Raw genomic sequence first — 115,343 nt, 5'->3', positions numbered from 1 at the left:
AGTCTCTTCGCTGCACCGAGTTGACGAGCATTTGCCCCATCCCGGGGATGTTGAAAATGGACTCGATGACGGCCGCGCCCGCGATCAGCGTCCCGAACGAGCCGCCGATGACGGTCAGGATCGGCAGCAGCGCATTGCGCAGGACGTGCTTGTAGACGATGCCCCGTTCGCTCACGCCCTTGGCCAGCGCCGTCTTGACGAAGCTCTCGTTCATTGCCTCGAGCATGGAAGCCCGGGTGACCCTGGCGAGCAAGGCGGCCTGGACGATGCCGAGCGAGACGGCGGGCAGGATCAAATATTTAAGATGCGTCCACAGCCCGTCGGTGAGCGGCTTGTAGCCCGATACGGGAAGCCACTTGAGCTGGACCGAGAACAGCAGCACCGTAAACATGCTGAGCACGAAGCCCGGCACCGTAATCCCGAACAGCGAAAATCCCGTGAGCGCCTTGTCCGACATCGATCCCTGGCGGGAAGCCGCGCGGATGCCGAGCGGCACCGCGACGGCGACGGCGACGATCTCGGCCAGCACGGCGAGCGAGAAGGTCGGACCGAGATGCTCGGCCAGCGCCTCGGAGACCGGCTGCCGCATGAAGAACGAATCGCCCAGGTTGCCCTGGAAAGCATGGCCGACCCACCGCGCGTATTGCGGAAGCAGCGGCAGATTAAGGCCCAGCTGCTCCCGCAGCGCCTCGATCGTCTCCGGACTCGCCCCGTCGCCGAGCATGACGGCGGCCGGATCGCCGGGGATCAGGTAGATGATCAGGAATACGATGACGGACAACACGAAGAGCACGGGGACCGTGGCCAGCAGCCGTTTTGCGATATAAAACGCCATCCTTCGCCCCTCCTTCGGGTTGCGCCGGCGAAGAACAAGGGCCGCATGAGCGCCTGTCGGCATCCATGCGGCGTGCTTGATTTACTTCGCCAGCTTCGTATTGGCCAGGTTCGGATAACCCGCCAGCGTCGTGAGTCCCGTCAGCTTATCCCGCGTCGCGCTCTGGGAGTAAGTGTCGCCGATCTTGACCGCCGCGAGATATTCCCATTCGTACTGCTGGAGCGCGTCGTTCGCCGTCTTGATCTCTTCGTCCGTGGAAGCCGCGGTGAGCTGCTTGGTGAGCTCGGCCAGCTTGGCGTCGTCGGCGAAGCCGTACGTCGGGTTCAGATAGAGCAGCTGCGAAGGCGTCGACGGCATCGTGAACAGGCCGACGTAGATGTCCCACGCGTTCGCGTCCGCCCGCTTTTTCAGCAGCGTCGCGAAGTCGTTGATGTCCAGCTTCGTCTTGACGCCGATGGACTCGAGCTCCTTTTGCACGACGATCGTCGCGTTGTAGAACGAGCCGCCGAGCTCCTTGGTCGTGAGCAGCGTCACTTCCTGCCCGTTGTAGCCGGCTTCCTGAAGCAGCTGCTTCGCCTTGTCCGCGTTTTTCTGATTGTAGTTTTCTTTGCCTGCTTCGCTGTACCAGGTCGTATTCTCCGGGTACATGTAGCTCGGGTTCAGACGGTACAGATCCGGCGAGTTCACCGTGCCGAGCAGAATCTCGTCGGCGTCCAGCACGGCCGCAACGGCCTCGCGGTACTTAACGTTCGAGAACAGCGGCGACTTCTTGTTGAATACGAGGTTGATATCGGAGCCGAGGTTCTTGTTCAGCTTCACGTCGGACAGGCCTTGCACCTGCGGCAGGTTGTCCAGCGTGACGTCGACGTAATCGTAAGTGCCGGCGAGGAACGAAGAGAAGCGCGTCGCGCTGTCCGTCACGATGTCGAAGTAGACGTCTTTCAGGAAGGCTTCCTTTTTGCCCGACAGGCCCGACGGCTCGGCGGATACCGGCTGGTAGTCGTCGAACTTGGCGACGTGCACGTATTGGTCCTGCTTCCACTCGACGAACTTGAACGGTCCAGTGCCGATATATTCCTTGACGCCGTCCGGTCCGGCCGCCTCGACGATCTCCTTCGGCATGATCGCGGCGTTGTTCAGCACGTGGCTCAGCTGGGCGAGAATGTCGTTGCGCGGTTCGCCGAGCGCAAGCTCGACCGTATAGTCGTCCTTGATCTTGAATTCGGAATCGCCCAGGGACGCTTGCGCACGTCCGGTGACCGACTTCCAGCGGTTCAGGGAGGCGACGACGTCCTCGGCCTTCATTTCCTTACCGTTGTGGAACTTGACGCCGTGGCGCAGGTGGAACGTGTAGGTCTTGCCGTCCTCGCTCAGATCGTAAGATTCGGCGAGCATCGGCACCGGCTTGAAGTTGGCGTCAAAGGCGAACAGGCCTTCGAAAATATTAAGCGTCACGTACACATTCGTATTGAGCGCCAGATGCGGGTCGAGCGTCGGCACCTGCTGCGCGAGCGGGAAGCGGAGCTCGGTCGCGAGATCGGCCGCGGCCGGCTCGGCCGAAGCCGCCGTGCCCGACGACGCGCCGGCGGAAGCGCCCGCCGATGCCGAGCCGGAAGAGCCGGCGTTGTTATTGTTCGAAGAGCAGCCGTAGACGGCGAATAACGCGATAACGAGCAGCGCCGTCAGGAGGTTGCGGTACTTTTTATTCATTCGAGTTCTCCCCTTGTCTGAATTTCTACAAATCCGATTTCTGTAAAACTTATAATTCCAACTTGTTTAATTGGTTTTATAAAAGCAATGATAGCGGATCTTGTCGAAGTTGTACATTAAAATCTATTAATCGCAGCCATTAATAAAAGTAAACTATCATTCGTCCCACGCGAGCAGCTTCTCCGCGGCACGCACGAACAGCCTTGTACCGGTCTCGAGCGCATCCTCGTCGAAATCGAATTTCGGGTGATGGTGCGGGTACTTGATCCCCTTGTCCACGTTGCCGGCTCCGATGTTGACGAACGTGCCGGGCGCCTTCTGCTGATACGCGGAAAAGTCTTCGCCGCTCATGCCCGGCGGCGTATGCACGACGGCATCTGCGCCGACCAGCCCGACGGCGGCTTCCTCCAGGATCCGGGTCAGCGCCTCGTCGTTCACCACCGGACGGTATCCGAGCACGTAGTCGAATTCGTATTCGGCGCCGTGCGCGGCCGCGATGCCCCGCACGATCCGCAGCAGCTGCTCCTTCGCGTCCTGCCGCACCTGCTCTCCGAAGCTGCGGACGGTCCCCTTCAGCACGGCCGAATCGGGAATGACATTGTGGGAAGCGCCTGCCGTGAACTGGGTGACGGATACGACGAGCCGGTCGAGAGGATTCGTATATCGCGACACGATATGCTGCAGGTTGGACACGATCTGCGCGCCGATCGCGATCGTATCGACCGCGCGGTGCGGGAAGCCGGCATGACCGCCGTAGCCCTTGATGACGATCGTGAAATTGTCGGGCGAAGCGGCCATGTCTCCGTAAGCGACCCCGATCTGGCCGACCGGCAGCTGCGACGCCAGATGCTCGCCGAACACCCAGTCGACGCCGTCCATGACGCCGGCTTCGACCAGCTCGATCGCGCCGCCCGGCGGCAGCTCCTCGGCATGCTGGAAGATCAGGCGGATCTCGCCGTGCAGCCGATCCCGCCTTGCCGCCAGCAGCTTGGCCGCGGCCAGCAGCATCGCCGTATGGCCGTCATGCCCGCAGGCATGCATGACGCCCGGATTGCCGGAGGCGTACGCGAGTCCCGTCTCCTCCGCGATCGGCAGCGCGTCCATGTCAGCGCGCAGGGCCAGCGTCCGGCCCGGCTTCGGGCCGATCAGGCGCGCCACGACGCTCGTCGGCGTCGGCCGGCTGAGCTGAAGACCCTCGATGCCGGACAGAACCTCTTCCACGTAACGAGCCGTATCGACTTCCTTGAAGGACAGCTCGGGGTTTGCGTGGAGATGCCTTCTCCAGGCCACCAGCTGCTCCTTAAGACCTTCCGGCCATTCCTCGAATCGCTGCGTCGTTTCACTCATCTCGCCGGCCCCCTTCCGTTATTCTCTCTCGAACGCCTGCAAGGCGTTCACGCGGTGAGCCATCGCGGATCCGGCCTTGAGCACGGTCGCGACGAGCGTCGTTTCCGCCAGCTCCTCGATCGTGATGCCGGCATCCTTGGCCTTGCGCGTGAAAATCTCGATCGAATAGGCGTTGCCCTCGGCGAGCGATGCGCCGACGGCAATCAGCAGCTTTTCCTTCTCGGCGATGCGCCCGCCCCGCAGCGAGATATGCACAAATTCATGGAAGCCGTTGTACAGCGCCTCATTCGCATCCGCGAGCTTTTCGGCCAGCTCGATGTTCGACAGCGGGTACAGATCTGCCTCCTGGCTGCCCGCATACGCCTTCAGCGCGTTCGCGCCGTTGAAAAACGCGGAATGCGCCTTGACCGCCGCAGCGACCGTGACCGATTCGAAGATCTCTTCGAACGACGTCTGCTCCGCCTTGGATTTGCCGACATGCGCCTCGATGCAGTACGGGCAGCCCGTGATGTGGGAGACGGCGACGGCGATCAGCTCCTTCGTCTTGACCGACAGCGCGCCGGCGGCGAGCGCCTGCTTGTTGAATTCGCCGAACGACTTGAAGCCTTCGGGCGCATAGCCGAAGATTTTGGCCGAGAAGCTCGGCGTGTGGCGCACGTACAGGCTTTCGCCGCCGGCTGCGGCGCCGTTGGCTTGGGATGTTGTGTTGGATGCGTTCGTCATGATGGATAACCTCGCTCTATGGAATTTTTAATTCATTGTAATCCGCTTGGATTATTCGAGAACATGTCTGTTATAATAGAGCAAAAGATTAGGCTTGTATAATTGATATGTATAAAGCGTTCGTTTAAAAATATTTAACTGTCAGAAAGAGGGCGGCGCCCGTGGAAATTCGGCTTATCAAAACGTTTCAGACGATCGTGAAGCTCGGCAACTTCCAGCGGGCGGCCGAAGCGCTGCAGTATTCGCAGCCGACGATCACGATTCAGATCAAAAAGCTGGAGGAAGAGCTCGGCGTCAAGCTGTTCGAGCGGGGCAAGACGATCACGCTGACGACGGCGGGCAGGCTGTTCCACGAACGGGCGGACTCCCTGCTGCGCGAATACGACGACCTGAACGTCGCGCTCGTCGACTATATCAAGGGCGAGGCGGGCCTTGTGCGCATCGGGGCTTCGGAGCCTTCGGCCAGCAACCGGGTGCCCGAGATTCTCGCCGCCTTCACCAAGCTTAAGTCGAAGGTGCAGGCCAAGGTGACGATCGGCACGACGAAGGAGCTCGCGGGCATGCTGCTCGAGGACCGGATCGATCTCGCTCTCTGCAACCAGCCGGAGCCTCATCTGGAGCTTGCATTTCACCCTTTAATGAACGAGACCTTCAAGCTGATCGTGCCGGACGACCATCCGCTGGCCGCGCGGGACGACATCCGCCTACAGGATCTGCAGGACGAGAAGTTCCTGTTCACGCCGGGCTCCTGCGCCTTCCGCATCCGGATCGAGGAGATGATCACCAAGCATATCGGCAAGCTGCGCCAGAGCAGCATCGAGGTTGCCGGCATCACCGCGATCAAGTACTTCGTGCAGTCCAGGCTCGGCATCGCCTTGGCGCCCGAGGTGGCCGTAACGCCGGCGATCCCCGGAACCGTCGTCAAGGACGTGGCGGATCTGTCCGACGGCCCCTCGCTCGGCATTCTGACCCGCCGCAGCGCGTCATCCACGAGCCGGATCAGCCTGGAGCTGGTCGAGGAGATCAAGCGGATCTATGCTCCGCGCGGACAGACGCAGATTGGCGAGCAGGCGCAGGCTGGCGGGCAGGCGCGAGCTGCGGGAATTTAACGTTGCTAAACTCCGCGTTTAGTTCTTTCTATTGTACTTTCGGCCCGCGGTCCTCTATCCTCTCTAGTTAATGACGTGAATTCCGAGTGAATCGGAAGGCATTCGGACGGGAAGGATCGGTGGACGAGGATGAAAAAAATCCATTTGGGCATTTTCGATATCAATACGCTGAATCAGATGACGCAGGGCTTGTGGGCGCATCCGGACAATCAGTCCTACCGTTACAAGGAGCTGTCCTTCTGGTTCGAGCTCGCGCAGATTTTGGAGCGCGGGCTTTTCGATTTTATGTTTTTCGCAGATTCCTACGGCTATCCGAATCACAAGACGGAGCTGACATACCGGGAGGCGGTCTATGCGCCTTCGAACGATCCGATGCTGCTCATCCCCGCGCTGGCTGCAGCGACCAAACACCTGGCGTTCGTCACGACGGCTTCCCCCGTCTACGAGCTGCCGTTCCCCAACGCGCGCCGGTTCTCGACGCTCGACCATCTGACGGGCGGCCGCATCGGCTGGAACGTCGTCGCCACCGGCGGCATCAGCGGGGCGGAGGCGTTCGGACGCAGCGGCATTCTCCCCCACGACGAGCGTTACGAGCAGGCCGAGGAGTTCATGGCGGCCAGCTACAAGCTGCTCGAGGGGAGCTGGGAGGACGACGCCGTCGAAGCGGACAAGGACAGACGGTTCTACGCGGACGCGTCCAAGGTGCATATCGTGCGGCATGAAGGCCCTTACTACAAGATGACCGCCGCTCATTCGAGCGAGCCGTCGGTCCAGCGGACGCCCGTGCTGTTCCAGGCCGGCAGCTCCGACAGAGGACGGGACTTTGCCGCCAAGCACGCCGAGGGCGTGTTTTTGAAGGCGCCGACGGCAGAGGCGCTGCGGGCGCAGGTGCAGGACATCCGCCGCAGGGCGGCGGGCTACGGCAGACGGCCCGAGCAGATCAAGATTTTCACCGGCCTGTCGGCCGTCGTCGGCAGGACGCGCGAGGAAGCCGAGCTGAAGCTGGCATCGTATCGACAATACGCGAGCCGCGAAGCGGCGCTGCTGACCTACGAAAACTCGACGGGCATCGATCTGTCGACGCTCGATCCGGACGCGCCGTTTACCAATGTGAAGACCGAGCAGGGCCGGACGCATACGGAGCGGTATACGAAGCACAGCGGCGGCGTGAAAACCGTGCGTGAGGTGGCGGACAACTTCGCGTCCAAGGAATTCCGGGGCATCACGGTGTCCGGCACGGCGGAGGATATCGTGGACGCGATGCAGTATTGGGTGGAGGAAACGGGCGTGGACGGCTTTAACCTGGAGCGCTACGTGCTGCCGGGCGGCCATCGGGACTTCGTGGATCTTGTCGTGCCGGAGCTGCAAAAACGCGGCATGTTCCGAGAGCGTTACGAGGAGTCGACCTTGCGCGAGCGGCTGTTCGGCAAAGGCGAAGCCCGCCTGCCGGACACGCATCCGGGTGCGGAATACCGGCGGCTTTGAGGAAAATGGTGGTCCAAAAGCGCGTCTAACGAGGAATTTCCTGGACAAAACATCGCCGCCGCAAGCAAAAAGGACGAAGCGGGCAAATCCCCGTTTCGTCCTTTTGCTTGTCTCAGAGACTCAATCCGTACCGGAAGCGCTCTGATTGTTTTCGATTCCCGTCAAGGTCTTGCCGTAAGTCGCCGTCGGGTACCAGCTGCTATTGTAATAGAGCAACAGCGAGGAAGCAGCGGACTTGCTTTTCGTGGCGAAGACGAAGCGACCGCCCGATTCCGACACATCGACCACTTCGGACAGCTTCCTGCCGCTGCCGTCGGTCGCGGTCGCATTGTTGAACAAATCGATCATTTGTCCGGAATTCCGATACGGGTCTACGCCGTTCCATACCTCGAGCACGACCACATACGTATGGCCGGCATCCGTGCCATCGACCCGGAAGTACAATGCCGTCGTAGAATCGTTGATGTTGTAATTCAGATAATAATTGGCTTTGCCGACCACGACGGCCGGCAGACCGACGCGCTTGACGGTGACGGTGAACGTCTTGGATTGCGAGGCCCCGTCCGCTCTTGTGATAGTAGCAGTCAGGCGGACCTCGATATCCGACGCGCTATTGGCCGGCTGCGTAACGCTGCCCGTCACCGAGTCGATCGCCGCTTCATCAGAGCTCCATGTGATCGTCGTTCCGTATTTTCCTGACGTGCTAAGGTCAAGATTCGTCCTAACGTCACCCAGTCCCGTATTGGCGAGACGGATCGAATCCGCAGTAAGCGCCGCGTATGCCGCAGCGATCGCTTCGTCGTCGGTCGGATCGACATGCAGCACCGTCACAGGAATCGTGACCGTCTGCGGCGTGCCCCCTTCCTTCGAGACGACTGCGGTCAAAGTCACGGCCGTGTCGTCGGCTGTAAAGGCCGCGCGCGTCACTTCTCCCGTAACTGCGTCAATCGCCGCGTTATCCGAACGCCAGGCGATCGTCGTCCCGTATGTGCCTTCGGCAGCCAGACGAAGCGCTGTCGTCACCGCACTCAAGGAAGGGTTATTTTGAACGATCGCGACTGCAAGCGAAGCTGCGTCGGCCGCGATCGCTTCCTGTACGGACGGATCGACGGCCTTTACGGTGATGTGGAACATCTTGGTCTGATCTGCCGCGCCCTCCAGCGAGATTGTAGCGGTCAAATTCACCACGGCATCTCCCGCCCCAAACGCCGGCCGGGTCACCATGCCCGTAGATGCATCGATTGCGGAGCTGTCCGAACTCCAGGAAATTGCCGTGCCGCCTGGACCGTTCGTTGCCAGATTCAGCGTCGTCTTGACGGACGACAGCGCAACGTTGTCTTCTCGAATCGTATCCGCCGTCAGCGCACTTGCAGCGGCCGTGACGATATCGTCAGCCGTCTCTTCCAACTTAAGCACCGTGACGGCGATCGTCTTGGAAGCATCCGCGCCTCCCGCCTTGGAGATTGTCGCTGTGAGATGCACGATCAGATCGCCCTTCAGATAGCCGGGACGCGTCACCGCGCCCGTCGCCGCATCGATCGCCGCATTGTCCGAATGCCAGACGATTGTCGTGTCCCTTGCACCGCTCGTCGGCAGCTCAAGATTCGTCGTTATTTCGTGCTGGCTTACGTTTTCGCCCAGAATAGAATCGGCTGTGAGTGACTCGAGCGCAGTCTCTATTGCGTCATCCGCCGTCTCGTCCTGCTTGACCACAATTACTGTGAACGTCTTCGTTAAACTTGTGCCACCGGTCTTGGATATCGTCGCCGTCAGGGTCGCAGTCGCATTGCCCTTGTTGTAGGACGGACGCGCGACCGCACCCGTGCTCGCATTGATTGCCGGACTGTCCGAGCTCCAGGTTATTGTCGTCCCCGCCACGCCGGATGCCGTCAGATCAAGGGCGGAAGTTACGGCGTTCAAATCCGGATTGGACCCTAGAACCGTATCTTCATCAAGCGCCGCGTGGGCGGCCGCAATGGCCTCGTCCGCCGTCTGATCGAGCTTGCGCACGCTCACTGTGAACGTTTTGGATTGCTCTGTTCCGCCTTCTTTGCGGAATGTTGCGGTCAGAATAACAGTCTTATCGCCCATACTGTAGGCGGGACGCACAACCGTCCCGTCCGTCGCGATCACGGTCGGCATGTTCGAGCTCCAGGAGATCGTCGTGCCCTGCTCGCCCGTCGTCGGCAGCGTCAACGCAGTCGTCACGTTGCCGATCGCCGCGTTGGCTCCGCGGATGACGCTGTCCGTCAAGGCGGAAGCGGCTGCCGCGATGGCGGAGTCTACCGTACTTTGATAATTCGTGAAGCCGGTTAACGTAGAACCATAAATGGCGGTCGGCCACCAGCTGCTATTGTAATAAACCCTGATCATCGAAGCCGGCGACTTGCTTTTCGTCGTGATCTGGAATCGGCCTCCGATGTCAGCGATCGTGGCCACGCTCGACAGTCGGCGCCCCGTGCCGTCCGTCGATTCCGCCGATTCCAGCAGCGCAATCATCTGGGCGGACGTCTTATACTCGGCCTTGTCTGCGTTCCAGACACTTATATCCTTCAAGTACGTGTGACTCGCATCGATGCCGTCCACCTGAATGTACAATGCCGTCGTCGTGTCGTTAATGTTATACCAAAGGTAATAGTCTTTTGATGCGCTCAGAATCGCCGGAAGCCCATCTTTCTTGATGATGACGATGAACGTTTTCGTAAGCGCAATGCCGCCTTTCTTGGAAATGACAGCCGTCAAAGTTACCTCGACATCGCCCGCTGCGTTGTTCGGTCGCATGACGATTCCCGTCTCCGGATCTACTGCGTCACTGTCGGAGCTCCAGACAATCGTCGTGCCATGCGCGCCGGACGACTCCAGCGTCAGGTCGGTCGTAATCGCGTCCAGTGCGTCATTGTCGCCCAGAATGGATTCCGCGGTCAGCGCCGCCTTGGCTGCCGCGATCGCTTCGTCCGCGGTCTCGTCGAGCTTGAGCACCGTGAGCGCGAATGTTTTTGTGGCCGCCGTGCCGCCGGACTTCGTAATGGTCGCGGTCAGCGTCGCCGTGACGTTGCCCGCCGTGAAGCTCGGGCGCTTTACTTCGCCGGTGGCCGCGTCGATCGCCGCACTGTCGGAGCTCCAGTCGATCGCCGTGCCTTGCGCGCCGGACGTTCCCAGCGTCAGGTCGGACGTGACGGCTGACAGCGTATCATTGTCGCCCAGGATGGTTGCCTCAATCAGCGCCGCCTTGGCTGCCGCGATCGCTTCGTCCGCGGTCTCGTCGAGCTTCAGCACCGTGAGCGCGAATGTTTTCGTGGCCGCCGTGCCGCCAGCCTTCGTAATGGTCGCGGTCAGCGTCGCCGTGACGTTGCCCGCCGTGAAGCTCGGGCGCTTTACTTCGCCGGTGGCCGCGTCGATCGCCGCACTGTCGGAGCTCCAGGCGATCGCCGTGCCTTGCGCGCCGGACGTTCCCAGCGTCAGGTCGGACGTGACGGCTGACAGCGTATCATTGGCACCCAGAATGGATGCCGCAGTCAGCGCCGCCTTGGCTGCCGCGATCGCTTCGTCCGCGGTCTCGTCGAGCTTGAGCACCGTGATCGCGAATGTTTTCGTGGCCGTCGTGCCGCCAGCCTTCGTAATGGTCGCGGTCAGCGTCGCCGTGACGTTGCCCGCCGTGAAGCTGGGACGCTTTACTTGGCCGGTGGAAGCGTCGATCGCCGCACTGTCGGAGCTCCAGGCGATCGCCGTGCCTTGCGCGCCGGATGTCTCCAGCGTCAGATCGGTCGTAATCGCATCCAGTGCGTCATTGTCGCCCAGAATGGATTCCGCGGTCAGCGCCGCCTTGGCTGACGCAATCGCTTCGTCCGCGGTCTCGTCGAGCTTGAGCACCATGAGCGCGAATGTTTTCGTCGCCGTCGTGCCGCCGGACTTCGTAATGGTCGCGGTCAGCGTCGCCGTGACGTCGCCTGCCGTGAAGCTGGGACGCTTTACTTGGCCGGTGGAAGCGTCGATCGCCGCACTGTCGGAGCTCCAGGCGATCGCCGTGCCTTGCGCGCCGGACGTTCCCAGCGTCAGGTCGGACGTGACGGCTGACAGCGTATCATTGTCACCGAGAATGGATGCCGCAGTGAGCGCCGCCTTGGCTGCCGCGATCGCTTCGTCCGCGGTCTCGTCGAGCTTGAGCACCATGAGCGCGAATGTTTTCGTGGCCGTCGTGCCGCCAGCCTTCGTAATGGTCGCGGTCAGCGTCGCCGTGACGTCGCCCGCCGTGAAGCTTGGGCGCTTTACTTTCCCGGTGACCGCGTCGATCGCCGCACTATCGGAGCTCCAGACGATCGCCGTGCCTTGCGCGCCGGACGTTCCCAGCGTCAGGTCGGTCGTAACGGCTGACAGCGTATCATTGTCACCGAGAATGGATGCCGCAGTGAGCGCCGCCTTGGCTGCCGCGATCGCTTCGTCCGCGGTCTCGTCGAGCTTGAGCACCGTGATCGCGAACGTTTTCGTCGCCGTCGTGCCGCCGGACTTCGTAATGGTCGCGGTCAGCGTCGCCGTGACGTCGCCCGCCGTGAAGCTCGGGCGCTTTACTTTGCCGGTGGCCGCGTCGATCGCCGCACTGTCCGAGCTCCAGGCGATAGTCGTGCCTTGCGCGCCGGACGTTCCCAGCGTCAGGTCGGACGTGACGGCTGACAGCGTATCATTGTCGCCCAGAATGGATTTCGCGGTCAGCGCCGCCTTGGCTGACGCAATGGCCTCGTCAGGAGACAGCGTCGGCGTTGCCGTTGGCGTTGCGCTCGGTGTTGCCGTTGGTGTCGCACTCGGCGTCGCACTCGGCGTCGCACTCGGTGTCGCACTCGGCGTTGCGCTCGGTGTCGGCGTCGCGCTCGGCGCAACTGTTGGCGTCACCGTCTCTCCTCCGCCTCCGCCTCCGCCAGTCGGTGCAAGCGTCGGTGTCGGTGTCGGTGTCGGTGTCGCTCCGGCAGATGTCTGTGTCTGCTCGGGCTGTTTTTCAAACGTCGTGCCCGCCGTGTTCGCGATCGCCAGCACAATCGTCCCTTGACCCAGCACTTTGACGATCGCGTTCAGAACGAGCGACTGAACCACCGTTCCCTCCGGCACGTCCACTTGAATCTGCTGCGAACTGACGTTGATCGTATTAAACGAGCCGATCAGCGTCACCTTTGAATTCGTAGGCAGACTCGCACTCATATCGATATCCCCGAAGCCAGTGCCTGTAGCGTTTACTTCTTGAAGCGTCGCAGGTGTATTCACCTTGACGAGCGCCACGGTCGTAGATCCCTCCGAGACAATCCGAACGATGCCCGTCCCGGATGTCTTGTCGATAATGATGTCGACAAGCGTCGAGTTGTTAAAGTGAATACTGTGCTCGCCGCCGCCCTGCACGGTGACATGCCCCTTCACCGTAACTTGGTTCAGGACGGCGTCGCCCTCGCCGATGCCCTCGCCGAGCAACAGGTCGCCATTGATGACCATATTCTGCAGCGAGACACCTGCCGTATTGACAACAACGTTCTTGTTGATTGTCTCAACGCCGGTCTCCGGGCCGTACGTACCGGGAACGTCATATGCGACTGTACGCGACTTGAGGGCGCGATCCAATAGGACGACCGCCTCCGCACGCGTCATGGCGGCCGCCGGCTTGAAGGTCGTATCGCCGTAGCCCTTCATCAGACCGCCTTCGACGACTTGCCCGACCGCCGCTTTGCTCCAACTGCCGATGCGGTCCGCATCCTTAAAGCGGGAGACCGTTGCGCTGTCCTTCGCTTGCAGGTTCAGCAGGCGGCTCAGCATGACAGCCGCTTCCTGACGCTGAACCGGCTTGTCCGGTCCGAAGGTTCCGTTCGCATAGCCCGTGATGTATCCGGCTTTGACCGCTGCGGCCGCTTCGGAATAAACCCAGCTTGTCGCGCTTACGTCGGCAAATTCCACATCCGACTTTCCCGCAAAACCGAACGCGCGATTCGCCAGAGCGATAAACTCGGCTCTGGAAATAGATTGATCCGGTTTGAACGCCCCATCTTGATAGCCCTGAACAAGCCCCCTGTTTATCCAATCCGTCAGCTCGTCCTCCGCCCAGTGGCCTCGGATGTCCGACACAGAAGCAGTCGCCTGCGCGCTGGCCGCGAAAGCGGAACCGAATGGTGCGATGAGCATACATATTAATAGCAATCCGACTAGTAATTTCGATGACCTGTTCGTAAGCATATAGTCCTCCTCGCATTCTATCCTCCAACTATAGAACGATTAATAGGATAAAAAAATCCCCCTTTCGGGGGTGAAGTCCCTGTGAAGAAAGGGGGAGTAGGAAGGGATGAAGGGGGGATGAGGGGAGGAGGATTTGGGCCTTCCAGACCAATTCGAGCTCTTTTTCTCCATTTTTCGATAAGCCAAGGCTCAGCAATCAGAGCACTTTTGCCTTCGAGCCGCAGGCAGGGTGCGCGCTACGCGTAGCCGGCATGCAGCCTTCGGTACGCCGCAGGAGACATCCCCGTGTCCTTGCGGAACAGACGGCCGAAATAATTCGGATCCGCAATCCCGACGGCCTCCGCGATCTGCTTCACGGACAGCTCGGGCGAACGCTCGAGCAGCCTGCGCGCCCGGTCCACCCTGACGTGGCGCACGTATTCGATCGAGCTCATGCCGGTGTGTCGTTTCATGCAGCGGGCGATATAGTCCGGGTGAAAATGAAATTCCCGCTCGATCGCTTCGATGTCGAAGGGCTCGAAAGCCGTACGCCGCAAATACGCGGATACTTCCTCTGCCAGCCGGCTCGAGCGGGTCTCGGTTGCCGAGCCCCGGACAAATTGCTGCATGACGGACAGCAGTTGAACGAACGCCGCGTGCAGACGCCATACCGCATCGACCGTCAGCCTGTCGTGCAGCTTGACCAGCCGGTCCAGCGCCGGCCATGCTTCGTCCATCCTGAACGCCCCGAACTTCGGAATATAAACGGGCTGCATGCCCGGCTGCAGATCTTTGTCCGTGCCTTTACGAAGCACCAGCGACCATGGGATCTCGTCGGATGCAACGGTCCGGTGTCCGGATTCGTGCTTGACATGAAACCAATACAGCTCCGTCGGCACCTCGCAGGGCCGAAATCCCTCGTGCACCTTCCCTGGCTCCAGCACCAGCAGACGGTTTGGCCCGATCGTGTATTCCAAGCCGTCCTCCGCCATGTACAAGCATCCCGACTTCACGAATATAATGTCGTAAAGATCAAAGGAACGCCGGAAATGCTGCATGCCCGGACGCCAGATCCCGTGCCCTGCCGTCACCAGCTGCGGCATCGGCGGCACTTGCCACTGTATGCAATCCATCTTATCCCTCCTCGCGTCTCGCGGCTTGTGCTAATCATAATCCAAAAAGTCGTTTTTGTGCTAGAGGTTGTCGTTCCTATAACTATCGGTCGGCATGCAAACGCTTTACACTGATAGGCAAACAGAACGTTTCGCGGGAGGTTATTTAATGAGATTTCGTCAGGTACACCTGGATTTCCACACGTCCGAGCTTATCGAAGGCATCGGGTCGTCGTTCTCGGCGCAGCAGTTCCAGGACATGCTTAAGCTTGGGCACGTCGATTCCATTACCGTATTTTCCAAATGCCATCACGGGTGGGCCTATCATCCGACGACGGCCAACGAAATGCATCCGCACCTCTCGTTCGATCTGCTCGGCGCACAGATCGAAGCCGCGCACGCGATCGGCGTCAAGACGCCGGTCTATCTGTCGGCAGGCCTCGACGAGAAGCTCGCCCGCATCCATCCGGAATGGCTGGTCCGCCGCGCAGACGAGTCGACGCAGTGGGCGCCCGACTTTCTCACGCCGGGTTACCACGAGTTTTGCATGAACACCCCCTATCTCGACACGCTTGTCGCCCAGATCGAAGAGGTCGTTCAAAAGTACGATGCGGACGGCATCTTCCTCGACATTGTCGGCATTCGCAAATGCTACTGTCAGTTCTGCATCCGATCAGCGCGCGCAGAAGGCATCGATCCCCGCGACGAGAGCGCGATGCGTCCGCTTTGGGAACGCACGTACCTTCGCTATGCGGAGCGGACCAACGAGGCCGTCCATAAGTATCGACCGGAACTCTCGGTATTCCACAACGGCGGTCATATTCCGCAGGGCAGGCGGGAACTGGCCTTCCTGAACACGCACCACCTGGAGCTGGAGTCCCTGCCGACCGGCGGCTGGGGTTACGACCATTTCCCGCTGTCCGCGCGGTACGTTCAACAGCTCGGCCGCCCGTTTCTCGGCATGACGGGCAAGTTCCATTTGTCCTGGGGCGAATTCGGCGGCTACAAACATCCGAACGCCCTTCGGCACGAGACTGCGCTGAGCTTGGCGAACGGCGCCGGCTGCTCCGTCGGGGACCAGCTGCATCCGGACGGCTTGATGGACGAGACAACGTACCGGCTGATCGGAGAGGCGTACAAGGAAGTGGAGGCCAAGGAAGCATGGTGTGCAGATACCGTCAATGTGGCGGACATCGCCGTCTTTGGCATTGAGGCTTCGGGCCGTTTCCGCGGCGCCGGCGGCAACGTTGCAGACGCGGACAAGGGCGCGGCGAGGATGCTACTGGAAACCAACCGGCTGTTCGACGTCGTGGACCTGAAGTCCGATTGGACGGCCTACGCCGTACTCATCCTGCCCGACCTGATTCCGGCCGACGCCGAGATCGAAGCGAAGCTGGCGGCCTATGTCGGCCAGGGCGGGCGGGTGCTCGCCACGGGAACCGCCGGCCTGCGCCCGGACGGCTCCGGCTTTGCCCTCGACTTCGGCGCGCGCTGGATCGGCGCCAATCCGTACCGGCCGGACTACTTCGTACCTGCCGGCCCGTTCGGGCCGGGCAAGGGTGCATCGGCCGTCATGTATGGGGAAGGCCAGCGCATCGAAGCCGCCGGCGGGCAGGTGCTCGGGTACCGCGAGAACCCGTACTTTAACCGGGACGCCTTCTCCTTCTCGTCCCACCTCCATACGCCGAACGACAAGAGCAGCCGCGAGCCCGGCATGATCGAGCACGACGCCGGCATCTACATCGCCTGGAACGTCTTCGGCGCCTATGCGGAGCATGGCAATCTCGTGCTGCGCCAGATGGTGGACTATGCGCTCGGACGATTGCTCGCCGCCCCGACGCTCGCGACCTCGCTGCCGGCGCAGGGCGTGACGACCCTGCAGGAACAACCGGCCCATCGCCGTCTCGTTCACCATCTGCTGTACGCCTCCCCCGTCCGGCGCGGGCGAAATGTCGAGATCATCGAAGACGTAATCCCCATCCGCGACATCGCTTGCACAGTGCGCACCGACCGTCCGGTGGGCAGCGTCTATCTGGCGCCGCAGATGACGGAGCTGCCGTTTACGGCACAGGATGGCGCGGTCAGCTATACGGTCCCGGTGGTCGAGTGCCACCAGATGGTCGTGCTGCAGTTCGAGTAATATTGGAGTTGCGGCTGCACAAAAGCAAAAAGCTCGCCCCCACTTGGCCAAGAGGCCTTGCGGAAGGCGAGCTTTTTCCTAATCTTTTGCCGATCAATGAATCGTCAGATTAAAGCCCGGCTGCAGGTAATACAGGCTCGGATAAGCGATATTGCTCGTCGTCAGGCCGTTGAACGTCGCCGAGCCGTTGCCGGTGTAGGTGTAGATCGCCGCGCCTTGGTGCGGTCCGGAGAATCGCGACGTCGTCACGCCGTCCAGCCCCGTGCCGTTGATGTTGATGTTGTTGAACACGATATTCTCGAAGCCGCCGCCGTAGCCGAACTGGATCCCATCGCGCTGCGTATTGAGGATGTCGATGTTCGTGAACGTCACGTTGCGGATGGCGTCGTTCGACGCTTCGAGGTCGATCGCGCCCCGTTCGCCGTTGTACAGGTCCTGGCTCGTGCCGCTGTTAATAATCGTCGTGTCCGAGAATACGATGCCCGTATTGTTCTGGAAGTGGTAGCCTGGGAACACGGTGTTCATGCGGATGCCGGAGCCGCCGACCGTATCTACGATTAGGTTGTGGTCGGCCTTGTGGCCGCTGCCGCCGAAGAAGGCGATGCCGCCCGCGCGCCAGTTGTTCTCAATCGTGTTGTACGAAAACGTGTTGTTCACGCCGGCCGGCGCGCCGTTCGTGTTGCTGGTCCAGACCGCCAGCGCGTCGTCCCCGTTGTTGCGCAGGTTGCTGTTGCGGACGATCGAGTTGCTCGTGCCCTGGGCGAAGTTGACGCCGTCGGCCAGGTTGTTGCGGATACGGCTGTTCTCGATTGTCAGCCCGTTCGCGTAGATCGCCGGGGTATGCGCATAATCGCCGACCCAGAAGCCGCACTCGAAGTGCTCGACCCAGACGTCGTGAATCGTGGAGTTCGAACCGAAGTTATCCATGAAGCCTTTGTAAATCGCATTTTGGCCGTAGCGCGACCGGAGCTTGGAGTTCATGTACACGTTGCTGAAATCAAGCTTGCCGGAAATGCGCAGCGAGATGCCGCCGCCTGCCGCGTTGGGATTCGTGAACTGGATGTTCGTATGCCAGATGCCCGCGCCCGTCACGGTTAGGTTGTTGATCATGCTGTTCGCCGAGCCGATCTCCCACATGCTGCTCAGGTTAAACGTGCCCTCCGGAATGTAGAGCGTCTTGCCTGCAGCGACGGCTGCCGTCACCGCGGATTTAAACGCCGCAAGATCGTCCTGTCCGTCGTTCGCCACCGCGCCGTAGTCGGTTACCGATACGGCATTGGACGGACGCGCGATCGCGGCAGGCACCGGCTCGATCTCCAGGAAGTCGACGCCGTATTCCAGGCTGTCCCCGTTGCCCTTCTGAATCCGGATCGTGTCGCCCGGCGCAAGCGGCGTATCCATCTTCCAATGCACTTCGTCGAAGCGGAAAAGCGGTCTTCCGCCGCCCGGCGCATCTGCCGGCATGTCGCCGGAGAAGTACTGCCAGTTGTAGTACGACGAGAGCGATACCGTCTTGACCTTCGTCCCGTTGACGTAGACGTCAAGTGCGCCGTTCAGGCCCATGCCGTCGCCGGAGTCGGGCATCGTGAACCGCATCGTGACGCCTGCGCCGCCCTGTCCCTGGCGCACGGTCCACTGCGCGTACGAGCCGTTAGACGGAAGCGCCACGTATTTCTGGCCGGACGCCTCCGAAGCGATCAGCGACTGATTAAAGTTAGGCGCGGCCTGCAGCGTCGCGCCGCCGCCTCTCGTCGCATCCTCCGTGTCGTAACGGTAGTACGGCATGCTGGCGCCGCGCGCTGCGTAGACGGTCAGGTTGGCCGTGCTCGCATTGTTGGCCTGCTTGGTCGGGACTTCGTTGCCGTCCGCGGCGACAGTCGTCGTCACCGTATAGCTGCCGTTAACTGCCGTCCACGTGCCCGAAATGGCGACGTTGACGGAAGCGCCCGCGGCAAGCGAGCCGCTATAGGAGCCGGTTAGCGTCTGGACGGTCGTGCCCGCTCCATTTTTAATGGCGACCGCGATCGCATGCGCGCCTCCAGCCGAAGCGATCGTGCCCTGGTTTTTCAGGCTGACCGTAAAGCTGACGGCGCTGTTCGCAGTCGGCGTGCCTGGCGACCAGGAGGTCGAGGCGACCAGATCCGAACTCGAAACCGGCGCTACCGTGAGCGCCGCGGCGTTTGTATAGCTGTTGTTCGCTTCATTTTGCTCGATGACGGCGTTGTTCTCGTCAACCTTGGCCGAGAGCGTGTAGGACGCGGCGGTCTTGGCGCCTGCGTTCACCGATACAGTCGCCGTAGCGCCTGCGGCCAATGCGCCTATCTGCGCGGTGCCGGCGGCATCGCCGTTCAGGTAGAAGTTGACCGTCGTGGCAGCCGATGCTGCGCTGCCGATGTTTTTAACGGTCGCGTTCAGCGTGATCGCGTCGGTCTCGATCGGCGAGGCCGGCGACCAGGACATGCCCGTAAGCGTCAGGTCTGGATTAGCGGCCGGCGTGCCGAACACCTGGAATTCGGCGATCTGTCCGGCAGGCGCGCCGGTATTCGCCGTGATGTTCAGCTGCAGACGCTTCACCGTTGCCGTCACGGGAATCGTCACCGTGTTGCCGGATGCCGGGTTAAACGTATAGGTCTGCGAGGAGACCAGGTTTGAGAAGGTTGTGGTCGACTGATTGTGGCCGAGCACCTGAATCGTCTGGGTCCTCGTGCCCCATTCCGTAGCGGGGTTCAGCTTGAGCACGATGGAAGTGATATCTTGGTTGGCGCCGAAATCGAGCGTCAGCGTGCTCGGATTGCCGCCGCCTTCCCAGTACGTGGCGGTGTTGTTGTCGTTTGCGTTGGCGGCCACGAAGGATTGCGTATTGGAGGACGCGACGATCGGTTTGCCGATCGCGATATTGCCGCCCGGCGGCGGCGTTGCGGTTGGCGTTGCCGTCGGCGTTGCGGTTGGCGTTGCCGTCGGCGTCGCGGTTGGCGTTGCCGTCGGCGTCGCGGTCGGCGTTGCCGTCGGCGTCGCGGTCGGGGTTGCGGTCGGCGTGGCCGTCGGGGTCGCCGTTGGCGACGTGCCGGCATCGACCGTGATCTGGTCCAGGTTCACGTTGGCGGAATCACCTGCGTCGAATTTGTAGGCGATCGTGTTGCTGCCGGCGTTCAAGGTCAGGGCTTCCGTTTGCGTGCCCCAGGTATCCCAGTTAGCCAGGCTCGCAAGCGTAGTCTGACGTATCTTCACGCCGTTCACATAGACGGACAGCGTTCTGGAAGCGCCGTTCGCGTTGGCATACTTGAGCGCAACGTTCCGGCTGCCCGCCGCTGCTGCGTTGACCGTGAACGTTGTCGCCGCTCCCTGCGTCCAGTAGCCGTCGACAAAGCCCGTTCCCGCGTAGCCCGCGTGATCGGTGTTCACCTTAGCTCCACCCGATAGCGCAGCGGACTCCGCTTGATACGTGCCCGGAGGTGGCGTAGGCGTCGGAGTGGGCGTCGCGCCGGCTGCGCCGTAGATCTCAAACTCAGACAGCTGTGCCGCCGGCCAGCCCGTGTTGGCGGTCACGTTCAGACGAACGTACCGGGTGGACGTCGCCGTGAAGCTGATCGTGACGGAGTTGCCGGCTACGGCCGGATTAAAAGTATAGTTCGCAGAACTGACGATGTTGGCAAACGTAGAACCGTTCGCGCTGCCCTGAACGGCCAGCGTCTGCGTACGCGTTTCCCAGTTGGACGGCAGCTTCAGCACGATCTGGTCGATGCTCACGCTCGCGCCCAGGTCGACCTGGATCCATTGCGGAAAGGCGTTGTTCGTGCTCTCCCAGTAGGTGCTTGCGTTGCCGTCCTTCACATTGTCAGGCGCATACGTCTGCGATTGGCCGCTCGCGGTAATCGTCTTGCCGATCGCCAGATTCGCTCCTCCGGCAGCAAACGCGGGAGAAAAGGAACCGGCGGCCGAGATCCATCCGGTGATCAGCAAAATAAGGGCGAGCGCCCATGCTGCGTGCTTGTGTCGCATTATAGTCCTCCTCGAAATGGGATTGGGGCAGATGTTCGAAGCCTCGTTCACAATGACAGCGGTTACAATTGGTTGCGAACCGATCCTCATGCCGACTGCTGCGGTTTACAATTGCGCGGTTAGCCTCCCTTCTCCCTTACTTAACTTCACGTACAGCTTTATTATAGTGAGGCATTCCGCTTCGCTATAAGGCGTGATCTTACGAAGATGGTAGCCGATTCCAAGCACATGGTTAAAAGAACGAAAAACAGGCCAACCAGAGCTTCCTGGCTGACCTGAATCGATAATCCTTATACGGCGAGTTACTTCAATCCCTGCGACTGATCGATCCAGCCAAGCAGCGTTTGCACGTATCGCTTCAAATATTTGAGCGTCGTCTCGTCCGTCAGGCAGCCGCGCTCGGCGTCCACTTTATCCATGACTTGAGAGATGTACATTTTCTGAAAAGGCAGCACCCACACTTGCGTCGCCTCCAGCGTCTGCCGAATTTGCTGCTGCGACAGGATCGTACCCTTGGGACCGGGCGTCGCGCCGACGATGCCGACGGGCTTGTGAATAAGCGCGGCCGTCCGCGCTGGCGTAGATGCCCAATCCAGCGCGTTTTTAAGCACGCCGGGGATGCCCGAATTGTACTCCGGGCTCACGATGAGCAGCCCGTCCGCGCCGCGGATCGCCTCGCGATACAGGCGTACGGCCTCGGGGCCGTCGCCCGTGTCGCGATCCGCATTGTATAATGGCAAGTCCGCGATCGATATGTATTCGTAAGCGGCTTCTTCCTCCAGGCCAAGCTCCGGCACGGTGGCCGCGATCATGCGATTGTACGACTGCTCCCTCAGACTCCCCACGATAATGCCGATTTTTTTCATCCCAATACGACTCCCCTTAGACTGAAGTTAAAAACTGCATATAAAGTCAATTTCATAAACATTTTTTACCAGAATAAATCCGAACTTTTAATACAAAATAGAACCTCTGAGATTCGGAAATAAGTCCAAAACCGAACGTTATTCGTCAAGTCTTATGATTAAGTTTGTTTAAACTAGCGACTTTTTGAATTATGAAATTGACTTTATATACATCTATTCTTGATGGTACGGACCATTTTAGAGAGCAAAGACGCAAGTATGCATCTTTTTCCTCCAGCCGCCCGGATAACGGCACAGCAACCGAACGATTCCGGCACTCCGTCCCCGTAAAAAGGGACGACCGCTTGACTGGACGGCCGTCCCTTCGTTGCATTAGCGATTGGCGAGGTAGGCCGCGACTTCGGCGAGTCTCGAAGCGTAGCCCCATTCATTGTCGTACCAGGCTGCGATCGATACGATGTCTCCCTGCACCTGCGTCAGCGGCAGATCGATGATCGACGAATGCGAGTCGCCGACGATGCGCGAGGACGCCCATTCGCCTTCGAGCACATCCAGCACGCCCTTGAGCTCGCCATCGGCCGCCGCTGCCCGGAACATATCGTTGATCTCCTGGGCGGTGCAAGGCTTGTCGGTAATCAGATTGAGCTCGGCGATGCTGCCGGTCCGCGTCGGAATCCGGTAGGCTTTGCCCGTGATCTGAAGATCGGGCCAGATGAACTTGAGCGCCTTGGCCGCGCCGGACGACGACGGAATGATGTTCTCCGCTGCCGCCCACGAGTCGCGGCGGTCCTTCATCGGCTGGTCCGTCAACGACTGGGTGTTCGTGTAGGAATGGACGGTCGAGAACAAGCCGTGCTTGATTCCGAAGTTCTCGCGAACCAGCTTGACGACCGGCGCCAGCGCGTTAGTCGTACAGCTCGCCATGCTGATGATCTTGTGCTTGTCCGGATCGAAGTGGTCGAGGTTAATCCCCTTCAGCAGCACCGCGTCGCAATCGTCCAGCGTCTTGCTCGGCCCGCTGACGAGCACGCGCTTGGCGCCGCGGTCCAGGTGAACCTGGGCGACCGAACGCGTCACGGCACGGCCGGTGCAGTCGATGACCAGATCCACGCCGAGCGCCCGCCAGTCCGGCACCTCGCTTGCAGAGTTGATGTACTGGATGTCCCGGCCGCCGATGACGATGCTGCCTTCGCCGCCGGATACCGTCTCGGGCCACCTTTTATAGTTAGTGTCGACCTCGAACAGCGCGGCCAACGTGGCCTCGTCCTTAATGTCCGAGATCGATACCGGTACGAACAAATTGTCTTGAAGGGCGACCCTGAGCAGTTGTCTGCCGATACGTCCAAATCCGAATACCGCTATTTTGCCCATGTTTACCCTCCGATATGAATGAAATGATTTTTCCTTGCCTCTTCAATTTACACCGAATTCCTGTCGGATTGAAGAGCCTCGGGAATTAATTCGCGCACCTCGATCGGCTGCAGGTTCGCTTCGATCTGCTCGCGGTGCGGCTCGAACCACGAAGGGAGCATCAGCTTGCCGCCCAATGTTTCCGCCGGCTCGTCGTTCGCGAATCCGGGCGGATCCGTGGCGATCTCGAACAGAATGCCGCCGCTCTCGCGGAAGTAGATGGCGTTGAAGTATTGGCGGTCGATGACCTCCGTCGGGTAGAAGCCGGCTTCGCTGACCTGCTGCTGCCATTGCACATGCTCTTCAAAGTCCTTGGCTCTCCAGGCGATGTGGTGAATGGTGCCGGCACCAGGCGTCCCCCACGGCACGTCGGCCGTCGGAACGTCGACGATGTTGCCGATATCTCCGAATGCCTGGAAGCGAGTATAGCCATCCTCTTCGCCGATGCGGGTCATGCCGAGCACATGCCCCAGGACCGCGCCGGTCTGCTTGACGTTTGCGCTGAACAGGATGGCGCCGCCGAAGCCCTTGATCGCCTTGTCAGCCGCAATGCCGCCGAACGACCATTCACTGTTGGCGCCCGCTTCCCGTTCGACGAGTTCCAGGCGCAGGCCTTCGTTGTCCTCGAACTGTACAAAGTTTTCCCCGAAGCGCGACGTCTTCTCGAACGAGATTCCAAAGCCGGCGAGACGTTCCTCCCAGAAGGCCAACGCGCCGGCCGGCACGACATAGGTCGTCACGCCGACTTGGCCTCCGCCAACCTTGCCCTTGCGGGAGCCGGGATGCGGGAAGAAGGTAATGATCGTGCCGGGGCTGCCGTCCTTATCGCCAAAGTAGAGGTGGTACACCTCGGGTGCATCAAAGTTAATCGTCTTCTTGACGAGCCGGAGGCCCAGGACGCCGGCATAGAAATCGACGTTTTCCTGCGGATTTCTGGCGAATGCGGTGATATGGTGGATACCTGCGGTTTGGATGGTAGTCATGATTGAATCGCTCCTCATTTATAATTAGAAATGGCCGTTTGGTTTAGTCGGTTAAAATAAGTTAAAAACGTTGTCGAGCGAGTATTCACCTGCGCCTGTCAGCGCGACGCCGATCGCGATGGCGAGCATGACGAGCGGATATTCGTAGCCATTGGCGGTCGACCATAGTCCGTTGGGTGCGTGTACTTTGATGGCGCCGATCATGGCGAGCGCGATCAGGACGGCGGCGACCGGCGTCAGCAGGCCGACCGTGAACAACGCGCCGCCGAGGAACTCCATGAGACCTGCGATGACGGCCATCGCGACGCCCGGCTTGATGCCGACCGATTCCATCCAGCCGCCCGTTCCCTTCGGGCCGTAGCCGCCGAACATGCCGAACAGCTTCTGCGCCCCATGCCCTACGAACAACAAACCTACAACGATTCGAATGATTAGCAATCCCGTATCCATCATGAAAATTCTCTCCCTTAAAGTATTTATTTTAATTTTCTTTAATTAAAGATATTAGACCGACGAAAGCTTGATATTCTAAATCGGTTCGCGCCATCCCTTTCCTTGCTGCTGCCGCATTAGCCTCGTCTTCATCGCCAGCGTCATCTTCGTCGTGCCAGCCATCGTCATACCTCATTTCGCCGTTTGTTCGGTTCGCTTTGCATTGTTTGTTTGCTTCGTTTATATCTTGAATTAAAGATAATTGATTTTGAGTAATTTGTCAACACCCTCTTTTGAAGGTTTTGGGAAGACTCTATTTCGCCAAAGGCTTGGTTTGTTTCTATTTAGGAGCTCTAGCAGCGTGACGGCGTCCTCGAGGGTTGGTCGAGGGTTGGTTTGTTTCTAGATGGGACTTCCTGCGATGCAGCGACGTCCTGCAGGATTGGTTTGCTCCCATATGAGACCAACTGCGCCGTCCGGACTCGATTCCCCGCGTTTCCGTTTCGCGCAAAAAAGCCGCCGTGTCCATCACTTCGGATGGGCGCCGGCGGAGGCCGATTGCTTCATCGATTGGTTCATCCGTGATGCTTGGGAACGAGCGTGCACAATCGGTTGGAAAACCGGCTGCCCCATACGGCGACCGCTAGCAGGACGATTACGGCGGAAGCCGACAGCGCCAGCGGGGTTAGAGAGTGCGAGAACAGCGAGAGTACGGCCAACGCGACGAGTCCCGTCGCATGCGGTACGGCGAACATGCGGGATACGATCCATATAAAGATCGCGTTGCTTAGCAGATAAAGGGCCGGCGAACCCAATATAACCAACGCCACGCCCGACTCCAGATGCCCTGTCGGGTGCCCAAGCAGGAACTCGTCCGCGACGGCCGACAGCACGATACCTCCGGCCAGCAGCAAGTGCGTATAGGTGTAGGCCGCTCTCGCCAGCTGCCCCGGGACGCTCGCGTTTACGATATAGTGATGGCCGATGCGCGACGTCGTCTCGAAGTAGATCCACCACATGGACACCGTGCCCAAGAACGAGACGAGGAACGCCAATACCGTCTCCATATTCCTCTCGAGTCCTGCAAAGGTAGCGCCCATGACGATAATGGACTCTCCAAGAGCGATAATAATGAACAGCCCTGCACGCTCCGCCATATGGGCCCCTTCGACCGCCCAGTCGGCGGCCGTTGAGCGGCCAATCCGCGGCACCCAGAAGCCAAGCGACGGCGCGACATAATCGATGAGCAGCGCGACGCCCCAGAGCACCAGTCGGATCTCGCCTTCCTGCGTCCCGCCCGCGACCCAAATGACGCCGGACAAAATGAGCCAGCACAGGATGCGCACCAAGTTGATCTGATTGACCGGCGCTCCATGCCCAAGCGCCCATACGGTGAAGGCGGTTCGCCCGATCTGAAATGCGGCGTACGAAATGCCGAAGTACAGTCCTGCATGCTCGAACGCTTCGGGTATCGAAGTGGACATGATCAAGCCAATCAGCATGAGCGCGAGCAGCATAATGCGCACCGGAAGCGCGTCGGGGCTCAGCCAGTTGATGACCCACGTCGTGTAGTTCCATGCCCACCAGACGGCCATCGTCAGCATAGCCGTATGCAGCGCGCCCATCCATGTGAAGTTCTCGAGCAGCGAATGGGACAACTGTGTAACGGCGAACACAAAGATCAAATCGAAAAACAGCTCAATAAATGAAACCTTCCCAGAATCGCTCAGGCCTCTGCTGCGGAAAAGCTCTGGTCTGTGATGTCTGCGATGCGCTTGCGCCATGCCGGCGATCCTCCTGTTCGCTCTCTAATCATTTAAAGCCTGAGTATAGCAGAGAACGCCGGCGTTTTGGCTAAAGTTTAGCATCCGAATTTTTAACTCTGGCGGGAAGCCTACTTGGAAACGTTATCGGATTTTGCAAGCTCTTTATCCCAAACGAATTGCAGATCGGCTTCCATTTTCTCAATCACTTCAGCTGTCGTCAGTTGGCTGCCAAGCAGTCGCGGCATGTACAGATTCGAGCTCTCATCCATTTTTTGAATGACGGAAGCCGGCAACGATCTTAAAGTCGCGATGAGCGATCGATTGTCCCGCTGCAGTTTGTAAAAAACAGCTCTGGAGGTTGCTTCGACGCCTTCAGCAGGACGCACTGGAAGGTCTGAAGGTTCAATGCGGGGGAGCACTTTCGCGTAGTCTTCCCCGCCGAGGTACTGAACCAGCCTCCAAGCCGCAGACGGCTGAGGCGCGCGCCTCGGAATGGCGAACACTTCATCCGGCTCCGACTCCGCTCCCGCGTCGCGTTCTAGGGCGCTCACGGGAACCGTCGCCATCCCCCACTCGATCGTAGCGAACGCCTTTGGATTCTGCGTCAGCGTCCGATATAATTCCGATCCTTCCACTGCCATCGCTACGTTTCCGGCCAGGAACGGCATGTCGGCAACCTGTCTTGCCTTCAAGCCCATGTCAGCCGGCTCGGTTAGTTGGGACCGGTCCAGGCAGGCGCCGGATGATAGACATGTCTTTACATTTTCGAAAACATGGATCCAACCGTCCGAGTTCAGCGTAAACTTGCGATTGCCCGCTACGGACAAGCCTTCTGCATCGCCGACATGGAGCGCCATCATAAACGGATTGTCGGAATAGCGGTAATCCAGCCCGAACTGAGCTGCCTCGCTTCCCGATGCCTCTTTGGAAAAACGTTTTGCAAGCGTGAACACTTCGTCCCACGTCATAAAATCCGACGGGTAAGCAATGCTATAACGGTCGAACGTCGCCTTGTTGTAATAAAGCGCGGAACCGGTAAACGTCGCAGCAAGACCATAAAGCCTTCCATCGGCGCGCAGCGAATCCAACACAGCAGGCGCCACGTCCGCTAGGTCGAACCGGTCCTTCTGGACATAATCGTCGAGGGGCAATAAGGTGTCCGAGTCTCTCAATCTGGCAAAAAAATCGGCCGGAAGCGCGATGACGTCCGGATTTTCCTTTTCGACAAGTTCATTTACAACCGCATCCAGATCCGTCCTTCCGTTCAACTGTTCGACGAGGGATATGACCTCCAGATCATCCTCCGGATGCGTCGCGATATAAAAGCTGCCGTACTTCTGTTCAAACAAGCTGGCGTTAAAGGCGAGAACCTTAAGCTTAGCCGGTTCCGGCGCCTTTTCTCCCTTGGCGCAGCCTGCCGCAACCAGAGCAACCGTAAGCATTGTACCAATCGAGCGTATAAGCAATCTGATCGTCCTCAATTCAAGTAAAATGAAAATAAATTTCCATTTATTACTTTAATTTAGGAAACCTCAAATTTCCACCTATTATTTCCGTTTCATCCTTAACTTTAAGCAACTATACCTGCCGGCCGTCGGGCCGGAAGCCGTCTACCGACACGTCGAGCAGGACCGCCGAATCGACGAAAACGAACACCGCGCTTAAAAAAACGGGCTAGACCGTATGCCGGAATACCTCGGATAAATTAACCGCCAGGCACGGCACGGCCGACGAGACGATCTCGTCCTCCGCCGTCCAGGTCTTGACGAGCCGGTACTCGCCCTCGGTCAATACGAATTGATCGACCAGCCGGTACTCGGGCTCGACCAGCCAATATTCGGCTACGCCGAACCGCTCGTAGGTTCCCTTTTTAATCGTCTTGTCGTTGTGCGCCGTGCTGTCGGACAATATCTCGACGACCAGGTCCGGCGCCCCATAGACGTAACCGTCCCGGATGATGTCGCTGCGCGTCCGGCTAATATAGAGCAAGTCCGGCTGCAAAATATTGTCCTTGTCGAAGTGGACGTCCAGCGGTGCGAGCAGAATCACCCCGTCTTGCGCGCAGGAGGCATGGAAGGCCAGGTGAAGCTGCCCCAGCACATCCTGATGCACGAACTTCGGCGAGGTGAGAAAGTCGTGCCGTACGCCGTCGATAATCTCGTAGCGTTCGTCGATGAATCGCGTGCCATGGGTCCTCTTAATCGCCGTCATTCCTCCGCCTTCTCTTTTATCCATAAGAAGTCTCCCCCTCACGCAAAACACCCCGCAAAGCGCCGCGATCCATCGCGTGCCCTGCGGGGTGCTTCCCCGGTCATTTCCCTCATTATGGTCGAAAAAGGACGGAACTGTCAATCCTCGCCGCGGGGTTCCGCGCCTTACTTCGCCAGCTCGCCGAACCGCGAGAACACCGCCAGCGCCGGATCGATCGGCACTTCCGCCCGCTGCAAGCCTTCGGGCGTCTCGATCGTCGGCGTCGGCCGCGGCAGGCGTCCTTCGAACTGCGGCAGCCATTGCCGCTGCGCGGTCAGCATCTCCGTCACCATGTCGCGGATCTCCTTCAGCGTCAGCACCGACGACGTGAGCGGATCGAGCGCGATCGCCTGCACGACCGTCTCCGGATCGCCGGACTTGGCCGCCAGCACGGCCAGCCGCTGCACGTTGATGTTGGTCATGTTGAGCGCCGCGCACTGCGGCGGGATCTCGCCGATGACGGTCCGGTGGATGCCCGTACGGTCCGCAAATACGGCGCCTTCGGCGCAGCAGTCCGCCGGCAGGTTGGCGATCATGCCGTTATTGCGCAGGTTGCCGCTGAACTTGAACGTCTTACCCGTCTCGAGTGCCTCGATAATGTAGGCGCAGTATTCCACGCTCCGCGGCGGCAGGTCGTAGGATTCGTCGGCCAGGATATCCTGGTCCTTGTACTTGTCGGCGACGTAGGCGCACCAAGTGTAGTACGCGCCGGATTCGCCGCCGAAGGAGGGCTCGTCGCAGTACAGGTCGCGCGCCTTTTGGTTTTTGCGGAACCACGGCACGTACTCGGACAAATGCCCCGTCGACTCGGTCATGAAGTAGCCGAAGTGGCGGAACACCTCGCCGCGTACCTTCTCGTTGACGTAAAATTCCGGCTGCTCGAACTTGTCGCGAAGCGCCGGGTACAGATCCTCGCCTTTGTGGGACAGCTTCGTGAACCAGCCCATGTGATTGATGCCGGCGGAGACGTAATCGATCTCTTCTTTCGGCACGCCGGTATAGCCCGCGATGAGATCGAGCGTCGTCTGCACGCCGTGACACAGGCCGACGTACTGGATGTTGGTCTCGCCCAGCGCCCAGCAGATCATGGCCATCGGGTTGACGTAGTTAAGGAGCGTCGCGTTCGGGCACAGCTCCTCCATATCCCGCGCCACGTCCAGGATGACCGGAATGCTGCGCAGCGCGCGGAATACGCCGCCCGGGCCGAGCGTATCGCCGATGCACTGGTCGACGCCGTACTTCATCGGAATCTTGTAATCCAGCTCGAACGCGGACACGCCGCCAACCTGGAACGACGTGATGACATAGCTCGCGCCGGCCAGCGCCTCCCTGCGGTCGGTCGTCACGAGCACGCGCGACTTGAGCCCATTTTTCTCGATGACCTTGTCGGCGAACGCCTTGACCTGCGACGTTTTGCCCGTGGAAGGGGCCATTAATACGAATTCGGTGTCTTCGAGCTCCGGCGTCGCCATGATGTCGAGCATCAGCGTCTTGCAAAAAACGATGCTGCCCGCTCCGATGATCGCGACTCTTCTCATGGTACGATCCCGTCCCTTCGCGCTTTATTGGTATTGCTGCATCAAGCGGATGTAATCCCTGGCGAGCTTCAGATCCTCCAGCGCTTCCTTCGACTCGCACGGCGCCGGCCGCTCGCCGCGCACCGCGGCGATGAAGTTCATCGCCTGCTTGCGCATGGCGTGCAGGTTGGGCATCACCGGAATCTCGTAGGAAGGCGCGCCGTTGCCGTCCTTCATGATCGTGACCTTGCCGGCTTGCTGGCGGGCGAGCGGCGGCGGCAGATCGACGCGGACGAAGCCGCGCTCGAAGCAGACGAGCAGGCTCTCGTGCCATTCGATCGACGTATTGTACGGGGCCATCTCCAGCGCGACCGTGACGCCGCCGTCGCTCTCGCCCGCCAGCAGCACGCCGCGACGGTCGGCGAACGTGATCTTATAGGGCTCCCGCAGCAGGAAGCGGATCGCGTTGACCTGATGAATGTAATAGTTGACGAAGGAATCCAGGTGACGGGTCTCTTCGTCCGTGAAGTAATCGGGTCCCGGCTCGACCGCGACGTTCGGATACGGTTCGTCCGAGTTCAGCGGCGCGTCCGCGCCTCCGATCCAGTCGCCCGGCGGCATCGTGACGCGGACGTACTGCATTTTGCCGTACTCGCCGCTTGCCTTCCACTGCTCGATGACGGCGCTCGCGTGCTCCATCGCGGGATCGGAGCGCTTGTGGTAGCCGACCATGTGCAGCGTCTTGTATTCGTCCGCGAGCCGGACCAGCTCCTCGCCGGCCTCGACGGTGAGCGAGATCGGCTTCTCGGTGAACACCGGGATGCCCGCCTTCAGAATGTCAGGGATGAGGCTGATATGCGTGCGGTACTGCTGCGGCGCGACGATCGCGTCCACCTTCGCGTCGTTCAACAGCTCCAGATGATTGGCGTACACGGCCGGTACGCCGTAGCGGTCCGCTACGGTACGCGCGAGTCCCGGGCGTACTTCGGCCAGCGCCACGACCTCGCATTGATCGCGCAATACCGCGTAGTTGGACAGATGCGCCATCTGCCCCATGCCGCCGACGCCGACGAATCCGATTTTCAGCTTGCTCATCTCGCTCACTCCCTGGGTCCCAAGTTTTCGAATAAATAGAGGCCTTCCGTGCCCGGCGCGACGATGTCGGGGTAGCCGTTGCCGGTGATATCCTGAATCCACATGTAAATGCCGTTGCCCGAGCCCTCGCCCGCGGGGCCGTAGTCGATGACATGCTTCTCGAAGGCGCCGCCGTTGATCTTGAAATAGTACAGGAACAGCGGATCGTCGAAGCCCGGATCGTTGTCGTGCGCCAGGTAGCGCTTGCCGGTGACGAGCTCCAGCTCGCCGTCGAGGTCGAGATCGACCAGCATCAGATCGTGGTACTGCGAGGCGGTCGTATCGATGTCGTGGCGGATCCAGCTGCGGGAGCCGTCCGCCTCCCGGCGCTGCTCGTACCAGTGAAGGCCGTAGTCATGCGCCTGGCCGACGATCAGGTCGCACAGGCCGTCGCCGTTCACGTCGTAACCGAGCACCGGCACGCTGGCGGAACCGAGCGAGAACTCGGGATGGAACGTCCACGGTCCCGCAAACGGGTCCTCCGGCTGTTCCAGCCAGCCGTTCGAAAGCACGATGTCCGTCCGCCCATTGCCGGTAATGTCCGCGAAGCCCATGCCATGACCGCTCGGACCTTCAGAGATGACGGTCTTGCTGAATCTCCCCGTCCCCTTGCCGTTCTCGTCGACGATCAGCTTATAGAAGGCTTGCGGCGATCCCGGCGTGTTGGGAAAAATCTCGGGCACGCCGCAGCCGTCGATATCGAAGTAGCGGATCGTCTCGATTGGGGTAGAGGGATCGATCTCGATCGTCTCCCATTCCGCGCCAGTTATGCCCGGGTTGCGTCGCCACTTGAGCGCGCCTCCCCACCAGGAGCCCGTCACGATATCGATCTTCCCGTCCCCGTCCACGTCCATCGGGAAGTCGGAAAAGTCGTCCCGGTAATGCGCGTAGGCCGCCAGCTCGCAAATCTTGTGTTTTTGGACGAAGTCGGGGCCCTCGTACCAGTAGCCGCCGCTCACGATATCGAGCGTGCCGTCGCCGTCGACGTCGAAGACGGAGCAGGCTTCGAACGTCTCGTCGCTCAGCTTCCGCTTGTTGAATTGAATGGGCATGCGCATGTCCCTCTCTCCGCAAATCTATGGATTCGTTGTGAAAGCGCTATTGAATCTCTTATCGCTTATAATCTACAATACAGACAGATCAAGGAACAATGCGGAGAGTTGCGGGATTTGGCTATTGAAAATTGATATTCGGAGGTGAACGACCCATGCGGCACTCGATCGTCGCGGGGAAGCCGGAGATCCTGAGCGGATCGCTCATTCACGGGAGCAAGGAGTCGCCCTTCTACTTCCCGCTTCACCAGCACGAGCTGAACGGCGAGATATTCCTGATCATGGAGGGAGAAGGGGAATTCCGCGTAGACGGCAGGCAATATCGCGCCAAAGCCGGCAGCCTGCTCCTGTATAATCGGGGCATCTGGCACGAGGAACGGTCGATCAGCGACAAGTTCGCCGCCGTGTACGTCGCGTACGCGGGGCTGCAGATGCAGGGCATGCCGGCCGACTGCCTGTCGAGCGCCGCCCAGCCGGCCATGCTGGAGCTCGGCGAGCACTTTTTGCCGGTGAAAAAGCTGTTCGTCGACATGATCGAGGAATGGAGCAGTCCGCTGCCCGAGTCCGCCGTCGTCGCGAACGGACTCCTCCACGCGCTTACGGGCCGGCTCGCGCGGCTGCTGCATTATTCGACGGCGGACCAGGTGAAAAAGCGCCCGCATAAGGAGACCGTGCATCTCGCGAGGCGCTATATGGAGGAGAATTATCCGTTCGACGTGACGCTAGAGACGCTCGCCAGCCTGACCTATACGAATCCGTATCATTTTATCCACGTATTCAAGGCGGAGACGGGCATGAGCCCGATCCAGTACTTGATCCGGTACCGCATCGAGGTGGCCAAGCAGTACCTGGCGTCGACGCGGCTGCCGATGGCGGAGATCGCCGAGAAGGTCGGGTACAAGAGCGATACGTACTTTCAAAATTTATTTAAAAAGACGACCGGGATGTCGCCGGGACAGTATCGGGCTGCGAGCCGCGCATGATGGAGCAGGGTTCTTTTGCCCGCCAAACGTCGCTCTTTTGACCGCTAACGTCGCTCTTTTGACCGCTAACGTCGCTCTTTCGCCCGCTAACGTCGCTCTTTCGCCCGCCAGCGTCGTTCTTTCGACCGGCAGCGTCGCTATTTCGCCGCAATGCCTGCAAATATACATCTTTTTTTGCCGATATCGCCCCCATTGGACAAAAAAGATGCGAAAACGCAGGTTTTTTCCGCCATCAGCTGGATTTTCGGCTTGTGCTACGAATTTACCTGCACATTTGCAGGTATTTCACCATGTGTTGCAAAGCGGTTGAAAATACATGTACAAATGCAGGCTTTTCCGCCCGCCAACCTCGAAAAAAGCTCCGGCACGCCGTTAAGACACTTACCTGTGCAGGTTTGCCTCCGCCCGAATTAGTACGGAGAGTACGCATAAAAAACACCTGGCGATGATTCATTCGTGAGCCGCTCCGACGGTCTGCTCCGACGGGCCGTTCCAATGGATTAGCCGATCGTCGCCCGCTTCGTTCTTTCGCCGCAAAGCCTGCAAATATACATCTTTTTTTGCCAATATCGCCTCCATCGGACAAAAAAGATGCGAAAACGCAGGTATTTTCCTCCGTCAGCCGGGTTTCCGGCTTGTGCTATAAATTTACCTGCACATTTGCAGGTATTTCATTCCATGCAGCCATTCGGCAGAAAATACAGGTATAAATGCAGGCTTTCGGGGTCCGCAAGCCGCCGAAAAGCTCCGGCATGCCTAATGCACGCTTACCTGCCTACGAGATGCCGCCAATGTTGGGGAGCTAGACACCCACGGCCCGCTTCTCGCCTCCAGCCGTCCGCATCTCGCGCAAGACCCGGCGTAGCGCCGACGCGCCGGCGGCCAGCGAGACCAGGAAGCAGAAGCCAGCCGCGACCGGCAGCGGCGACCATTCCAGCAGCGTGCGGCCCTCTATCGTCAGCCAGCCGATCGCGGCAAGGCCGAGCAGATACGAGATGCCGGCGATGTGTACGATGGCGCGCCGTGCCCGCGCGTTCGCACTGGTGCGTTCCGCGAGCCAGGCGACCAGCGGCACGGCCTGAAGCGCATGGAAGCCGAGTCCGTGCAGCCAGATGATATTGCCTTCCGCGCCGGTGAACCGGCTCTGGCCGACCGAGATCCAGATGCCCGCCGCGAACGAGACGGTGACGGCGATCATGGCGTAGCGGATGCCGATTGCCATTTCCGGACGCAGTCTGTAAGCTCTTGCACGGAAAAACTGAACGCCGACATACAGATAAAACACGATCAGCAGCATCGCGACGAACCCGAAAATATTGCCTACCGCTTGGTCAAACGCCGAGCCGTTCTCGACGAATCTCGGATTGACGCCGCGGAAGTTTTGAATCGTCTCCGCGCCGTAAGCGTACAGGGCGAGACCGATATACACCCTTCGGAACCAAAGCCGACTTCGTTCGCCCAGCGCCGACAAAGGCATGATCGCCGCGGTCGACAACAGAAAAATGCCCAGCGCCGCGTTGAACGAGAACGCCTTGGAGACGTCGCCGCCCGGCGAGATCTCCCCTCCGTTAACCAACGTCCAGATCCCGCACAACGCCGCCAGCATAAATCCGAGGAGGCCGGTCAGCACCAGCCCCTTTTCTCCTTCGAACAATCGTCTTCCTTGCTTCGCTCCATGACCGATGTCGCCCTGCGCCTGCATATCCGCCGCATCCCTTCCCCGTGAGTTGGTACCCTCACTGTACTGGAAAGGACTGGCATGCCGGAACGGCCTTAAGATGCGTTCACGGCCGGACCTGAAGAGGTTCTTCCGATCCGCCGGAGGTCCTGCACGCCCGCCGGTGCGCGTTTATTTCTGCTCAAGGAACGCCTGATCGTGCAGCTCTACGCCGTAAGACAAGTCCTCCATATATGCGAGCTGCGCGGTTTCATACGCCGCATCCCGGTTTACAATTCGGTTGTTGCGGATGGAGAGCGGGTGGAAGGATACGCTGACTTTCCCTTTATCCAATGTAAGATTAAGCAGGCCAGTGTCCGCCTTCTTTCCTTTTACATAGTCGGGGAAAAGGAAATTGCCGATGGAGTACGCGATCGGTTTGCCCTTATGGAACTCGAAGCCCTGCAGCACATGCGGATGGCTGCCGATAACCGCGCTGGCTCCCGCGTCCAGCATGTCCGCCCCCAGCTTGCGCTGCCAGGGCTGCGGCGAAGTCGTATTTTCCACGCCCCAATGGATAAAAACGAGGACATAATCCGCATCCTTGCTCGCGGCGCGGATGGCCGCCAGAATCTTGTCCGGCTCGTAGGCGCTCGCTACGCCCGGCTTCTTGTCGGTCGCCTTCCAGGCGGTCGTCGGCATGAAGCGCGTCACCGCGCCTATTTTAACCGTAGCGCCGTTCAACTGAACGGTCTCGAAGCGAAACGCCTCCTCCTCGTTCAGGCCCGCACCGACATGGCGCAAGCCGGCCTTCTCGACATTCTTGAGCGTGTCTCTTAAACCTTTCTCCTTATAATCGAGCACGTGGTTGTTACCTAGCGACACCATATCGAAGCCCGCATGCTTGATCCCGTCCAGCGAGCCCGCCTCCGATTTGAAATTAAAGCGCTGGTTCAGGTCTTTATCCGACGCCTCCGTCACCGACGTCTCCAGATTAAGCACGGCGTAATCCGCCCTGCCCACCTCGTCCTTAATCTGGGTGAACGGATAATCAGCGCCGTTCCGGCGGATCGCTTCTTTGACGCTGCCGTCCATCATCGTATCGCCCGCGAAAATCATGTTGATCGGCTTCTTCTGCTTGACGGAAATCGGGATCGGCGTCGCTCCGCTCGCCGGGTTGCCGATCTGGGAGACGGCTTGAGAAATGGGTGTACCGGCATGCGAAGCGGGCGGCTGTGTATGGGCAGCGCCGGCATGCTCGGCCGCGGAGCCGCCAAACGGTTGCGTGCCGCATCCGCTGAGCGCCGCAGCGACGGCCAACAGGACTAAGGGTCTGCGCCAACGATTCAAAGTCGATCACCTCGCAATCTTTTTCTATCAATGTATCAACCGAATATTTCAAAAATGCAGAAAGTTTGTATCCATTCGGTAACGAAGCGGTAAACAAAAAAGCATGCGCGAACGCTCAAAAGCGTTCGTGCATGCTTCATGTTTGGAAAAAAGAGGCTAATTAAACTTTAATATCAACTAAAGCTCCACCGTCATGCCGCCATCGGCGACCAGCGTGGCACCCGTCATGAACGAGTTGTCGGGACTGGCCGCGAACATGACGACGGACGCGATCTCCTCCGGCTGCCCGACGCGGCCGATCGGCTGCGACTGGTCCCACTGCTTCATGATCTCGTCCCGCGGCGTATCGAGATTTTTGACGCTGCTCTCGAGCATCGGCGTCCGCACCGCACCCGGCAGCACCGTATTGGCGCGGATGTTCTGCTTCGCGAAGTCGAGCGCGATCGCCCGCGTGAGCCCGGCGATGCCCGCCTTCGACGCCGCGTAGGCCGAATAGCCGTCCAGCGTCGCGAGCGCGTGCACCGAGCTGACGTTCACGATCACGCCGCCGCCCTGCTCCAGCATGACCGGAACGACGCCCCGGCAGAACAGGAAGACGGAGGTGAGATTGTTCGTAATGACGCCGTTCCACTGATCCAGGCTCATGTCGGTCAGCCGGACCTGCGGGCATACCGCCGCGTTGTTGACCATGACGTCGATCCGGCCGAACGCTTCTTGCGCATCCCGAATGACTCGCGTCACGTCCGCCTCGGACGAGACGTCGGCGGCCATCGCGACCGCGCGTCCGCCCGCCGCGGCAATCTCGTCTACGACGTCCTGCACCTTGGACAGCGTGCGGCCGACAGCGACCACCGATGCGCCGGCACCCGCGAACCGCATCGCGACCGCGCGTCCGATGCCGCCCCCGCCGCCCGTTACGATTACGACTTTATTTTCCCAGCTCATCGCCGCACCTGCCGTTCATCGGATTTGTTCGGACACGAACGTATTGCGCAGCGTGCCGATCCCTTCGACCGTCGCCTCGACGACGTCGCCGGGCTTCAGCCACACCTGCGGCTTCTTCCCCATGCCGACGCCCGGCGGCGTCCCCGTGCTGATGATGTCTCCCGGCCGGAGCGTCATCGTATTGGACAGAAACGAGACCAGGTACGGGACGTCGAAAATCAGTTCCTTCGTATTCGAATCCTGCATCGTCACGCTGTTCAGCTTGAGCGAGATACCGAGCTTGCCCGGATCCGCGATCTCGTCGGCCGTCACGATCCACGGCCCCGTCGGCGCGAAGCCGTCGATTGCTTTGCCGCGCGTCCATTGGGGCTCGTTCAGCTGAATGTCCCGCGCGCTCACGTCGTTCAACACGGTGTAGCCGAACACGTAATCCATGGCCGATTCAAGCGGCACGCGCTTGGCCGTCTTGCCGATGACGACAGCCAGCTCTACCTCATAGTCGCACTGCGTCACTTCGGCCGGGATGGCCACCTCGTCCTCGTGCCCGGTCAGGCAGTTGTTGTATTTGGGAAACAGGACCGGCACCTTGGGCACCTGCATGTTGGACTCGATCACGTGGTCGTGATAGTTCAGCCCGATGCAGACAATTTTCTCCGGATCGGTGAGCGGCGACAGCAGCTTCACGTCCGAAAGGCGGTAAACGGCTCCTTGCTCCAACTCTGCAACTTTTCCCAACTCGATGACGTTCCGCATCGTCCCCGCCGCGCTCAAGGCGACGATCTCGTCTTCTCCCTTGAGTACGCCTACCTGAAGCTTGCGCGCTTCATCCTGTCTATCGTAAAACTGCACGAGCTTCATTCAAGCTGCGCCTCCTGTTCTAACGTTAGAAAAATCTTCGCGATCTTGCCCGGTCCGCCGATCAGCTTCTCGAAGGCGGCGCCGCCCTCGCCAAGCGAAGTCGTCTCCGTCCAGGGGAGAAGGTTGATCCGCCCCTGCCCGATCCATCGCAGCGCCGTCTCGAAGTCGTCGCGCGAGTAAGCGAACGCGCCCTTCGTGCCGATCTCGGCACGAATCATGTCGTTGACGGGCAGCCGGCTGTCCGCCTCGTGCAGTCCGGTGAAGACGACCGTCCCTCCCGGCCGCGCGGCCGCCATGCTCCGCTGCCGCGTCGCCTCTGCGCCGACGGCGTCGATCACCGCGTCGAACCCTTCGCCGATGCCGCCCGGCAGTTCGTCCAGGCTCGACACCGCGATGCCGCCGAGCTCCCGCGCGATCTCGAGCCGCGACGCGTTCAGGTCGACGACGACCGCGTCGCGAATGCCGTAAGCTGCCGCCGCCTGCAGCGCGAACAGCCCGATCGGACCCGCGCCGTAGATGAGCAGCCGGTCCGTCGGTGCGAGCGCGAGTAGGCGGCAGACGTGAATCGCGCATGCGTACGGCTCGGCCAGCGCGCCCTCCGCGAACGAGACATGGTCGTCCAGCCGGTACACATTACGCGCAGGCACCGCTACGAATTCCGCGAACGCGCCCGGCCGGTGCGCGCCGAGCAGCTTGCGGGCGCCGCACAGCTGCGACGCCCCGTTCAGGCAATACCGGCATTCGCCGCAGGTGACCAGCGGATTCGCCGTCACCCGGTCCCCGACTTGGAAATGAGCCGCCTGCTCGCCGACCTGCTCGATCGTGCCCGAGAACTCGTGCCCCATGATCAGCGGCGGCTTGCGCAACGAATTGTGCCCGAGATAGCCGCCCAGCTCGGAGCCGCAGATGCCCGCATGCGACACGCGCACGAGCACCTCGTCCGGCTGCAGCGCCGGCAGCGGAACGTCCCTGACATTCATCGTGCGCGGTCCTTCATACACTAACGCTTTCATGCCCGTTTCCTCCTCACGATTCGACCGGCTCCCGCTTCTCCCAGCCCTGCTTGAACAGCGGCAGCCAGTGACCCGGAGCGTACGGATATTTGGCGGCTTCCTCCAGGTTGATCTCGACGCCGAGACCCGGCCGTTCCGGCGGCTGGAGATAGCCGTCCACGACCTTGAACGGCGGGGTGAAAATATCCTGCGCCCACGAGTGGTTGAAGTCGTCGAAAATCTCGTGAATGAAGAAATTCGGCGTCGCCATGTTCAGGTGGGAGCAGACGATCGAGCAGATCGGGCCTTGGGCGCTGTGCGGCGCGGTGACGCCGTTGTGCGCGTGGACCATGCCTGCAATCTGCTTCGAGGCGGTCAGGCCGAGGAATTGCGGCTCGAGCTGGATGATATGGACCGCATCGTGCTTCAGCAGCTCGGCGAATTGCTCGCGGTTGTAGTAGTCCTCGCCGCATGCGATCGGCACCGGACTGCGCTTGGCCACTTCGACGACCGACGAGACGCGGGACGGCGGCACCGGCGCTTCGAACCAGGTCGGGCTGTGGGGCGCCATGGCTTCCGCGAACTGCAGGGCGGTATGCACGCTGAACCGGTTATGACCCTCGATAAGGATGTCGACGTCCGGCCCGACCGCCTGGCGAACGGCGGCGATGTTGCGGACGGCGTTCGCAAAATCGGCCCGCTCGACGGTGCGCCAGGCCGCGCCGAACGGATCGAATTTAAGCGCCGTATAACCCTTTTCGACGACTTCCTTCGCTTGATTGTAAAAGCTCTCCTCGTCGTTGCCGCCGCGGTACCAGCCGTTCGCGTAGCAGCGCAGCTTGTCGTGGCATCTGCCGCCGAGCAGCTTGTAAATCGGCTGTCCGGTCGCCTTGCCCATAATGTCCCAGCACGCGGTCTCGATCGCTGCCAGCGCGGAGCCTTGTACCTGTCCGCCGTCCGAATAGACGTCGCGGATCAGCTTGAGCGAGATCGTCTCCACGTCGAAAGGATCCATGCCGAGCACCAGATGCTTCAGCTCATGAATCGCGGCTTCGACCGTTTTGGCCAGCCCGTTCAGCGTTCCTTCGCCCAAGCCCGTTAATCCCTCGTCCGTATCCAGCTGCACGAACAGCCAATTCTTCCACGGGTTCCCCACGATATAAGTGCGCACGTCCGTAATTTTCATGCCGCTTAACCTCCGTCTGAAAAGGATGGTTTAAACGTAGCACGACGGAATTAGACGCTCAAGATGTCACACTTGTATACATCAGCAATCCAGGGTATCGGCGCGTTAGAGCATGTTCCTATCAGAGCATAATCTGCTTCACGAATTCGATGTGATCGCGAATCAGCCGTTCGGTGAGCGACGGATCGTCGCCGGCCAGCGCGTCCCGGATTTTCCGGTGCTCCGCCAGACTGCCCCACAGCCGGCTTTTGTTTTTGTAAAACGTCGTGCGCACGGCCATCAGAAACTTGTCCTGAATACGCGACATCGCGTCCGCGTATTCTTCGTTGGCCAGCCCCGCGATGATCGCTTCGTGGAACTGCCGGTCCAGCTCGACGTAACCGACAATATCCTCGCGCTCCGCCGCCTCCGCCTGCTTGTCCAAGTTTTCGTCCAGCCTGCCGAAAAATGCCCTGTCCATGTTGCCAGTCAGCCTGCCGACCGCGAACGTCTCCAGCGACAGCCTCAGCTCGTAGATGTCCATAATCTTCCGCAGCGAGATCTCCTGCACGACGAAGCCCTGGTTCGGCATCAGCCTCACCAGTCCCATCATCTCCAGCCGGTCCAGGGCCGAACGAATCGGCGTCTTGCTCATCTGCAGCGTCTCGCTGAGCCGCCGCTCCGACAGAAACGTCCCTCCGCCCCATTCCCCCTGAACGATCCGCTCTTTGATTTGCCGAAAAGCCTCGTCTCTCAATGTCGTACCGGTCTCGGGCATCGTCTACGATCTTCCTTTCCGATGGCGCATGTTCTATGATTATCATACTCGATTCAACGAATCTCGCGAGAGAGAAGGACTTGAAAGAATGGGCCAACCGACCTTGCGCCAACAAGCTTACGCCCGCATTCTGGACATGATCGAAACCGGGGAATGTCCGAAGGGCTCAGTCACCTCGGAGGTTCAGCTCGGTCGACAGCTCGACATGAGCCGTACGCCGGTCCGCGCCGCGCTGCAGCAGCTTGAGCTCGAAGGCTACGTACGGATCGCCTCCAAGCACGGCGTGCTGATCCTCGATTCCTCGTCGCAGCGCGTGGGCGACCTGCTGGAGATGATCGCCGCCATGGCGTTATTCGCCGTCAGCGCCGTTTTCCCTGCCGGACAAGCGTCGCTGCAGGCTTGGTCTCGCGAAAGATCGGAAGCTTACCGCGCCTTGATCGGCGGCGATTTAGAAAATTACGGGGCCTTCGCGGCGTTCGAATACGAGCTGCTGATCGGACTTGTCCAGCGCTGCAACAACGGCGAAATGACCAAAACCTTCCAAACGTCGGCCTCCCGCTTGTTCTGGCATCGCAACGTCTGGCGGTGGCAGGCGCCGCATGCAGGCCGGACACGCGCGCAGGTCGCCAAGCTGATCGAGGCCACCGCCGCGAGTCCGGATTCGTTCCGGGAGGCGCTGTTCGACTACCTGCATACGCTCAAGCTGACGTGGCAGTAACGGATTCGTAAGAATCTATTATAGGGAATGGGCAGGACGCGTTTGGCAAGAACACGAATACTGCGGCTTGAGCAAGGCGCGGCTTGCATGTTAAGTTAAGCGCATACAACCATGTCTACTTTAACAAAAACGGAGGTTCGATAGGATGACTGCAGATTTGAAAATAACGGTGGCGCTCGCCAGCGACGTGCAGGCCCAATTGGGCGAAGGGCCGATGTGGGACGCGCGCGACAACAGCCTGTACTGGGTGGACATCTTGTCCCATCGCGTGCACAGCCATCGCCCCGCGGAGCCGAATAGCGACCGCAAGCTGGAACTATCACCTTATGTCAGTTCGATCGTGCCGCGGCGCTCGGGCGGCTTTGCGCTCACGCTGCAGGACGGCTTTTACGGCTACGATCCGACATCCGCCGAGCTGACATTGCTCGCCGAGGCCGAAGCGTCTCTCCCCGGCAACCGGTTCAACGACGGCAAATGCGATCCCGCCGGACGCTATATGGCAGGCACGATGTCGATGGACGAAGAACAGGGCCGGGGAACGCTGTATAGCCTGGACGCGGGACATGCAGTCACGCCGCTCGTGCCCGGCGTCACCATCTCGAACGGACTCGCGTGGTCCGGCGACGGCGCCACGATGTATTACATCGACACGCCGACGCGGTGCGTTTTCGCCTTCGACTACGACATAGCGTCGGGAGCGGTGGCCAATCGCCGCGTCGTTGCGGAGATTCCCGAGGAAGAGGGCTTCCCCGACGGGATGACCATCGACGCCGAGGGCATGCTGTGGATCGCCCATTGGGGCGGTTGGCAGGTGACCCGCTGGAACCCTGCGACCGGAGAGAAGCTGCTGTCCGTAGCGGTGCCGGCCTCGCAGGTGACCTCCTGCGCGTTCGGCGGCGAGCAGTTGGACCGGCTTTATATCACGACGGCACGCGTCGGTCTCGATGAAGCCGCATTGGCGGCTCAGCCGCACGCGGGCGGACTTTTCTGCGCGGATGTCGGCGTGCGGGGGCTGCCGACGGCGCTATATTTTGGCTAAACGGCTGCACTGGGGCTGATAGCGGAAGAGAGTTCCGCTATCGCCTCCCAAACTAACTGCCTTGGGGCTTATAGCGGAAGAGAGTTCCGCTATGGCCTCCAAACTAACTGCCATGGGGCTTATAGCGGAATTAAGTTCCGCTATCGACTCACAAACTAACTGCGATGGGGCTTATAGCGGAATTAAGTTCCGCTATCGACTCCCAAACTAACTGCCCCGGGGCCGATAGCGGAAGTAAGTTCCGCTATGGACTCCCAAACTAACTGCCTCGGGGCCGATAGCGGAAATAAGTTCCGCTATGGACTCCCAAACCACGGACTGCTCCGTGTCCTGGTCCCCCGCGTTGCGCACGCCAAAAAGCCGCACGGTCATCCGTGCGGCTCATCGGCATGCTGCTCATAAACGTGCCTATCCACCCAACGTTTCCTTTAAGGCAGCGCCTCCAGCTTCGGCTCTCCCCAGAATGCCCAGTCGTAGCCGTAATCGCCTAGCGAGTCGGTAATCAAGGTGATGACGACGGTCTTGCCCGCATAGGCGGAAAGAGAGACGCTAAACGGCGTCCATGCGCCGCCGGGCTGCAGGTCGTCGGACCAGCGCTCGCTGCCGTTTACGGCGACGCGGAAGCCGACGCCCTGCGAATCCTCCGCGCCGTCCTTGATGCCCGCGAACCCGGTCAGCTTCGCGCCGCCCGAAGGCAGCGTCACGACGTAGTCGACGCGGGTCTGCCCATGCTGCGGCGGATGCGCGTCGAGCCCCTGCTTCTGCACGCCCAGCACGGCGCCGGTGCCGACCTTGCCGCCGAACGGATCCTGCGGCGGCGCCGTCGATCCGTCCTCGAACTGCAGATTCGAGTCGAACGCCTGCGCGGACAGCGACAGCGGGAGCTGCACGGTCCCGCCCGCGCTATAAATCAGATACACTTGGTCCGTCGCGGGCGCCGTGATCTTGTAGCGGTTCGCGCCGAGCGACGTGTACGTCGCCAGTCCGGACGCCGAAGCCACCGACGCAAGCTGCCGCGGGCTGACGAGCGTCAGATCCACACTGCGTGCAGCGCCCGTCTGCGCCAGCGCAACATGCGGCGCCACCCAGACGGCGGAGTCGTTGTCGACCGTCGTGCCGGGATGCGTCTCCATGCGGATCGTAACCTCCTTGCCCTTGAACGAAGACAGATCCAGCGATACCGGCGTCGGCGTCGCGCTGTGGCTGAACTGCTCCTTGCTCAGCACCGGCCGCGTAGCGGCTGGCGCAGCTTTTTCCCAGGCATACACCTTAAACGTCACGCCGTCGCTGCTCGCCACGTTCACCTCCGAGCCGAGCTGGACGCCGGTCTCAAAGGTCGGCTTGCGGTCAGCGGGCAGCGTCACGTCGAACTCGAGCCACGTATGTCCGCCCTGCCACACGCCCGAGTACGGCGGGTGCGCGAGGATGCGATCGCCCCAGTGCTGCACGGTCCCGCCTTGTGCAAACGTATACGAGAATCCGCCGATAGAGGAGAACGCAGCTGCCGTCTGATGAACGGTACCGTCGGCAAGCTTCTCGCCCGCGCGGATCGGACCCGCATAATTCATGAAGTCTACGGCCGCCGGCTGCTGCAGATCCTGCAGGGAAAGCACGGTATGATTCGTATGAACGGCCACCGACTTCATCGCGACGTCCGCGGGCATTCCGTCGATATGGAAGGCGGCCTGGTCGCGCGGCTCGTCAACGTACAGGTAAGTCTTGCCGGGGTTCAGCCCGAACAGCTTGGTGCTGTCATACAGATACCACCCGGGGATCCGTCCCGGCAGCGTCACGCTGTCCGAGCCGTACAAGTAGCGCAGCACCCCGACATTGCCTCCCGAGGCCCCGGCCCCGTAAGCGGTCAGCTTTTCCCCGTAGGCGTCCCGCTCGTACTTGGCCGACTTCCCGCTTGCCGTCTTGAAAGCGAACAACGAATTGGCATCCCACTGGCTGAAGTCGATCTGCGGCTTGTTATCCTGGTACCAGCGCGCCTCCGCGAACAGCTGCGCCATCAGCGGCGACGGGTTCGCGACTTGCGCGTAGTTCGGCCGGGTGAGCATCGGAATGGCGCCGAGCCGGTTCTGGACGACCTTGTGCCAGGCGATGAAATAGTCCTCGGTCAGCGGGTTCGCATGATCGGGATGTCCGTAGATGGTCGTATAAGGCGCGAAGATGGCCGAGCTCGCCGGTACGACCTGGTCGATCTTGCTGTCGTCCCAGGTGCCGGTCTGCGCAAAAATGCCGTACGCATGCCGCTGGGCGAACGACTCGTACCGGGTCGTAATCTCGTTGAGACTCTCGCCGCCGAGCGCCACATTAGATGGAAGCTGCTCTCTCAGCTCGCGGTGCAGCGCGATGTTGCCCTGCAGCATGTTGCGGCCGTCGATGGCGCCATTGGCATCGTTGTACATGAGCAGCGACTGGTCGAGATGGATGCCGTCCGGATGAAGCGACTGGACGAGCTGCGCCATTTTGCCGACGAACAGCGTCCGCCACGCCTGCGAAGCCGGATTGATCTGCGCGAACTTGATATGACTCGAGCCCGCGGTATATTCGGAGAAAACAGGTTGGAGCGAGAAAGGATCCTTGACCTGATACGGCTGCATTGACGCGAACGCCAGATTGTTGGGGTCGACGCCGAAAATGTTGACGTACAGCATGACCTTGAAGCCGAGCGCCTGCGCCGCCTGAATCTTGGCCGCGATATCGGCCTTCGGCGTATAGTCCGGAAAGTCGACGTCGTACGGATCCTCGCGCCAGCCGGGCACGACGAGCAGCGTCTGAGACGGTTCCACCTCCTGCGCCAGCGCGTTCAGCGTCTGCGCGTCCTCCAGATCCGTCAGCACGGTGAACTGCACGTCCTTGGCCCACGCCGGCTGCAGCTTCGACAGCTTGGACAAGTCGAACTTTTTGTCCGCCCACGTCCGGTACAGCGTCGCCCCGTTCACCCAATCGCCCGTATAGGCCTTCAGTCGCCAGCCGGTGGACACGGCCTTGCGCACCTGCGCGAACGGCGCTGGCGCATAAGTTTCCACGCCGACGTAAAAATTTCCGTTCTCGTGCTTCACGTGCAGCGACTTGAAAAACCGGGCGTCGTCGTCGCCGTGGACGAGCATGCCGCCGCCGCTGCCCTGGATGATAAACATCTGCGCTTCCCAGATGTTCGGATAGTCGAACTGCTGGAAGCCGTACGCCGCGTCCGGCGATTCGGCCGTCAGCCGGATGCCGCCCAGCACCGGGAGGATCAGGTCGTACGTATCCGGCACGACGAGTCCCCACTGGACGCCCGAGATGCCGCCCGTCTGCGTATCGGCGTTTTGGCTGATCGTGAGCGTGCCGTCGTACTTGGTCGCCACGGTCGTCTCGAGCTCGGCCAGGCTCTGGCCGCTGCCCCATGTCTGTCCGTAGGTCGTATGCCCCTTCTTGACGGTCGAGGCGGAGACGGCCGTATCGTTCCACAACCCGCTGCCGCCGCCCAGCGTCCGGTGCCGGATGCCCGTCAGCGCTGTGCCGCTCCCCTTGACCAGCGTTACCGTACCGTAGGTGAAATTCAAAGCGCCCGTCGAGGCGTTCAAGGTCACGGCGGGACCGTCAGCCGCAGCCAGGCCGCCCCCCGCGAGCGCGCCCGCCCAGATCATGACGGCCGCAAGCCCCGTCATCATCGTCTTCTTCCACTTCCCGCTCCAACTCGCATTCATCGTCGCATCCCCTTCCGATCGTTGCTTTCCGAGCCTTACGGTTCAAGCAATACGGTTTCGAAGCTTGCGCTGCCTTCGCTCACGAACAGCCCCCATCCCCCCTCTCGGTGGTCGTACAGCCGCGCGCTCATCGCGACCGTGTCGTCCACGTACACCTCGCAAACCGTGCCGTCGATCACGACGTCGAGCCGGCAGGCGACGCCCGGCGTCAACGCGACGGGACGCTCGAGACCGACCTCGAAGGGAACGTCTCCCTTTCTCGGCCAGCGGTCGAAGACAAGGCGCTGCCGCCCGGGCTCGAGACGGATCATGTAGCCCCGGTCCAGCGCTTCGTCCGTCCGCAGCAGCACGCCGCAGCTTCGCGTGTCCGCCCCGAAGGTCACGGTCACCGACAGCCTGCATCGGGAAGGCAGCGATGCCGCAGCGGCAGCCGCGAACGAATCCGGCGCTTCGGCGGCAGCCGTGCATACGCCCGCAGCTTCGCCACTCTCGCCGGCATCCGCCGCTCGAATCGATGTCGCGCTCGCCCCTTCGCTTTCCCCGCCAATCCGCCACCTGCCGACGGCCTCTCGCAGCGCGACGTCCACCCGCCGCGTCATCGCCGTCCGGACCGAATCCGGCATCCGCACCGTCAGCGAGCCGTCGGCCTGCTGCACGATTTCGTGCACGACCAGGTTGCCGCCCCACTGCCAGGTGCCTTCGTCGTGCTCGCCCTCCCGCGTCGGGTTCCAGCCGAACGCGTAGCGCCGCTCCCCGTCGGTCCACGTTTTTGCCGCATAAAAAGCGCGATTGTCGAACGTGTCGTTCTCCGGCGCCAGCCAAGGTCCCGCAAGCGATTTGCTCATCCGGTAGTGCGTGACCGTGCGATCCGAGAACGTCGAGTACACGAGGTACCACCAGTCCCCCATCCGGAACAGATCCGGACATTCGTGCGTCGTATACAGCGACGGTGCCCAGAACGGCTCGCGCACCTCCCAGCCGCTCAGATCCTTCGAGGCGCACAGCGCGACGCAGCCCCTTCTCCGGCTCGGTCCCTCCTTAAGCCGCGCGGCCAGCAGCATCCAGTACTCGCCGGCCTCCTCGTTCCAGAAGACGAACGGATCGCGCCAGTCATGCTGCTCGTAGCGGTCGGCGGGCGCATAGAAGGCGTCCTCCGGAAGCTTGGTCCAGTGAAGCAGGTCGGTGCTGGTCGCATGCATGACCGCCTGCTGGAGCTTGCCCTGGGCGGGATAGTGGAAGTTGTTGCCCGTGTAAAAAATATGATAGAGCTCGCCGACCTTCAGGATGCAGCCGGTATAAATGTACAGATCCTGCTCCGACTCGCCGCCTCTCGGCAGCACCTCGCCGTATTCGGTATAGTTTACGAAGTCCTTCGTCCCTAGCAGAAACCAGGGCGTCCCTTCGCCGAAGTTTTCCTTGTCGCGCCAATCCTTCAGATACAGCAGCTTGAACTCGCCGTCCTCGTAGAACGGGATTACGTCCGCCAGCACGCCGTCCGACGGCCGGTAAAAAAAGTCGCTCATTTACTCTTTCACGCTCCCCAGCACGATGCCTTTGACAAAGTATTTTTGCAAAAACGGATACGCCAGCAGGATCGGCAGCGCGCCGACGATGATCTGCGCCGCCTTGGAGGTACGGGTCGAGATCGCCGACAGCTTGTACAGGTCTTCCTGCTTCACGTGAGAAAAGTCGAAATTGATGATGATCGTCTGCAAATAGGAGGACAGCGGATAGTGCTCCGGCTTGTTCATCAGAATCAGGCCGTCGAACCAGGCGTTCCAGTGCCCGACGATCGTGAACAGGCCGACGGTGGCGAGACCCGGCAGCGACAGCGGGACGTAGATCGTCCAGAGCGTGCGCAGATGGCCGGCGCCGTCAATGAAGCACGACTCCTCCAGCTCTTTGGGCAGGCCGCGGAAGAAATTCAGCAGCAGGATGACGTTGAACACGGGGACTGCCCCGGGAATGACGAGCGCCCACACCGAATCGAGCAGGCCCGTATACTTGATCGTCATGTACCAGGGGACAAGTCCGCCCGCGAAAAGAATTGTGAAGACGAAGATCCAGACGTAAAACGTGCGCATCCGAAACGTCCTTACGTCCTTGGACAGCGGATACGCGATCATGATCGTCAGCAACATGTTAATGGCGGTGCCGAGCAGCACCCGCTCTAGCGTAATAACGAAGGAACGCAAGAACTCCGGCCTGCTGATGATAAAGTCGTACGACTTGAGCGTAAAATCGACCGGCCAGAACGTGACCTGGCCGGCGGCGACCGCGGCGCTCTCGCTGAACGACACCGCGAGGACGTGGACGAGCGGCAGGAAGCACAAGACGGCCAGCAAGCTGAGAAACGCGGCGTTCGCCGCTAGAAACAGTCGTCTGGCCGGGGAGATATGATGCAAGCTGGATCTCTCCTCTCTCTAGAAAATGCGATAGTTCGCCAGCCGGTAGGCCAGCCAGTAGGAGACCGATATGAGCAGGAAGGACACGACGGACTTGAACAGGCCGACGGCCGTCGCCACGCCGTACTGCGCGTCGTTGAACGCGATCCGGTAGATCATCGTGTCGAGAATGTCTCCGCTCTCGTATACGAGCGGGTTGGCCAGGTTGAACACCTGGTCGAAGCCGGCGTTCAGCACGTTGCCGAGGCTCAGCGTCACCATGAGCACGATGATCGGCATCATGCCGGGCAGCGTGATATGGCGCGTCTGCTTCCAGCGCCCGGCTCCGTCCATGACCGCCGCCTCGTACAGCGTCGGATTCACGCTCGTGATCGCGGCCAGATAGACGATCGTGCTGAAGCCGAACTCCTTCCAGACGTCGGAAAGGATCAGCACCGCCGGGAACCAGCGATTGTCCGCCAGGAAAAAGATCGGTTCGATGCCGAGCTTGCCCAGCATGGCGTTCACGATGCCCTCGGACGGCGACAGCAGATCGATGAGAATGCCGCCCAGGATAACCCAGGATAGAAAGTGGGGCAGGTAGATCAGCGTCTGCACGCCGCGCTTGATGAACGAGCGGGTCACCTCGTTGAGCAGCAGCGCGATGACGATGGGGACGAAGAGCCCCGCGATAATTTTCATGCAAGCGATAAACAGCGTGTTCCAGATGACCTGGCCGGTGTTCGGCATATCCAGCACGAACTTGAAGTTGTCCAGCCCGATCCACGGCGAGCCGAACCAGCCGCTGAAAATCGTGAACTTCTGGAACGCGATCACGACGCCGAGCATCGGCACGTAGCTGTACACGAGCACCAGGACGAGGCCGGGCAGGAGCAGCAGGTGCAAAGGCAACTCCCTCATCCATTTTGCCGTTTTCATTTCGTACTTCACCGCCTTCTGTTCCTAATCTCCGCTTTCGGACGCCGATTCAGGGCATGACGGAAGAAGGGGAGAATGGTCAGGACCGTCTCCCCTTCGCCTGTCTATGCTTCGAGCGTCCGCGCGTTCGCTTCTACTTCTGCGCGCTCAGCCAGTCGTTGATCTCCTTCAGGATCGCCTCGCCGCCGAGCTTGTTCCAGTCCGCCACGAACGTATCGAATTCGTCGACCGAAGCGGCGCCCATGATGATCTTCGTGAACGTCTCCTTCTCCAGCTTGTCGAGCGTCGCCCACTTGTCGGTCATCGTCGGCGTCTGGCCGCCGAACGCGGTCATGAGCAGCCGGTCGCCGGTGTAATTGTCCATCGTGGTCACGAAGCCGAAGTACTGGTGGGCGACCGCCCAGTTTTCGATATTGCCCGTCTTGAGATAGTCGACCGTCGGACCGTATTTGTCGGTCTCCGTCAGCGCGTCCTTCAGCAGGCTCTCGTCCTCGCTCTCGATCGCTTTGCGAAGCAGGGTCAGCGACTCCAGCACGCCTTGGTCGGAGACGCCGGACTGCACGAGCGACATGGGCGACGTATTGATCCGCTCGCCGTTCTCTTCGACGGTAATGAACTGGCCTTCATTGCGGCGCGAGCCGTGCACGACCTCTTCGTGCAGGTTGAGCATTTTAATGGCCGCCTCCGGGTGCTTGGCGCCTTTGCGCACGACGACGTAGCCGCTGGCAGAAAAGCCTACATTCGCTTTGGTCGGGGTGCCGTCGACGGATGGCACGGGGAACGGCATCCAGTCCATGCCCGGATTTTTCTTGACGGCGTCGAGGAATACGTACGGGTTCCAGTTCGCGCCGAACGCCATGCCGAACTTGTTAGCGGCGATATCCTCGGCGACCTTGGTGCCGTCCTTGACGCCGAATTCCCGGTCGAGCTCGCCGGCTTTGTACATTTCCTGCAGCTTGGCCAGCGTCTGCTTCATCTCCGGCTGCGTCGAGCCGTAGACGACCTTGCCCGAAGCGTCCTTCACCCACGTTTGCGGATAGGCGTGGAAGGCGTTGGACAGCCCCGTGATCGAGGTGATGGGACCGTACAAATAGTTGTTGACCGCCAGGCCGTACGTGTCGGGCTTGCCGTTGCCGTCCGGATCCTGCTTCGTAAACGCTTCCGCAATCTTGAATACGTCGTCCAGCGTCTTCGGCTCGGACAGGTTCAGCTTCTTGAGCCAATCCGTGCGGATCCACAGCAGGTTCGGCTCGTAGATCGGCGCGTTGACGACCGGGATGGCCAGCAGCTTGCCGTTAAAAGTTGCCGATGCCAGCGCCGCGCCGCCGTCGCCGTGCTGCAGCTCCTTCGTATGGTCTGAGGCGTACTGCTCGTAGACGCCCGTCAGGTCCTCGAGCTGGCCGGCGTCCGCGAGCTGCTTGAGCTGGCTGGCCGATACGGAGAACAGCTCGGGCAGGCTGCCGGAGGCGATCGAGACGTTCAGCTTGCGGTTGTACTCGCTCGTCAGCGCGGTCCAGTCGTGTACGATCTTGATGCCGAGCAGATTCTCGTACTCGCGGTACCAGACGTTGTTGTCGATGCTGTCGCCCTTCGGATAGGTCCAGGTCTGGTCGACGGCCCGGGCGACATGGAGCTCGATCGGCGGGTCGTACTTGCCGAACGGATCCCCCTTCTCCGTCGGCGCCGATGCCGACGCCGACGCCGTGCCGGATGCGGCAGGCGAGCCATTCGCCTTGCCCGACGGCTCGGTGCTTGCCGCGTTTTTGCCCGAGTCGCTGCAGCCGGTCGCCGCAAGCGCGCAAGCCAGGATGCCGCAGACGAGCGCGATTCGTTGATTTCTTTTCAAACTCGTTTCCCCCTTCGAGCTCATGAATGAATGCATCGTGCCTTGCATGAGCCCATTATAGAGCGGGCGCCGAATCGCTCTCTACTCGCCGATTTTTACATTCCACTATCCGTTTTGGATATCGCCGAGCGCTCCTTGTATTCCTGGGGCGTCTGGCCCGTCTCCTTCTTGAAAAAGCGGTAAAAGGACTGCTCGTTCATAAAACCGACGGCTTTGGAAATGTCCTGGACGATCAGCTGATTGTCCGTCAGCAGCTTCTGCGCCCGGCCAAGGCGCGTCGCGGCGATATAATCCGTCAGCCCTTCGCCGGTCAGCTGCTTGTACAGGCGGGTCAGGTAGTACGGATTGTAGCCGACGACCTCGCCGATGCGGGTGAGCGACAGATCGCCCGCCAGATTGTGCTCCACGTATCGCCGCACGTGCAGAATCAGATCGTCCTCGCGGTCGGAACGTTCGGCGCGCTTGCGCTCGAACAGACGCTCGGCTAGCGCGGAAAAGTATTCCTCCGCCGCGTGCCAGGACGGATGGGCGTCGTATCGGGTCAGCCTGCCGAGATCGACCGTCTCGCTCAGCTCCCCCTGCATCCCCCACCGGTTCATCTCCGACAGGAAAATCGGGACGAGCGAATAGTAGATCTCCAGCTTCAGCAGCTCGTCGCCGGCTCCCTCCCCGGCTCCCAGCTCCATCAGTTTGGCGTACTCCGCGAAAAACTGCAGGCTCTGGCCGTTCTCCAGATAGGCCGCCAGCGCGCCGATCTTGTCGAGCCGGCTGCGCGTCTCGTGCGTCCGGACGTCGGGCTCCCGTCCGGCACCGTCCGAACCGTCCGGCCTGTCGAGCAGAATCAGCTCCTGCCCCAGGCCCAGGCCGCGGCCGAGCAGGCGCCGCAGCGCGTGGAACTGTCCGTGCAGCCGCTCCCACTGCCGCGGCTCGTCTGCCGCGGCGAACGACACGCTGAGCTGCAGCAGCTGCTTGCACGCGCCCTGGATCGTCTCGATCGTCCCTTGGACGAAACGGACGAGACGCCTCCGCGCGTCGTCCGCCGCCTGCGGCGGTTCGCCGGACGAGAACTCCGGCGCCGGCTGCACGAACCATAGCAGCTTGTTCTGCTCGAAGGTCACGGTCACGCAGGACAGCGACTTGGCGAAGTATTCCTCGGCGATGTTCGCGATGGCGTACAGCATCAGATGCTTGTCCCCGCCGCTGAAGCCGTCTCGCCAATCGTCCACGCGCCCGAGGACGAGCAGCGTCTCCGCGCCGCCGTCCAGCGGCAGTCCGAGCTCTCCGAGCCGGGTATGGCGCTTGCGCAGCGCCTCCGGGTCGCCGCCGGCCAGCGCCAGCATGTATTCGTTTACGAGCAGCGGCCTGGCCAGCCGCATCTGACGCTCCGCGCTGAGGATCAGCTGACGCGACTCCACCGCCTCGTACAGCTGCGCCGCCGCCCGCTCCACGGCCTCGACGACCGCGTCGTGCCCCTCCGTCTTGAGCAGGTAGTCGACCCCGCCGCCCCGCAGCGCTTGCTGGATATAGTCGAAGTCGTCGTAGCCGCTCAGGAAGATGATCTTGCACCACGGCCACTGCCTGACGATCTCCCGCTGCAGCGCCAGCCCGTCCATGCCCGGCATCCGGATGTCGGACAGCACGACATCGATCTTCATCCGGCCGAGCAGGTGAAGCGCCTCATGGGCGGAATACGCGCCGAACGTCTCCAGCTCGAGCTTGCCCGGGCGCCCGAACAGGTCCAGCAGACTGTCGACGATCCAGCGCTCGTTGTCCACGATCAGCAATCGAATCATGCCGCTTCCCCCTTGTCTTTGCGTATCGACAGCTCCGCCTTCAGCCCGCCGAGCGCGCTGCGCGACAACGTCAGCCCGCAGTCCGGTCCGAACTTGAGCTGCAGCCTGCGATGGATGTTCAGCAGACCCGTCGTCTCGATCGCCCGGTCCGCCGCGGAGATCGACTCGCGCAGCCGCTCCAGCCGAAGCTCGTCCAGCTCCTCGCCGTTATCTTCGATCTCGATGCGCAGCCGGCCGTCCGGTTCCTCCCGGAAACCGATTCGCAGCCGACCGTCGCCGGTCTTGTTTTCGAGCCCGTGCAAATAGGCGTTCTCGATCAGCGGCTGCACGATGAGGCGCGGAACTTGCGTTTGCGCCCATTCGGCGGGCAGCTCCTCCTGCTCCACCTCGATCGTTCCCGAGAAACGGAACCTCTGAATTTCCACGTACGAGCTTGCGTGCTTCATCTCCTGCTCGAGCGTGACCGTCTCCGCCCCGTTTCGCGTGATGAACTGGAAGTAGCTGCCCAGATGACGGAACATCTTGTCCGCCAGCTCGTGCTCCCGCATCTGCACCAGACCCTGCAGGATGAAGAAGCTGTTGTAGAAAAAGTGGGGATTGATCTGCGATTGCAGCTGCTTGAGCTCGGAGCGCTGCGACCGGATCTGCTGCTCGTACACCTCGCCGATGAGCGTCTCGATCCGCCCGAGCATGTGGTTGAACTGGTTGTACAGGTAATGGAACTCGTCCTGGTTGCGATGATAGACCCGGACGCCGAGATCGCCCTTCTCCACCTTGCGGAAGGAGACGACCAGCCGCTTGATCGGCTTGTGGATGAGCTGGTGAATCCAGTAGGAGAAAACGACGACAAGCACCAGCGCGATAAGCGAGAGCAGCCAGATCCAGTCGCGATGGCGGTTGAGCGGCTGCATCACCTTCTCCGCCGGCACCAGCACCGCAAGCGTCGAATCAATGACCGAGGAATATTCATGGGCGACGAAAAAGGACCCGGCATCCGTTTTCATCGTGAACTGGCCAGGCTGGGAAGTGCGGTTGTCCGCCGGCATGATTCCAATTGCCCCCGTCAGCTCGGACAGCACCGTCGGCTGGAGGCCGGACGCCACGTCCCACGTGCCGTCGGCGCTCAACCACACCGCGCCGCCCTGCTCTCCGTTCGCCATGGACGCGAGCGTGCGGACGATCTCCGCCTTGGACAGCTCGATCTCGATGGCCAGCACCGGCTCGCGGTTCACGTAGATTGCGTCCGGATACACGCCGCTCAGCAGCAGCCGGTCCCGGAAGCCGAAGACGGGCGAGCTCATGTTCCGCGGCTCGAGCATGGCCTCAAGCTCCGCCTCCGGAATCGTGTCGTCGAAATTGTTGGCCATAATGCTGCGCCCCAAGGCGGGGACATACAGCTTCACGTTTTCCACGAACGGGCTGGAGCTTTTGAGGAGATAAAGCTTGCTCTTCACCGACAGAATGGTGCGCGAGCGCTCGAAGTCGTTCATTCTGGAGACCGCCGTGCCCAGGCTGAGCAGATCGTCGTCGCTTACGTACTCCATCTGTAGGCGGCGGAGCCGGGCCAGTTCCGTCTCCAGGGACGACAAGTAAAAATGGACGCGCGACGCCATCGAAGCCGAAATCTGCTTTTTGACGACGTCATGTCCCGACTGGTTCATGAGCAGGCTGGACAAATAAATGGGGATGATCATGAGCAAAAAGGATAACACGAGCTTGGGATAAATTGTTAGCGCTTTCAAAAATGTTCCCATGACAACCCTCCGCCGCGATCTGGCAAGGCCGGGGACATCGCCGGCCTGCCGCTTCAACAACAGAATAACAAAAAAGAGGGGCGGCGTCGCTCCTCTCCGTATCGCACCGAGCTCGCCGCCTCTGCCTCGCTACATGCCCAGCATGAATTGCAGCGCCTTGTCCTCGAAGTCGGCCAGCCGTTCGTGCACGTAGTCGTGATAAATCTCCATCCGCTTGCCCGCGGCGATCTTGTTGTAAGCCGCGAACTGCGTGGACGGCGGACATACGGTGTCCAGCAGCCCGACACCCATCATGACCTCGCCCCGGATCCGTTCCGCCAGATGCTGCACGTCGATATAGCCCAGCTTCTCGAAAATCGCTTCCTCGCGCTTGTGCTGGGGATCGAAGAGGCGGAAATAGGTTCGCAGCTCCTCGTAAGCGTCCCTCGCCAGATCCATCTCCCATACGCGTCTGTAATCGGACAGGAACGGAACGCTCGGCGCCGCGCGCCGGATGCGCGGCTCGAGCGCCGCGCAGGCCAGCGCGAGCCCGCCGCCCTGCGAGCCTCCGATCGCACCCACCCTGCCCGCATCCACCTCCGGCAGCGACATCGCGATGCCGGCCAGCTGCGCCGCGTCGAGGAAAATATCGCGGAACAGCAGCCGGTCCGGATGGTCGTCGAGCCCGCGGACGATATGCCCCCTGAACGTGGTCCCCTTGGTTCCGCCCTTGTCTTCGGAGCTGCCGCCCTGCCCGCGACAGTCCATCGCCAGCACGGAAAAGCCCGCCGCCGCATAGCCAAGCTTGTCGATCCAGTCGCCCGAATGATGCGCGTAGCCGTGGAATTGCAGCACCGCCGGATGAGGCTCTTGGACGTTTTTCGGCCGGACGTACTTGGCATGAATGCGCGCGCCGCCTACGCCGGTGAAGTAAAGATGCAAGCAATCCGCGCCCGGAACCTTGAAGTCGCTCTCTACGATCTCCAGCGCCGGGTCGATCCCCTTCATCTCCGCGAGCGCCCGCTCCCAATAAACGTCAAAGTCGGCTGGCTTCGGGTTCCTCCCTGCATATGTACTTAGCTGCTCGAGCGGCATATCAATCGTCGGCATCTTCCATCGCACCTTTCCCGCGTAGTACAATATTTGCAAATATTGCGTTGATATTTTTGAATGTAGGCCATATTTAACCTTACTTCAATCGCAAATAATTGAGACGGGGGGCGCATTATATTGCTCAGGACCAACTTTGGATTCCGGTATGCGGAGCCGACGGACGCCTTGATGGCGATCCGGACGATCGGCTGGGAGAGCGCCGTGAGCGACAGCTACCGCTGGAACGGGCGGACGCGGGGAGACAAGTTTGCGCTGTTCCAATACACGCTGTCGGGGGAAGGCAATCTGACGATCGGGGGCAAGCATTATCGCATCCCGAAGCACCACGGCTTTTTTGTCACGGTACCGGACAATCATGAGTATTACTACAGCCCGGATGCCGATGGCGAGCCCTGGGAGTTTATATTTTTGACGGCGGCCGGCCGGCATGTCGGCGGCTACTGGAACGATATCGTCGCGAAAGACGGACCGGTCGTCTCCTTCAAGCCGAACGCGCAGCCGATCGCCATGCTGTGGGAGATGATGGAGAACGCGCAGGCGAAAACGGGGCTCGACAAGTACGAGCTGTCCGTCCGTCTGTACGAATGGATCGTCGCGTGTCTGCGCTCCGTCGACGGCAGGCCGGACGCCGGCCGTCCCGTTCCGGATTCGGTAGCCGCCGCCTTGAAGTTCATGGACGCGCAATACCATCGTTTCCTGACGCTGGAGCAGATCGCCGCCGAAGCCGGCATGTCCAAGTACCACTTTTGCAGGCTTTTCGTGAAGCATACCGGGATCACGCCGATCCATCATTTGACCAAGATCCGGATCGAAGCGGCTTCCCGGCTCCTCCGGCAGACCAACCAGCCCGTCGCGGCCATCGCTGCGGCAACGGGCTTTGAAAACAGCAGCTATTTCGGCAAAGTGTTCCGCAAGCTGATGGGCGCGTCGCCCCAGCAGTTCCGCGACAGCACGGACGACATCCCCGAGCATCACATTTTTATCGACTGATACACCGTTTGCGGACGGCGCAATATTTTATCAATCCGGTGAAAATATTATGCTATTTACGCCTCTTATATCAGGAATCTATGATATTAACCGAGAGGAAGTAATGCGCAATTATTTCATACGGAGGTCGATATAAAATGTTAAAAATCGCAATGATCGGGGCCGGAAGCATTAACTTCACCCGCAGGCTGATCATGGACTTGATGGCGGTGCCCGAATTCCGCGATACCGAATTCCGGCTCATGGACATCGATCCGGAGACGCTCGAGATGGTGACCAAGCTGAGCGAGCGCATGCTCGAGACGAACGGCCTGACGGACGTGAAAATCGTGCCGACGACCAGCCAGCGTGAAGCGATCCGGGATGCCGACTACGTCATCTGCCTGGCACGCGTCGGCGGGCTCGAGGCGTATCGCCACGATATCGAGATCCCGCTCAAGTACGGCGTCGAGCAATGCGTCGGCGATACGCTCGGACCGGGCGGCGTGTTCTTCGCGCTGCGCACGATTCCGGTGCTGCTCGACATCGCGAAGGACATGCGGGAGGTCGCGCCGAACGCGCTGCTGCTCAACTATTCCAACCCGATGGCGATGAATACGTGGGCCGTCCGGCGCGCCGGCGGCGTCCGGGTCGTCGGTCTATGCCACGGCGTACAGCACGGGCACGAGCAGATCGCCGAAGCGTTCGGCCTGCCGCAGGACGAGATCGACCAGATCTGCGCGGGCATCAACCACCAGACGTGGTTCATCAACATTTCGCACAAGGGCAAGGATCTGACGCCGCAGCTGCTCGAGGCGTTCGAGAACCATCCGACGCTGCCGCAAAGAGAGCCGTGCCGCATCGACGTGCTGCGCAGATTCGGCTACTACTCGACGGAGTCGAACGGCCACTTGAGCGAATATCTGCCGTGGTACCGCAAGAAATCGGCCGACATGGCCAAGTGGATCAACGATAAAGAATGGATCGGCGGGGTGACGGCGGGTTACCTGGAGCACTGCCTGACGCGCTTCGTCGACTACAAGGAGATGTACCCGAAGATGCTGAGCGGCGAGATCGCGTCCATCCCGCTCGGACAGCGCTCGGAGGAGCACGGCTCGTACATCATTGAGGCGCTGGAGACGGGCAAGACGTACCGCGGCAACTTCAACATCGAGAACCGCGGCATGATCACGAACCTGCCGGACGGCGCCACGATCGAGATTCCGTGCTACGTGGATCGCAACGGCATCGCGCCGACGTCCATCGGCGATCTCCCGATGGCCTGCGCCGCGACCTGCCGCGCGAGCATCAGCGTGCAGGAGATGGCCGTCGAAGCCGCGCTGACCGGCAATCGCGAGCTCGTGAAGCTCGCCGTGCTGCACGACCCGCTCACGGCCGCCGTCTGCAGCACCGAGCAGGTGTGGCGCATGGTCGACGAGATGCTGGAAGCGCTGGCGCCCTGGCTGCCGCAGTTCAACGGCGAAGGCCGCACCTGGCCGGACCTTCCGCAGCCGGAGGGCGGCATGTATCACTTCACTGGCGCGAAATCAATCGGCGCGAAGTAAATCGTTGGCGGCAGCCCTGCCCGGGCTGCCGTTTTTTGCGCGTCCCCCCGCCGCTCGGCATATCCGCCCAAGTAACGTTCCACAGCGTCTCTTCGCCCCCGCCGCTCGGCACATCCGCCCAAGTAACGTTCCACAGCGTCTCTTCGCCCGCGCCACCCGACACATCCGTCCAAGTAACGTTCCACAGCGTCTCTTCGCCCGCGCCACCCGACACATCCGTCCAAGTAACGTTCCACAGCGTCTCTTCGCCACCGCCACTCGACACATCCGCCCAAGTAACGCCCCACAGCGTCTCTTCTCCCCCGTCACCCGGCACATTCGCCCAAGTAACGCTCCACAGCGTTTCTTTGCCACCGCCGCTCGACACATCCGTCCAAGTAACGTTCCACAGCGTCTCTTCGCCACCGCCGCTCGAAATAACTATCTCTTGTTTTCCCGCACGAAAATCCCTGTCACAGAATCCGCAGTTCCGTCGTTCTATGCATGCAGAACAAAAACAACATCCCCGAGGAGGCCAAACCGCTATGACGCAACGAATCAATTACATGGCGCAATCGCCCGAATTTTTCAAGAAAATGATGGAGTTCAGCAACGCGGAGCACAACAGCTCCGTCGAACTGAAAACTCTCGATCTCGTCCACATCCGCGCCTCGCAGATCAACGGTTGCGGCTTTTGTCTGGACATGCACGTCAAACAGGCCAAGATCAACGGCGAGAGCGAGCTGCGCCTCTACCATCTGCCGATCTGGCGCGAATCGACTTTATTCAGCCCCCGCGAGCGCGCCGCGCTCGCCTGGACCGAGATCTTGACCAAATTATCGGAGCATGGCGTACCGGATGACGTGTACGAGCGCGTTCGCGGCCAATACTCCGAAAAAGAGCTGTCCGACCTGACCTTCTCCGTCATGACGATCAATGCTTGGAACCGGATCAACGTTGCTTTTAAAACCGTGCCGGGATCGGCGGACGCAGCATTCGGATTGGCGAAGGCGGGCTTGAGCTAAGTAGGGCAAGTTGAAGAAGAAGAGACACCGCCCCTTGGCTTGCCAAGGGGCGGTGTCTCTTCGTATTGATAAACTTGTGCAGCCCGGAAGTGCCGTAGCTCCGAAGCTGTGGAAAGGATCTTTTGAAGTGAATATTTAATATTGGATTGAGGTCAGTGTATTATTATCAAAATACAGATACATTCCATAATCGTAAACCCATTGCGAATATACACCACTTCTAGTTTCAGTTGAATTCGTCCTAATCGGACTTCCAATAGACATGATGACCATATCTTGATTCATTCCAATGAAAACTTCTTGATCTCGAATCGCATTCCAGACTTTTTGAGACCACTTATGATCGTTATACGGGTTTGTCTCATAAAATGCGCCCATCAATGCCGTAATCGCAAAATCTTTTCTATATTTTGAGTCGTCAACCCATAATTCTACTGACTTCTTTCCGTTGCTTACTGTTATTGTCCCAAGTTTAGTCTGAATTACTGTGACTGCTTCTAAGTTTTTAAATGGAGTGTTATATGGCCAAGCATCATCAGATTTATCAACCCAATACTTTTTGTTTATCAATTTTTCTAAGTTAGTCCACATTAGTAAGTCTTCAATTTGCTTGTTTGACTCTTTTAAGAAGGCATAGTAATACTCTTTTCTTTCACCAATGTATTTATAAGGATCTGCTTTTGCTTTGAGTTTTTCAATATAATTATCAATTGCTTTATAAATTCCTGTTTCCTTGTTCGTTTCTTCTCCATTGATAATTAAAGTATTGGCATCAGGCTTTTGAACATTAAACTTTAATTGCTCCTTCAAAAAACTAATTGGAACATAGGTTATGTCATTTTCCTTAATAAACGGATTTGCTATTTTAAAACCTGCATAACAACCACTCATGCCAAACTCATAACTTATGCAATATTCATTAAAATCAAAAGAAAGTATAGTTTTATAATTGGGACGTACCAAGTAAACTTTATTATTACTAAAAATTCTAAGCCCTTTTAAGGATTGAACGTATTCTGGCGTATTGTTGAACGCTTTTAATGTTTCAGTCACAGGAAGATACAAAGATGAATTAACCAGTATAGGTTTGTTTTTATACACAACTTCATTGTTATTGATTATAACTTTAATTTTTGATTCAACTGGCTTTGACTCGGCAGCCAAGGCACTCCTATCCAAACTAAAAGTAAATAATAAGACGAGTAGACCAAAAATATATTTCTTCATTTCTTTCATCCCCCTATAATTATAGACCCGAACAATTTTACCGCAATTATCCATTCTAGTTCTAGAGATACGTTTTATACTAGTTCTTGTAACACACAAACGAGACACTATTAAAGTGTGACTTTAGACTACTTATGTCGGTCCACTTTCCTTTTAATTAAAATGCGCGGGAGGTGATCGCTCATATGGAAAAACCGACCAAGGTGGACAGACGAATCCTGCGTACCCGGGACGCCATCACAAAGGCGTTCCTAGCACTCGTGTCGGAAAAGGACCTCGACCACATCACGATCAACGATATCGCCGACAGAGCCAACGTCAACCGGGGCACCCTGTACCTTCATTATGCGGACAAATACGACCTGCTCGACCAGTGCATCAAAGACCATCTCGACAAAATGCTCGCTGCCTGCGCCGCCGAGGACGTAAATCCGATCGACGATCTCAAACCGATGTTTTCCTACTTCGAAGCGAATTTCTCTTTTTTCTATACCATGCTGGCCAATCAGAAAACGTCCGTCTTCCGCGATCGCCTGCTCGAGAGCATCGCCGGCGGCACGAAGGCGAAGATCGGCGCTCAAGCGGCCCGGCAGCACATGGACTTGGATCTGGTGTCCCGCTTCTTGGCCTCCGCCTTCGTCGGTACCGCCGAATGGTGGATCCTGAACCGGATGCCGCTACCCGCAGAGCTCGCAGCCAAGCAGGTCGGCGAGTTGTTCGAGAAATACGTGCTGTGAACCGCGATGCCGGATACGGAGCCCTATGAGATATTAGACAATGTGCCCCCGTACGTCGGATATCGTACAAAACGGCATGGATTAACGATTGAACGGCCGCCGCTTCTCTTTATAATAAAAATTAACGATAGTCAGATATGCGACTATTGTTGAATAAACTATAAAATAGAGGAGTGGAATTCCATGTCTAACGTAAACGATAAAGTTGTCGTCATCACCGGCGCTTCCAGCGGGATCGGGGAAGCCGCAGCCAAGCTGCTTGCGCATCAAGGCGCCAAGGTCGTTCTGGCCGCCAGAAGGGAAGACCGGCTGAGGACTGTCGTCGATGAGATCCGGCAGGACGGCGGACAAGCGGTCTCGATTCAAGCGGACGTCGCTTCTCTCGATGACATGAAAAAGCTCGTGGACTTCGCCCTGGAGCAGTACGGCCGCATCGACGCGCTCGTCAACAATGCGGGCGTCATGCCAGCCTCCAGGCTTAGCGAGCTGCGGGTCGACGAATGGGACCGCATGATCGACGTCAACGTCAAAGGCGTGCTGTACGGCATCGCGGCGGTGCTGCCCGTCATGAGAGAACAGCGATCGGGACACATCGTCAATCTCTCCTCGGTGGCAGGATACCAAGTTAATCCGTCCTCCGCCGTTTACAGCGCGACCAAGTTCGCCGTCCGGGCGATCTCGGAGGGGCTGCGGCAGGAGGAATCGCCCGCTTCCCGCATCCGCTCGACCATCGTCTCTCCCGGCTTGACGGAGACGGAGCTGCTCCACTCGATCGGCAGTCCCGAGACCAAGGCGATGACCAATCAGATCGCCGGCATGGGCATCTCTCCGTATGCGATCGCCCGCGCGATCGCGTTCGCCCTTAACGAGCCGGACGACGTGTCGGTGAACGAGATTGTGGTCAGACCGACCGCGCTGCCTTAATCCAAGGGCTCGAACAGACGCATCCTTTCCGAAAATCCGCCTTCCGCGATATGCTGTAACTTGTCCGGATTCCGGATCAGATACAGCTCCCGTACGATGTCCCCCTCTACGCGCAGCATGCCTACCGTTTGGATGCCGCCCGTCTCCGACCGGATAACGATGCTCGGCTGTCCGTTTATGTGCCTCATTTCCATCCTTACTTCGCCGCCGAATGTCGCAGATTGAAGCACCGGACCAAGCAAGAACTTCGCCACCAGGTCGCGGGAAACGATCGGTTGGGCTGCGGCAAGCACCTTGCCGCCTCCGTCCGCGACGAGCACGACGTCCGGATCGAGCATCGTCAGCATGCGATTGACGTTGCCCGCCTTGAGCGCGTCCAAAAAGCCGTTCACCCACTGCTGCTGCTCCGCTTCGGGCTGCGCAAGCTCTTCCTCATCCGACAGTCCCATCTTCGCACTCGCGCGGCTGAACAGCTTGCGGCAGTTCGGTTCGCTTTTCTCGATGAGCTGGGCAATCTCCTTGTACTCGAACCCGAGCGCCTCGCGGAGGACGAACACGATGCGCTCCGAGGGCGACAACCGCTCCAGCAGGACGATCATGCCGTACGTGAGCAGATCCTCGCGAACGACCGATTCCATCGCGTCGTCGTCCGAGCTGGGAAAAGGCTCCGGCAGCCATTCGCCGAAATACTCCTCGCGCTTTTTCCGAGCGGACTTGAGCAGGTCCTTGCAGCGGTTCGTCACCATTTTGCATAGATAAGCCTTCGGCTCGGCCAGCCGTTCGGGCGGCACGTCCGCGATCTTGATGAACACGTCCTGCACCGCGTCCTCCGCGTCGGATACCGATCCTGTCAGCTGATAGGCGAGCTTGAACAGCAAAGCTTTATATTTCGTATATAACTGTTCTTGCATGGATGCCGTCCACTTCCATTCGTATAGGCTTCGGCGTAGAGACCGCCTGTTAATAAAACGAGGCTGGCGCTTGCTTTGTGACAGAATTCGCCGAACTTTTTCAGCCTACGGTCAGGCGTAGTCTATCCAGCTGCCTACCTCCTATACCCGGTGTCACAGAACAATAGAGAACGTCGTTCTATGTCCGTCATCCCGTAATCATACTCCCTTAGAAGGACGTGAATCTCATGAACAAAGTATTGTATATTACCGCCAATCCGAGCGAAGACGAAAACTCCTATAGCCTCTCCGTCGGCAAAGCGTTTGTCGAAGTCTACCGCGAAGCGAATCCGAACGACGAGATCGTCCGCATCGATCTTTTCCAAGCGGATATTCCGCTCCTGGACGGCGAAGTGTTCGGGGCCCGTTCCAAACTGCACGCGGGGAATGCCTTCGAGCAATTGTCCCCGTCCGAGCAGGCCAAGGTCGGCCGTCTCGACGAACTGGTCGAACAATTTTTGGACGCGGACAAATATATCTTCGTCAACCCAGTCTGGAACTTCTCCTACCCGCCGGTGCTCAAAGCTTATATCGACGCCGTCTTCGTCGCCGGCAAGACGTTCCGCTACACGTCCGACGGACCCGTCGGATTGCTCACGAAGAAAAAGGCGTTCCAGATCCAGGCCAGCGGCAGCGTGCTGTCCGAGGGCGCATATGCGGACTTTGAAATGGCACACCGCCATCTCGAGGCGGTCTTGAAATTCCTGGGCGTCCCGAGCTTCGAGGCCGTCTACGTGGAAGGCATGGCCGCGCAGCCCGACAAGGCGCAGGACATCAAAGCCGGCGCGATCGCGAAGGCTCGCGAGGCGGCGTTGAGCTTTTAAGGTTGGACCTGCCTATGATACGCCTGGCGAGCACACAATGGTTTGGGCGGGGTAACACGGTTTTTCTGCGTCGAAGAGCGTTATATGGTTGATTAGCATCTCCACTCTACCAAAAAAATGGTTTATTTTCGTTTAAGCAAAAAAGGGGCTATCTCTCAGGTCAGTTTATGACCTTTGAGACAGCCCCTTGTGATTACATCGTCCGCACGCCGGTGCGATCGCTTAATGTCGCCTTCTCACTTCAGCCCCGTCGTCGAGATGCCCTCCACGAAGTACTTCTGCATGGAGAAGAACAAAATCATGCTCGGCAGCAGCGCCACGATGGACATGGCGAACAACGGTCCCCACGCCGAGTCTGCGGTCGAGTCCAGGAACAATCGCAGGCCGAGCGGCACGGTATACTTCTGGACGGAGTTCAGGTAGAGCAATTGGGTAAAGAAATCGTCCCAGGTCCAGATAAAGGTGAACAGCGCTGTCGTGATAAGCGCAGGCACGGAGAGCGGCAGAATCATCGTCCAGTATATCCGGAACGGCCCGCAGCCGTCGATCCGGGCGGATTCGTCCAGATCCCTGGGCAGGCCGCGGATAAACTGGACCATCAGGAAGACGAAGAAGGCATCCGTCGCCAGCCATTTAGGCGCGAAGATGGGAAGGTAGGTATCGATCCAGCCGGCCTTCTGAAACAGAATGTATTGCGGGATCATCGTGACATGGTGCGGCAGCATGATCGAGACGAGCATCAGCGCGAACAGCGGCTTTTTAAACCGGAAATTCATTCGCCCGAAGGCATAAGCCGCCATTGAACAGGAAATTACGTTGCCGGCGACGGCGAGCAGGCTAACGGTCGCGGAATTGCCGAGAAACCGATAGAAGCCATGGCCCGCGACGCCCTTCCAGCCGTCCCAATAATTGCGAAGCGTCGCCTCGGCAGGCCATAGCCGCTGGTCCGAGAAGATCAGATAGCTTGGCTTGAAGGAGCTCGCCACCAGCCACAGAATCGGATACAGCATGGCGATGCCCAATCCGCAGATCGCCGCGTGAAGCAGCCAAGTATGTTTTGCCCGGGTTTGCGCCATCATCAATTGCCTCCATCGCCGTAGTTGACCCAGTACTTGGACGAGCCGAACACGAGAGCCGTAAAAAATCCGATGATGAGCAGCAGCACCCAAGCCATCGCGGAAGCGTAGCCCATCTCGAAGAGCGTGAATCCCTTGATATACAAATAGAGCGTATAGAACAAAGTGGAGTCGATCGGCCCCCCGGTTCCCCCGCTGATAATAAAGGCTTGCGTGAAGGCCTGGAACGCCGTGATGAGCTGAATGACGATGTTGAAAAGAAGTACGGGGGTCAGCAGCGGTAGCGTGATGGCGAGTATTTGACGGAACCGCCCTGCCCCGTCGACCCGCGCCGCCTCGTAGAATTCGCCCGGAATCTGCTTAAGTCCCGCCAGGAAAATAATCATGGTAGAGCCGAATTGCCAGGCCGAGAGCAGCACGATGGAATACAGCGAGAAGTCGGGGTTCGATACCCAATCGGGCCCTTGAATGCCAAACAGGTACAAGAGGACCTGATTGAAGGCCCCGTCTCCGCTGAACATCTTTTTCCACAGCACGGCAATGGCGACGCTGCCCCCGAGCAGGGTCGGAATATAGTAGATGGTGCGGTAGAAGGACAAGCCTTTCAACCCTTTATTCAGCAGCATGGCAACCGTCAGCGCGAAAATAAGCTTAAGCGGCACGGACGTGAGCACGTACAAAAACGTGACCTTAAGCGAAGTCCAGAACCGCTCGTCCTCGCCGAACATCTCACGGTAATTGGAGAGGCCCACCCACTGGGCGTCCGTCAGCATGTCGTAATGGGTAAAGCTCAGATACAACGAGAAGGCCATCGGCCCGAGCGTCAGGACGGTCAGTCCCGCCAGCCAAGGCAGCAGAAACACGTAAGCCGCGGACGTTGTTCTTTGCATCCCGCTCCCTCCTATCCAATCGGACTTTTTTTCAACTTTTTCTAACTTTCTATCTTTCTAACTTCCTAACTTTCTTCCGGCTTGTTGCTTACTCAACCGGATTCGTCAGCCTGCCGAGTCCCTCGATCTCGCAGACGACCTCGTCTCCGCGCCGGACTTGCCCCGCGTTCGGAGGCGCCCCGGTCAGCAGCACGTCCCCCGGGCCGAGCCTCATGCGTTCGGCGATGTAGGCGATCTGCCGTGCGATGGAATGCTTCATCCGGCCGATCTCGCCGCGCTGCCTTTGTTCGCCGTTGACGAAGGACGCGATCGTTCCTCTTCCGAATTGCGGATTCGTCTCGATCCACGGCCCGAGCGGCGTCAACGTCGGCGACACCTTGGTCATCGCGATGTTGCCGCCCGGATGCGCATAGCCGCCGGCCGTCAGGTCGTTGGCGATCGCATAGCCCAGAATGCAGGCTTCGACGTCTCTTGCCTCGATGCCGAACGTCGGCTTGCCGATGACGACGGCGAGCTCGGCTTCGAAGCTCAGCAGATCGAGCCCGGCCGGGATGACGACGGGCCGGTTCGGTCCCACGATCGTATCCGGCGACTTGAGAAAGAACTGCGGCTCTTCTCGTCCGGACGCGCGTTCCTTCTCCCCATCGCTGCCGAAGTTGGCCATGATTCCGATGATATGACGCGGCGCGACCGGGGCCTGCAGGACCGCCTTATCAGCTCGGAACCGCTTGCCGGTATGCAGCCTGTCGGCGAACAGGCCCGTCGTTTCCGCGATCGCGTCCTCCAGCCACTCCCCCGTTCGTACCTCCGTTTCTCCTTCGGCGATAAATCGGACCAGCCTCATGGCTCCGCGCTCCTTCCCTGATTGAAGAGAGGCGTGCCGCGCCGGCAGAATCCGGGGGCGGCACGCCCGTGGTTTACTTCAACGTTTTGACGGCTGCGTTGTATACTTCCTTGCCGGCTTCCTCCGGCGTCGACTTGCCGAACGCTACCTTTTGCGCAGCTTTGCCCAAGGCGCCGTTCCAGTCTCCGGCCGGCATGGCCTTCGGCATCGGCGCTTCGCTCGCGATCACTTTCTCGAAGTAATCGAACATCTGAAGCTGCGCGGGAGACAGCGTCGGCTTGAGCGCGTCCCTCGCCTCCTGCGAGATCGAGATGCCCCGGTCGCTGCCCAGAATCTGAGTCGCCTCCGGATCGTTGATCATGAAGTTGGCGAACATCGCCGCCTCCTTGGGGTGCTCGGAGTTCACGCTGATCGTGATGTACTGGCCGGGATGCAGCCACAGACCGGTCTTTCCGTCTTCGCCGCTCGGCGGCTTGATCAGGCCAAGCTCGTCCTTGACGGCATCTTGGAAGGCGGGCAGCTGGTTGAGGTATCTGAACACCATGGCCGTCGTTCCTTCCGTGAGGGTGGACGTCTCCGCGCTAAGCTCTGTATGGGCGCTCGAGATCTCGGCTTTCGGGATGATGCCTTCCTTGCGGAAGCGATCCCACATGGAGAGCCAGTCGGCGACGTCCTGCGCCTCGAAGCCTACGGCGCCGCCGTTGTTGATCGCCTTGCCGCGCTGTCTCAGAAATAGCTCGAAGTACTCATTCAGGGAGGATTGATCGGCGAACGCATATTGACCCTTGTCCAGCTTGCCGACGAGCGTCTTGCCCAGTTCTTCGAGCTGCGTCCAGGTCATCGTACCCGGCGCCGAGACCCCCGCCTTGTCGAAGAGCGTCTTGTTGTAGATCAGCCCGACGCCGTTGTTGCCCAGGTTGAGCCCATACAGCTTGCCGTTCATCCGTCCGGGCTCGATGAACGAATCTTGGAACTTGTCGATCTGAATCTCGCTGCCTACGTATTCGTCCAGGTCGACAAGCACGTTCCGGGCGGCGTAATCGATGTAGTCGTTGCCCATGACGATCAGATCCGGCTCGCTTCGGCCGGCGATCTGCGTCTTGATCTTATCTCCGTACACGTCCTGCGCCATGAACTCTGAAGCGATGCTGATATTCGGATGCTTGCGCTCGAACAGCTCGATCACTTGCATCGTCAGGTCCGCACGCTTTTGGTTGCCCCACCACGTCATGCGCAAGCTGACTTTTTCACCTGCGCCAGCCGAAGCCTTAGCCGGTGCGGTGGAAGAGGACGCGGGCGAAGCCGTGTCCGCCTTCCCGTTGTCGCCGGTGCCGCATGCTGCGAGCAGCAAACTGAACGCGACTAAGGAGATTCCTGCTTTCTGGATGGACCGCATGAACAATTCCCCCTGATTTTATAATCAATATAAATGAAGAAATATATTTCTATAGTTTAAAATGATAACAAGGGCAATTTACTGACCGTCGTTCGTCTTTGTCGCGATTTCGTTTAACAGGTACCGGTTAAAACGATGCAGCTGTTCGATCTCGCGACGGTGGGTGATCTTGAAGTCCGATTCTTTTCGGTTCCGGCACTTCAGCGTTGCCGGCAGGCCTTCGAGCTGCAAATAGTACTTCGAGCTCGTCGGGTAATGTCTCCCCTCGAACAAATTCGAGGCGCCCAGGTAATCCTGAACGACTTGCGCCTGCTCCGGATAACGGCGCCAGTGGCGGGTCAACCATACGTACAGCTCCGGCTGGAAGTTTGCCAGGATGCCGCTATACCCGTTGCCTCCCGCTTGCATCGTCTCCATAACGTGCGGATTGTTGGCGATGAACACCTTCAGGTTCGTGCCTTGTACGGCTTCGATTTTCCGCTTGATCACTTCCAGATCGTTGCTGCATTCCTTCATGAAGGTGAATCGGCCCGTCTTGGCGCACCAGTTCAGAAGCGCCGGAGACAGCAGCCGCTGGTAAGGCAGCGGGCATTCGTACAGACCGAACCGTACGTCGGGGTAGGCGGCCAGCACCCGCTCGACGTTGCGCTTCCACGCCGCCTCGTCTTCCTGCTCGGACGCGAGCCGGTTGGTCACCAGCACGACGGCATCGACGCCGGTGCCGGCGATCTTCCCGATCTCGTCCAACTGCTCCCCGATCGACTCCGAGACGTGTCCGGATGCGACGACCGGAATGCGGCCGGCGGCCGTCTTCACCACGAACCGGGAGATCTCGACCCGCTCGCGCAAGGACAAATGGAACATCTCGCTCGACAGGCAGACCGCGAACAATCCGTCCGCGCCTTTGTCGATGTACCATTCCACGAGCCGTTCAAGCGCAGCATAATCGACTTCGTTGTCTTCCGTAAACGGGGTCAGCATAACGGGCCATACGCCGTTCGGCAATTGCTCTCTCATAAACTAAGCACGCTCCTTCGTCCGCCTGTAGATGTCGTTGACTTCGGCCGCGATCCGGTCTCCGCCGTTCAAGCGCCAGACCCGCGACGCTTCGTCTATGGCGTCCAGACGCTTCTCCCCGCGGATGACCTGAATCTGCACCTGCCTGAAGTTCTCTTCGAGCTTCTTGTAATACCATCTGTAGCTGAGGGACAGCACCTCGATGCCGCCCGCGTCGTTGCGGTAAGGATAAGCCGCGTTCTTCTTGTAATAGCTCTCGTCGAACCGGGCGACCTCCGGGGCCGTATAGACGCTTGGCGCGCCCGGGTCGCTTCCCGGGAACAACCAATCGCTCAGAAGCCTTGGAAGATCGGTGTCCGCGAGCGCGGTCGCGGCATAGCCGCCTTTGTCGTCTCTCACATAATGAAGACCTTTTAAGCCGTTGTTCATGACCCGGCTTCCCTCTTCGGACATCCACCAATCGAGCATCTCAAGGATTCGGGCTTGCTTGGCGGCATCGATCCGTCCGTTGACGACCAGCTTGTTAACGCCTTGCAAGTTCGTCGGATTGCCCCGGTCTCCGCCCGGCCCGATCGGCGGAGGCAGCTGGACGAGCCTGGCGCCGGGATCTGTTCCGCGCAGCAACTGCTCGTCCGAGCGAAGCGTGTCGGGCCGATACGTCATGATGCCGCTCCGGCCGGTTTGGAACTCCTCGTAGATCGTGCCGAACCCCTTGTCCTCGAAGTCCCGGTCCAGCAATCCTTCCGCGTACAGCTTGGCGAGGAAGGCCAAGTACTTCTTCATTTCCGTCGTCTGCGTATACTGGGAGACGAGTTCGCCGTCGATCAGCTTCCATTCGTTGGCCAATCCGAACGCCGCCCGCAGTTGAAGGGAGTTGGACGGCGAGCTGCCGGACAGCTGATTGGAGATCGAGAGGCCAAAGGTGTCGTTCGCGCCGTCGTCGTCCGGATCCTCCAGGGCGAAGGCCTGCACGATCCGGTAGAAGTCGTTCACCGTGAACGACCCTTCCTCCGGCATCGGAAGCCCTGCCTTCTCCAGCCAATCCGCGCGAATCTGGTAGCTGTCCCGGAACTCGACGTCGTTCACCGGAATGCCGTAAGTGCGGCCGTCCGGATTGAGCAGGTCCCATTCCGACTGCCCGAACGCCGAGGCGAGATGCGGGTAAGCGCCAAGCAGCGGGTCCAAATCCAGGAATGCCTGTTTCGGCTGCCAATTGACGAACATGTCCGGCTCTACCTGAAAGACATCCGGAAGCTTCCCCGACGCGGCCATGACCTGGAGCTTGTCCTTGTACGATTCGCCGTCGGTCCACAGCAGCTTCAGGTCCACGTTAAACTTGTCGTTCAGGTACTGGATCATCGGATGATCCTCGCGCCACCGAAGCCCTCCCTCCCACGAGTATGGCATGAGCGTGACGCTCATCCGGTCCTCGGCGACCGGCGTGTCCGCTTCGGGCCCCGGCAGCTTGCCGACCCCTCCCGCGAACAGGACGATCGTCAACAACCCCAGACCTGCCGTTACCGCCGCCTTGCCCCACCATGGCGTTCGTTTCAAGCTGCCCCCTCCATGACTACGCTTACACTTAGTAGAATAGCAGACCGAATGCCGCTGTTTTTTTCACATTTCTCCGTTTGCTTGCACATTCTTCCGATTCGCGAGCGGGATCCGTACGGTGACGGCCGTTCCTCTGCCGGGAAAGGAAACGATCTGCAGCCCGTAGGGAGCGCCATAATGCATGACAAGCCGCGCCTGGACGTTGGCGAGACCGACCGAATCTTCCTGCCGATCCGAGACGACGCCGGGATGACCGGCCCTTGCGATAAGGCCCTGCAGGTGCCGCAGCCGATCCGCCTCGATGCCGGGTCCGTTATCCACGACCTCGATCAGCAGATCCTCTCCTTCGCCGTAAGCGTTGATAAGGATGGCAGCGTCCCCGTTGTAGGCTTCGACGGCATATTTCACCGCATTTTCGACGATCGGCTGCAACGTTAACTTGACCAAATGAACGTCCAAGTATTTCTCGGGAATATAGTTCCGATTCATAAAGTTGCCGCCGAAGCGCAGCTGGACCATCTCCAGATACTCGTTCAGGTGGGCGAGCTCGTCCCGCAGCGTCACCTCGATCCGGTCGAGCTTGGTCGTATACCGGTAGAAGGCAGCCAGATTGCCGGCCATCTTCTCAATCTTCGGCACGTCCTCCAGGAAGGCGATGCTCTTGATAATATCCAGGGAGTTATAGAGAAAATGCGGATTGATCTGATTTTGCAGCGCCTGAATGGTGGCATCCTTCTGCTTCAACTCCAGGTTCATCTCCCGGATCTGGAAGCCGTAAACGCGTTCGATCAATTCGTTCAGCGTGCCCAGCATGTGGGAGAAGTTGTTGCTCAGCATCTGGAATTCGTCGCGGCTCGGCCGAACGTCCACCTTGACCCCCAGATTGCCGCGCTGCACCTCCCTCATGTTACGGTTGAGCTTCATGACGGGAGCAAGCAGGAGCTTGGTCAGCCACGGAACGACGAACAGGACGAAGAGCAGCATAAAACCGACGACGATGATAATGGAATTGCGCGCGACCTTGAGACCGGTAGCCATCTCGGAGAGCGGGACGACGGCGACGACTCTCCACCCGGTATAGTCGGATTGCGTATTGGTCGTCAGGAAGGAAGTATGGCCGACCTTCCGAATGGCGTCGACCGGCGTATCGGCGAACGGGGACAGGGCGGTCGACCGAATCCGATTGCCGATGTAGGCGGGATCGGGATGATAGACGATCGTATCGCTCCGGTCGACGATAAAGAAGGAGCCCGTGCGGCCGATGCGCGTCCGGCTCATGATGTCCCGAACGCTGGTCGTCGTCACGTTGAGAATGATCTGTCCCGCAATCTCCACGTTTTTGGTGCTGTAGATCGGCACCGCCAGCGGAATGACCGGAATACGGCTGAGCCGGGCCTTCTCCATCGGCCGAATCGACGGCTCGTCCCCGGCGTAGGCGCCCGACATCCATTGACTCCGGTAAAAGTCCGCATCGCCGCTTCCCCGCGAGGAGACGACCTCCCCCGAATTGGAGAGAACGATAAGGCTCTCCACGTCCGAATAGCTGAGCGTGATCTGTCTCTTGAGCATGCTCTCGATCAGCAGGCGGTTCTCCGAGTTGCGCTCCATATGTCCCGTCAGCCAGTTCTGCAGCAGATAAGGCTCCGCATGCGCGGCTCCCTCGTCCGGCTGCTGGAGGGCGCCTGCCGCCACCGAATAGGTAATTCCCGCGAGATTGCGGAAGTATTGATCGAGCTGATTGTTCAAGCTTGCCGAGGCGCCGCTCGCCAGGTTGAAGAAGTCCTTGCTGGTCGCCCGGTTGTAATAATAATGGGCCGAGAGGGCGATCGTGAAGACGCCGGTCAGGCTGACCAGGAGGAAGCCGAACACCATCTTCTGCCTCAACGAAAACCGATGAAGAAACGATGCGACGCGCCTCATGGCCCGATCCTCTTCTTGTATTCGCCCGGAGACAGCCCGGTCGCGCCCTTGAAGACGCGCACGAAGTAGGATTGCGTGCTGAAGCCGGTCTCCTCGGCAATCTCGTAAGCTTTAAGGGAAGTATTCCTCAGAAGCTCCTTGGCCTTCTCGATTCGGACCTCCTGGATGTATTGAACGAGCGTCTTGCCCGTATGCTTTTTGAACCAGAGACTGAAGTGGGAGATGCTCATGCTCGTTAATCTCGCCATCTGGGACAGAGAGATATCCTTGTTATAGTTCCCCCCGATGTATTCGCAGGCTTTCTGCATCGCGTACTGCTGGCTTGTGCGGTCGTCTTCCTTTTTGCTGACCACCCAGAGCTCCAGCAGGCCGAGCAGATGCCGCTTCACGAGCGAATGGTCCGACAAGCGGCCGATCGCCGCAAACTCGGGAACCGGGACCTCCATATCGCGCAGCAGCGAAGCGAGCTTGTGCTCGAACAGGCGAAGCAGGTTGAGCTTCAGCGCCCCGTCGTAGCGCGGCATCGCGAGCACCCGGTCGAACAGCTCGCCGGCCTTCCGGTAGAACGCGGAGCTCTCCGCAGCCTCATACCGGTCCAGCAGGTTCTGAAAGCCGACCATCGTCCGGTTCAGTTCGGCGTTATCTCCGAGCTTGTCGCCGGAACGCTGGAGCGCGTCGTGCAATTGGTCCATCTGCACCGGCTTCAGCAAATATTCGGACACGCCGTATCGGATCGCCCGCTGGGCGTATTCAAAATTATCGTATCCGCTCAAAATAATGAACGTCATAGGAATATGGTGCTCCGCGATCTTGGCGATCAGCGACAGCCCATCCATCTGCGGCATCATGACGTCGGTGATGAGAATGGCGGGCCACAGCTCCTCGATCAGCGCCCAGGCCTCTTCGCCGTTCCGCGCCTCGCCGACGACCACATAGTCGTCTCCCATCCGCCCGACCATCTCCACGATGGACTGCCGGATCCACTGCTCGTCTTCCGCAACAAGTACCTGAAGCATAGCCGCGACTTCTCCCTCCCGCTGTCGAACCGTCTCTTCGACAGGATGCGCCGATCTCCCCCCCACTATAGCATGCTTCGTCAAGCGCGCGGGCGAGCGGCGGCCATCGGCTTGCAGCTCCCCGCGCGAGGTGCCGCGGCGCTTGGCCCGCATGCTACGTTCCTTCGCCGTATCGCCATCGCTATCGCCATCGCCACCGCCATCACCATCACCATCACCATCACCATCGCCGTCGCTATCGCCACCGCCATCACCATCGCCATCGCCATCGCCACCGCCATCACCATCGCCATCGCCATCGCCATCGCCATCGCCATCACCATCACCATCACCATCGCCATCGCCATCGCCATCGCCATCGCCATCGCCATCGCCATAAAGCCTGCAAATATACATCTTTTTTCGCCCGTATCCACCCTTTAGAGAGGAAAAGATGCAAATATACATGTATTCCCCTCCACAAATCCGATTTCCGCCCTTCACTTTGAAAATGCCTGCACATTCGCAGGTATTTCATCACGTGCCGTTGGTCGGCAGAAAATTCATGTACAGATGCAGTTTTTTTGACCCGCCGAACATCAGAGAAGCGCAGACTCCCCGGTAATTAAAAAAAGCAGCCGACCTAATCGGTCGGCTGCGCGGCGCTTGCCTGCTTCGTCTTCGTATTTACTTGCTCGCGAACCACTCGTTCATCGCGTCGATCGCGTCCTGCCCGCCCTTGGCGTTGAAGTCCTTCACGTAGCTGTCGAACTCCGACAAGCTGCGCTTGCCCATGATGAACTTCATGGAATTCTCCTCCATGTAGTTGCGCAGCTCCGTGAACTTGGCGTCGTACGCTTCGACGGACGGCGCGTAGTTCGTTTCCTCGCGCAGCTTCTTGTATTGGAGCAGCGGCTCGTAGTACGGCAGCAGTCCCTTGGCCTTCAGCCGCGCCGCGAACCCGGCGTCCGTGTCGCCGAGCGGGTAGATCGAACGCCATGGGATGTTGGCGCTTTGCTCCGGCGTTTGCGTGATGACGCCGTCCTTCTTCGTATAGTCGGTGCCTTCGATACCGTAGTTGACGAGCTCGTCGGTCTCCGGCGTGTACAGGAAATTCAGATACTGCGCGGCGCCGAGCTTATTTTTAGCCTGCTTCGGAATAATGATGTAGGTTGTGGAGATCGAGCTGTCCTGCAGGCCCGACTCCCCGTTCTTGCCGACCGGCGGCGCGATGAAGCCGACGGTTCCGCCTTCGTTCTTGTCTTTCAAAGCATTGTCGATCTCGGGCACGCTCCCCCAGTACATCGGGGTAAAGACGGCCGTGCCGTTGATAAGCGTGTCCTGCGTGCCTTTCTTGATCGCGAATTCCTGGTCGAGCAGGCCTTCGTCGTACCATTTTTTCATCGTCTCCAAAAATGCCTTGTACTCCGGCTGCACCCACGAGAACACCAGCTTGCCGTCCTTGATCTTCGTCGGCGTGGCCACGCCGAAGGCTGCGGCGAAAGGCGTGAAGCCGTCGAAGAAGTAGCCCGTATTGGACGTCGCGATCGACAGCGGCGCGATGTTTTTCTTCTCCTTGATCGTCTTCATCGTCTCGTAGAACTCGTCGAGCGTCCCCGGCTCCTTGAGGCCCAGCTCCTTCAAGACGTCCGTACGCGCCAGCAGGCCGTTGCCCACCTTCTGCGCCTGCCGATACGGGATTGCGTAGATCTTGCCGTCGAACTTGACGGCGTTCAGCGCTTCCTGGCCGGCCATGTTGGAGACGTTGGGCATCTCCTTGGCGATCAGATCGTCGAGCGGTTCAAGCGCGCCCTGCTTGGCCAGCTTGAAGTAGTCGGATTTGCCGGCGATCGTCATAATATCGGGCACGTCGCCGGAAGCGAAGATGATCGAGATTTTTTGAGACGGATTCTCGAGCGGGAGCGCTTCGTATTGGATATTGAAGCCGGATTCCTCCCGCAGTTTGTCGATCAGCCTGTTGCTGTTAATCGTGTCGGCGCCCTTGAACGTCTCCATCGCCCCGTGATAGAGGCGGGTGATCTTCAAGTCCTTGAGCGCCTTCGCTTGCTCCGTGCTTTTGGCGTCTCCCTTGTCGCTCGCCGTTGCCGCGGAAGTAGACTGTCCCTCCGTCTTGTCCGCGGTTTTGTTGCCATTATCGTTCCCGCCGCATCCTGCCGCGAGCAGCATAAACGCCATGACGCCGATGCCGACGGCCGTTCTTTTCGTTCTTTTCTTTGTCTTCAACATGCTTGCGCGAGCCTCCCGTAAATGGAATATCTACACTCTAGACTTGCGACTGCTGCATGCTGGCCGGAAAAGCAAGCTTCTCTACCCTTTCACCGCGCCGAGCATGATTCCTTTGACAAAATAACGCTGGATGAACGGGTACACGCATAAGATCGGCAGGACGACGCATATGATCGCCGCGGCGCGCATCGACTCCGGCGTCACGCCGCTCAGGACGTCGTTGACGACCATGTCGGCGGGCTTGTCGTTCGACACCAGCTGCAGCAGGAACACTTGCAGCGGCATCAGACTCCTGTCCGTGAGGTACATCATCGCCTGGAAGAAGCTGTTCCAATAGCCGACGGCGTAGAACATCGAGATCGTCGCGATGGCCGGCATGGACAGCGGCACGTAGATTTGGGCCAGAATCCGCAGGCTGGAAGCGCCGTCCATGCGCGCCGACTCCTCCATCGCTTCCGGCAGCCCGCTGAAAAAATTGCGGATCAGGATCAGGTTGAACGGCGCCAGCGCGCCAGGCAGAATGACCGACCACAGGCTGTTCAGCAGGCCGACGTCCTTCACGATCAGGTAGGTCGGAATGAGACCGCCGCTGAAAAACATCGTGATGACGAAGATTAGCATCATAAACCTTCTGTACGGCAAACCGTTTCTGGCGAGCGGGTACGCCGCAAGCAGCGTGACCGCCATGCTGATCAACGTGCCGACGACGGTAATGAACAACGAGTTGCCGAACGACACGTAAAACTGCTTGTACGAGAGCACGAAGTCGTACGAGGAAAAGTTAAGCCCCTTCGGCCATAGCCACACGTCCTTCGCGACGACGTGGGATTGATCGCTCAGCGACTTCGCCGCGATATGAATGAACGGCAGCAGCATGGAAACGGAGATCAACGATAACGCCGCCGCGTTCAGAAGCTGAAAAACCGAATCGCCCCGGACGGCTTTGACGCCAAGCTTTTGCGTTTGCACGGTCAGTACACCCCCTCTTCGCCCATCCGCCTCGCCAGCGTGTTGGCAAGCACCAGCAGGATGCAGCCGATGATCGACTTGAACAACCCCGCAGCCGCCGTCAGGCTGAATTGCATGGTGCCGAGCCCGACGCGGAACACGTACGTGTCGATAATGTCGGATACGTCGTAGACGGTCGGATTGTACATGACCAGCACCTGCTCGAAGCCGGCGTCCAAAATGTTGCCGATCCGCAGCAGCAGGATCACGATAATCGTCGCGCGCAAGCCCGGCACCGAGATATGCCAGATCTGCCGCCAGCGGTTCGCCCCGTCCACGGTAGCGGCTTGATAGAGCTCGTCGTTGATCCCGATGAGCGCGGCCAGGAAGATGATCGCGCCCCAGCCCGCCTCCTTCCAGATGTCCGACGCGATCAGGATCCAGCGGAACCAGCCTTCCTCGGTGAGGAAAAAGATCGGCTTGAAGCCCATAAGCTCGATGGCTTTGTTGACCATCCCGCTGCTCGGGGACAGCAGGTCGATCGCGATGCCGCCAATAATGACCCATGAGATGAAGTGGGGCAAATACGTCATCGTCTGGATCGTCCGCTTGAGCCGGATATATTTCATTTCGTTAAGCAGCAGCGCCAGAATAATCGGTACCGGGAAGCCAAAGGCCAGCTTCATCAGGCTGATCGCCACCGTGTTCCGCACCACCTGGGGGAACTCGTCGAACAGAAACAGCTCGCGGAAAAACCGGAATCCGACCCACTCGCTTTCCAGCATCCCTTGCATCGGGTTGTAGTCCTTGAACGCGATAATGACGCCGTACATCGGCAAATATTTAAAAATCACGATCAACGCGATCGCGGGCAGCGCCATCAAGTACAAATCCCAGTGCTTGCGAATCGCCCTCAGCGGACCGCCCGTCGCCGCCAAGTCGGGACGCGGCAGTCCCGTATTCGTTTTCGCCATGTTCGTCTCCTTCGTCAGCCGTTTGGGTCCCTGCATCAACTATAGCGCGGGCCCGTTCGCTGCAGTAGACGAATGGTTTTACTTTAAACGCAACATATTTGCGGTTGTTCGCAAAAAACGGCATCCGACCGGATTCGTCGAATGCCGCTGCCTTACGTCCTTAAGCTTGCAGGTCGCTCGGCTTAATCCCCCAGTACTTCTGGAAGCTCTTGGAGAAATAATTAACGTGCTTATAGCCGACTTGCTCCGCCGCCTCGTACACCTTCGCGCCTCCCGCGAGCAGCGCCTTTGCCTTCTCCATCCGCAGGCGCAGCACGCTCTCCGAGAAGGAGCTGCCCGTCACTTCCTTGATGATCCGACTCGCATACGAATAATTGATATACAGCTTGGCCGCGACGGTATAGAGGCTGAGCTCCTCCTCGCCCAGATGCGCCTCGACGTAGGCCATGATCTCTCCGACGGTGACATGCGTGCCGGATCGGCGCCGCTCCGCGACGGAACGGCTGATGCGCGCCATCATCCGCTCCAGCCAGGTCATCAATTGCTCCTTCGTCAGCAGTTGGTTGAAGTTCATGAAGTCCGCATAGTCCGCGCCAAGCGTCTCCCGCAGGCTCCAGCCGTGCGCATGGACGATCCGGGTGAGCAGCGCCGTGATCCGCAGCAGCATTTCCTTGGCATCCGCGATCTGGCGGCCGGGCGAAAAGCCCCGCTCCATGAGCGCGGCGATCAGCTCGGACCGTTTGCCTTCGCTGCCGGTTTCGATCGCGATCTCGATTTCTTTCTCCACGTCGTTCAAGTTCAGCCAGGACGCGTCGGCCGGGACGTCGTGCCGGTAGCGGATGATCGTCTCGCGACCCAGCACGATCCGCTCCTGCAGCGCCATGCGGCACTGCTTGTACGCGACCGGCAGCAATGCGGGATCGGTCACCTCGGCACCGATACCCACACTCGCCGTCAGCTTCAGACAATCCTTCACCGTGCCGAGCAGCTTCCCGAGCCGCTGATCCGCAAGCTGGCGAAGCGCTTCTCCGCCGGCCGCGGACGAGGCGATAAAGATGACCGCCGTCAAGCCGTCGTCGTCCTGCAGCGCGATGGCCTCGAACGCTTCCTCCTCGGCATCCGCCAACACATCCTTTGCGATATTAAATAAAGCAAACTGCAGCAAGGCGCGCTCGTCCGACGGGAACCGGGCGTCGTCGCCCGCGGTCGGGTCCATGTCCACGACGGCGGACAACAGCATTTTTCCTTGCAGGGCAAAGCCGATCTCCTCACTGCGTTTGGCTAGCTCCCATCCGGAGTAGCGGCCGTTCAGCCAGTTTTTGTAGAACAGCTCCCTCAAGCGGGGCAGATGCTCCTTCCACCGGCGTTCGAGCTGCGACAGGTTGTGGTGGTCGTACAGCTCCTGCTCGCGCAGCTGCTTGGCCTTGAGGACGGTGTCCAGGATCAGCTCGTTCTCCGCAGGCTTCACCAAATATTTGAACACGCCCTGGTCGATGCTCTCTCTCGCGTATTCGAACTGATCGTAGCCCGTCAAAATGATGACCTTCGCGTGCGCATAATCGCGCTTCAGCAGCTTGGCCAGCTCCAGTCCGTCGATGTCGGGCATATGGATGTCCGTAACGACGATATCGATATGCGCCTCGCGCATCGCGGCGATCGCTTCCCTGCCGTTCTCCACCGCCCCGGCCACCTCGATGCCGTGCGCCTCCCACGGGATGCCCAGCGCGATCCGCTCCCGGACGCGGTACTCGTCTTCGACGATCAGCAAGTTCATGCGCGCTCCTCCGTCCGGATCGGAATGATTAACGTTACCTTCGTACCGACATATTCCTCGCTCTCCACGAGCAGATCGGCCGCCTCGCCGTAATAAAGCTTGAGCCGGGACTTGACGTTCTTGAGCCCGAAAAACCGGCTCGACGGACTGTCCTGCGGCAGCCGGTACAGCTTGCTCGTGATTGCGCCAAGCTCCCGGCGAATCTCCTCCAGCCTGGACGGCGGCATGCCGGCGCCGGTATCCGCCACTTCGACGATAAGACCGCGCCGGTCCAGTCCAGACCGGATGCGCAGCTCGCCGTCCATCGCATCCTTTTCGATCCCGTGGATAATCGCGTTCTCGACGATCGGCTGCAGCAGCAGCTTCAGCATCGGAATGTCCTTCGTGTCTTCCGCAAGCTCGATATCCGCTGTAAAATGCGCCGTGCGCATCTGCTGAACGCGAATGTAATACATCAAATGCTCCGCCGTCTCCGCAAGCGTGAAGTCCTGCCTGCCCTTGCCGAGACTGACCCTGAAAAATTTGGCCAGGTTCAGTACCATGTCGCTGATCTCCCGCATGCCGTGCTTGACGGCGACGGAATAGATGGAGTCGAGCGTATTGTACAAAAAGTGCGGATTGATCTGGGACTGCAGCAGATTGAACTCCGACTTCGCGATACGCAGCTCCTTCTCGTAATTCTCCTCGATCATGATCCGCTGGGCGGCCGCCATCTGGTTGAACCCGTCCATGACATGCCCGAGCTCGTCCCGGCGGTCGTGCTTGATCTGATGCGTCAAATTGCCGTTCTTGACCAGCTTGAACGCGCCGGACAATTGATAGAGCGGCCTTAGAATCTGGATATAGACGAGCCATGCGATCCACATGGCGAGCAGGATGCTGAGCAGAATCGTCAAGTAGGTGAACAGCTGCAGCCGGTGCGACAGCTTGAAAATCTCCGCCTTCGGCTGCTCCAGCTGAATGGACCAGGCGCCGCCGGACTCCCGGATCGTGAACAGGTCTTGTCCGCGGGCGCGCTCCGCCTCGGGGTTCGTCTCCAGAATCGGCTTGTCGCCGTAGAACAGGGTGATATTCATGTCCGCAGACGTTTGCAAATGCTGAATGATGTCCTGCAGCGCCGATTTGCGGACGGCGAAGATGAGCACGTTGGGCTCGGGCGATTCGCTCAGCACGTCGAGCAGCCGAATGTAATAGAGACTGTCGTCCTGAAGGTATCGATTGGTCCCCTCGCCGCTCCCGGAACCGGGAACGTACAGCAGCAGCGCCCCGACGCCGTGCACCGCCTGCTGGAACCAGGCTTCCTCCTTGACCCGCGGCCAGCGGATGCCGCCGAGCGTCGTCGAGACGCCGTTGCCGCTCTCTCCGTGCAGGATATAGGCCTCTTTGATCGAGCCGTTGATGTTGGTCAGGGAATTCAGCTGCTGCTGCACGGTGTGGACGTCGTACAGATTGTCCGGGGTGAACGGGTCCCGCTTGTCCCGCCAGATGTTGACGATGCTCGGGTTGGAGCTGATAAGCAGCGTCTGCTGATCCATGTTGCTCGCCATCTGGTCCATGTAGGCGAGCGTGGTCTGCAGGGCGCCCTTCGTTCGCTCGCGGATCTGCTCGTTCATGATCCGCTGCGAGTAGTTGTTCGCGAACAGGCTGACGACCACGAGCGGGATCAGGATGAGGATAAAGGTGAGCGATAGTTTAAACTGCAGTCCTTGCGTCTTTTTCAATCCGTCGCCTCCGTCCCGGCGGCGGCATTGGCTCCGCCGCGCCTCGCCTTCCGCCAGTGACCGGGCGGCATGCCGTAAAATTTGCTGAACGCGTGCGTAAACGCATAGGCGTCCGAGTAGCCGAGCATGGCGGCGATCTCCACGATGGCGTAGCCAGCGCTTAGCAGGTCGGCCGCCTTGTCCATGCGCAGCTTTTGCAAATAATGCACGGGGGAGGTCCCCATCCGCTCCGTGAAGAGCTTGGAGAAATAGGCGCGGTGGAGGGACAAGTAGTCCGCCACGTCGTGAACGGTAATTTTCTCCGTATAATGGGTATCCATATAGGCGACGCTGCGGGCGATCCAGCTGTCGATGCCCTGACGCGTCCGCTCGGCCTCGCTTGACGGAACCAGGAGCGCGAACACCTGGTACAAAATGGCGCACAGCTCGAGATGCCGTTTCAAATCGTATTTTCGGGGATGAAAGAGCAGCCGCAGCGCGGATTCGAGCTCCTTGCCCAGCACACCCGTCAGGAAGGGCTGCTGCCGGCTGAAGCCCGCGCGCTCGAACAGCCCGGGGACATGCGAGCCGTCCATGGATACCCAGATCATTTGCAGCTCCGGATGTCCCGGCGCCAAGCGGTAACGGTACGTATCTCCGGGAAACATGCCGAATGCGTCGCCTCTGGACAGCACGACCCGCTCTCCGCCGTGCTCGAATTCAACCTTGCCTTCCGTGACGAAGTGCATGTTGTAGTATTCGAGAATCATGAGCCCCGTCCGATAGGTCGGCTTGGCCACGTTCCTGCCGATGCGGAGCGGCCATACGCCCCCTTTGCAGGCGAAGGCGTCGGGGATAAACAGCTGCGATTCGAACCACTCGTTGGCGGACTCCTGCATAACCCGGCCCCTTTCGGCATGATTCCCCCTATTATAGCAAGCGCTTTCCAAACGCTGTCAATCGGGGACTCAGCATAAAAAACCTCATCGCCAGGAGAGGTTTTTTATCTTTTCGTACCGCTATAGATGAATCATCACGTAGTCTTCCTCGACCGACACGCCGAATTTCTCCACGGTAACTTCGTAGGACTTGGTTCGCATCTTCCCGTCGACGATCATGCAGCCCGTCTTGATGTCGAACTCCCACTGATGCCAAGGGCAGCGCACGATCTCCCCTTCCCGCTCGAAGGTGAAGTCGCCGGGCCCGGAGGATACGACGGCCGCGGTCACGAGCCCCTTGCAGAGCTCCGCTCCCTGATGGGGACAAACGTTGCGCAGCGCGTGAAAGGTGCCCTGGATATTGTAGACGCCGATGCTGCGCCCTTCGACCTCCACGATCTTGCGCGCGCCGGGCGGGATCTCCGACACGCGCGCGGCGCGGAACCGCTTGTCTGACGGACCGGCTTGCCGCCTCGGCTCGGCTGAGGACGGTCGCGGATCGGGGCGCTGCTGCTCCGTCGCGCTCATCCTTCCTCCTCCGTCTCTCTCTGCGGCAACCCGTACAGCTCGGCGGCGTTGTCGTAGTAGATCCGGTCCGCCAGATCGTCGGCCAGCTTGGGCAGCGCCTGCTTGGGCGAATCGTAGTCCCAGTGCGGATAATCGCTACAGTACATGAGCGTATCCTTGGCGTGGATGCTGTCCAGCAAGGAATCGAACAAAGCGCGGCTTGGCGTCTCGTCGATCGGCTGCGTCGTGACGCGGACATGCTCGCGGAAGTATTCGCTCGGCTTCTTGCGAACCCACGGCGTCTGCACGCGCAGGCCCTTCCACTCCTGGTCCATCTTCCACAGCAAGGGCGCAAGCCAGAGGACGCCCGCTTCCTGCAAGACGACCTTCAGCGTCGGGAAGCGCTCGAACACGCCTTCGAAAATAAAGCTGGCCAGATGCGCCGCCATCGTCGACGGCCGCGCGCAGCGCGTCTCGATGTAGTTCGTCACGTACCCGGCTCCCGTCGGCGGGCTGTTGATGCCCTCTCCCTCCAAGCCGACGTGGATCGTGAACGGCAGGTTATGGCGCACGCACGCTTCGTAGATCGGATCGTAAAAGCGGTTCCCGTACGGCAGCGTCGCGCCGTTGCAGACGATGACCTGCACCATGTCGGCTCTGCCGCCGACGCGGTCGATCTCCTTCGCGGCGAGCCGCGGCTCCTGCTTCGGGATCATGACCGAGCCCCGCAGCCGGCTGTCCCGCGTCAGCCAATGCTCGATCGTATAGTCGTTGATCGCGCTGCAGGTCGCAGCCGCGTAATCGTAGTTGATCGTCGCCTGAATGCCGTAGCCTTCTCCGGTCAAAATGCCGTACGCGACGTTGTAGCGGTCCAGCTGCTGCCGCTGCATGAGCGCCAGATCGCTGCCTGCGCGGCCGCCTTCCTCCGGATAGGCGTCGGCCATCCGTCCGCCGACCCCGCCGTTAAAATGCATGCCGCCGGGATACGCGGGTCCGTACGCCTCGACCAGCTCCCGGTAATGACGCGGCAGATACGGCTTGATCTCCTCTAAGCCCGAGATCTGGTGAATGTCGCAGTCGATGATCGGTCGTTTGGCTTTGCTCTTTTTGTCCGCCGGCGCCGGCGTTTCGGCTTGCGAAGTCTGCATGCCTGATGCACCTCCAAGGTTCCAATGAACCGCCGGGCGGCGAGTCGCGAGCCGCCCGGCGAGTCGATTGCTTGACCTTCATATTAAAGCGCGGACCGTCGAACGCCAATGCTGCCTTGTCTGTCGTTTTTGCGATTTTGTAAGGTTACGGGTCTTGCGGTCTAAATGACCTGCTTCACGGCGACATCGTCGAAATACGCCTGGGCGACATGCGTGTACACGCCGATTTTCCCGCTTGCCAGGGATGAATCCGTCGTGTTGATCTTGAGCGTCCCGTTGACGTAAGCCTTGATCGCCGTTCCGTTCAGCTCGAGCTTGAACAGATGCTGCGTGCCCGTGCTCAGCGTCAGCGATGCCGAAGCGACGATGCTCTCCGTGCCGCCCACGACCTTGCGGAGCGACAGCTGCCCCAGATTGTTGTCGTAGTAGACGTAATAGTAATTGTTGTTGTCCGCAAATCGCGCTACCAGCCCGATTCTGCCGTAAATGCTCTGCCACTGGTCGGCTTTGATCTTGGCCTCCACGCTGTAATTCGTCCAGGCCGTATCGCCCGCCGTAGACTTGGAGCCGCCTTTGTCGAAGTTGTCGGCTAGATAGGCGTACGAGCCTCCGTTCGCGACGACGCTATAATTGCCCCAGGAGCTGGCCACCGTCCAGCCCGTCGCCGTGCCGCTCTCGAACTGTTCCTTGAACAGCAGATCGCTCGTAGTGACGGCGGTCGGGCCGCTTCCCGCAGAAACGTTGCCCGACGGATCGAACGCCTTCACGACATAGTGATACGTCGTCAGCCCGGTGACGCTCTTATCGGTATAATGCGTGACGTTGCCGTTAAGCGAGGCGATCTGCGTACCGTCGCGATAAACCTTGTAGCCGGACACGCCGACGTTGTCCGTGGACTTGGTCCACGACAGCTCCACTTTGGCGGCCGTATCGGACGCGGCCGCGACGCCGGAAGGCGCCGTCGGCGCGGTCAGATCCGTGCCGGTGGCGGGATCGTACGCCAGCTCGAACGCGTAGCCTTTGTCGGTTTCCAGCGGCACCGTGATCGTCGAGCCCGACACCGTGACCGGCACCTCCGCCAGCCGCACGCCGTTCTGCGCGAGCTTGTAGGCTTTGTACGCCGACGGCGTGCGCGTCGTATCGAGCTTGAACTCGCCCAGGCCGTACTTTACGAGCGTCGGCAGTGTGCCCTGGTGGTACGTCGTAATGCCGCCGGACGTCTCTTCGTATTCGCCGGTCCCGGCGGCGTCGGTCGTATAGGTGAGCAGGATGCGGCCGCTCTCGTCGAGCGGCTCGTCGTCCAGCGACAGCGCGGACACCGTGCCATGCGCCAGATCGCCCTTCAGCGTGACGGCGCCGAGCGCGTAGCTGCTGCCGTCCAACGTGCCGACGGCCGCCGCCGCGTACGGCGTGTTGATCAGGTACGTATTCGTGTTCAGGTCGAACACGAGCTCGCCCGTATCCGAGACCAGCAGGTTGTCGTCCAGGGCGTCCTGCATGGACGCCTTGAGCCCCGTATCGTCGAGCGCGTCGATGAACGTCTCCGCGACCTCCTTCATCGTCATCGCGTTCGTAATCGTAATCTCGTTGGCGCCCGGGATATCCCCCGCCGCGATATCCGCCGGCGTCAGGCCGGGCGTAATCTTGTAGATCGCGTAAGGCGCGGCCGGATGGTCCGCGTACACCGTCACCGTCTTGAATAAATGCGGTATCATCATGCGGTTGCGTTCCTGATCCTGGTTTTCGGTCGCGGAGCCATGCGTCGCCACCCACGTTTTATCCCTGACGATAACGAATTTCGGATCGCTCTCCGCGACGTGTCCCCGGCGGAACAGCAGCGCGCTCTGATACTCGGACATCGTCGCCAGCGTATCCGAGACGGAATCGAAGGAGATGGCGCCGCCGAGCGGCGTCTCGTTGACGGCCTCGTTCACCCGGCTGCTGAAGTCGAAGCGGTTCATCATATCCCAGCCGTTGTAAGCCCCGGACGCGGATGAGATCAAGCCGAGCTCGTCTCGCCCGTCGGTCGGGAACTCCTGGTTAAACTCCGTCAGCGCGAAGGGCTTCCGGTACAGCTGGCCGAGCGCAAGGGCGGGGATGTAATTTTTGATGATGGACGAACCGTACTGCGGGACGTAGCTCGCCGCCGTCGCAGGATCGAACACGGTACTGTAGCGCGGATGCGTAAGCGGGTTATAACTAAAGACCCCTCTGCCGTTAACCAGCCCGTTGTACAGATGCGTCTCCTGAACGTCCGCCTGCGTCCGCCAGTAGTTGGCCAGCGAATCGTTAATGTAGTTGATGCCGCCGATCGGCGCGTGGACGCCTACAACGTTCTTTAAGTAGGACTTCATGTCGCCGTTGGCCGCGAACTGCTTCTCCGTAAAGTATGCGGTCATAAGGTCCCTGACGCCGGGCGGCGTCCCCCAGAAGCTCGTCGGAAACGTCGACACCGTCGGCAGCCCTTTGCCGGTCAGGTAGGCGTTGAAGTCCGTCTTGATCCAGTTGTTAAAATTGGCGTCGGAGAAATTGGCGTTGTAGAGCAGCGATTCGTTCACCGGCGAAAGACCCATCAGCTGGGGATCGTCCTTCAGCGCGAGGCCGGTATACGGATTCACGTGCGACAGGAGCTGGCTCGCGAAAGACTTCCAGATGGCGATCCCGTCCGACATCAGCGTCGCCAAATACTTGGATGCGGTCGTGCCGTACGTATTCAGGCTCGAGACGCCCGAGAAATCGGCATACGCCAAGATGTCCATGTCGATATAAATGCCGCGCGCCTTGAGCAAAGCGTTGAAATACTCGAAGTTGTCGAGCTTGGTCGCGTTCAGCGTCACCGTCGTGGACGTGGGCTTCGCCATCAACCCTCTGGCCCAGTCGTAGTTCTGGTCCACGGAAGAATACCGCACGACATTGTAGCCCATGGCGGCGAGCCGGTCGGCGATGACGACCATCTCCGCGTGGGTCGGATCGGTGCCGTAGCTGCCGTTCAGGTTGCCGCCGTAAAACTTCACCTTCTTCGTCGGCTCGTCCTCGAATACGTAATCGCCGTCCGCGTCGATCTGAACGAAGCCCTTGTCTCCCGCCGGGGCGTCGTTCAGAAACGATAAATCCAGGGCGCTGCCGGGCGCCACGGCCATCGTCGTATCGATCGCCCTCCAGGTGCTGTCGGCTACGATCGGATCCGCGCTCGCCACCTCCGCCTTGCCCGCGACAGAAGCGACCGGAACAAGCAGGGCCAAGGACAGGGCGACGGCCGTCGGTTTGGTCATTCTTTTCATCATTCAAGCCTCCTCAAAGGGTTGGTCACGCAGTTTGAAGGCGCTTACAATTTATACAGTCGACTTCCGGCTTCTCGCGCTTCATCTCCTTTCCGCCATTTCAGCATTATCATAGAATCGGGCGGATCCACCGACAATGTTCGGGCGTCGGCTGTTTTTTGCGAGTTCGTCAGGAGGCGCCCCGCTGCGCGCTCCCAAACGTTGAGCGAAGATTAGCCCCTGATCGAAAAAAATAGACCAACCGGAAAAGCCGGTCGGTCGATCAACTACTTTTTCTGCAAAGCCAGCCATTCCATCAGCGACACTTCCCTGCCATTAACCGCTACAGGCTGCCCGTCGTAGTCCAGGCGGCAGTCGTCGTTCAGCGCGTAGATCCACGAGAAATGCCCGTGATAGACAAACGGCTCTCCCCGCTCATCGGCGAACCGGCCATGGAGATCGACGACCCGGTCGAAATACGAGAAATGCACGTCCTTCGCACCGGCCTTGATCAAGCGCTCGTAGGTCGGCACCGCCGTCTCTTCCGGCCTCACGATCGAATCGTCCTTGGCATGGGTCAGCCAGATCGGCAGGTGTTTGATCCGTTCGATGTCCGCGTCGCCGATGACTTCGTCGTACAGCGCCTCGCAGACCGGAAAAGCAGCCGCGAAGTACGCCGGGTAATCCAGCACCATCCGCATTGTCATAAATCCGCCGTTGGAGCAGCCGCCGATATAAATCCGGTCCGTGTCGATCGCGGCCTCGTTGAGGGAGACGAATTCGTCGATCAGCGCTTTTAACGCCTGAACGTACCTGGACTTCCCCGTCCGGCCGTATTGCCTGCTGCCGTCGTCCAGCCAGAAGGTCGGCGCCTGCGGCACCAGCACGAACGCGCCGCCGAGCTTGGCCTGAATGTCAGCGCCGGCCAGGTTGACTACATTGTTGCCCGTATAGGCGATGGCCGGATCCGTCCCGCCTTCACCGCCACCGTGCAGCCAGATGAGGAGCGGCCTTTTTCCGTTTCCGGTCTGCGGCACGAAGTAGCCGTACTTTAGCGGTTCCGCTTGAAATGAAGAGATGCCCTGCAGAAACCGCTCCGCCTGCTTCGCGGTATTTCCGGCGCACCGGTCGAACACACAGCCCGACAGCGATTCGCCTTCTGCCGAACGGATCTCCGCAATCTGCGCAATCCGGTAATCGCTGACGATATATTCGTTCATGCCGTTTAATGGCGCGATGGATGCGGCCAAAGGATCGAGCGGGCCGTGCTTCATCTCGAGCGTCACGAACGTCCCTTCTTCGGCACGCATGCCGGCGATCGAGGAAGGATAAGCGTCCAGAATCGTGCCGTAGCCCTTGCTCGGTATCTTAAGCTCCGGCTCGGTCCAGCTTTTGGGAAGCAGGAGCACCTCGCCTTGTTTGTCCTTCCGTTCCACGTAAACGCTAAAGCAGGCCGGCTTGACCGCTTCCGCCTTCACCACGGTCCGCATCGGCAGGACGAGCTTCGTAATAAACGGGCCGTAATCCGTGATTTCCGTAATCGTGTAGTAGATGCTTCCCATCTCGGCCTCCCCCTCTCCGGCGCGCTATTCCGCCTTCGTCAGCCTGACGGCCATGAACTGCTTGCCCGGCAGCTCGATGCGGAATGCCCCCTCGTACGTCCCTTCGAGCCGCTCGACCGTCATGTTCCACGTATCGATGACGTCCGCGACGTACTTCGTTCCCGGTTTGCGGCTGAAGTTCCGATAACGGGGCTGGTTGAAGCCGAAATAGTACAAATAGTATTCGTCCTTCACGCCGGCGCACGGCACGTCCCAATCGGACGGCAGCGGGTTCAGCACGCCGCCCGGGCTCTCCTCGGTTATGCGGCGCAGAAAGGCGATCCGGTCGGGACTCGTGCCCGTGAGCTTGCCGCCTTTGGACCACCACAGCACTTCTTCGGGATTAAGGTACGTTTCCCCGTGTCCCACGTATCCTCCGCGGATCGCGCCTTCCCAGAAGCGGCGCGTCATCTCTTCGCCGGTGATATTGCCCCAGCCCTGGTCGATGTCGCCTTCGTAGGCGCACTCGTCAATGACGATCGGTTTTTTCCACTTTTCCCGCCATTCGGTCGTCGCCTCGGACGTCTTGTACACGTCGACCCGCTGGATGCTGCAATGCGTGACCCATGGCTTGCTGTAGTCGTAAAAGGCGAAGCAGTTGTGATTGGAAATGAGATGTCCCGCGGGGTCGTTCGACGTGACGATCTCGGCGAAGCGCTCCCAGTCGGCCAGCTCCTTGTTCCACATGAGATCGTACTCGTTCGCCAGCGACCACCACACGTTGCGATAAGCGGACAGGCGGGCCGTGACGTAGCGAAGGTATCGGTCGTCGGCCGCCGGGTTCATCTCCGAATAGCCCCAGCGGTCGTAAGCGTGGAAAAGGATCAGGTCCGCTTCGATGCCCAGCTTGCCCAAATCGGCGATCCGATCCTCCAGATGGCGGAAGAATACCGGGTTGAACCGCGTATAATCCCAGCCCTTCTCCAGGGAGCCCTCGAACGGATCGTAGACAGGCTCGTTCTCGTTGAACAGGTACGATTTCGGAAACACGCACATGCGCATTTTGTTGAACGGGGAAGCTTTGAGCGTCTCGAGCGTCTGCGCTTCTAACGCGTCTCCCTGGTGCGTCCATGCATAACAGGTGGTGCCGACCGGGATATAGGAAGTGCCGTCTTCGTAGGCAAAATGATACGTGTCCTTCACGCGGACCGGGCCATGGTTGCCGGCGGACGGGGGAAAGACACGGAACGCGCCTTCGATGCCGTTCAGGGATCGGGCGTTGCTGGTCGTCCGGTACGTCCACGCGCCCTGCGCGTCCGGCATGAAGCGGATGCGGTAGACGCCGTCTCCATCGTAGAAGCCGGCCATGCGGACGCTTTTGTCGCCGAACGCGAACTCGGCGGCCAGTTCGACGTCCGTGAAAGGATTGCCGTGGCTCGGTCCCTTCAGCTCGATCTCGTAGACGCCCCACTGCTCGGCCTCGTCCGGCGCTTGCACCGCCGCGGAAGCTTCGGGGACGTCAGCCGGCTCGTATCCGGCGGACGGGGCGACCTCGGCATCCGGCTCCGCCATGGCGGCGGTATCGGACGCAACGCCGGCCAGCTCCGCCAGTGTGTCGGCGATCCAATCCGGCTGCCCCAATTCTTCCTGGCGGAAGGCGTACACCTTTTCCAGCGTCAGGCTCTTGAAGAGCGACAGCATATGGGGCGGCGAGGAAAGCAAGTCCGGCAGCCTGCGGGCCAGAACCGCACGGGCCGCTTCGTTTTTGTAGATGATGCCGATGCGGGTCTTTTCGGTAAATGTCATGCTTGTTTGACCTCCTCCAACGCGCTTGTTTTCGTAGGGGCGCCTATTACCGAACCCGCCGCTTTTTGCCACCCTGCATATAATCGTTCGCGTTCGGCCGCTTCCATAACGGGTGCGTATGGTTGTCCGGCCGCCCCGAACCGCTCGATCTCGTCCAGCGAAGCCCAGTAACCGACGCCCAGGCCCGCCATATAGACGGCGCCCATCGCCGACAGCTCCGCGACCGCGGACCGCGACACGGCCAGATTCAGCAGGTCGGCCTGGAACTGCATGAGCAGCGGGTTGCCGGAGGCGCCGCCGTCCGCATGGAGCTTCTTGAGCGGGATGCCCGTCTCGCTCGCCATTAATTCCGCCGCGTCGCGCACCTGGTACGCGATGCTCTCGACCGCGGCGCGGACGATATGGCCCTTGCCGGTCGCCCGGCTCATGCCGACGATCGCGGCCCTTGCGTACGGATCCCAATAGGGGGCGCCCAGCCCGACGAATGCGGGCACGAGGTAGACGCCTTCGTTGTCCGGCGTCCGCCTCAGCATGACGTCCAGCTCCTCGAACGAATCGAACAGCCCGAGATTGTCCCTGACCCACTTGACGCTGTCGCCGGAGCTGCGGATGACGGCTTCAAGCGCATAAGTCACCTGGCCGCTCTTTCCCCAAGCGATGGCCGTCACCAACCCGTTATCCGATACGACGGGGCGTTCGCCGGTGTTCATGAGCACCGAGGTTCCCGTGCCGTAGGTCGCCTTCGCCATACCCGGCTCGAGGCACAGCTGCCCGAACAGGGCCCCTTGGGAATCCCCGATGACGCCGGATACGGGGATTTTCTCGGGGAACAGGTCCGGGTCGTCCGTGAAGCCGAACGATTCGTCCGAGAACTTGACCTCGGGGAGCAACGCCCGCGGCACGCCGAACAGTCCGCACAGCTCGTCGTCCCAGTCCAGCGTATGGATATTGAACAGGGAAGTCCGGCTCGCGTTGGTGTAGTCGGTCGCATGCGTTTTCCAGCCGGTCAGCTTCCAGATCAGCCAGCTGTCGATCGTGCCGGCGAGCAGCCGGCCTTGCGCCAGCAGCGGTTTAGCGCTTTCAACATGGGTTAGTATCCAATCCCACTTGGCGGCGGAGAAGTACGGATCGAGCATGAGTCCGGTCTTGGACCGTACCGTCCGTTCATGTCCGGCGGCTCGCAGCGCCTCGCACCGGTCGGCCGTGCGCTGGCACTGCCAGACGATCGCGTTGTATACGGGATGGCCCGTCTCCCGGTCCCAGACGACGGCCGTCTCCCTTTGATTCGTGAGGGCGAGCGCGGCCAAAGCGGCGGGCTCGATGCCCGCCAGCTCCAGCGCTTCGCGCACCGTCCGCTTCACGTTGTCGTAAATCTCGAGCGGATCGTGCTCCACCCAACCGGGCTTCGGATACACTTGCCGGTGCTCCGCGCTGCTCTTCGCGACGACCCGGCCGGAACGGTCGACGAGCAAAGCCTTCGTGCCCGCCGTGCTCTGGTCAACCGCCAGGATATACTTTTCCATGAACGGCCGTCCTTATCTGCCCAGCAGATCCAGGGCGATCTTTTTGATGTTGCCGGCGCTGATGCCGTAGTGGTCGAATACCTCGGCGCTCTTGCCCGCGATGGCCGGCTCGTCCGGGATGCCGAGAATGCGCATCGGCACGGGCTTGTGCTGCACGACGACTTCGGCCACCGCGGCGCCGAGACCGCCGTGAATGCTGTGCTCCTCGACGGTGATGATATGTCCCGTCTCGAGAGCGGCCTTGACGACCGCTTCCTCGTCCAGCGGCTTGATCGTATGCATGTTGATCACGCGGCAGGAGACGCCTGCTTCCTTAAGCGCTTCATGGGCGTCGAGCGCGACGCGAACGGTCTCGCCTGCCGCGATGATCGTCAGATCGCCGCCTTCGCGCAGGGTGACGGCCTTGCCGATCACGAATTCGTAGTCGTCGTTCTCGTAGACGTCTTCGACCGGATTGCGCCCGATGCGAATGTACGCACCGCCCTCGTGCTTTACGAGCGCTTCGGTCATGCGCTTCGTCTCGTGCCGGTCGGCGGGCAGGATGACGGCAAGGCCCGGGATCGCCCGCGAAACGGCCAGATCCTGCACCGAATGGTGCGACATGCCGAGCGCGCCGTAGCTGACGCCCCCGCTGATGCCGACCAGCTTCACGTTCGTGGCCGAATAAGCGACGTCCACCTTGATCTGTTCGATGCTGCGCATGCTGAGAAAGCAAGCCGGCGAGGTCACGAACGGCTTTTTGCCGCTGTGCGCGAGGCCGGCCGAGATGCCGACGATGTTCTGCTCGGCGATGCCGACTTCGACGAATTGGTCCGGATACGCCTTGGCAAACGGAGCCATGGCGGCCGAGCCTCGCGAGTCGCTGGCGAGCACCATAATGTCGCGGTCTTCCTTGGCCAGCTCCAGCAGCGTATCGCAAATGACCTGACGGTTCGGTATCGTATTCGCCATAATTAACGCACCAGCCCTTCCTGCTCGTAGCTCTCGATCGCAGCGGACAGCTCGGCGAGCGCCAAGGCCAACTGCTCGTCGTTTGGCACGTGGTGGTGCCAGTGCGCCACGTTTTCGGCGAAGGATACGCCTTTGCCTTTGACCGTGTTCGCCATGACCAGCGTAGGCTTGCCGGGTATCGCAGGCGCCGCCTCGAAGACGCGCACCAGCTGCTCCATGTCGTTGCCGTCGATGGACACGACGTTCCAGCCGAAGGCCGCCCACTTCTCCTCGAGGGGCTCGAGGCCCATCACTTCCTCGGTCGATCCGCTGATCTGAAGCCGGTTGCGGTCGATGATGGCGACCAGGTTATCCAGCTTGTAGTGCGGACCCGCCATCGCGGCTTCCCACACGGAGCCTTCCGCCTGTTCGCCGTCGCCCATCAGGCAGAACACCCGATAGTCCCTGCCGTCCCGCTTCGCCGCGAGCGCCATGCCGACGCCGATGGCCAGCCCGTGGCCCAGCGCGCCCGTGTTCATTTCGATGCCCGGCACCTTGTTGTTGGGATGCCCGATCAGCCGCGTGCCGAACTGGCTGAACGTCTTCAGCTCTTCCTTGGGAAAGAAGCCGAGGTCGCCGAGGATGCACCAGAGGGATTCCACCGAATGCCCCTTGCTCGCGATGAACCGGTCGCGCCCGTCCCACTTCGGGTTCGCGGGATCGATCTTCATGACGCGGTAGTAGAGCGCCGTCAAAATATCGGTATTGCTGAGCGAGCCGCCCGTATGCCCCGTCTTGGCCCCGTGAATCATCTTCAGCAGATCCATGCGGATCTGCGCGGCTTTCGCTTTAAGTGCCGTCGTTTCCATGGATGAGTGCCTCCTTTGAATCACAGTCCCGCACCGCGAAGCCAGGCCTGAATCTCGCGTTCGGTCGGATCTACCGCATCCGGGGTCAGTCCCGGGATATAATTGCATGCCTCGTACAAGGCCGGAATCGCGTTCGCATGAATGCCTACGGAATGATGGACATAAGGGCCTTTGACCAGCTTTTCTTCCCACAGCGGCCAGTCGTTCACTTCCACCCAGACATACGAGCCCCGCGTATAAGGGCCTTGAATGCCGCGGGCTTTGCCGAGGAACAGCTGGTACTCGCCATGGTCGCCGTCGAAGCGCGCCAGCGTCATGTCGCCGCCCTTGATCTCGCCCTCGTGCGTGCCCGGCGAATGGTCGTCGAACAAGAAGTGCTTGCGCAGCTTCGGTTTGTCTTCGACGGTCAGGGAGACGGGAAAGTTGCCGCAGTGGAAAAGCAGCTCGCCGTTCGGATTTTCGGGATGGCGGACGGTCAGATCGGCGAAAAACGTCGGGTGCTGGTTCAACGTCGCCGCTTGAACCATGACGGAGGTGATCGCGCCGTGAATGTCGGTCTCGCAGGTGACCGGGATCTGTTCGTCGGTCAGTATCGCGTTGGCCAGGCAAGGCATGATCCCCATCGCGTCCTGCAGGGACGACCAGCATTGGATCGCGATCGCCGTGCTGCCGGTGTTCAGGGCATACTGCTTCATCGCAACCTTCAGGGCGGCGATCCGGCGGACGTCCGCTTCGGTCACTTCGGACCAGTCCAGTTTGGCTTTAATATAGTCGATGGCTTCCGCCAGTTCGGAGCTGCTGCCCTTCTCGATCTTCTGCGAAGCGCGCTGGATGTCGACCAGCGTGATCGGATGGATCTCGATGCCGAACCGCTCCAGCAGCTCCCCTTCGTTGCACATCATCGTCCAGAACGAAGCCGGGCGCGGGCCGATCTGCAGAATGCGCAGGCTGCGGAATTTTCTGACCACGTTCGCGGCGGCGACGAAGTTCGTGAAGCCCCGCTCGAAAACGGGATCGTTCACCCGGCTGTTCGTGACATAGGTGAAAGGAACGTTGAAGCGGCGCAGGATCTTGCCGGTGGCGAACAAGCCGCACTGCGTGTCGCGCAGGCGCATGCCGTCCTCGAGCGGCGCTTCGTCGCGGGGACCCCACAGCAGTACGGGCTTGCCCAGCGCCTTGCCGACGCGCGCCACCGTATCCTCCGTGCCGAAGTTGCAGTGCGGGAAGAACACGGCGTCCACTTTTTCCTGCTTGAACCGGTCGGCGATCAGGTCTGCGTTGATATGGTCGTCGTAGAGCAGTCCCTCTTGGTTGAGCCCTTCCAGATCGACGATATCGATGTCGAGGCCGAAGCTTTCGATTTTTTCCTTGATCAGTACCTTGTAGCGGAAAGCGTCTTCAGCGCTAAATACGAAACGTCGGGTCGGCGCGTAGCCCAGCTTCAATCTGCTCATGTGTGGGATCTCCCTTTCAGTAAACTAACTAAACAATAATAAAGTCGTTTAACTGCATGAGTTCAATTTATCACTGGTTTTTCCGCTGGTCAATGCGTTTTAAGTAAATAATATTAATAATTTAGTGGAATAATGAACTAAATTAACTAAACAAAAAGCCGATCTCTTGCTTATTAACACAATTAACATTAAACTAAACTTACTAAACGGAACGAATGGAGATTTTCTTCATGAAGATGGAAGACATCGCGAGGCTCGCCGGCGTATCCAAGGCCGCCGTGTCGCTGGCGCTCAACGGGAAAGGAGGCATCGGTCCGGAGACGCGGGACCGTATCCTTCAAATCGCCAGAGAAAACGGCTACCGGCCCAAGTCGCGAACCTCGGCCCGCGAAGCGCAGACCGCCTCGATTACGTTCCTTGTCTTCGCGAATTCCGGCATCGTCTTGGAGCAATATTACCAACAGCCCTTCTTCCGGGAGCTGATCCACTATATCGAGGAACGGTGCCGCGCGAGCGGCTATTCCCTGCTGTTCTCCTCCGTGGACATGTCGACGTTCGACGAAGGCATCCGGGCGATCGCCGAGGACAAGCGCGCCGACGGCGTCATCTTGCTGGGCACGAACTTGAACAAGGAAATGCTAGAGCAGGTCGCCGATCGTCTGAACGCCCCGCTGGTCGTGCTGGACACTTGCTTCGAGACGCTCCCGATTTCTTTTATCCAGATCAACAACGCGATGGGCGCCTATCAGGCCGGCCGGCATCTGTGCGGGCTCGGTCACCGCGACATCGGCTACATCGCTTCCGATATCCGCATCCGCAACTTCGACGACCGCCGCACCGGATTCATGCAGGCGCTGCAGGAGAACGGGCGCGAGCTGTCGCCGGCGCATGTGTTCTCGGTGGCCCCCACGATTCTCTCCTCCCAGGACGCGCTGAAAAAGCGGTTGTCCGCTTACCGGGAATCGCGGATGCCGATGCCGACGGCCTTTTTCTGCGAATGCGACTACATCGCGATCAGCGCGATCAAGTCGCTCGTCGAGCTGGGCTATCGCGTGCCGGAGGACGTCTCCGTGGTCGGCTTCGACAATATCTCCGAAGCGCTCATCGTCTCTCCCGAGCTGACGACCGTGCACGTGGAAAAGGAACGGATGGCCCGCCTCGCGGTGGACATGATCGTCGAAGCGATCGAATCCGACTCGCTCGTCGGCTCCAAGGTGCTCGTGGACACGCAGTTTATCGCGAGAGGATCCTCCCGCTCCCCGGATCCCGCAGCGCGCGAGGCGGCGGCGAACGCCGTACGCTAATGTGACGGCAGCGCAAGCAACATCGTTGGATCATGCGCTTGAAGCGAAAGGTACAGCCCTGTAGAAGCCAGGGGGCTGTACCTTTCTTGCTGCTTGGGGCAGTTGACAGCCGCTCCAGCCGCAGCGCACGGTCCGGCGGCCCTCGCAGTGGAGCGCGCCGGCATGCTGCCCATTCCCCGTCCGCCTATGAAGTTATCAGGACTCCCTCGCGTTCAACCGCTTGAGCAAGCCATCCAGATCGTCCTCGCCGAGCGCGCCGCCGCTGAAGCCCGCGTCCGCAAGGCCGGTTCCGTTGCAGCTGACTTGATCCGCATCCGCGCCGCGCAGCAGAATGGATGCGCCGGCGTTGGCGGGAATCGCCGCCCGCAGCTCGATCTCGTCTTCATTCCCGTTCCCTTTCCCGTTTCCGGCGAACGCCCAGCCCGATTCGACCTTGCCGTAGGAAGCCGATCCGGCGCGCGCTTATTGGAGCGGGCTGCTGCTGACGTCGATCATCGCCTCGCTCGGCGCCTATCATCTGCTGGCCGGTGAGTCGCTATCGCTGCTGACGCAGGCCTACTATGTGGACTACAGTCCAGCGGGAGCCGACTTCGCGGCTGCGCTCAGGCGATACTGCGACTTTCAGATCCGCTACGCGAAACTGCTGTACGACGCCTCGCTCCGCACGTCTCCATGACGCATGCCGACGGCGATAACCTGGAGTACGTATTCGACGGGCTAAACTACAGCACCTATGGCGAGGCCGGTAAAGTATGGACGATAATCAGGGAAAGCGAAAGGTTCAAAACGGTCAGCTTCGTCAACCTGTCCAGCCAGTCGGACGACTACTGGAACGAGGGTAAGGCAGAAACCGCCACCGTCTCCGGCATCGCAGTGCGCATGCTGCTCGACCGCGAGCCTGCTGGCGTATTCGCAGCCTCGCCGGACGATCGGCTCGGCCGGCCGCAGCAGCTTGCGTACCGGGTGACGGACAGCCTGCGCGGGATGACGCTGGAGGTCGAGGTGCCCTCCCTAAGCGTATGGACGCTGCTGTGGATCGAGATTGGTTAAGATTTGGGCTGACGGTCACCGCTAGCCGGTTTTCTGGCTGGTTCTCCGCTGACTTCGCGCTCCGATAACGATGTGGCAGCGTCTTATTTCGGCGGGAGCGGCGGTACAGATCGGAATAACGATGTGGCAGCGTCTTATTTGGGCGGAATAGGCGGTACGCTGAGGAATAACGATGTGGCAGCGTCTTATTTGGGCGGAATAGGCGGTACAGCCAGAAATAACGATGTGGCAGCGTCTTATTTTGGCGGAATCGGCGGTAGGCAGAGGAATAACGATGTGACAGCGTCTTATTTGAGCGGGATAGGCGGTACAGCCAGGAATAACGATGTGACAGCATCTTATTTTGGCAGAATCGGCGTTACAGCCAGGAATAACGATGTGACAGCGTCTTATTTTGGGCGGAATAGGCGGTACGGCCAGGAATAACGATGTGGCAGCGACTTATTTTGGCGGAATGGGCGGTACAGCCAGGAATAACGATGTTGCAGCGTCTTATTTTGGCAGAATCGGCGTTACAGCCAGGAATAACGATGTGACAGCGTCTTATTTTGGCAGAATCGGCGTTACAGCCAGAAATAACGATGTGGCAGCGTCTTATTTGGGCGGAATAGGCGGTACGCTGAGGAATAACGATATGGCAGCGTCTTATTTTGGCGGAAAAGGCGGTACGAACCCTGCTAACTGCGGGGAGGATGCGATTTTACCTAAAAGCCAACAAGCTCACGTTCTGAGCTTGCTGGCCATCTTCCGCTTTAAATTGTTTGTACAGCCCTCTGTCGTCTTGCCGCCCAAAAAGCTGCTTCCGGTTAAAGCTTCTGCACGTTAAAGTCGTCGAAATACGTCTTCTGCATGTGCGAGTATACGCCCGCCTGGCCGGAAGTAATTGCGATCGAAGTCCCGCTGACGAGCAATGCGCCGTCGATATAGCCTTTGATCGAGCTGCCGTTCACTTCCAGCTTGAAGGTATGGTAGGCGCCGGCCGTCGGGTCTGCGGCGAGAGATGCCGAAGCCAGCGTCGTATCCGTGCCGTTCTGATATTTCACCAGCGATACCGTATGATAGTAGCCGGAATAGCTCATATAGTAATAATTGCTGGCGTTTTGATATCGCGCCACCAAGCCGACGCGGTCGTGCCAGCTGTCTACCTTGATCTTGGCTTCGACGCTGTAATTCGTCCATGCGTTCTGGCCCGCGGACGGTCCCGTTACCGACTTGGTCGAGCCGGAGGACGCGTTATCGGACAGAAGTGCCCTCGTGTTGCCGTCCTTAACGATATAAAAGGTTCCCCAACCGCCCACCGTCGTCCATGGGGCCAGATTCAAGTCCTCGAAGTCGGACGCGAACAGCGTGCTCGTGGTCGTCGACACGACTTGGCTGCTGGCATTCGACAACCGGTCGCCGAGATCGAAAGCCTTAACCGTATAGTAATAGGTGGTGGAGATCGTCAGTCCCGTATCCTTGTAGCTTTGGAAGGCGCCATTGACGGTGGCGACCTCCACGCCGTCGCGGAACACCTTATAGCCCTTGACGCCCGTCTCGTCGGCGGGGGCCTGCCAGGACAAGTCGATCTCGGAGGCCGAGATCGGCACCGCGGTCAAGCCCGCGGGAGCGGCCGGCGCCGCGCGGTCATAATGACGCACCACGACGTTGTCGAAGTCGACGGACTGCCCCGACTCCGATAAGAGTCCGGCTTTGCCTCCGGCAAGCGAGGTATCGACGGCGGAGATGACGGACGTGCCGTTCAGGTAGCCGACCAGGTTCGTTCCGATCGTCTCGAACCGCAGCTTGTAAGACGTTCCGGCTGCGACAGTCGACAGGCCGCTTACCGTCTCAACGACCGTGTCTACGCCGCCCGCGCGTTTCTTGATCACGGCGCTGCCCGTGTCGGCGCGGTACGCGAACGCATAATAATTATCGCCATCCGCATATTTGGCCAACAAACCGACGCCGCCCGCGTTGCTCGCCGAACGTACGCCGGCCTCAATCGCATAGTCGCCGCCGTATGTCGCGTCGATTACGGACTTTCCGTTGGCGCTCGCGCGGTACGCGGAATTGCCGCCGCTCGTCGCGACGCTCCATTGCCCCGTCGCCGCCGTCCATCCGTTCGCATTGCCGTCCTCGAACGTATCCTCGAACATCGGATCGTAAACCAGCTCGAACGAAAATCCTTTGTCCGTATCAAGCTGAACGAATATGCCGCCGCTATAAGCCGTCACGGGAATCTCCTGCAGCCTTACGCCGTTCAGCGCCAGCTTGTAGGCTTTGTAGCCTGCGGCAGGTCGATCCGTCGCGAGCTTGACCACAGCGGTTTGCTCCTTGGCCAGCGTAGGGAGCGTGCCCTTGTAGTATTGAACGATCCCGTTAGGCTGCTGGATCGTCTGTTCGCCGGTCGCCGCGACGTCGGTCGTGTAGACGAGCAGCATCCTGTCGCTGTCTTCCAGCGGGCTATTATCTAGTGACGATGCAAGAAATGTTCCCTTGTATACGTCCCCGGTCACCGACAAGGCGCCGAGATCGAGCGCGTTATTGTTCATCGTTCCTGCTGCCGCGACGACCTTCGGCGTGCGGACCATGTAAGTGTTGAGATTGAGGTCGAACAGCAGCTCTCCCGTATCGGACAGCAGCTGGTTGTCGTTCAGCGCGTCAAGCATCGCCGTCTTCATCGGTGACGGATCCAGCGACTCGATCATCGTTTCGGCCATTTGCAGTTTGTTCATGGCGGTCGTAATCGGGACCCGATTCGCCGCAGGGAGATCGCCCGCAGCGATCTGCGCCTTGGTCAGCCCCGGCGTGATCTTGTAGACCGCGAACGGCTGTCCCGGATTGTCCGCATACACCGTCGCCGTATTGAACAAATGCGGGATATACATCATGTTGGCGATCTGGGTCTCCAGGTCGGATGCGGCTCCCGTGTCGCTAACCCATGCCTGATCCCATACGATGACGAACTTCGGCGCGCTTGCCTGCACGGCGCCGGTGCGATACAGAAGCGCGGCCTCCGTCTCGGAGGTAATTGCCAGCGGGTCGTTCGTGATCGAGAACGTCTCCGGCGTGCCCAGCTTGTTGTTGGAATAAGCGTCTCCGACGTTCATGCCGAACGAATACCGGTTCATCATGTCCCAGCCTTGGTACGCGCCGATCGCGCCGTTGAAGATGCCGACCTCCTCCCGCCCCTTGACCGGGAACGTATCCTGGAATTCCGTCAGGATGAACGGCGTATCGTACTTTTGCCTTAACGCCAGGGACGGATAGTAGCTTCCCGTCAACGTGTCGCCCCCGTAAGCAGGCGGATAGCTCGCGTTGGTCGCGGCGTCGAACGTCATGCTCAGGCGCGGATATTTAAGCGCGTTGTACTGGAAGCCGTATTGGCCGTTGTTAACCGGCGCGCTGTCCGTAACGAACTGGTGGTACATATGCGTCTCGTACACGTCCGACGACTGATCGCGCCAGAAGTTCACGTTTGGACTGTAAATGAAGTTCAAGCCGCCGACCGGCGCGTGGACTTGAAGCACGTTTTTTAAATAATTCCGCATCTCGTTCGCCGCTGCGATCGTTCGCGCCGAATAGTAGGCGCTGAGTTGGTCTTTGAGCGTACCGCTCGTGCTCCAATATTGATTGGGCATCGACGTGACCGGAGCAGCGCCGCGACCGCTCAGAAACGAATTAAAATCATCCTTCAGGTAACTACCGAAAGCCGGTGTCATCTTGCTCAGGTCCATGTTAAGAACCAGCGACTCGTTCCAGGGGCTGACGCCCACAAGCACCGGATCGTTTTTCAAGGCAAGACCGGTATACGGATTGACATGCGTCAGCAGCGCGCTTGCGATCGTCTTCCAGGCATTCACCGCTGCAGGCACGAACGGAAATAGATAGGGAGAGTTGTAGCTTGACCCATAGATATTAAGGTTAGGATCGTTCTTAAAATCGTACAGCTGGAACAGATCGATCGTGACATAAATGCCATGCGCCTTGAGCCTGGAGATAAGGTATTCGACTTGGTCCATCCGGTCTTCGTTGATCTGCGGCGTCGCCGAATTCAGCTTAAAAACGCCTGGCGCATCGTCGCCCATCGAATCGAGCGAATGCAGCCGAACGACGTTATAGCCGAGCCGCGCCAGACGCTCCGCCGTACGCTCCGCATCCTCATGGGAGCCGTAGTACATTTTCCAGGACAGATTCGCGCCATATAGCTTCACCTTGCGCAGCGGCTGGTCCGTGAAGACATAATCCCCGTCGTCGTCGATTTGGATAAATCCGTGGCTTCCCGCCGGAACGTCGTTCAGACCCGACAAATCCAGCGCGCTGCCCGCGGCGATCGACGGCTCCGTGTCGATCGGCTGCCAGCCGGCCGGGACGTCCGCCTTGGCCTGATCGGCGCCGGCGCCGAATAAAGGAATCATAAGCGTTAAAGCCAGCAATGCGGACAGACTCTTGCTTCTCCAACCGTTGGACATCATCATCGTTCCCCTTTATGATCGATTCCAGCTGGTTCTCCCGCGCCTATAGATACGCGGACGCCGTTGCCAGCGCCCGCGTATGCTGTCTCTATTGCCCTGCTTTATTACTTCTGATTCGTAGGCCAAGCGAATTGCAGGCCGAGCGCCTTTTTCGCGTCCTGGAATTGCTTGTTCTGGTAATCGTAGAGCTTCTGATAGCCAAGCTTCGCTTCCGTATCGACCTCGTCGTTAAAATACTTCTCCACGTCGGCCGGCGTCTTGGCGAGGATCATCTTGGCGCGCCATTTTTTGCGGTTTTCCTCGACCTTGGCGTTGATGCCGCCTTCGTCGGTGCCGCCGAGCGGCGTGATCGATTCGAACGGCAGCATGTCGTACGTCAGCTTCGCGAAGAACAACGCGCTCTCATCCTTGGCAATCGCGTCGGCCGTGACGGGCGCCGGCGCTGTGCGCTGGATCGGCGTCCAGTTGATGAGCCATTGAAGCGTGCCGTTGCCGTATTTGTTTTTGGCTTTGTTCGGGTCTTCGGCGTTCAGCGCGTTGAATTCGTCGCTCAGCTTCACCTTGCCGTTCTCGTCAAAGTCCCACGCCGCGCCCTTCGGCCCGTAGTTCACGTTCAGGCTCATCTCATCCGTGGACAAGTAGTCGAGCAGCTTGATGATGCGATCCGGATATTTGGTCTTGCTGTTGACCATCGTCAGCGTCCAGCCCGAGGCGTTGACGGGATCGACGTACGGCTTGTTGCCTGCGTCGCCGACGACCGGTCCGACGTGCACGAAGAGCGCTTTGGGATCCTTCTGGTACAGCGCGCTCCAATCGAGATTTTTGTTGGTGATCGCAAAGACGGCGCCGTTTGCGACCTTCTCCTTGAGCTGATCCTGGTCGAGCGTCTGGCTGTCCTCCGGCATCAAGCCTTCCTTGTATAGCTGATTCAGGAACTTGTAGGCTTCGAGCATCTCCGGCGTGCGTTCGCGGTCGACCAGGTTGCCCGACGCGTCTTCCCGCGGCGCACCGAAGAAGCTGCCGATGACCCAGCTCTCGAAATAGGCCGGCGTTACCGTAAAGCCGTTGTATTGGACTTTCGCATCCTTAACCTTGCGAAGGGCGGCAACCATGCCTTCCTTCGTATTGAAGTCCTCCGCCTTGATGCCGAGCTGATCCATGATGTCTTTGCGCGCATACAAGCCTTGGTTGCTTCGGATGCTGTCGCCTTCCTTAAATTTCTCCTTCGCCCAGAAGAAGCTCGCATAGCCGTAGAAGTGGCCGTCCGCATTGCGGAACCAGTCCTGCATCGACTTCGGCACGTCGAAGCTCGGATCGTACTTCTGAATCAGCTCGTCGAGCGGCGAGACCAGGCCCGACTTCTCCAGCACGCCGCGCTGCGGGTTGCTTTTATCGACGGTGACGACGTCCGGAATATCTCCGGAAGCGATGAGTGCGCTGAGCTTCTCGGGCGTACCCGAGGAAAAGTCGATCGAGACGCCGGTGTCGTCGGTAATCATTTTGTCGAGCAGGTTGTTGACCGGATCCCAATTTTTCTTGTAGTAGTCCTGATCGACGAACCAGGAGATCTTGATCGGCGACTTGTCGTCCGCCGACGCGGTCGGCGATGCCGAAGCCGATGCCGATGCGCTTGCCGTCGGCGCGGCCGATTGCGAAGCTTGTGCGTTGTTCCCGTTCTTGCTGCCGGAAGAGCAGCCCGCGAGAAGTCCCCCGAGCAGAACGACGGCCGTCGTGACGCCGATCCATGTTTTACTGCGTTGCATGTTGTTGTGCCTCCCCATACGACTTGTAGATGATAGATTTGTATAAAGCTATATGTTGTAATTCGCGCGAAGCCGGCCCGTACGTGCCGCCCGGCGCGAAGATCAACCGAAGATTAACCGAGGATCAACCTTTGACCGAGCCGATCAGCACGCCCTTGACGAAGTACTTCTGAAGAAACGGATAGATGATCAGAATCGGCGCCGTGGTCGCAAGCATCATGGCGAGCTTAAGCGTCTCCGGACTGATCTGCTTCGCTTCTTCCGGCATGACGCTCGCGGCTTGCGCGCCGAACTTCGATGCCGCACCCGAATCCGTCACGATCCGCATCAGGAACAGCTGCACCGGCTCCAGCGCATCCTTCGTCGTGAACATCAGCGCATCCGTATAAGCGTTCCAATGGTACACGCCGGTGAACAGCGCGATGGCTGCCAGAACCGGCTTGGTCAGCGGCATAATAAGCTGAAGGAAAATGCGGTACTCGCCGGCGCCGTCGATCTTGGCGGACTCGATGATCTGCTCGGGGATCGAGCGGAAAAACGACATCATGATAATCATATCCCATACGCTGAACATGGTCGGAATAATTAACACGAGGAAGTGATTTAGCAGCCCCAGTTCCTTGTACAGCAAGTAATTCGGGATCAGGCCGCCGTAGAAGAACATCGTGAACAGCATGGCGATCATATAAACGTTGCGCCCGGCAAGCGCTTTGCGCGACATCCCGTAGGCGACGAGCGCCGTGAACGCGACGTGCAGCACCGTGCCGGCGAGCGTCCGCATGATCGTAATGAAGTACGCGTGGTATATCGTATGATCGGCAAAAACCGTCACGTAATTCGACAACGTAAACGTGCGGGGCCAGAAATAGACGCCCCCGCGCGTATAGTCGAGACCCTGGTTAAACGAGCCCACAAGCGCGAACCAGAACGGGGCGATCGTCAGTACCATGACGACCAGCATAATGAAGACGTTCATGGCGTCGAACCATTTGTCTCCTCTCGAACGGATGTTCATCGTGAATCCTCCTTCTTTGTAACCTAGAACAGACTGTTGTCGGACAGCTTGCGCGACAGGTAATTCGCCCCGAAGAGCAAGATGAGCGCGACGACCGATTTGGCCAATCCGACCGCCGTCGAGTAGGAATAGCGCATCTGCTGAAGTCCGACCTTGTACACGTAAGTGTCGATCGTCTCGCTGACGTCGAGATTAAGCGGATTTTGCATGACCATGATCTGCTCGAAGCCCGTATTGAGAATCGAACTGACGGCGAAAATGAGCATAATCACGATCGTCCCCATAATGCTCGGTACCGTCACGTACCACATTCGCTGGAATCGGCCGGCGCCGTCGATCTTGGCGGCTTCGTGAAGCTCCGGATCGACGCCCGCGATCGCGGCGATATAGATGATGGCGCCCCAGCCGATGCCCTTCAGCATCTCCGCCCCGACCATGATGAACCAGAACAGCTCGGGCTTGGCCATGAAGTTGATCGGCTCGTTAATGAAATGCAGCTTGACGAGCAGCAGATTCAGCACGCCGTTCGTCGGGGACAGCACGGTCAGGATCAACCCGCCGAAGATGACCCAGGACACGAAGTGCGGAACGTACGAAACCGTTTGCACGAATCGCTTGAAGCGTCCGGCCGTCAGCTCGTTGAGCAGCAGCGCGAACAGAATCGGCGCAGGAAAACTAAGAAGAAGCGCAAGAAGGTTCATGGCGAGCGTATTGCGCAGGACGTTCAAAAAGTTCGGGTCGGTGACGAATTCTCTGAAATAGGTCAGTCCCGCCCACGGCGAGTCCACGATGCCTAAAAATAAATCGTACTTCTTAAAGGCGATCAGGATCCCGTACATCGGAAAATACGAAAAGACGAGGAGAAACAGCAATCCGGGCCACACCATGCTTTGAAGCGCGAATTGGCTCTTCCATCTGGACCGTCGGCCGCTCGCCTTCGTTCCCGAAGCGGCAGCCAGCCGGCTTGCCTCTAAGGTTCTTTCCACTAATCGTTCTCTCCCATCCTTGGACCCGCTCGGCTTGTGACACGGGCTTGCTGCACCGCCTGCGGATCGCTTTCTCTTTGTTGATTTAACTATAGTTCTTGAAAGCGCTTATAAAAATAGCACCATTTTTGATTTGATACCTTCATTTTGCTTCCGCGATGCGGCCGGAAGGGTTAGCGCGCAAATTGTCGAATACGTGATTGTCGAATACCGAGGGATACGCAAAGACGATGAATTCCCTACTAGAAAGAAGGTTCGCCATGCGCCGCCCTATGAACGCCATGAGCATCAAGAGCAAGGTCATGCTGGCTTTTGTCGTGCTGATCCTGCTTCCTTTTAGCGCGCTCGGGCTCTATACGTACGATCAATCCCAGCGCTTTCTTCGGGCCCAGCTGATCGCAAACGCTTCCACAACGCTCAGGCAGATGACGTTCACGATCGAGAACAAGATCGATCTGCTCGAGAGTCTCAGCGACTCCATTACCTATAACTATCGCCTGCAGCAATTTCTGGCGAGCCCTTTCTCCGGAGACGACTCGGTGGATACGTATTTCAGCTATGCGGCGCCGTTAATCAACTACGCCATGCTGTTCCAGAAGGTCAATACGGAGAAAATCTCCGTTTATATGAAAAACGACACCGTTCCCGAGGGGTTCGGGGCCTTTTTCCGCGCAACGCGCGCGATGCAGGAGCCTTGGTATACGCCCTTCGCCCAGTCGGGAGCAAAGTCGGCATGGATCGTCCGCGACAACCCGGAGAACGGCCGGACTTACGGTTATGTGCAAAAGATGGTCTCGCTCGAAGGCGCCGACATCGGATTCACGCTCGTCGAGGTGCGGCCAAGCGTTCTGCTCGCGACGACCGCGCAGGAGGACCCTCAGAGCGGGCAAAACGTCGTTATCGCGGATGCGCAAGGCCATATCGTTTTCCCGGCGGGAAGCAACCTCGACCTCTCTCTTCCGCTTCAACGGAAGCTGGCCGACGGCGGCCATGCCGTTCGCGGCGGCCGCCTCTATGTCGGCGAGCGGCTGGACCGCGTCGGATTGTCCATGCTGATGAACCTCAAGCTCCCGCGCACGGCGAATTCCTGGCAGGTCGCCAGCAACCTGATTTTCATCGCCGCAACGGTCGTGCTGCTGTTCGCCTTCTACTCCGTGCTGCAAATGGCGCTGCGCACGATGAGAACGAGCATCCGCCAGATGGATCAGGCGATCGAATCCGGCTTCGAGCCGATTCCGATCCGGCGGCGGGACGAATTCGGCGTCATCGGCGAGCGGTTCAACCTGCTGCTGAACAAGATCACGACGCTGATGAAGGACATGATCCGCAAAGAAACGATTCAGAAGGACGCCCAGCTGGCGGCGCTCCAGTCGCAGATCAATCCCCACTTCATTTACAACACGCTCGACATGTTCAGCGCCCGGATGGAGCTCGCCGGGCAATTTGAGGTATCGGACGCGATGGCCGACTTCGGGAAAATGATGCGTTACAATATGGACGGCCATTCGAAGTTCGCGACGCTCGAATCCGAGATCCGTTACCTGGAGCAGTACATGAATCTGCAAAAAATCAAATACGGCAACGACATCGAGCTGGATCTTCAAGTGCCGGGGGAGCTGCTTGGGCTGCGCATGATCCGCTTCATCCTGCAGCCGATCGTGGAGAACAGCATCAAGCACGGCTTTCCGGCGAACGGATCTCTTCGCATCGTGCTTACGGCTGGCCTTGGGTCCGAGCGGACCGTCCTGATCTCGATTAAGGACAACGGGCCGGGCATCGGGGAGACGCGCCTTGCCGCTCTCAATCGGCGGTTCAGGGATTCCGATTATGCGCCGGCTGACGATCAAACGCGGGAAAGCATCGGCCTGGGCAATATCAACGAAAGATTGAAGCTGTTCTACGGCGAAGCGTATGCCATTCGGCTTAACAGCCTGGAAGGCGAATACGCGGAGACGATCGTGACGATTCCCTGCGGTACAGGAGAGGAAGACAGCCATGTATAACATCCTTATCATTGACGACGAGCGTCTGATTGCCGAAGGGGTCAAAGCCAAGCTGGAGCGCGCGGGAATGAGCGAAATCTCGGAGATCCGCGTCGCTTGCGGCGGAGAGGAAGGGCTCCGGGCAGCCGCGGAGCTTGCGCCGCATATCGTGATTACGGACATGCGCATGCCCGACATCGACGGCGTGCAGGTCGTCCGCCGGCTCTCGGCCGAGCTGCCGCGGACCAAGTTCATTCTGCTGAGCGGCTACGGCGATTACGCCTACGTTCGAGAGGCGTTCAAATACGGCGTGCTAGATTACTTGCTTAAGCCGGCGGGCTCGGCCGAGCTCGCGGGTCAGATCAAGGCAGCGATCGTGGCCATCGAGGCGGATGCCAGGCAGGCTGCCATGGCGGAGCGAAGCCGTCAGTCGGAGCATTTGGCGCTCGCCGCGCGGATGAACGCGCTGCTGAACGATGCCGAAGGGCGGGGTGCTGCGGGGAGTTCGGCGGATCTTGCGGCGGCAGAAGCTTACCTGAGTCACGCTCATGCGGTTGTCGCCCTGTTCCAGGTTAGCGAAGCTTCTTTTAGCTTGGCAGACTTGGGACTTGTGGAATCCGCGCTGGACCGCGAGGCGCGCGCGGGCGGATGGGTCGACCGACTGAAGGTAATCGTGTTCCAAGATAGCGGCGGACAGGTGTGCGCAATCGTCAATTTTGCGGAAGACATCGGGGCTGACGCTCCGACTTCGCTGCTCGAGGCTGCCGTGGCGCATCTTCGAGAGACGGGGGCGGAGCGGGCGACTGCCTTCGTCAGCGAGCCGGGATCGCCTGCCGGCCTGCGACAGCTTTACAAGCATGCCAGGCTCGCGAGGTCTTATCGGATATTGCGGGAGCCCTGCGAAGTATTATGGTGGCAGCCGGCAATGTCCGCCGGCGTTCGCGAGGACTTATCGCCTGCTCGCAAAGATATCGAAGAGCTGCGCCTTGCCGTCGATACGCTGCAGCTGGAACGGATCGCCCTCTGGATCGACCGCTGGCTGCCCGACAGCCTGATTGGGACCGCTTCGCTCGAACAAATCGAAGCCGTCTACGGCCTGCTGCTCACCGAGATTCGGCGGCGCCTAAGCGGACATCATCCGCTCGAGCGGAGCGAGTCCGGCCGCGCGCTTGCCTCCTTCCACGCGCTGGATGATATTCGCCGGTACTTGAAAGAATACGCAGGCTCGGCCAAGCAATCCGCCGGCGAGCATGACGAACCGGAGGAAACGGTAGTCACCTTCGCCGAGTCCTACGTGCGGGAGCACTTCAATCGCGACATCCAGCTGGCGGAGATGGCCAACCGCGTATCCATGAACTACTCCTACTTCAGCAGGCTGTTCAAGGAGCGGACCGGCTTGACCTTCACCGCCTACCTGATCAAGGTGCGGATGGAAGAAGCGCGCAAGCTACTGCAGGACCCCACCCTGCGCATCAACGAAGTATCCGACCGGGTCGGCTACGGCAATCTGTACCACTTCTCCCGCGCCTTCAAAAACTACTTCGGCATGTCCCCGAAGGAGTATCGCCGTTCCAGGTAGAAAAAGCCCCGAATCAGGTTGAACTAGCTCCGAACCGACGTCGTCCCGCGATGTCGCTCTACTATGCGCTCATTGAGCCGGTTGGTGGCAAGTTTTTTTAACATAAGAAAAGCCACCCAGAAGGTGGCAAAAGATAGTATTATATAGGTTGTACGACTCGCCTAGTCGGGGTAGTCCGCCTCCAGATTGGAGGTGAGGCTATGACATTTTCGTTTCAAGAAGTGATGATGCTCGGTATGTTCGTCCTGGCGTTGCTCACTTACTTGAATAAACGGAAATGACCCGCCCTAGGTTCGCGCCACGGGAAACGGGTCATTTCGTGTCCAGCTGATTCAGTTGGAAGCACCCCCGCCGAAGCAGTTGTGCAGGAAGTCGGTGTTGGCCCACCGGCTTCTTTTGTTATTCTAAGCATAACATACCCGTTTTAGACGCGCAATCAAGGGACAAGCGTGACCGTTTTGCGCTATTCTGAGCATCATTCGAGCGGCGGATGAACGGGCGGAGTCCGTGCGTATGAGAATGGCTCAGCTCCATCTAGAGCTATCCTGCAAAAGTACATTATTCAAGGCTAGTAAGGTGGTTTTTTGCGATCTAATGCGCAAAAGTGCACGGTAGCTCGCCTCTCTGAGCGAAATTCCTGCACTTTTGCGCGATAGAGGGTAATGGACTAGACGTTTTAATTAATCGCCCTGCGGCGCATAACAGCGAATCTCGTAGATGGCGGCGGAGGGGTCTCCGTTAGTGGCTTCGATCACGACGCGCAGCTTGTCGGTCGTGACCGGCTTCTCCAGACGGTGGCGGCAGTGCCGCTGATAGTTGCCTCGCACGGCCGCAATCTCCGTCCACGCCCCGCCTTGCCACGCTTCGATCCGGTAATCCTTCGCACATTGCGGGTCTTTATAGAAAGGCGCATACCCGTGATATTCCCAGAGCAGATGGCCGGGGAACGTCAGCTCCACCTCCCCAATCGTCTGCTGCTGCTCCCAAGTCAGCTCCAGCCATTGCGGCAGCGCCGCTTCCGGGTCCGAACGCCACAGATTCGTGTACCGGTTGGGACGCGCCACGCCGTTAATCGCCTGCTCGGCACCGAAGCTGCGCTGCGGCGGATCCACCCGGAAGCTGCGCGTCGGACCGTTCCAGTCCCGGCGCATCTTGCCCTGGCCCATCTCGTACGCGCAGGTATGCGCCGGCACGGCGGCCGATGCGACATGCCACTGCAGATTCGCATTCGCCAGCAGATCGAGACGCACGTACTTACCCGGCTCGAGGCCCGCAGCCTTCGTCAAGCGCACGTCCCACTCGACCCACTCGAAACTTGCGCCGGGCTTGATCGTAAGCAGCGTCGCCGCAAGCGGCTCAAGCTCCTCCGTCCGGTAATCCCAGATGTGATCGACGGGCAATATCCGCGCCTCTACGGTCTGCTCCACGTCCGACAAATTGGACAGGCAGACCGCCACGCGATCGAGCGTCTCCTCCGCGATCGCGATCCACTGGCCCTTGCGCTCGCGCAACGCCTCGGTATCCGGGAACCGCCGCTTGTCGTCCCGCTCCGCCTCCATGCCTTCGCAAGCCGCTTCGCTGCTGGCGGCCACCCGGGCCGCGCGCGCCAGATCCAGCTCGTCTTCGTTCGCCGCGTTCGGCAGGAAGCATCCGTCGCGGAGCAGCGTCTGCTGCACCTCGCGAATCGCTTGGCCCGGCACGTCCTTAAGCGCGATGCCGCGCTTCAGCGCAATCGCGGCCGAAGTGCCGACGGCTTGCCCGACGATCGCCGTCGTGCCCATGACCCGCACCGTACCGAGCGCGGCGTGGGTGACGCTGACGTTGCGCCCGGCCATCATCAGATTGTCGACGTCCCGGGCGATCGACGAACGGAGCGGAATGCCGTACGGTCCGCAGTAGCTTTTGACCATATACGAACTGGTCTCGCTGTAGCCTTCGGCGCTCGCATGCTCGCTCGTCGGCGCCAGCAGGCCGCCCGGGGTATGCAGGTCCAGAAACCAGCCGCCATATGCGATCTCGTCCTCAAATACGGTTCTGTTCAGCGGATCGTGCTCGGTCATCAAGTAGAGGCCTTGAATTCTCCGGCTCTCGCGCTTGCCCGGCACCTGCCCGATCCAGTCGATCGCGTGGTTCGCAGCCAGCTCCTTCGTCTCGGGATCCTTGTTCTTGATCCAGTCCCAGACGCCCAGCACATACCGCGTCAATTGATGCCGGATGTCCTCGTTCTCGTGAATCGTATGCCACGGCACGCCGATCTCGATCCACCAGTAGCCGCCGCGCACATCGTTCGGCCTCCGGCCTTCCTTGTAAAAAAAGTCCGGATTATCCAGCTTTGCGGCCCATTCCGGCGCCTCGAACGGCGCAGGCGCGCCTGTGTTCACCGTTTTGAACAAGAGCGAAGAGCCCATCACGTCGCCGCTCGCCTGAAGCGGCGCATGCGGCTCGTTGTATTCGTCCCGGCCTTCCGAGCCCATATGCCATTCGCAGCCGGCCAGATCCGCCACGATCCCGTCGCCCGTGCAATCGATAAAGATTTCGCCGCTCAGTTCCAGCGTTGTCTCTGCATTCGCCACGACGCCGACGACCGCTTCAATGCGCCGCTCCGCGCTCTTGCGAACCTCGACGATCGACGTATTCAGGTGAAAAGTCAGATTCGGCGTGCGCATCGCCAGATCGTACATCGCCATATCCCATACGCTGTTCGTCCATCCGTTCTCGAAGATGACCTCGTGGTTGCGGGCGCGCTCCTCGATCAGCAGCTCCGAGATAATGCCCGTCTCTTTCGCATAAACGTGGAAGGCCGCCGCGCCGTGCGGCGTCACCCGAACCTCGGACGAGCTGTTGCCGCCGAAGACGGGCCGATCCTGAACGAGACAGGTCCGCGAGCCGTGTCTGGCAGCGGCCACCGCCGCGCAGAATCCCGCCAGACCGCCGCCGCACACGACGACATCGTAGCTTTCCCTGCGAATATTCCGGGTATTTTCATCCTCGTGCGCTTTGCGTATGACACGCTCTGAACGCCTTCGATTAGCGATGCTCGTGTTCTCCGTCAATTCCATTGCCTCCATCGCCGTCCGCTCCGACCATCGGTTTGATAGCGTTTTCTTTCATTTCCACCCCACTATACCATCGCGCTTCTACCGACAAAATAGCGCTATTTTTGATTTGATACCTTCATTTTGGATGACAAACCAGATCCCTCAATTTGGGTGAAAAGCGAGTGTGAGTAAATAACAGATAAAAGAAGCCCGGCTTGCGGCAACGTCGCATACCGGGCTTCTACTGTCTGAAGCGACCTGCGTTTCCGACAGGCATTTTCATTGAACGCCTTGTTTGTTATAATTTAGTTGTTTTTTGATAAGAAGATGCCGCATGCCGATAACATACAAGATCTTGAGGTGATCGATGTGGATTTGAAATCGACGGTTTTCCAGCAGCTTGTGTCCCTCATTACGTCGGTGCACCAGGTGCATTACGAGATGACCAAGGACATGCCGATGCACGGCTTGACGCCGCAGCAATACGAGATCATGGAATTTCTCGCGGTCGAACAGCCGATGACCTTGAGCCGGATCAGCGAATGCAAGGGCATCTCCATGCCGAACACGAGCCGGGAGATCAAGAAGCTGATGGAGCAAGGCCTGTGCGAAAAAATCGAGGATCCGTCGGACCGGAGAAAACAGCACATCCAGCTCTCGCCGCTCGGACAAGCCCGAATGAACGATTCGTTTTCCTTCATGATGAACCGCTTCATGCAGCGAATCGAGGGAACTTCGGATATCGAGCTGGCGGAGGCCTCGGATGCGATCGGGCGGCTGCAGTCGGGGATTGTCCGCGTATTGCAATAGATGGCTGCGCACGAAATGTAAAAGATCAGAAAGTATAAATTTGGGCGGCAATTTACGGAAAGGTAAGCGCGCTCGGTGTACCGGAGCTTTATGGATGTTTGTCGGGCAAAAACCTGCATTTGTACATTTATTTTCTGCCGACTCGCGACGCGTGATGAAATACCTGCAAATATGCAGGTAAATGCAAAGCGCAAGCCGAAATCAGGTTGATGAAAGAGAAATACCTGCACGTTTGCATCTATTATGTACAAAGAGATCGAAATCGGCAAAAAAAGATGTAGATTTGCAGGCATTGCAGTGAAAGAACGACGCAGGCGACGACACGCGGGCCCACTGAAACGGCTGTCAAATGAGCCATTGATAGGCGTCCCGCGCACCCCAGGCTCAGATACCCGCTAAACTTAAAAGGACCGTCAGGGCGATCATCCCCCATAACGGTCCTTTTATAATCCGCGGAGCGCTTAGAACAATACCTGTTTTCGGTTTCGGACTGCTTCGTCATTCGGCTTATCGATCAGATCATTGACCGGCGTCAGCTTCGCGCCTGAAGCCGTCATGGCGTATTCGCCTCTGCCAAGCGCCACAATGTCCGTGTCGCCGTCAATCGCGATCGGCGCTTCGACATTGTCGATCCCGAGCAACAGGACGCCGTGCCTGTATGAAAAAGCATCATGCACGCTGCGACCGCCGAACGCATTTTCCCGGCGGAGGACAATGCCAAAGGTTAACTCGACGACAGTCCCCGCCTCCAGCTTCCCGGTCAAGGTAACGAATCCGTCCCGCACGGCGACGCTTCTCGCTTCGCCATCGATCCGCAGACCGATCGACGACGCCTCCGTCCACGACGGCACAAAAAGACGTAGGCTGATGGGCCCGGCTACCGTAGATTCGATGATCTCAAGGCGTACAAGCCCTTCATACGGATAATCTGCATGCTGCCGAATAACGAGCTGCCCGTTTTTTATGATAAACCGGCCCCGATTTTCCCCATAGAAAGGTACGGTTATCTGATCTTCATTCACAAAATAGCTATATTCGACCGCGCGGGCCAGACCTTCTCCTCCCCGCATCGTACAGCACCAGAACGCCTCGAACAGCTCGGGCGATTTCGGTTCGAGCATATGCTCGCCGTTCGCTCCCGCGCAAACGTCGCAGCCGAACCCGCCATTGGGCCGCTGTCCGTAGCCCATGCCGTTATAGTAAATATGATGGGCCGTATCGAGATACGCTGCCTTGCCCGTATGCTTCCAGAGCGAGACGGCGACGATGAAGGAATCGACGACCGCGCAGCTTTCCGTCCAGTCCGGCCGGCCAAACCAGTTGTAATTGGCATACGATTCGGTCATGCCCTCCTGCACATATAGCGCGAACACCTCCTCCGCCTTCCTCAGAAGCGACTCTTCGCAGGTCGTCTCGTAGTGGCGCAGCACGCCCCTCAAGGCCGACAACGTCGCATGCGTCTGAAAGGATAAGCCGGCCAAATCGACGGTTTTGAATTTGGCGATCATCTCGTCGATCAATTCGCCCAGCTCCGGCCGCGGGACGATCTGATACGCCTGCGTAGCGCCATCCAGCATAATAAAGGCGCAGCCGATGTCGGTGGACAGCCGCCACGCGCCGACCCGCTCTTGCTGCAGCTCGCCGATCGCGTCTCCGGCGAATACGCGCTGCTCCGGCAATACCGGGTACTCCCTGTATTGGCCGCTTGCGGGCAGCAGCAGATGTTCGATCATTTGTTCGACGATCGACAGGGAGAAGTCATCTTTATTCCACCTGTAATGCTCGACCATGGCCCGCAAAAACC

At 59.6% G+C, this 115,343-nt stretch carries 85 protein-coding genes (2 of these 85 running past the window's edge); 21 read left to right on the top strand and 64 right to left on the bottom strand.

Features of this window, described 5'->3' with window-relative positions; translation table 11 throughout:
• The 4 genes from ACFSR7_RS14855 to ACFSR7_RS14840 form a co-directional block, all read right to left on the bottom strand.
• A protein-coding gene (locus ACFSR7_RS14855; protein WP_378162760.1) for an ABC transporter permease crosses the window boundary here: on the bottom strand, positions 1-835 show its 5' portion. The gene continues 110 nt to the left of window position 1, outside the view; only the first 835 of its 945 coding nucleotides appear in the window; the start codon lies at positions 833-835; its stop codon lies off the left edge, out of view.
• An 81-nt stretch (positions 836-916) separates the two neighbouring features.
• Entirely contained in the window at positions 917-2,545 is a 1,629-nt protein-coding gene (locus tag ACFSR7_RS14850) for an ABC transporter substrate-binding protein (RefSeq protein ID WP_378162758.1), read from the bottom strand.
• 156 nt (positions 2,546-2,701) lie between these two features.
• Entirely contained in the window at positions 2,702-3,892 is a 1,191-nt protein-coding gene (locus ACFSR7_RS14845) for an amidohydrolase (RefSeq protein ID WP_378162756.1), read from the bottom strand.
• Between the two features lie 18 nt (positions 3,893-3,910).
• Positions 3,911-4,615 carry a carboxymuconolactone decarboxylase family protein gene (locus ACFSR7_RS14840; protein WP_378162754.1) on the bottom strand — a complete coding sequence of 235 codons (705 nt, stop codon included), beginning with the start codon at positions 4,613-4,615 and terminating at the stop codon, positions 3,911-3,913.
• A gap of 161 nt (positions 4,616-4,776) precedes the next feature.
• Between ACFSR7_RS14840 and ACFSR7_RS14835 the strand changes: the two genes are divergently transcribed.
• Positions 4,777-5,724 (top strand): LysR family transcriptional regulator, encoded by a 948-nt coding sequence (locus tag ACFSR7_RS14835; protein ID WP_378162752.1) that lies wholly within the window; start codon positions 4,777-4,779, stop codon positions 5,722-5,724.
• A gap of 129 nt (positions 5,725-5,853) precedes the next feature.
• Positions 5,854-7,209: an LLM class flavin-dependent oxidoreductase gene (locus tag ACFSR7_RS14830; protein ID WP_378162750.1), complete on the top strand. Its 1,356-nt coding sequence runs from the start codon at positions 5,854-5,856 to the stop codon at positions 7,207-7,209.
• Positions 7,210-7,329: 120 nt separating this feature from the next.
• Here ACFSR7_RS14830 and ACFSR7_RS14825 read toward each other — a convergent pair whose 3' ends face one another.
• Together ACFSR7_RS14825 and ACFSR7_RS14820 are read right to left on the bottom strand one after the other, a co-directional pair.
• Positions 7,330-13,305 carry an immunoglobulin-like domain-containing protein gene (locus ACFSR7_RS14825; protein WP_378162748.1) on the bottom strand — a complete coding sequence of 1,992 codons (5,976 nt, stop codon included), beginning with the start codon at positions 13,303-13,305 and terminating at the stop codon, positions 7,330-7,332.
• Positions 13,306-13,649: 344 nt separating this feature from the next.
• Positions 13,650-14,525, bottom strand: a complete 876-nt coding sequence (locus tag ACFSR7_RS14820) for a helix-turn-helix transcriptional regulator (RefSeq protein WP_378162746.1) — start codon at positions 14,523-14,525, stop codon at positions 13,650-13,652.
• Between the two features lie 148 nt (positions 14,526-14,673).
• On the opposite strand from ACFSR7_RS14820, the gene ACFSR7_RS14815 reads away from it, so the two are divergent.
• A complete protein-coding gene (locus ACFSR7_RS14815; RefSeq protein ID WP_378162744.1) occupies positions 14,674-16,644 on the top strand; it encodes a beta-galactosidase trimerization domain-containing protein in 1,971 nt (656 codons plus the stop codon).
• Positions 16,645-16,737: 93 nt separating this feature from the next.
• Here the strand turns inward: ACFSR7_RS14815 and ACFSR7_RS14810 are convergent, their stop codons facing one another.
• The 11 genes from ACFSR7_RS14810 to ACFSR7_RS14760 all read right to left on the bottom strand — a co-directional run bounded on the left by ACFSR7_RS14810 (position 16,738) and on the right by ACFSR7_RS14760 (position 32,053).
• Positions 16,738-20,643: a CARDB domain-containing protein gene (locus tag ACFSR7_RS14810; RefSeq protein ID WP_378162742.1), complete on the bottom strand. Its 3,906-nt coding sequence runs from the start codon at positions 20,641-20,643 to the stop codon at positions 16,738-16,740.
• Between the two features lie 302 nt (positions 20,644-20,945).
• Positions 20,946-21,509 (bottom strand): NADPH-dependent FMN reductase, encoded by a 564-nt coding sequence (locus tag ACFSR7_RS14805; protein ID WP_378162741.1) that lies wholly within the window; start codon positions 21,507-21,509, stop codon positions 20,946-20,948.
• Positions 21,510-21,881: 372 nt separating this feature from the next.
• The gene (locus ACFSR7_RS14800; protein WP_378162740.1) at positions 21,882-22,880 is read right to left on the bottom strand and encodes a type I glyceraldehyde-3-phosphate dehydrogenase; all 999 of its coding nucleotides are present in this window, start codon (positions 22,878-22,880) and stop codon (positions 21,882-21,884) included.
• Between the two features lie 47 nt (positions 22,881-22,927).
• Complete coding sequence (locus tag ACFSR7_RS14795) at positions 22,928-23,902, bottom strand: ring-cleaving dioxygenase (RefSeq protein ID WP_378162738.1); 975 nt, start codon at positions 23,900-23,902, stop codon at positions 22,928-22,930.
• A gap of 51 nt (positions 23,903-23,953) precedes the next feature.
• Positions 23,954-24,355 (bottom strand): DoxX family protein, encoded by a 402-nt coding sequence (locus tag ACFSR7_RS14790; RefSeq protein WP_378123364.1) that lies wholly within the window; start codon positions 24,353-24,355, stop codon positions 23,954-23,956.
• Between the two features lie 554 nt (positions 24,356-24,909).
• Complete coding sequence (locus ACFSR7_RS14785) at positions 24,910-26,118, bottom strand: low temperature requirement protein A (protein WP_378162736.1); 1,209 nt, start codon at positions 26,116-26,118, stop codon at positions 24,910-24,912.
• Positions 26,119-26,228: 110 nt separating this feature from the next.
• Positions 26,229-27,542: an ABC transporter substrate-binding protein gene (locus ACFSR7_RS14780; protein ID WP_378162734.1), complete on the bottom strand. Its 1,314-nt coding sequence runs from the start codon at positions 27,540-27,542 to the stop codon at positions 26,229-26,231.
• Positions 27,543-27,774: 232 nt separating this feature from the next.
• A complete protein-coding gene (locus tag ACFSR7_RS14775) occupies positions 27,775-28,335 on the bottom strand; it encodes a Uma2 family endonuclease (protein WP_378162732.1) in 561 nt (186 codons plus the stop codon).
• Positions 28,336-28,475: 140 nt separating this feature from the next.
• Positions 28,476-29,888 carry an alpha-galactosidase gene (melA, locus tag ACFSR7_RS14770; protein ID WP_378162730.1) on the bottom strand — a complete coding sequence of 471 codons (1,413 nt, stop codon included), beginning with the start codon at positions 29,886-29,888 and terminating at the stop codon, positions 28,476-28,478.
• A gap of 24 nt (positions 29,889-29,912) precedes the next feature.
• Positions 29,913-30,962: a Gfo/Idh/MocA family protein gene (locus ACFSR7_RS14765; RefSeq protein ID WP_378162728.1), complete on the bottom strand. Its 1,050-nt coding sequence runs from the start codon at positions 30,960-30,962 to the stop codon at positions 29,913-29,915.
• Between the two features lie 5 nt (positions 30,963-30,967).
• Positions 30,968-32,053 carry an FG-GAP repeat domain-containing protein gene (locus ACFSR7_RS14760; RefSeq protein WP_378162726.1) on the bottom strand — a complete coding sequence of 362 codons (1,086 nt, stop codon included), beginning with the start codon at positions 32,051-32,053 and terminating at the stop codon, positions 30,968-30,970.
• A gap of 155 nt (positions 32,054-32,208) precedes the next feature.
• Between ACFSR7_RS14760 and ACFSR7_RS14755 the strand changes: the two genes are divergently transcribed.
• Entirely contained in the window at positions 32,209-33,036 is an 828-nt protein-coding gene (locus ACFSR7_RS14755) for an AraC family transcriptional regulator (protein WP_378162725.1), read from the top strand.
• 802 nt (positions 33,037-33,838) lie between these two features.
• Here ACFSR7_RS14755 and ACFSR7_RS14750 read toward each other — a convergent pair.
• From ACFSR7_RS14750 to ACFSR7_RS14720, 7 genes are all read right to left on the bottom strand, one after another.
• Positions 33,839-34,738, bottom strand: a complete 900-nt coding sequence (locus ACFSR7_RS14750; protein ID WP_378162723.1) for a hypothetical protein — start codon at positions 34,736-34,738, stop codon at positions 33,839-33,841.
• Positions 34,739-34,885: 147 nt separating this feature from the next.
• The gene (locus ACFSR7_RS14745; protein WP_378162721.1) at positions 34,886-36,043 is read right to left on the bottom strand and encodes a CapA family protein; all 1,158 of its coding nucleotides are present in this window, start codon (positions 36,041-36,043) and stop codon (positions 34,886-34,888) included.
• A gap of 177 nt (positions 36,044-36,220) precedes the next feature.
• Complete coding sequence (locus tag ACFSR7_RS14740) at positions 36,221-36,988, bottom strand: SDR family NAD(P)-dependent oxidoreductase (RefSeq protein WP_378162720.1); 768 nt, start codon at positions 36,986-36,988, stop codon at positions 36,221-36,223.
• Between the two features lie 15 nt (positions 36,989-37,003).
• On the bottom strand, positions 37,004-37,846 hold the full coding sequence (locus ACFSR7_RS14735) for a fumarylacetoacetate hydrolase family protein (RefSeq protein ID WP_378162719.1): 843 nt from the start codon (positions 37,844-37,846) through the stop codon (positions 37,004-37,006).
• Positions 37,843-38,859: a galactitol-1-phosphate 5-dehydrogenase gene (locus ACFSR7_RS14730; RefSeq protein ID WP_378162717.1), complete on the bottom strand. Its 1,017-nt coding sequence runs from the start codon at positions 38,857-38,859 to the stop codon at positions 37,843-37,845. Before ACFSR7_RS14730 ends, ACFSR7_RS14735 begins: the two co-directional genes overlap by 4 nt.
• Before the next feature lie 13 nt (positions 38,860-38,872).
• Entirely contained in the window at positions 38,873-40,024 is a 1,152-nt protein-coding gene (locus ACFSR7_RS14725; protein WP_378162716.1) for a mandelate racemase/muconate lactonizing enzyme family protein, read from the bottom strand.
• 121 nt (positions 40,025-40,145) lie between these two features.
• Positions 40,146-40,781 (bottom strand): GntR family transcriptional regulator, encoded by a 636-nt coding sequence (locus ACFSR7_RS14720; RefSeq protein ID WP_378162714.1) that lies wholly within the window; start codon positions 40,779-40,781, stop codon positions 40,146-40,148.
• Between the two features lie 88 nt (positions 40,782-40,869).
• Here ACFSR7_RS14720 and ACFSR7_RS14715 point away from each other — a divergent pair, with 88 nt between their 5' ends.
• The gene (locus ACFSR7_RS14715) at positions 40,870-41,499 is read left to right on the top strand and encodes a GntR family transcriptional regulator (protein ID WP_378162712.1); all 630 of its coding nucleotides are present in this window, start codon (positions 40,870-40,872) and stop codon (positions 41,497-41,499) included.
• Between the two features lie 145 nt (positions 41,500-41,644).
• The gene (locus tag ACFSR7_RS14710) at positions 41,645-42,538 is read left to right on the top strand and encodes an SMP-30/gluconolactonase/LRE family protein (protein WP_378162710.1); all 894 of its coding nucleotides are present in this window, start codon (positions 41,645-41,647) and stop codon (positions 42,536-42,538) included.
• Between the two features lie 428 nt (positions 42,539-42,966).
• Here ACFSR7_RS14710 and ACFSR7_RS14705 read toward each other — a convergent pair whose 3' ends face one another.
• From ACFSR7_RS14705 to ACFSR7_RS14670, 8 genes are all read right to left on the bottom strand, one after another.
• Entirely contained in the window at positions 42,967-46,236 is a 3,270-nt protein-coding gene (locus ACFSR7_RS14705) for a DUF6259 domain-containing protein (protein ID WP_378162708.1), read from the bottom strand.
• Between the two features lie 35 nt (positions 46,237-46,271).
• A complete protein-coding gene (locus tag ACFSR7_RS14700) occupies positions 46,272-47,759 on the bottom strand; it encodes a GH32 C-terminal domain-containing protein (protein WP_378162706.1) in 1,488 nt (495 codons plus the stop codon).
• On the bottom strand, positions 47,760-48,641 hold the full coding sequence (locus ACFSR7_RS14695; protein WP_378162704.1) for a carbohydrate ABC transporter permease: 882 nt from the start codon (positions 48,639-48,641) through the stop codon (positions 47,760-47,762).
• A gap of 18 nt (positions 48,642-48,659) precedes the next feature.
• On the bottom strand, positions 48,660-49,559 hold the full coding sequence (locus ACFSR7_RS14690) for an ABC transporter permease (protein ID WP_378162702.1): 900 nt from the start codon (positions 49,557-49,559) through the stop codon (positions 48,660-48,662).
• 133 nt (positions 49,560-49,692) lie between these two features.
• Complete coding sequence (locus tag ACFSR7_RS14685) at positions 49,693-51,405, bottom strand: extracellular solute-binding protein (RefSeq protein ID WP_378162700.1); 1,713 nt, start codon at positions 51,403-51,405, stop codon at positions 49,693-49,695.
• Between the two features lie 95 nt (positions 51,406-51,500).
• A complete protein-coding gene (locus ACFSR7_RS14680) occupies positions 51,501-53,198 on the bottom strand; it encodes a response regulator transcription factor (protein ID WP_378162698.1) in 1,698 nt (565 codons plus the stop codon).
• Entirely contained in the window at positions 53,195-54,952 is a 1,758-nt protein-coding gene (locus ACFSR7_RS14675) for a sensor histidine kinase (RefSeq protein ID WP_378162696.1), read from the bottom strand. Before ACFSR7_RS14675 ends, ACFSR7_RS14680 begins: the two co-directional genes overlap by 4 nt.
• Positions 54,953-55,081: 129 nt before the next feature.
• Positions 55,082-56,041 carry an alpha/beta fold hydrolase gene (locus ACFSR7_RS14670; RefSeq protein WP_378162694.1) on the bottom strand — a complete coding sequence of 320 codons (960 nt, stop codon included), beginning with the start codon at positions 56,039-56,041 and terminating at the stop codon, positions 55,082-55,084.
• A gap of 120 nt (positions 56,042-56,161) precedes the next feature.
• Here ACFSR7_RS14670 and ACFSR7_RS14665 point away from each other — a divergent pair, with 120 nt between their 5' ends.
• Together ACFSR7_RS14665 and melA (ACFSR7_RS14660) are read left to right on the top strand one after the other, a co-directional pair.
• Entirely contained in the window at positions 56,162-57,034 is an 873-nt protein-coding gene (locus ACFSR7_RS14665) for a helix-turn-helix domain-containing protein (RefSeq protein WP_378162692.1), read from the top strand.
• Between the two features lie 137 nt (positions 57,035-57,171).
• A complete protein-coding gene (gene melA, locus ACFSR7_RS14660) occupies positions 57,172-58,578 on the top strand; it encodes an alpha-glucosidase/alpha-galactosidase (protein ID WP_378162690.1) in 1,407 nt (468 codons plus the stop codon).
• On the opposite strand, the gene ACFSR7_RS14655 is transcribed toward melA (ACFSR7_RS14660), so the two are convergent.
• Positions 58,547-58,945, bottom strand: a complete 399-nt coding sequence (locus tag ACFSR7_RS14655) for a hypothetical protein (protein WP_378162688.1) — start codon at positions 58,943-58,945, stop codon at positions 58,547-58,549. The genes melA (ACFSR7_RS14660) and ACFSR7_RS14655 overlap by 32 nt on opposite strands.
• Before the next feature lie 157 nt (positions 58,946-59,102).
• On the opposite strand from ACFSR7_RS14655, the gene ACFSR7_RS14650 reads away from it, so the two are divergent.
• Entirely contained in the window at positions 59,103-59,582 is a 480-nt protein-coding gene (locus ACFSR7_RS14650) for a carboxymuconolactone decarboxylase family protein (protein ID WP_378162686.1), read from the top strand.
• A gap of 135 nt (positions 59,583-59,717) precedes the next feature.
• On the opposite strand, the gene ACFSR7_RS14645 is transcribed toward ACFSR7_RS14650, so the two are convergent.
• Positions 59,718-60,809, bottom strand: coding sequence for a stalk domain-containing protein (locus ACFSR7_RS14645; RefSeq protein WP_378162685.1), 1,092 nt, complete (start codon positions 60,807-60,809; stop codon positions 59,718-59,720).
• A 185-nt stretch (positions 60,810-60,994) separates the two neighbouring features.
• On the opposite strand from ACFSR7_RS14645, the gene ACFSR7_RS14640 reads away from it, so the two are divergent.
• Both ACFSR7_RS14640 and ACFSR7_RS14635 read left to right on the top strand, forming a co-directional pair.
• Positions 60,995-61,546 carry a TetR/AcrR family transcriptional regulator gene (locus ACFSR7_RS14640; protein ID WP_378162683.1) on the top strand — a complete coding sequence of 184 codons (552 nt, stop codon included), beginning with the start codon at positions 60,995-60,997 and terminating at the stop codon, positions 61,544-61,546.
• A 183-nt stretch (positions 61,547-61,729) separates the two neighbouring features.
• Entirely contained in the window at positions 61,730-62,470 is a 741-nt protein-coding gene (locus ACFSR7_RS14635; protein WP_378124285.1) for an SDR family oxidoreductase, read from the top strand.
• Here ACFSR7_RS14635 and sigJ read toward each other — a convergent pair.
• Positions 62,467-63,381 carry an RNA polymerase sigma factor SigJ gene (gene sigJ / locus ACFSR7_RS14630; RefSeq protein ID WP_378162681.1) on the bottom strand — a complete coding sequence of 305 codons (915 nt, stop codon included), beginning with the start codon at positions 63,379-63,381 and terminating at the stop codon, positions 62,467-62,469. The two genes, ACFSR7_RS14635 and sigJ, sit on opposite strands and share 4 nt — an antisense overlap.
• A 227-nt stretch (positions 63,382-63,608) precedes the next feature.
• On the opposite strand from sigJ, the gene ACFSR7_RS14625 reads away from it, so the two are divergent.
• Positions 63,609-64,244: an NAD(P)H-dependent oxidoreductase gene (locus tag ACFSR7_RS14625; RefSeq protein ID WP_378162679.1), complete on the top strand. Its 636-nt coding sequence runs from the start codon at positions 63,609-63,611 to the stop codon at positions 64,242-64,244.
• A 236-nt stretch (positions 64,245-64,480) separates the two neighbouring features.
• Here ACFSR7_RS14625 and ACFSR7_RS14620 read toward each other — a convergent pair whose 3' ends face one another.
• The 8 genes from ACFSR7_RS14620 to ACFSR7_RS14585 form a co-directional block, all read right to left on the bottom strand.
• A complete protein-coding gene (locus ACFSR7_RS14620) occupies positions 64,481-65,320 on the bottom strand; it encodes a carbohydrate ABC transporter permease (RefSeq protein ID WP_378163060.1) in 840 nt (279 codons plus the stop codon).
• Between the two features lie 2 nt (positions 65,321-65,322).
• A complete protein-coding gene (locus tag ACFSR7_RS14615) occupies positions 65,323-66,210 on the bottom strand; it encodes a carbohydrate ABC transporter permease (RefSeq protein ID WP_378162677.1) in 888 nt (295 codons plus the stop codon).
• A gap of 88 nt (positions 66,211-66,298) precedes the next feature.
• Positions 66,299-67,054, bottom strand: coding sequence for a fumarylacetoacetate hydrolase family protein (locus ACFSR7_RS14610; protein WP_378162675.1), 756 nt, complete (start codon positions 67,052-67,054; stop codon positions 66,299-66,301).
• A 73-nt stretch (positions 67,055-67,127) separates the two neighbouring features.
• Entirely contained in the window at positions 67,128-68,450 is a 1,323-nt protein-coding gene (locus ACFSR7_RS14605) for an ABC transporter substrate-binding protein (protein ID WP_378162672.1), read from the bottom strand.
• Positions 68,451-68,528: 78 nt separating this feature from the next.
• Positions 68,529-69,467: a dihydrodipicolinate synthase family protein gene (locus ACFSR7_RS14600; RefSeq protein WP_378162670.1), complete on the bottom strand. Its 939-nt coding sequence runs from the start codon at positions 69,465-69,467 to the stop codon at positions 68,529-68,531.
• 3 nt (positions 69,468-69,470) lie between these two features.
• Positions 69,471-71,021: an extracellular solute-binding protein gene (locus tag ACFSR7_RS14595; protein WP_378162668.1), complete on the bottom strand. Its 1,551-nt coding sequence runs from the start codon at positions 71,019-71,021 to the stop codon at positions 69,471-69,473.
• 63 nt (positions 71,022-71,084) lie between these two features.
• Positions 71,085-72,941: a cache domain-containing sensor histidine kinase gene (locus ACFSR7_RS14590; protein ID WP_378162666.1), complete on the bottom strand. Its 1,857-nt coding sequence runs from the start codon at positions 72,939-72,941 to the stop codon at positions 71,085-71,087.
• Positions 72,938-73,957 carry a response regulator transcription factor gene (locus ACFSR7_RS14585; protein ID WP_378162664.1) on the bottom strand — a complete coding sequence of 340 codons (1,020 nt, stop codon included), beginning with the start codon at positions 73,955-73,957 and terminating at the stop codon, positions 72,938-72,940. Before ACFSR7_RS14585 ends, ACFSR7_RS14590 begins: the two co-directional genes overlap by 4 nt.
• Before the next feature lie 111 nt (positions 73,958-74,068).
• Here ACFSR7_RS14585 and ACFSR7_RS14580 point away from each other — a divergent pair, with 111 nt between their 5' ends.
• Entirely contained in the window at positions 74,069-74,380 is a 312-nt protein-coding gene (locus tag ACFSR7_RS14580; RefSeq protein WP_378162662.1) for a hypothetical protein, read from the top strand.
• A gap of 243 nt (positions 74,381-74,623) precedes the next feature.
• On the opposite strand, the gene ACFSR7_RS14575 is transcribed toward ACFSR7_RS14580, so the two are convergent.
• The 15 genes from ACFSR7_RS14575 to ACFSR7_RS14505 all read right to left on the bottom strand — a co-directional run bounded on the left by ACFSR7_RS14575 (position 74,624) and on the right by ACFSR7_RS14505 (position 95,555).
• Entirely contained in the window at positions 74,624-76,183 is a 1,560-nt protein-coding gene (locus tag ACFSR7_RS14575) for an extracellular solute-binding protein (protein WP_378162660.1), read from the bottom strand.
• An 81-nt stretch (positions 76,184-76,264) separates the two neighbouring features.
• Positions 76,265-77,152 (bottom strand): carbohydrate ABC transporter permease, encoded by an 888-nt coding sequence (locus ACFSR7_RS14570; protein WP_378162658.1) that lies wholly within the window; start codon positions 77,150-77,152, stop codon positions 76,265-76,267.
• Between the two features lie 2 nt (positions 77,153-77,154).
• Complete coding sequence (locus ACFSR7_RS14565) at positions 77,155-78,105, bottom strand: ABC transporter permease (protein WP_378162656.1); 951 nt, start codon at positions 78,103-78,105, stop codon at positions 77,155-77,157.
• A 160-nt stretch (positions 78,106-78,265) separates the two neighbouring features.
• A complete protein-coding gene (locus ACFSR7_RS14560; RefSeq protein ID WP_378162654.1) occupies positions 78,266-79,879 on the bottom strand; it encodes a response regulator in 1,614 nt (537 codons plus the stop codon).
• Positions 79,876-81,600 (bottom strand): cache domain-containing sensor histidine kinase, encoded by a 1,725-nt coding sequence (locus ACFSR7_RS14555; RefSeq protein ID WP_378162652.1) that lies wholly within the window; start codon positions 81,598-81,600, stop codon positions 79,876-79,878. Before ACFSR7_RS14555 ends, ACFSR7_RS14560 begins: the two co-directional genes overlap by 4 nt.
• Positions 81,597-82,478: a helix-turn-helix domain-containing protein gene (locus ACFSR7_RS14550; protein WP_378162650.1), complete on the bottom strand. Its 882-nt coding sequence runs from the start codon at positions 82,476-82,478 to the stop codon at positions 81,597-81,599. The genes ACFSR7_RS14555 and ACFSR7_RS14550 overlap by 4 nt, the downstream gene beginning before the upstream one ends.
• A 120-nt stretch (positions 82,479-82,598) precedes the next feature.
• Positions 82,599-83,045, bottom strand: a complete 447-nt coding sequence (locus ACFSR7_RS14545) for a Rieske (2Fe-2S) protein (RefSeq protein WP_378162648.1) — start codon at positions 83,043-83,045, stop codon at positions 82,599-82,601.
• Positions 83,042-84,172: an amidohydrolase family protein gene (locus ACFSR7_RS14540; RefSeq protein ID WP_378162646.1), complete on the bottom strand. Its 1,131-nt coding sequence runs from the start codon at positions 84,170-84,172 to the stop codon at positions 83,042-83,044. The genes ACFSR7_RS14545 and ACFSR7_RS14540 overlap by 4 nt, the downstream gene beginning before the upstream one ends.
• Positions 84,173-84,333: 161 nt before the next feature.
• Positions 84,334-87,453 carry a fibronectin type III domain-containing protein gene (locus tag ACFSR7_RS14535; RefSeq protein WP_378162644.1) on the bottom strand — a complete coding sequence of 1,040 codons (3,120 nt, stop codon included), beginning with the start codon at positions 87,451-87,453 and terminating at the stop codon, positions 84,334-84,336.
• A gap of 266 nt (positions 87,454-87,719) precedes the next feature.
• Positions 87,720-88,994, bottom strand: coding sequence for a prolyl oligopeptidase family serine peptidase (locus ACFSR7_RS14530; protein ID WP_378162642.1), 1,275 nt, complete (start codon positions 88,992-88,994; stop codon positions 87,720-87,722).
• A gap of 24 nt (positions 88,995-89,018) precedes the next feature.
• Positions 89,019-90,779, bottom strand: a complete 1,761-nt coding sequence (locus ACFSR7_RS14525; RefSeq protein ID WP_378162640.1) for a DUF5605 domain-containing protein — start codon at positions 90,777-90,779, stop codon at positions 89,019-89,021.
• Positions 90,776-92,302 carry a glycerol kinase GlpK gene (gene glpK, locus ACFSR7_RS14520; RefSeq protein WP_378162638.1) on the bottom strand — a complete coding sequence of 509 codons (1,527 nt, stop codon included), beginning with the start codon at positions 92,300-92,302 and terminating at the stop codon, positions 90,776-90,778. Before glpK ends, ACFSR7_RS14525 begins: the two co-directional genes overlap by 4 nt.
• 12 nt (positions 92,303-92,314) lie before the next feature.
• Positions 92,315-93,253, bottom strand: coding sequence for a transketolase family protein (locus tag ACFSR7_RS14515; protein WP_378162636.1), 939 nt, complete (start codon positions 93,251-93,253; stop codon positions 92,315-92,317).
• Between the two features lie 2 nt (positions 93,254-93,255).
• Entirely contained in the window at positions 93,256-94,101 is an 846-nt protein-coding gene (locus ACFSR7_RS14510) for a transketolase (RefSeq protein WP_378162635.1), read from the bottom strand.
• A 20-nt stretch (positions 94,102-94,121) separates the two neighbouring features.
• Positions 94,122-95,555, bottom strand: coding sequence for an L-fucose/L-arabinose isomerase family protein (locus ACFSR7_RS14505; protein ID WP_378162633.1), 1,434 nt, complete (start codon positions 95,553-95,555; stop codon positions 94,122-94,124).
• Positions 95,556-95,785: 230 nt separating this feature from the next.
• Between ACFSR7_RS14505 and ACFSR7_RS14500 the strand changes: the two genes are divergently transcribed.
• From ACFSR7_RS14500 to ACFSR7_RS14480, 5 genes are all read left to right on the top strand, one after another.
• Positions 95,786-96,859, top strand: coding sequence for a LacI family DNA-binding transcriptional regulator (locus ACFSR7_RS14500; RefSeq protein WP_378162632.1), 1,074 nt, complete (start codon positions 95,786-95,788; stop codon positions 96,857-96,859).
• Between the two features lie 162 nt (positions 96,860-97,021).
• The gene (locus tag ACFSR7_RS14495; protein ID WP_378162630.1) at positions 97,022-97,390 is read left to right on the top strand and encodes a hypothetical protein; all 369 of its coding nucleotides are present in this window, start codon (positions 97,022-97,024) and stop codon (positions 97,388-97,390) included.
• Positions 97,335-97,535, top strand: a complete 201-nt coding sequence (locus ACFSR7_RS14490; RefSeq protein ID WP_378163058.1) for a glycoside hydrolase family 66 protein — start codon at positions 97,335-97,337, stop codon at positions 97,533-97,535. The genes ACFSR7_RS14495 and ACFSR7_RS14490 overlap by 56 nt, the downstream gene beginning before the upstream one ends.
• Positions 97,532-97,909, top strand: a complete 378-nt coding sequence (locus ACFSR7_RS14485) for a glycoside hydrolase family 66 protein (RefSeq protein ID WP_378162628.1) — start codon at positions 97,532-97,534, stop codon at positions 97,907-97,909. The genes ACFSR7_RS14490 and ACFSR7_RS14485 overlap by 4 nt, the downstream gene beginning before the upstream one ends.
• Positions 97,910-98,339: 430 nt before the next feature.
• Complete coding sequence (locus ACFSR7_RS14480; protein ID WP_378162627.1) at positions 98,340-98,735, top strand: hypothetical protein; 396 nt, start codon at positions 98,340-98,342, stop codon at positions 98,733-98,735.
• On the opposite strand, the gene ACFSR7_RS14475 is transcribed toward ACFSR7_RS14480, so the two are convergent.
• From ACFSR7_RS14475 to ACFSR7_RS14460, 4 genes are all read right to left on the bottom strand, one after another.
• Complete coding sequence (locus ACFSR7_RS14475) at positions 98,716-102,363, bottom strand: fibronectin type III domain-containing protein (protein WP_378162626.1); 3,648 nt, start codon at positions 102,361-102,363, stop codon at positions 98,716-98,718. The two genes, ACFSR7_RS14480 and ACFSR7_RS14475, sit on opposite strands and share 20 nt — an antisense overlap.
• A 107-nt stretch (positions 102,364-102,470) precedes the next feature.
• Complete coding sequence (locus ACFSR7_RS14470) at positions 102,471-104,129, bottom strand: type 2 periplasmic-binding domain-containing protein (protein WP_378162625.1); 1,659 nt, start codon at positions 104,127-104,129, stop codon at positions 102,471-102,473.
• A 124-nt stretch (positions 104,130-104,253) separates the two neighbouring features.
• A complete protein-coding gene (locus ACFSR7_RS14465) occupies positions 104,254-105,144 on the bottom strand; it encodes a carbohydrate ABC transporter permease (RefSeq protein ID WP_378162624.1) in 891 nt (296 codons plus the stop codon).
• Positions 105,145-105,167: 23 nt separating this feature from the next.
• Positions 105,168-106,130 (bottom strand): ABC transporter permease, encoded by a 963-nt coding sequence (locus ACFSR7_RS14460; RefSeq protein WP_378162623.1) that lies wholly within the window; start codon positions 106,128-106,130, stop codon positions 105,168-105,170.
• Positions 106,131-106,390: 260 nt separating this feature from the next.
• Here ACFSR7_RS14460 and ACFSR7_RS14455 point away from each other — a divergent pair, with 260 nt between their 5' ends.
• Positions 106,391-108,133 carry a cache domain-containing sensor histidine kinase gene (locus ACFSR7_RS14455; RefSeq protein ID WP_378162622.1) on the top strand — a complete coding sequence of 581 codons (1,743 nt, stop codon included), beginning with the start codon at positions 106,391-106,393 and terminating at the stop codon, positions 108,131-108,133.
• A complete protein-coding gene (locus ACFSR7_RS14450) occupies positions 108,126-109,691 on the top strand; it encodes a helix-turn-helix domain-containing protein (protein WP_378162621.1) in 1,566 nt (521 codons plus the stop codon). The genes ACFSR7_RS14455 and ACFSR7_RS14450 overlap by 8 nt, the downstream gene beginning before the upstream one ends.
• Before the next feature lie 680 nt (positions 109,692-110,371).
• On the opposite strand, the gene ACFSR7_RS14445 is transcribed toward ACFSR7_RS14450, so the two are convergent.
• A complete protein-coding gene (locus ACFSR7_RS14445) occupies positions 110,372-112,759 on the bottom strand; it encodes an FAD-dependent oxidoreductase (protein ID WP_378162620.1) in 2,388 nt (795 codons plus the stop codon).
• A 339-nt stretch (positions 112,760-113,098) separates the two neighbouring features.
• Here ACFSR7_RS14445 and ACFSR7_RS14440 point away from each other — a divergent pair, with 339 nt between their 5' ends.
• Positions 113,099-113,539, top strand: a complete 441-nt coding sequence (locus ACFSR7_RS14440) for a MarR family winged helix-turn-helix transcriptional regulator (protein WP_378162619.1) — start codon at positions 113,099-113,101, stop codon at positions 113,537-113,539.
• Positions 113,540-114,000: 461 nt separating this feature from the next.
• Here the strand turns inward: ACFSR7_RS14440 and ACFSR7_RS14435 are convergent, their stop codons facing one another.
• Positions 114,001-115,343, bottom strand: the 3' portion of a protein-coding gene (locus ACFSR7_RS14435) for a beta-L-arabinofuranosidase domain-containing protein (RefSeq protein ID WP_378162618.1). It continues 343 nt past the right edge of the window; the window shows 1,343 of its 1,686 coding nt (coding positions 344-1,686); its start codon lies off the right edge, out of view — the gene reads right to left on this strand; its stop codon occupies positions 114,001-114,003.

Origin of the sequence: Cohnella sp. GCM10020058 (genome assembly GCF_042683485.1) — a bacterium.
Lineage (GTDB): Bacteria > Bacillota > Bacilli > Paenibacillales > Paenibacillaceae > Cohnella.
Note: the sequence above shows the minus strand (reverse complement) of the source record. Positions and strands in the feature narration are given on the sequence as shown.

What these genes read in the sequence shown, in the direction of transcription:
- ACFSR7_RS14590 (WP_378162666.1), bottom strand. Translation starts at nt 72,941, where the DNA reads ATGAGGCGCGTCGCATCGTTTCTTCATCGGTTTTCGTTGAGGCAGAAG.
- ACFSR7_RS14670 (WP_378162694.1), bottom strand. Translation starts at nt 56,041, where the DNA reads ATGCCGACGATTGATATGCCGCTCGAGCAGCTAAGTACATATGCAGGG.
- ACFSR7_RS14730 (WP_378162717.1), bottom strand. Translation starts at nt 38,859, where the DNA reads ATGAAAGCGTTAGTGTATGAAGGACCGCGCACGATGAATGTCAGGGAC.
- ACFSR7_RS14500 (WP_378162632.1), top strand. Translation starts at nt 95,786, where the DNA reads ATGAAGATGGAAGACATCGCGAGGCTCGCCGGCGTATCCAAGGCCGCC.
- ACFSR7_RS14485 (WP_378162628.1), top strand. Translation starts at nt 97,532, where the DNA reads ATGACGCATGCCGACGGCGATAACCTGGAGTACGTATTCGACGGGCTA.
- ACFSR7_RS14735 (WP_378162719.1), bottom strand. Translation starts at nt 37,846, where the DNA reads ATGAAGCTCGTGCAGTTTTACGATAGACAGGATGAAGCGCGCAAGCTT.
- ACFSR7_RS14715 (WP_378162712.1), top strand. Translation starts at nt 40,870, where the DNA reads ATGGGCCAACCGACCTTGCGCCAACAAGCTTACGCCCGCATTCTGGAC.
- ACFSR7_RS14815 (WP_378162744.1), top strand. Translation starts at nt 14,674, where the DNA reads ATGAGATTTCGTCAGGTACACCTGGATTTCCACACGTCCGAGCTTATC.
- ACFSR7_RS14805 (WP_378162741.1), bottom strand. Translation starts at nt 21,509, where the DNA reads ATGAAAAAAATCGGCATTATCGTGGGGAGTCTGAGGGAGCAGTCGTAC.
- ACFSR7_RS14640 (WP_378162683.1), top strand. Translation starts at nt 60,995, where the DNA reads ATGGAAAAACCGACCAAGGTGGACAGACGAATCCTGCGTACCCGGGAC.
- ACFSR7_RS14810 (WP_378162742.1), bottom strand. Translation starts at nt 20,643, where the DNA reads ATGCGACACAAGCACGCAGCATGGGCGCTCGCCCTTATTTTGCTGATC.
- ACFSR7_RS14675 (WP_378162696.1), bottom strand. Translation starts at nt 54,952, where the DNA reads ATGGGAACATTTTTGAAAGCGCTAACAATTTATCCCAAGCTCGTGTTA.
- ACFSR7_RS14545 (WP_378162648.1), bottom strand. Translation starts at nt 83,045, where the DNA reads ATGAGCGCGACGGAGCAGCAGCGCCCCGATCCGCGACCGTCCTCAGCC.
- ACFSR7_RS14725 (WP_378162716.1), bottom strand. Translation starts at nt 40,024, where the DNA reads ATGAAAATTACGGACGTGCGCACTTATATCGTGGGGAACCCGTGGAAG.
- ACFSR7_RS14470 (WP_378162625.1), bottom strand. Translation starts at nt 104,129, where the DNA reads ATGCAACGCAGTAAAACATGGATCGGCGTCACGACGGCCGTCGTTCTG.
- ACFSR7_RS14625 (WP_378162679.1), top strand. Translation starts at nt 63,609, where the DNA reads ATGAACAAAGTATTGTATATTACCGCCAATCCGAGCGAAGACGAAAAC.
- ACFSR7_RS14750 (WP_378162723.1), bottom strand. Translation starts at nt 34,738, where the DNA reads ATGCAGGCGCAGGGCGACATCGGTCATGGAGCGAAGCAAGGAAGACGA.
- ACFSR7_RS14535 (WP_378162644.1), bottom strand. Translation starts at nt 87,453, where the DNA reads ATGAAAAGAATGACCAAACCGACGGCCGTCGCCCTGTCCTTGGCCCTG.
- ACFSR7_RS14530 (WP_378162642.1), bottom strand. Translation starts at nt 88,994, where the DNA reads ATGGGAAGCATCTACTACACGATTACGGAAATCACGGATTACGGCCCG.
- ACFSR7_RS14600 (WP_378162670.1), bottom strand. Translation starts at nt 69,467, where the DNA reads ATGAGAGAGCAATTGCCGAACGGCGTATGGCCCGTTATGCTGACCCCG.
- melA (WP_378162690.1), top strand. Translation starts at nt 57,172, where the DNA reads ATGTTAAAAATCGCAATGATCGGGGCCGGAAGCATTAACTTCACCCGC.
- ACFSR7_RS14830 (WP_378162750.1), top strand. Translation starts at nt 5,854, where the DNA reads ATGAAAAAAATCCATTTGGGCATTTTCGATATCAATACGCTGAATCAG.
- ACFSR7_RS14445 (WP_378162620.1), bottom strand. Translation starts at nt 112,759, where the DNA reads ATGGAGGCAATGGAATTGACGGAGAACACGAGCATCGCTAATCGAAGG.
- melA (WP_378162730.1), bottom strand. Translation starts at nt 29,888, where the DNA reads ATGAGAAGAGTCGCGATCATCGGAGCGGGCAGCATCGTTTTTTGCAAG.
- sigJ (WP_378162681.1), bottom strand. Translation starts at nt 63,381, where the DNA reads ATGCAAGAACAGTTATATACGAAATATAAAGCTTTGCTGTTCAAGCTC.
- ACFSR7_RS14845 (WP_378162756.1), bottom strand. Translation starts at nt 3,892, where the DNA reads ATGAGTGAAACGACGCAGCGATTCGAGGAATGGCCGGAAGGTCTTAAG.
- ACFSR7_RS14610 (WP_378162675.1), bottom strand. Translation starts at nt 67,054, where the DNA reads ATGAGGCTGGTCCGATTTATCGCCGAAGGAGAAACGGAGGTACGAACG.
- ACFSR7_RS14605 (WP_378162672.1), bottom strand. Translation starts at nt 68,450, where the DNA reads ATGCGGTCCATCCAGAAAGCAGGAATCTCCTTAGTCGCGTTCAGTTTG.
- ACFSR7_RS14510 (WP_378162635.1), bottom strand. Translation starts at nt 94,101, where the DNA reads ATGGAAACGACGGCACTTAAAGCGAAAGCCGCGCAGATCCGCATGGAT.
- ACFSR7_RS14550 (WP_378162650.1), bottom strand. Translation starts at nt 82,478, where the DNA reads ATGCAGGAGTCCGCCAACGAGTGGTTCGAATCGCAGCTGTTTATCCCC.
- ACFSR7_RS14515 (WP_378162636.1), bottom strand. Translation starts at nt 93,253, where the DNA reads ATGGCGAATACGATACCGAACCGTCAGGTCATTTGCGATACGCTGCTG.
- ACFSR7_RS14820 (WP_378162746.1), bottom strand. Translation starts at nt 14,525, where the DNA reads ATGGATTGCATACAGTGGCAAGTGCCGCCGATGCCGCAGCTGGTGACG.
- ACFSR7_RS14565 (WP_378162656.1), bottom strand. Translation starts at nt 78,105, where the DNA reads ATGGCGAAAACGAATACGGGACTGCCGCGTCCCGACTTGGCGGCGACG.
- ACFSR7_RS14795 (WP_378162738.1), bottom strand. Translation starts at nt 23,902, where the DNA reads ATGACTACCATCCAAACCGCAGGTATCCACCATATCACCGCATTCGCC.
- ACFSR7_RS14540 (WP_378162646.1), bottom strand. Translation starts at nt 84,172, where the DNA reads ATGCAGACTTCGCAAGCCGAAACGCCGGCGCCGGCGGACAAAAAGAGC.
- ACFSR7_RS14840 (WP_378162754.1), bottom strand. Translation starts at nt 4,615, where the DNA reads ATGACGAACGCATCCAACACAACATCCCAAGCCAACGGCGCCGCAGCC.
- ACFSR7_RS14620 (WP_378163060.1), bottom strand. Translation starts at nt 65,320, where the DNA reads ATGGCGCAAACCCGGGCAAAACATACTTGGCTGCTTCACGCGGCGATC.
- ACFSR7_RS14645 (WP_378162685.1), bottom strand. Translation starts at nt 60,809, where the DNA reads ATGAAGAAATATATTTTTGGTCTACTCGTCTTATTATTTACTTTTAGT.
- ACFSR7_RS14755 (WP_378162725.1), top strand. Translation starts at nt 32,209, where the DNA reads ATGCGGCACTCGATCGTCGCGGGGAAGCCGGAGATCCTGAGCGGATCG.
- ACFSR7_RS14450 (WP_378162621.1), top strand. Translation starts at nt 108,126, where the DNA reads ATGTATAACATCCTTATCATTGACGACGAGCGTCTGATTGCCGAAGGG.
- ACFSR7_RS14475 (WP_378162626.1), bottom strand. Translation starts at nt 102,363, where the DNA reads ATGTCCAACGGTTGGAGAAGCAAGAGTCTGTCCGCATTGCTGGCTTTA.
- ACFSR7_RS14765 (WP_378162728.1), bottom strand. Translation starts at nt 30,962, where the DNA reads ATGAGCAAGCTGAAAATCGGATTCGTCGGCGTCGGCGGCATGGGGCAG.
- ACFSR7_RS14775 (WP_378162732.1), bottom strand. Translation starts at nt 28,335, where the DNA reads ATGGATAAAAGAGAAGGCGGAGGAATGACGGCGATTAAGAGGACCCAT.
- ACFSR7_RS14780 (WP_378162734.1), bottom strand. Translation starts at nt 27,542, where the DNA reads ATGCTTACGGTTGCTCTGGTTGCGGCAGGCTGCGCCAAGGGAGAAAAG.
- ACFSR7_RS14560 (WP_378162654.1), bottom strand. Translation starts at nt 79,879, where the DNA reads ATGAACTTGCTGATCGTCGAAGACGAGTACCGCGTCCGGGAGCGGATC.
- ACFSR7_RS14790 (WP_378123364.1), bottom strand. Translation starts at nt 24,355, where the DNA reads ATGATGGATACGGGATTGCTAATCATTCGAATCGTTGTAGGTTTGTTG.
- ACFSR7_RS14505 (WP_378162633.1), bottom strand. Translation starts at nt 95,555, where the DNA reads ATGAGCAGATTGAAGCTGGGCTACGCGCCGACCCGACGTTTCGTATTT.
- ACFSR7_RS14850 (WP_378162758.1), bottom strand. Translation starts at nt 2,545, where the DNA reads ATGAATAAAAAGTACCGCAACCTCCTGACGGCGCTGCTCGTTATCGCG.
- ACFSR7_RS14690 (WP_378162702.1), bottom strand. Translation starts at nt 49,559, where the DNA reads ATGAAAACGGCAAAATGGATGAGGGAGTTGCCTTTGCACCTGCTGCTC.
- ACFSR7_RS14720 (WP_378162714.1), bottom strand. Translation starts at nt 40,781, where the DNA reads ATGCCCGAGACCGGTACGACATTGAGAGACGAGGCTTTTCGGCAAATC.
- ACFSR7_RS14575 (WP_378162660.1), bottom strand. Translation starts at nt 76,183, where the DNA reads ATGTTGAAGACAAAGAAAAGAACGAAAAGAACGGCCGTCGGCATCGGC.
- ACFSR7_RS14740 (WP_378162720.1), bottom strand. Translation starts at nt 36,988, where the DNA reads ATGAGCTGGGAAAATAAAGTCGTAATCGTAACGGGCGGCGGGGGCGGC.
- ACFSR7_RS14650 (WP_378162686.1), top strand. Translation starts at nt 59,103, where the DNA reads ATGACGCAACGAATCAATTACATGGCGCAATCGCCCGAATTTTTCAAG.
- ACFSR7_RS14680 (WP_378162698.1), bottom strand. Translation starts at nt 53,198, where the DNA reads ATGATTCGATTGCTGATCGTGGACAACGAGCGCTGGATCGTCGACAGT.
- ACFSR7_RS14615 (WP_378162677.1), bottom strand. Translation starts at nt 66,210, where the DNA reads ATGCAAAGAACAACGTCCGCGGCTTACGTGTTTCTGCTGCCTTGGCTG.
- ACFSR7_RS14700 (WP_378162706.1), bottom strand. Translation starts at nt 47,759, where the DNA reads ATGAGCGACTTTTTTTACCGGCCGTCGGACGGCGTGCTGGCGGACGTA.
- glpK (WP_378162638.1), bottom strand. Translation starts at nt 92,302, where the DNA reads ATGGAAAAGTATATCCTGGCGGTTGACCAGAGCACGGCGGGCACGAAG.
- ACFSR7_RS14635 (WP_378124285.1), top strand. Translation starts at nt 61,730, where the DNA reads ATGTCTAACGTAAACGATAAAGTTGTCGTCATCACCGGCGCTTCCAGC.
- ACFSR7_RS14785 (WP_378162736.1), bottom strand. Translation starts at nt 26,118, where the DNA reads ATGGCGCAAGCGCATCGCAGACATCACAGACCAGAGCTTTTCCGCAGC.
- ACFSR7_RS14455 (WP_378162622.1), top strand. Translation starts at nt 106,391, where the DNA reads ATGCGCCGCCCTATGAACGCCATGAGCATCAAGAGCAAGGTCATGCTG.
- ACFSR7_RS14495 (WP_378162630.1), top strand. Translation starts at nt 97,022, where the DNA reads ATGCTGCCCATTCCCCGTCCGCCTATGAAGTTATCAGGACTCCCTCGC.
- ACFSR7_RS14710 (WP_378162710.1), top strand. Translation starts at nt 41,645, where the DNA reads ATGACTGCAGATTTGAAAATAACGGTGGCGCTCGCCAGCGACGTGCAG.
- ACFSR7_RS14705 (WP_378162708.1), bottom strand. Translation starts at nt 46,236, where the DNA reads ATGAATGCGAGTTGGAGCGGGAAGTGGAAGAAGACGATGATGACGGGG.
- ACFSR7_RS14760 (WP_378162726.1), bottom strand. Translation starts at nt 32,053, where the DNA reads ATGCCCATTCAATTCAACAAGCGGAAGCTGAGCGACGAGACGTTCGAA.
- ACFSR7_RS14800 (WP_378162740.1), bottom strand. Translation starts at nt 22,880, where the DNA reads ATGGGCAAAATAGCGGTATTCGGATTTGGACGTATCGGCAGACAACTG.
- ACFSR7_RS14525 (WP_378162640.1), bottom strand. Translation starts at nt 90,779, where the DNA reads ATGACATTTACCGAAAAGACCCGCATCGGCATCATCTACAAAAACGAA.
- ACFSR7_RS14465 (WP_378162624.1), bottom strand. Translation starts at nt 105,144, where the DNA reads ATGAACATCCGTTCGAGAGGAGACAAATGGTTCGACGCCATGAACGTC.
- ACFSR7_RS14585 (WP_378162664.1), bottom strand. Translation starts at nt 73,957, where the DNA reads ATGCTTCAGGTACTTGTTGCGGAAGACGAGCAGTGGATCCGGCAGTCC.